The sequence below is a fragment of the Streptomyces sp. NPDC047130 genome (genome assembly GCF_040643475.1).
Classification (GTDB): domain Bacteria; phylum Actinomycetota; class Actinomycetes; order Streptomycetales; family Streptomycetaceae; genus Streptomyces.
The window spans coordinates 113,267-210,736 of the sequence record NZ_JBEYUK010000010.1; the positions used below are offsets into that span (position 1 = coordinate 113,267).

At 73.7% G+C, this 97,470-nt stretch carries 76 protein-coding genes and 2 pseudogenes (1 of these 78 running past the window's edge); 29 read left to right on the top strand and 49 right to left on the bottom strand.

The features are described 5' to 3' along the window. From ABZ836_RS15145 to ABZ836_RS15160, 4 genes are all read right to left on the bottom strand, one after another. Nucleotides 1–546 carry the 5' portion of a MoxR family ATPase gene (locus tag ABZ836_RS15145; RefSeq protein ID WP_356137658.1) on the bottom strand. It extends 471 nt beyond the left edge of the window, so only the first 546 of its 1,017 coding nucleotides appear in the window; the start codon lies at nucleotides 544–546; its stop codon lies off the left edge, out of view. A gap of 96 nt (nucleotides 547–642) precedes the next feature. Next, nucleotides 643–2,679, bottom strand: a complete 2,037-nt coding sequence (locus tag ABZ836_RS15150; protein WP_361142245.1) for a trypsin-like peptidase domain-containing protein — start codon at nucleotides 2,677–2,679, stop codon at nucleotides 643–645. 252 nt (nucleotides 2,680–2,931) lie between these two features. Further along, a complete protein-coding gene (locus tag ABZ836_RS15155; protein ID WP_361142248.1) occupies nucleotides 2,932–3,696 on the bottom strand; it encodes a 4'-phosphopantetheinyl transferase superfamily protein in 765 nt (254 codons plus the stop codon). Next, nucleotides 3,693–4,880 carry an amidohydrolase gene (locus tag ABZ836_RS15160; protein WP_356137655.1) on the bottom strand — a complete coding sequence of 396 codons (1,188 nt, stop codon included), beginning with the start codon at nucleotides 4,878–4,880 and terminating at the stop codon, nucleotides 3,693–3,695. The genes ABZ836_RS15155 and ABZ836_RS15160 overlap by 4 nt, the downstream gene beginning before the upstream one ends. Nucleotides 4,881–5,029: 149 nt before the next feature. Between ABZ836_RS15160 and ABZ836_RS15165 the strand changes: the two genes are divergently transcribed. Together ABZ836_RS15165 and ABZ836_RS15170 are read left to right on the top strand one after the other, a co-directional pair. Next, nucleotides 5,030–5,554 (top strand): SMI1/KNR4 family protein, encoded by a 525-nt coding sequence (locus tag ABZ836_RS15165; RefSeq protein WP_361142251.1) that lies wholly within the window; start codon nucleotides 5,030–5,032, stop codon nucleotides 5,552–5,554. A gap of 36 nt (nucleotides 5,555–5,590) precedes the next feature. Beyond that, nucleotides 5,591–5,734: pseudogene (locus tag ABZ836_RS15170) on the top strand (thioesterase); the annotation flags it as partial. A gap of 147 nt (nucleotides 5,735–5,881) precedes the next feature. Here ABZ836_RS15170 and ABZ836_RS15175 read toward each other — a convergent pair. The 4 genes from ABZ836_RS15175 to ABZ836_RS15190 all read right to left on the bottom strand — a co-directional run bounded on the left by ABZ836_RS15175 (nucleotide 5,882) and on the right by ABZ836_RS15190 (nucleotide 10,050). Further along, a complete protein-coding gene (locus tag ABZ836_RS15175; RefSeq protein ID WP_356137651.1) occupies nucleotides 5,882–6,898 on the bottom strand; it encodes a hemolysin family protein in 1,017 nt (338 codons plus the stop codon). Further along, the gene (locus tag ABZ836_RS15180) at nucleotides 6,895–8,244 is read right to left on the bottom strand and encodes a hemolysin family protein (RefSeq protein WP_356137649.1); all 1,350 of its coding nucleotides are present in this window, start codon (nucleotides 8,242–8,244) and stop codon (nucleotides 6,895–6,897) included. Before ABZ836_RS15180 ends, ABZ836_RS15175 begins: the two co-directional genes overlap by 4 nt. A 480-nt stretch (nucleotides 8,245–8,724) precedes the next feature. Then, nucleotides 8,725–9,654, bottom strand: coding sequence for a M56 family metallopeptidase (locus ABZ836_RS15185; protein WP_356137647.1), 930 nt, complete (start codon nucleotides 9,652–9,654; stop codon nucleotides 8,725–8,727). A gap of 9 nt (nucleotides 9,655–9,663) precedes the next feature. Beyond that, nucleotides 9,664–10,050 carry a BlaI/MecI/CopY family transcriptional regulator gene (locus ABZ836_RS15190; protein WP_356137645.1) on the bottom strand — a complete coding sequence of 129 codons (387 nt, stop codon included), beginning with the start codon at nucleotides 10,048–10,050 and terminating at the stop codon, nucleotides 9,664–9,666. 213 nt (nucleotides 10,051–10,263) lie between these two features. Between ABZ836_RS15190 and ABZ836_RS15195 the strand changes: the two genes are divergently transcribed. After that, nucleotides 10,264–10,650: a twin-arginine translocase TatA/TatE family subunit gene (locus tag ABZ836_RS15195; RefSeq protein ID WP_361142256.1), complete on the top strand. Its 387-nt coding sequence runs from the start codon at nucleotides 10,264–10,266 to the stop codon at nucleotides 10,648–10,650. Nucleotides 10,651–10,683: 33 nt separating this feature from the next. On the opposite strand, the gene hydA is transcribed toward ABZ836_RS15195, so the two are convergent. The 3 genes from hydA to ABZ836_RS15210 all read right to left on the bottom strand — a co-directional run bounded on the left by hydA (nucleotide 10,684) and on the right by ABZ836_RS15210 (nucleotide 14,330). Further along, entirely contained in the window at nucleotides 10,684–12,081 is a 1,398-nt protein-coding gene (gene hydA, locus ABZ836_RS15200) for a dihydropyrimidinase (protein ID WP_361142259.1), read from the bottom strand. 102 nt (nucleotides 12,082–12,183) lie between these two features. Further along, nucleotides 12,184–13,491 (bottom strand): aspartate aminotransferase family protein, encoded by a 1,308-nt coding sequence (locus tag ABZ836_RS15205; protein ID WP_361142262.1) that lies wholly within the window; start codon nucleotides 13,489–13,491, stop codon nucleotides 12,184–12,186. Continuing rightward, nucleotides 13,488–14,330 (bottom strand): nitrilase-related carbon-nitrogen hydrolase, encoded by an 843-nt coding sequence (locus tag ABZ836_RS15210; protein WP_356137639.1) that lies wholly within the window; start codon nucleotides 14,328–14,330, stop codon nucleotides 13,488–13,490. Before ABZ836_RS15210 ends, ABZ836_RS15205 begins: the two co-directional genes overlap by 4 nt. 407 nt (nucleotides 14,331–14,737) lie before the next feature. On the opposite strand from ABZ836_RS15210, the gene ABZ836_RS15215 reads away from it, so the two are divergent. From ABZ836_RS15215 to ABZ836_RS15245, 7 genes are all read left to right on the top strand, one after another. Next, nucleotides 14,738–15,574 (top strand): 2,3-dihydro-2,3-dihydroxybenzoate dehydrogenase, encoded by an 837-nt coding sequence (locus tag ABZ836_RS15215; RefSeq protein ID WP_361142265.1) that lies wholly within the window; start codon nucleotides 14,738–14,740, stop codon nucleotides 15,572–15,574. Nucleotides 15,575–15,641: 67 nt separating this feature from the next. Beyond that, a complete protein-coding gene (locus tag ABZ836_RS15220) occupies nucleotides 15,642–16,847 on the top strand; it encodes an isochorismate synthase (protein WP_361142268.1) in 1,206 nt (401 codons plus the stop codon). Continuing rightward, nucleotides 16,844–18,508 carry a (2,3-dihydroxybenzoyl)adenylate synthase gene (locus tag ABZ836_RS15225; protein WP_361142271.1) on the top strand — a complete coding sequence of 555 codons (1,665 nt, stop codon included), beginning with the start codon at nucleotides 16,844–16,846 and terminating at the stop codon, nucleotides 18,506–18,508. Before ABZ836_RS15220 ends, ABZ836_RS15225 begins: the two co-directional genes overlap by 4 nt. A gap of 19 nt (nucleotides 18,509–18,527) precedes the next feature. Further along, on the top strand, nucleotides 18,528–19,172 hold the full coding sequence (locus ABZ836_RS15230) for an isochorismatase family protein (RefSeq protein WP_356137631.1): 645 nt from the start codon (nucleotides 18,528–18,530) through the stop codon (nucleotides 19,170–19,172). A gap of 8 nt (nucleotides 19,173–19,180) precedes the next feature. Beyond that, entirely contained in the window at nucleotides 19,181–19,411 is a 231-nt protein-coding gene (locus tag ABZ836_RS15235) for a phosphopantetheine-binding protein (RefSeq protein WP_356137629.1), read from the top strand. Continuing rightward, nucleotides 19,408–23,334 (top strand): amino acid adenylation domain-containing protein, encoded by a 3,927-nt coding sequence (locus tag ABZ836_RS15240; protein WP_361142274.1) that lies wholly within the window; start codon nucleotides 19,408–19,410, stop codon nucleotides 23,332–23,334. Before ABZ836_RS15235 ends, ABZ836_RS15240 begins: the two co-directional genes overlap by 4 nt. After that, nucleotides 23,331–23,507 (top strand): MbtH family protein, encoded by a 177-nt coding sequence (locus tag ABZ836_RS15245; protein ID WP_361142277.1) that lies wholly within the window; start codon nucleotides 23,331–23,333, stop codon nucleotides 23,505–23,507. Before ABZ836_RS15240 ends, ABZ836_RS15245 begins: the two co-directional genes overlap by 4 nt. 93 nt (nucleotides 23,508–23,600) lie before the next feature. Here ABZ836_RS15245 and ABZ836_RS15250 read toward each other — a convergent pair whose 3' ends face one another. Beyond that, nucleotides 23,601–23,825 carry a hypothetical protein gene (locus ABZ836_RS15250; protein WP_356137623.1) on the bottom strand — a complete coding sequence of 75 codons (225 nt, stop codon included), beginning with the start codon at nucleotides 23,823–23,825 and terminating at the stop codon, nucleotides 23,601–23,603. A 135-nt stretch (nucleotides 23,826–23,960) separates the two neighbouring features. Then, nucleotides 23,961–25,370 (bottom strand): hypothetical protein, encoded by a 1,410-nt coding sequence (locus ABZ836_RS15255; RefSeq protein ID WP_361142280.1) that lies wholly within the window; start codon nucleotides 25,368–25,370, stop codon nucleotides 23,961–23,963. 255 nt (nucleotides 25,371–25,625) lie between these two features. Between ABZ836_RS15255 and ABZ836_RS15260 the strand changes: the two genes are divergently transcribed. After that, on the top strand, nucleotides 25,626–28,325 hold the full coding sequence (locus ABZ836_RS15260) for an ATP-dependent Clp protease ATP-binding subunit (RefSeq protein WP_356137619.1): 2,700 nt from the start codon (nucleotides 25,626–25,628) through the stop codon (nucleotides 28,323–28,325). A gap of 29 nt (nucleotides 28,326–28,354) precedes the next feature. Here ABZ836_RS15260 and ggt read toward each other — a convergent pair whose 3' ends face one another. Next, entirely contained in the window at nucleotides 28,355–30,223 is a 1,869-nt protein-coding gene (ggt, locus tag ABZ836_RS15265; RefSeq protein ID WP_361142283.1) for a gamma-glutamyltransferase, read from the bottom strand. Nucleotides 30,224–30,328: 105 nt separating this feature from the next. Between ggt and ABZ836_RS15270 the strand changes: the two genes are divergently transcribed. Next, nucleotides 30,329–31,096 carry a hypothetical protein gene (locus ABZ836_RS15270; protein ID WP_356137834.1) on the top strand — a complete coding sequence of 256 codons (768 nt, stop codon included), beginning with the start codon at nucleotides 30,329–30,331 and terminating at the stop codon, nucleotides 31,094–31,096. A 176-nt stretch (nucleotides 31,097–31,272) separates the two neighbouring features. On the opposite strand, the gene ABZ836_RS15275 is transcribed toward ABZ836_RS15270, so the two are convergent. The 5 genes from ABZ836_RS15275 to ABZ836_RS15295 form a co-directional block, all read right to left on the bottom strand. Next, on the bottom strand, nucleotides 31,273–32,157 hold the full coding sequence (locus tag ABZ836_RS15275) for an amino acid ABC transporter permease (RefSeq protein ID WP_356137836.1): 885 nt from the start codon (nucleotides 32,155–32,157) through the stop codon (nucleotides 31,273–31,275). Then, nucleotides 32,154–32,798 carry an amino acid ABC transporter permease gene (locus ABZ836_RS15280; RefSeq protein WP_356137838.1) on the bottom strand — a complete coding sequence of 215 codons (645 nt, stop codon included), beginning with the start codon at nucleotides 32,796–32,798 and terminating at the stop codon, nucleotides 32,154–32,156. Before ABZ836_RS15280 ends, ABZ836_RS15275 begins: the two co-directional genes overlap by 4 nt. Nucleotides 32,799–32,818: 20 nt before the next feature. Beyond that, on the bottom strand, nucleotides 32,819–33,826 hold the full coding sequence (locus ABZ836_RS15285) for a glutamate ABC transporter substrate-binding protein (protein ID WP_361142288.1): 1,008 nt from the start codon (nucleotides 33,824–33,826) through the stop codon (nucleotides 32,819–32,821). Between the two features lie 13 nt (nucleotides 33,827–33,839). Then, nucleotides 33,840–34,595: an amino acid ABC transporter ATP-binding protein gene (locus ABZ836_RS15290; protein ID WP_356137842.1), complete on the bottom strand. Its 756-nt coding sequence runs from the start codon at nucleotides 34,593–34,595 to the stop codon at nucleotides 33,840–33,842. Between the two features lie 231 nt (nucleotides 34,596–34,826). Beyond that, nucleotides 34,827–36,281 carry an NCS2 family permease gene (locus ABZ836_RS15295; RefSeq protein ID WP_356137844.1) on the bottom strand — a complete coding sequence of 485 codons (1,455 nt, stop codon included), beginning with the start codon at nucleotides 36,279–36,281 and terminating at the stop codon, nucleotides 34,827–34,829. Nucleotides 36,282–36,614: 333 nt separating this feature from the next. Here ABZ836_RS15295 and ABZ836_RS15300 point away from each other — a divergent pair, with 333 nt between their 5' ends. Further along, nucleotides 36,615–37,235: a helix-turn-helix transcriptional regulator gene (locus ABZ836_RS15300; RefSeq protein WP_361142291.1), complete on the top strand. Its 621-nt coding sequence runs from the start codon at nucleotides 36,615–36,617 to the stop codon at nucleotides 37,233–37,235. Nucleotides 37,236–37,589: 354 nt separating this feature from the next. On the opposite strand, the gene ABZ836_RS15305 is transcribed toward ABZ836_RS15300, so the two are convergent. Next, nucleotides 37,590–37,787: an endo-1,4-beta-xylanase gene (locus ABZ836_RS15305; protein WP_361142294.1), complete on the bottom strand. Its 198-nt coding sequence runs from the start codon at nucleotides 37,785–37,787 to the stop codon at nucleotides 37,590–37,592. A 713-nt stretch (nucleotides 37,788–38,500) separates the two neighbouring features. Here ABZ836_RS15305 and ABZ836_RS15310 point away from each other — a divergent pair. Together ABZ836_RS15310 and ABZ836_RS15315 are read left to right on the top strand one after the other, a co-directional pair. Next, entirely contained in the window at nucleotides 38,501–40,087 is a 1,587-nt protein-coding gene (locus ABZ836_RS15310; protein ID WP_361142395.1) for a cellulase family glycosylhydrolase, read from the top strand. A 286-nt stretch (nucleotides 40,088–40,373) separates the two neighbouring features. Continuing rightward, nucleotides 40,374–41,579, top strand: a complete 1,206-nt coding sequence (locus ABZ836_RS15315; protein ID WP_356137850.1) for an oxygenase MpaB family protein — start codon at nucleotides 40,374–40,376, stop codon at nucleotides 41,577–41,579. 94 nt (nucleotides 41,580–41,673) lie between these two features. On the opposite strand, the gene ABZ836_RS15320 is transcribed toward ABZ836_RS15315, so the two are convergent. From ABZ836_RS15320 to ABZ836_RS15335, 4 genes are all read right to left on the bottom strand, one after another. After that, entirely contained in the window at nucleotides 41,674–42,834 is a 1,161-nt protein-coding gene (locus ABZ836_RS15320) for a TetR/AcrR family transcriptional regulator (protein ID WP_361142297.1), read from the bottom strand. Nucleotides 42,835–42,953: 119 nt separating this feature from the next. Further along, the gene (locus ABZ836_RS15325) at nucleotides 42,954–44,048 is read right to left on the bottom strand and encodes an NAD(P)-dependent alcohol dehydrogenase (protein WP_361142300.1); all 1,095 of its coding nucleotides are present in this window, start codon (nucleotides 44,046–44,048) and stop codon (nucleotides 42,954–42,956) included. Beyond that, entirely contained in the window at nucleotides 44,045–44,590 is a 546-nt protein-coding gene (locus ABZ836_RS15330) for a DUF4334 domain-containing protein (RefSeq protein ID WP_361142303.1), read from the bottom strand. The genes ABZ836_RS15325 and ABZ836_RS15330 overlap by 4 nt, the downstream gene beginning before the upstream one ends. 127 nt (nucleotides 44,591–44,717) lie before the next feature. After that, on the bottom strand, nucleotides 44,718–45,410 hold the full coding sequence (locus tag ABZ836_RS15335) for a TetR/AcrR family transcriptional regulator (RefSeq protein WP_356137858.1): 693 nt from the start codon (nucleotides 45,408–45,410) through the stop codon (nucleotides 44,718–44,720). A gap of 288 nt (nucleotides 45,411–45,698) precedes the next feature. Between ABZ836_RS15335 and ABZ836_RS15340 the strand changes: the two genes are divergently transcribed. Further along, on the top strand, nucleotides 45,699–46,841 hold the full coding sequence (locus ABZ836_RS15340; protein WP_356137925.1) for an acyl-CoA dehydrogenase family protein: 1,143 nt from the start codon (nucleotides 45,699–45,701) through the stop codon (nucleotides 46,839–46,841). 164 nt (nucleotides 46,842–47,005) lie between these two features. Next, the gene (locus ABZ836_RS15345; protein ID WP_361142306.1) at nucleotides 47,006–48,835 is read left to right on the top strand and encodes an AMP-dependent synthetase/ligase; all 1,830 of its coding nucleotides are present in this window, start codon (nucleotides 47,006–47,008) and stop codon (nucleotides 48,833–48,835) included. A gap of 199 nt (nucleotides 48,836–49,034) precedes the next feature. Here ABZ836_RS15345 and ABZ836_RS15350 read toward each other — a convergent pair whose 3' ends face one another. Continuing rightward, nucleotides 49,035–50,174 (bottom strand): acyl-CoA dehydrogenase family protein, encoded by a 1,140-nt coding sequence (locus tag ABZ836_RS15350; protein ID WP_356137861.1) that lies wholly within the window; start codon nucleotides 50,172–50,174, stop codon nucleotides 49,035–49,037. A 176-nt stretch (nucleotides 50,175–50,350) separates the two neighbouring features. Here ABZ836_RS15350 and ABZ836_RS15355 point away from each other — a divergent pair, with 176 nt between their 5' ends. Then, nucleotides 50,351–50,977, top strand: coding sequence for a TetR family transcriptional regulator (locus tag ABZ836_RS15355; protein ID WP_356137863.1), 627 nt, complete (start codon nucleotides 50,351–50,353; stop codon nucleotides 50,975–50,977). A 64-nt stretch (nucleotides 50,978–51,041) separates the two neighbouring features. On the opposite strand, the gene ABZ836_RS15360 is transcribed toward ABZ836_RS15355, so the two are convergent. Continuing rightward, nucleotides 51,042–52,547, bottom strand: a complete 1,506-nt coding sequence (locus ABZ836_RS15360; protein ID WP_361142310.1) for an aldehyde dehydrogenase family protein — start codon at nucleotides 52,545–52,547, stop codon at nucleotides 51,042–51,044. Between the two features lie 361 nt (nucleotides 52,548–52,908). Here ABZ836_RS15360 and ABZ836_RS15365 point away from each other — a divergent pair, with 361 nt between their 5' ends. From ABZ836_RS15365 to ABZ836_RS15380, 4 genes are all read left to right on the top strand, one after another. Next, complete coding sequence (locus tag ABZ836_RS15365; protein ID WP_356137867.1) at nucleotides 52,909–54,192, top strand: alpha/beta fold hydrolase; 1,284 nt, start codon at nucleotides 52,909–52,911, stop codon at nucleotides 54,190–54,192. Nucleotides 54,193–54,229: 37 nt separating this feature from the next. Next, nucleotides 54,230–54,865, top strand: coding sequence for an MBL fold metallo-hydrolase (locus ABZ836_RS15370; RefSeq protein ID WP_361142313.1), 636 nt, complete (start codon nucleotides 54,230–54,232; stop codon nucleotides 54,863–54,865). A gap of 129 nt (nucleotides 54,866–54,994) precedes the next feature. Beyond that, nucleotides 54,995–55,774 carry an exodeoxyribonuclease III gene (locus tag ABZ836_RS15375; protein ID WP_361142316.1) on the top strand — a complete coding sequence of 260 codons (780 nt, stop codon included), beginning with the start codon at nucleotides 54,995–54,997 and terminating at the stop codon, nucleotides 55,772–55,774. A gap of 60 nt (nucleotides 55,775–55,834) precedes the next feature. After that, nucleotides 55,835–56,323 carry a DUF6278 family protein gene (locus ABZ836_RS15380; RefSeq protein ID WP_356137873.1) on the top strand — a complete coding sequence of 163 codons (489 nt, stop codon included), beginning with the start codon at nucleotides 55,835–55,837 and terminating at the stop codon, nucleotides 56,321–56,323. A gap of 80 nt (nucleotides 56,324–56,403) precedes the next feature. Here the strand turns inward: ABZ836_RS15380 and ABZ836_RS15385 are convergent, their stop codons facing one another. From ABZ836_RS15385 to ABZ836_RS15415, 7 genes are all read right to left on the bottom strand, one after another. Continuing rightward, on the bottom strand, nucleotides 56,404–58,614 hold the full coding sequence (locus tag ABZ836_RS15385) for an SWIM zinc finger family protein (RefSeq protein ID WP_361142319.1): 2,211 nt from the start codon (nucleotides 58,612–58,614) through the stop codon (nucleotides 56,404–56,406). 464 nt (nucleotides 58,615–59,078) lie between these two features. Next, nucleotides 59,079–61,967, bottom strand: coding sequence for a DEAD/DEAH box helicase (locus tag ABZ836_RS15390; protein WP_361142322.1), 2,889 nt, complete (start codon nucleotides 61,965–61,967; stop codon nucleotides 59,079–59,081). Between the two features lie 173 nt (nucleotides 61,968–62,140). Next, on the bottom strand, nucleotides 62,141–62,689 hold the full coding sequence (locus tag ABZ836_RS15395; RefSeq protein ID WP_356137927.1) for a sugar kinase: 549 nt from the start codon (nucleotides 62,687–62,689) through the stop codon (nucleotides 62,141–62,143). A 68-nt stretch (nucleotides 62,690–62,757) separates the two neighbouring features. Further along, complete coding sequence (locus tag ABZ836_RS15400; protein ID WP_361142325.1) at nucleotides 62,758–63,945, bottom strand: ROK family glucokinase; 1,188 nt, start codon at nucleotides 63,943–63,945, stop codon at nucleotides 62,758–62,760. Between the two features lie 121 nt (nucleotides 63,946–64,066). Next, nucleotides 64,067–64,936 carry an ATP-binding cassette domain-containing protein gene (locus tag ABZ836_RS15405; protein WP_356137880.1) on the bottom strand — a complete coding sequence of 290 codons (870 nt, stop codon included), beginning with the start codon at nucleotides 64,934–64,936 and terminating at the stop codon, nucleotides 64,067–64,069. Further along, the gene (locus ABZ836_RS15410; RefSeq protein WP_356137882.1) at nucleotides 64,933–65,982 is read right to left on the bottom strand and encodes an ABC transporter permease; all 1,050 of its coding nucleotides are present in this window, start codon (nucleotides 65,980–65,982) and stop codon (nucleotides 64,933–64,935) included. Before ABZ836_RS15410 ends, ABZ836_RS15405 begins: the two co-directional genes overlap by 4 nt. Then, on the bottom strand, nucleotides 65,979–66,983 hold the full coding sequence (locus ABZ836_RS15415; RefSeq protein WP_356137884.1) for a sugar ABC transporter substrate-binding protein: 1,005 nt from the start codon (nucleotides 66,981–66,983) through the stop codon (nucleotides 65,979–65,981). The genes ABZ836_RS15410 and ABZ836_RS15415 overlap by 4 nt, the downstream gene beginning before the upstream one ends. A gap of 803 nt (nucleotides 66,984–67,786) precedes the next feature. On the opposite strand from ABZ836_RS15415, the gene ABZ836_RS15420 reads away from it, so the two are divergent. Next, complete coding sequence (locus ABZ836_RS15420; protein ID WP_356137886.1) at nucleotides 67,787–68,797, top strand: Gfo/Idh/MocA family oxidoreductase; 1,011 nt, start codon at nucleotides 67,787–67,789, stop codon at nucleotides 68,795–68,797. 67 nt (nucleotides 68,798–68,864) lie between these two features. On the opposite strand, the gene ABZ836_RS15425 is transcribed toward ABZ836_RS15420, so the two are convergent. The 3 genes from ABZ836_RS15425 to allB all read right to left on the bottom strand — a co-directional run bounded on the left by ABZ836_RS15425 (nucleotide 68,865) and on the right by allB (nucleotide 72,823). Further along, entirely contained in the window at nucleotides 68,865–70,043 is a 1,179-nt protein-coding gene (locus tag ABZ836_RS15425) for a cytochrome P450 (RefSeq protein WP_361142331.1), read from the bottom strand. 181 nt (nucleotides 70,044–70,224) lie between these two features. Beyond that, entirely contained in the window at nucleotides 70,225–71,340 is a 1,116-nt protein-coding gene (gene alc / locus ABZ836_RS15430; RefSeq protein ID WP_361142334.1) for an allantoicase, read from the bottom strand. Between the two features lie 124 nt (nucleotides 71,341–71,464). After that, entirely contained in the window at nucleotides 71,465–72,823 is a 1,359-nt protein-coding gene (gene allB, locus ABZ836_RS15435; RefSeq protein ID WP_356137891.1) for an allantoinase AllB, read from the bottom strand. Nucleotides 72,824–72,963: 140 nt separating this feature from the next. Here allB and ABZ836_RS15440 point away from each other — a divergent pair, with 140 nt between their 5' ends. Then, the gene (locus ABZ836_RS15440; RefSeq protein WP_361142338.1) at nucleotides 72,964–73,737 is read left to right on the top strand and encodes an IclR family transcriptional regulator; all 774 of its coding nucleotides are present in this window, start codon (nucleotides 72,964–72,966) and stop codon (nucleotides 73,735–73,737) included. A 353-nt stretch (nucleotides 73,738–74,090) separates the two neighbouring features. Here ABZ836_RS15440 and ABZ836_RS15445 read toward each other — a convergent pair whose 3' ends face one another. Then, nucleotides 74,091–74,408, bottom strand: a complete 318-nt coding sequence (locus ABZ836_RS15445; protein WP_356137895.1) for a DUF5955 family protein — start codon at nucleotides 74,406–74,408, stop codon at nucleotides 74,091–74,093. A gap of 291 nt (nucleotides 74,409–74,699) precedes the next feature. Here ABZ836_RS15445 and ABZ836_RS15450 point away from each other — a divergent pair, with 291 nt between their 5' ends. Next, entirely contained in the window at nucleotides 74,700–75,341 is a 642-nt protein-coding gene (locus ABZ836_RS15450; protein WP_361142342.1) for a nucleotidyltransferase family protein, read from the top strand. A 127-nt stretch (nucleotides 75,342–75,468) separates the two neighbouring features. Then, on the top strand, nucleotides 75,469–77,091 hold the full coding sequence (gene aceB / locus ABZ836_RS15455) for a malate synthase A (RefSeq protein ID WP_361142345.1): 1,623 nt from the start codon (nucleotides 75,469–75,471) through the stop codon (nucleotides 77,089–77,091). 139 nt (nucleotides 77,092–77,230) lie between these two features. Here aceB and ABZ836_RS15460 read toward each other — a convergent pair whose 3' ends face one another. The 7 genes and pseudogenes from ABZ836_RS15460 to ABZ836_RS15490 form a co-directional block, all read right to left on the bottom strand. Continuing rightward, nucleotides 77,231–78,160 (bottom strand): HipA family kinase, encoded by a 930-nt coding sequence (locus tag ABZ836_RS15460; RefSeq protein ID WP_361142348.1) that lies wholly within the window; start codon nucleotides 78,158–78,160, stop codon nucleotides 77,231–77,233. A 570-nt stretch (nucleotides 78,161–78,730) separates the two neighbouring features. Then, nucleotides 78,731–80,365 (bottom strand): annotated as a pseudogene (locus ABZ836_RS15465) (glycoside hydrolase 43 family protein); the annotation flags it as partial. 279 nt (nucleotides 80,366–80,644) lie between these two features. Beyond that, the gene (locus tag ABZ836_RS15470; RefSeq protein WP_356137903.1) at nucleotides 80,645–82,291 is read right to left on the bottom strand and encodes a lectin; all 1,647 of its coding nucleotides are present in this window, start codon (nucleotides 82,289–82,291) and stop codon (nucleotides 80,645–80,647) included. A 290-nt stretch (nucleotides 82,292–82,581) separates the two neighbouring features. Continuing rightward, a complete protein-coding gene (locus ABZ836_RS15475; RefSeq protein ID WP_361142351.1) occupies nucleotides 82,582–83,502 on the bottom strand; it encodes an amidohydrolase family protein in 921 nt (306 codons plus the stop codon). A gap of 117 nt (nucleotides 83,503–83,619) precedes the next feature. Further along, nucleotides 83,620–84,606: a 3-hydroxyacyl-CoA dehydrogenase NAD-binding domain-containing protein gene (locus ABZ836_RS15480; RefSeq protein ID WP_361142354.1), complete on the bottom strand. Its 987-nt coding sequence runs from the start codon at nucleotides 84,604–84,606 to the stop codon at nucleotides 83,620–83,622. Next, nucleotides 84,603–86,591 carry an acetoacetate--CoA ligase gene (locus ABZ836_RS15485; RefSeq protein ID WP_361142357.1) on the bottom strand — a complete coding sequence of 663 codons (1,989 nt, stop codon included), beginning with the start codon at nucleotides 86,589–86,591 and terminating at the stop codon, nucleotides 84,603–84,605. Before ABZ836_RS15485 ends, ABZ836_RS15480 begins: the two co-directional genes overlap by 4 nt. Then, on the bottom strand, nucleotides 86,588–87,445 hold the full coding sequence (locus ABZ836_RS15490; RefSeq protein WP_361142360.1) for a crotonase/enoyl-CoA hydratase family protein: 858 nt from the start codon (nucleotides 87,443–87,445) through the stop codon (nucleotides 86,588–86,590). The genes ABZ836_RS15485 and ABZ836_RS15490 overlap by 4 nt, the downstream gene beginning before the upstream one ends. A 206-nt stretch (nucleotides 87,446–87,651) precedes the next feature. On the opposite strand from ABZ836_RS15490, the gene ABZ836_RS15495 reads away from it, so the two are divergent. Next, nucleotides 87,652–88,008, top strand: a complete 357-nt coding sequence (locus tag ABZ836_RS15495) for a MarR family transcriptional regulator (protein ID WP_356137929.1) — start codon at nucleotides 87,652–87,654, stop codon at nucleotides 88,006–88,008. A gap of 13 nt (nucleotides 88,009–88,021) precedes the next feature. Here the strand turns inward: ABZ836_RS15495 and ABZ836_RS15500 are convergent, their stop codons facing one another. From ABZ836_RS15500 to ABZ836_RS15520, 5 genes are all read right to left on the bottom strand, one after another. Next, nucleotides 88,022–89,350: an MFS transporter gene (locus tag ABZ836_RS15500; RefSeq protein WP_361142363.1), complete on the bottom strand. Its 1,329-nt coding sequence runs from the start codon at nucleotides 89,348–89,350 to the stop codon at nucleotides 88,022–88,024. Between the two features lie 230 nt (nucleotides 89,351–89,580). After that, the gene (locus tag ABZ836_RS15505; protein WP_361142366.1) at nucleotides 89,581–90,891 is read right to left on the bottom strand and encodes a PHB depolymerase family esterase; all 1,311 of its coding nucleotides are present in this window, start codon (nucleotides 90,889–90,891) and stop codon (nucleotides 89,581–89,583) included. Nucleotides 90,892–91,194: 303 nt separating this feature from the next. Beyond that, complete coding sequence (locus ABZ836_RS15510; protein WP_356137916.1) at nucleotides 91,195–92,190, bottom strand: PaaX family transcriptional regulator C-terminal domain-containing protein; 996 nt, start codon at nucleotides 92,188–92,190, stop codon at nucleotides 91,195–91,197. Between the two features lie 165 nt (nucleotides 92,191–92,355). Beyond that, complete coding sequence (locus ABZ836_RS15515) at nucleotides 92,356–93,795, bottom strand: non-reducing end alpha-L-arabinofuranosidase family hydrolase (protein WP_361142369.1); 1,440 nt, start codon at nucleotides 93,793–93,795, stop codon at nucleotides 92,356–92,358. Between the two features lie 571 nt (nucleotides 93,796–94,366). Next, the gene (locus ABZ836_RS15520) at nucleotides 94,367–95,380 is read right to left on the bottom strand and encodes a LacI family DNA-binding transcriptional regulator (RefSeq protein ID WP_356137918.1); all 1,014 of its coding nucleotides are present in this window, start codon (nucleotides 95,378–95,380) and stop codon (nucleotides 94,367–94,369) included. Nucleotides 95,381–95,807: 427 nt separating this feature from the next. On the opposite strand from ABZ836_RS15520, the gene ABZ836_RS15525 reads away from it, so the two are divergent. Together ABZ836_RS15525 and ABZ836_RS15530 are read left to right on the top strand one after the other, a co-directional pair. Then, entirely contained in the window at nucleotides 95,808–96,773 is a 966-nt protein-coding gene (locus ABZ836_RS15525) for a glycoside hydrolase family 6 protein (protein WP_356137920.1), read from the top strand. An 88-nt stretch (nucleotides 96,774–96,861) separates the two neighbouring features. Beyond that, a partial coding sequence (locus ABZ836_RS15530; RefSeq protein ID WP_361142373.1) for an endo-1,4-beta-xylanase occupies nucleotides 96,862–97,470 on the top strand: 609 nt, incomplete at its 3' end.

Below are 97,470 nucleotides of genomic sequence, written 5' to 3' on the forward strand. Positions count from 1 at the left end.
GTCGCTCTTGTCGAGTTCGTCGACGAGCAGGACCCGCGGTTTCCTCGACGGCAGCAGGGCGGTGCCGAGCGGGCCGAGGCGGATGTAGTCCCCGATGCTCTCCACCGATCCGGGGTCGCCCTGGCCGACGCCGCCGGGGGCGTGGGCGGCGATCTGCACGTCCTGGAGGCGGGCGATGGCGTCGTAGCGGTAGAGGCCGTCCTGGAGGGTGGTGCGGGAGACCACCGGCCAGCGCAGCACCGCGCCCAGGCCGAGTTCGTCGGCGACCGCGTGGGCGAGGGTGCTCTTGCCCACTCCGGGCGCCCCGGTCACCAGCAGGGGGCGGCGCAGGTAGAGGGCGGCGTTGACCACCTCCAGTTCCTCGGCGCCGGGGCGCCAGGCGGCGGCCCGGCTGCGGTGCACGCCCAGGCGGCGGGTCTCCGCGTCGCGGTCCCGGTCCCGGAAGTCGCGCCAGGGCGGCGGGGCGGGGAGCCGGTCGATCCCGTCGTGGCGCTCCCCCGCACCGCGGAAGACGAGCCATTCCCCGGTCGGGCTGGGTTCGCTCATGTCGGTTCCTCGTCCTCGCTCGGTTCGGGTCGGGCGACGGCTGCGGCCCACCGTAGTGGTCCGGCACGCTCCTCGGCAGTGGTCCCGTGGCGCCGGCTACAGGGCGGCCAGCGGATCCTCCTCGGGCAGGGGCGGGTCGTAGAGCAGGCTGAGCCCGGCGCTCCAGAAGTGGCCGGTGTCGCCGGCCGCCACCGCGGCGCGCCAGGCCTGGACGCGGCCGGGGAGCGCGGCGGCCGACCGCACGGCCTCGGTCTCCTCCTCCGCGCGGCGGTGCAGCTCGCCGCACACCTCGCCCACCAACTCGTCCAGCACGGCGGCCCGTTCGCCGCGACGGCGCCACAGCGAGATCGGGAACCCGGCCTCGACGACGGATCCGGGCCCTTCCTCGTCGTCGCCGTGGCGGCACAGTACCGGGACGGCCTCGAGGGACAGCTGGGCGAGCCGGTCGCGGTCCGGCGGGAGGGGGTGCGGGTTGCCCCGGTCGCAGTCGACGATCCGGGCGCGCAGGCCCGCGGCGCCGTCCTCGGGGTGGGCGGCGGCCCACCGCTTGGCCTGCCACTGCGAGGGCGTGCGGGAGGAGCAGCCGATGACCACCGGGCGGGACTCCCCCAGCGGGCGGCCGCCGGGGCCCAGGGGCCACTCCTCCGGCCGCAGGCGCAGCAGTCCCAGCGGCACCGTCAGCCGGAACAGGGCGGGGGCGCCGTCGAGGTCGGCGGCGTCGAACGCGGCGGTGAGTTCGGCGGCGGCGCGCTCCGCGAGCAGGCGCACGGGCGTGCCGGAGCGGTCGTCCGCGACGGTTTCCGGGAGGGACTCCGGGCCGGGGCCGGTGATCTGGATCCACCAGTCAACCACCTCCATGTCCCAGCCGCTCGGCCACAGTTGGAGGGTGACCGTCCGGGCCGCGGGGGGCTCGGCGGACGGCTCGTGCGGGGTGACGCCCCCGGGCCCGTCCGCGGGCGGGAGGAGCGGCTGGTTCCGCAGCGGCCCGATGCGCCGGAGCACCTCGCTGCGCGTGAAGGGGTCGAGGTCGGCGCTGAGTTCCTCCGCCCAGGCGCAGAGTTCGTTCCTGGCCTGCTCGTGCCGCGGGTCGCGGGGCGGTCCGCCGGTCTCCAGCGCCCCGACGACGTACTGCAGGTACAGCTCCAGCTGGCTCGCGCGGTCGCCGCGGGCGCCGCGCAGCAGGCCGATGCCGTCGCGCCACAGGTACGGCCGGGCGACCAGCCCGGGGCCGCGCAGCAGACCGCGGAGCATGTGCAGCAGCGCCATCGGGTCGGGCGGCGGCGGCAGCGTGCCCAGCCGGGCCAGCAGGCGGGTCAGTTCGGAGGGGCCGAGGTCCCTGCCGCGGGCCGCGGCGGTGGCCGGCAGCCGGTTCTGCGCGTCGGTCCAGGTGCCGGCCGGCGGGGCGCCCGTCATCGCCTGGCCGTGGTACCGGTCGTGGGCGGCCAGCAGTTCGTGGTGCAGGCCGCTCTTGCGGGGCAGCAGGCTCAGCTTGGTCAGGTCGGTGAAGTAACCCCCGCTCTCCGGCGGCGCGTTGCGCTGGTAGGGGTCGGGCTGGGCCAGGGCCTTGCTCTTCACCAGGCCGACGACCTCGCCGCGTTCGAGGTCGAGCACCGGCCCTCCGGAGACGCCCTCGCGCGGGGTCTCGCCGACGAAGCGGATCAACTGCCGCGCGGGGCCGTGGTCGTGGGTGCCGCCGACCGTGACCCCGGCGCCGATCCGCACGGCGTCGCGGTCGCCCCGGGGGGCCCAGCCGCAGTAGCGCATCTCGGCGCCGCTCCCGGTGCGGGCCGGCCGGTGCGCCAGCAGGACGCAGGGGTGCGGTCCGGCGTCACGCAGCCGCAGCACGGCGAGGTCCGGCGGGTGGTGACCGCCGCGGCCGTCGGGGTCGCCGAGCACCGCCTCGACGACGGCGCGGGCGGCGAGGGTACGGCCGGGCAGTCCGGGTTCGTACACCACCGTCACCCCCTCCCCCTCACCGGCCCCGTCCAGCACGTGCGCGCAGGTCAGGACGAGTCCCGGCGCCGCGAACACGCCGCTGCCCAGGAACACCCCGGGCTCCCGCCCCGCCTCGTCCGGGTCATACCCCCCGGTCCCCCGGTGGATGCGCACGGTGGCCGCCTCGGTGAGGGTCACCAGGAGGCTCCTCGCGTCCTCCCCGCTCACCGCCACGCCCCCGGACCGCCCCCGGGGTGCGGCGCTGCGCCCCGTCGTGCTCCCGTCCGCACGGCTTCCGCGTCCCTCACGGCCCACCCCCGTCGTCCGTCGCGGCGCCGTCGGTCGACGGGCGCCGATCAGAAGGGAGTCGAGGGTAGCCCGCCCGGCAGGGGATCGGGGAGGGTTCCGCCCGGGTCCGGGCGTACCCCCGCCGCCCCGCACGTCGTCGGGTCAGCCGTGGAGCGGGAGGGGTCCCGGTCCGCGGTCGCACCGGCACCCGCGGGGCGCGGAGGCCGGCCCTGCCCCGGTTCCGGGCACCCCTGCCCCGGTTCCGGGCACCACCGGACCGGTTCCGGGCACCGTCACCGCGGTGGTGACGAACCCTCCGGCCGCGTTCCACCGGCCGTCGAACGAGGCAGGACCGCCGTCGACGAGCGCGCCCGGCAGCACCCGGGCGTGGAACGTGCCGGAGTGGTCGAAGGCGAGGACGGCGTCCTTGAAGCCCAGCCACGCGCCGGTCAGCGGGTACCAGGTCTTGTAGACGGACTCCTTGGCGGAGAACAGCAGGCGGTCCCAGTTGACGTCCGGCCGCTTCCCGGCCAGTTCCGCCAGGTGCTCGCGCTCGCCGGGCAGCGTGACGCCGTCCAGCACGCCCTCGGGCAGCGGCTCGTGAGGCTCGGCGTCGATGCCGACGGAGGCCACGGCCGCGGCGTCCGCGACGGCCGCCGCCCGGTAGCCGTCGCAGTGGGTCAGCGCTCCCACCACGCCCGCCGGCCAGCGCGGCGCCCGGCCCTGGCCGGGCACCACCGCGGCGTCGCCGTGGCCGAGGCAGGCCAGCGCGCGCCGTGCCAGGTGCCGGACGGTGGTGTACTCCTGGCGGCGCTTCGCCACGGCCCGGGCGACGGCCGCCTCCTCCTCGGGCAGCAGCACCGCGCCGGGCGGGTCGCCGAACGTCTCCGCCACGTGCACGGTGGGGGGCAGCAGGTCCCGCATCATCGCCGGGCGCTCCCGCGTCGGCGGTGGAGCGCCGCGTAGTGGCTCCGGCGTTCCGCGTCGGCGGCGAGGTCGATGCCGGTGCGGGCCAGCAGGGCGGCCGCGTCCAGCAGGGCCGTGTCGGCGGCGGGGGTGGTCATGGCGTCGGCGAACTCCGCGCTGTGGGGCGTCGCCTCGCAGCCCAGGACCCCGATGTGCGGGTGGATCGACGGCAGCGCGTGGCTGACGTTGCCCATGTCGGTGGAGGCGGTGACGCTGCCCGGCGGCAGCGGTTCGGCGGTGCGGCCGACGTCGGCGAGGTGCCGCTCGTAGGTGCTCAGCAGCCACGGGTCCTGGCGCAGGTCGAGGTAGTCGGGCTGGGTGCGTTCGGTCCCGGCGGTGGTACCGGTGGCGAGGGCGGCGCCGCGGAAGCAGTCCAGCACCCGCTCGGTGAGGGGCGCCAGTTCCTCGGCGGAGGGCGCGCGGACCTCGTACTCCAGCACGGCCAGGTCCGGGATCATGTTGGTGCGGCGGCCCGCCTCGCGGACGTAGCCGGATATCCGGGAGCCGGGGCCGGTCTGCTGCCGCAGCAGACCGATCGCCACCTGGGCGACCACCGCCGCGTCGCCGGCGTTCAGCGCCAGGTGGGGCGACTTGGCGGAGTGGGCGGTCCGGCCGCGGAAGACCGCCTCGAAGCGCGCGGCCGCGGTGGTGCGGTCGCCGCCCCAGGTGAGGTCGGTGGGGCCGGGGTGGACCATCATGGCCACGGTCACGTCGTCGAACGCGCCGCGCTCGAGCATCAGCACCTTGCCGCCGCCGTGCTCCTCGGCGGGCGTGCCGAGCAGCTTCACGCGGAAGCCGAGGTCGTCGGCGACCGACGCCAGGGCGATCGCGGCGCCCACGGCCGCGGAGGCGATCAGGTTGTGGCCGCAGGCGTGGCCGACCTCCGGCAGGGCGTCGTACTCGGCGCAGAGGCCGATGGTGAGGTCCCCCTCGCCGTAGGAGGCGGTCAGCGCGGTGGGCAGCTCGCACACGCCGCGTTCCACCGCGAACCCGGCCTCCTCCAGCAGCCCGGCCACCCCGGCCGAGGCGGCGTGCTCGGCGAAGGCCGTCTCCGGCTCGGCGTGGATCGCCCGGCTCAGGGCGAGGAGCCGGTCGGTCCACCGGCCTATCGCCTCGTCGGCGGGGGCGTAGGAGGTCTCGGTCATCATCGCTTCCTGGGCGGCGGCACGGCACGTCGAACGGAGCTTCGGGCGGAAGGCTCCCTCGGACCGTACACGGCGGCTCCGCACCGGCGAAGAACGCCTCCCCCGGCGCCCGGCCACGCCGGCGTGCCCTCGGCGGCTACGCTGACGCGATGCGCCTTCCGCCCGGTCCCGGACCCGGTCCCGCCCCGTCCTCGTTCTGGGATCCGGACCCCTCGCTGCCGATCCGCCCCCCGGTGACCGACGCAGCCGTGCGGGAGGCCGAGCGCGTGCTCGGGGTGACGCTCCCCGAGGCCCTGCTCGAACTGCTGCGCGTGCGCGACGGCGGGGTGGTCTCCGCCCGGCACAACGCCTTCCCCATCTCCGCGCCGACCTCGTGGAGCGCCGACCACGTCCCTCTGGACCATCTGATGGGCGCCGGCCCGGACCCGGACCGCACCACGCTGCTGGACACGCCGTACCTGGTCGAGGAGTGGGGACTCCCCTCCCCCGTCGTGCTGCTCGACGGGGACGGGCACTGCTGGATCGCTCTCGACCACCGCCTCTGCGGCCCGCGCGGGGAGCCGTCCGTGACCTGGCTGGACGCGGAACTCGGCACGGAACTCCCGTTGGCGCCGGACTTCCGGACGTTTCTGCACGGGCTGCTCCCGGAGAACGCCTTCCCCGACGAGCCCTGAGGCCCACCGGTCGCACCACGGCCCGTCTCGGTCCGGCTGGAGATCGACGTCCGTGACGAGCTGCGCCGGCGGAACGGGCACCTGCACGGCGGCGTGCTGAGCCACGCCGCGGACAACGCGATCACCTTCGCCGCGGGCTCCGCCGTCGGGCCGGGCGTCCGCACCGCCGGCTTCACTGTGTGCCCTCGCCCAGGGCTCCGTGTCCGTCCCTGACCTCGCCTCGCGCGGAGCCCCGAGCTCGGTCGTGAACGGCCGCGGGGCAGTCGTGAACGGAGTCGTGAACGCCCGCGGTGCCCTGCCGGCAGGGCACCGCGGGCGTGCGCCCGGTCAGGTCTGCGGCTGCAGGTAGCGCGTCAGCAGGTCGTCGAGGGCGACCATGCCGGTAACCCGTCCGGTCTCGTCGCGCACCACCGCCAGCGAGGCCCGGTTGCGGCGGAGCAGCTCGATGGCATCGGCCACCGTGGTCCGGCCCGGCATGGCGGGAACCGGCCGGGCCAGGTCCCGGGCGAGTATGGCCCGCCCCTGGGCACGGGCGACCAGCGCGTCCCGGGCGTGGACGGAGCCGAGGAACTCGCCGCCCTCGCGGACCAGCAGGCGGGTGCGGTCGTGTGCGGCGGCCTGGGCCAGGATGTCCTCGACCGGGGCCGCGCCGTCCACCGAGGTGATGTCGGCGGCCGGGATCCGCAGCGCCTCCACGGGCGTCTCCGGCTCGACCAGGGAGCGGGTCAGCAGCTCGGAGTCCGACGCGCTGATCAGCCCGAGCCTCTCCGACTCCTCGACCAGGTGCGTGAGCTGCTCGCGGTTGTGCACCGAGGCGAGCTCGTCGCGCGGGGTGACCCGGCAGAGCCGGACCAGGACGTTGCTGATCCGGTTCAGCAGCCCGATCAGCGGCCGGACGGCCTTGGCCACCGCCCGGAAGGGCGGGGACAGCAGCATCGCCGAGCGCTCCGGGTGGGCGATGGCCCAGGACTTGGGCGCCATCTCGCCGACGACCATGTGGAGGAAGACCACCACGATCATGGCGACGGCGAACGCGATCCCGTAGCTCAGGGCGCTCGGCAGTCCCAGGTCCTTGAGCAGCGGGTCGAGCTCGTGGGAGATCGCGGGCTTGGAGACCGAACCCAGCCCCAGGGTGCACACGGTGATGCCCAGCTGCGCGCCGGCGAGCATCAGCGACAGCTCGCGCATGCCGGCGAGCGCCGCCTTGGCGCCGCGCTGCCCCGCGGCGGCCGCCTTCTCCATGCGGTGCCTCTTGGCGGCGACCAGCGCGAACTCCGCGGCCACGAAGAATCCACTGCCGATCAGCAGCAGGACGGTGACGAAGATCGCCATCGGGAAACTCATGCCTGCTCCTCCACGGCTTCGGTGCCGTCCTCGGCCAGCCGCTCGATGCGCACCCGGTCGGGCACGTGGCGGTCCAGCGTCCGCACGTCGATGAGCACGCGGCCGCCGTCCTCCGGTTCCACGGTGAGGCGGTCGCCGACGGCCGGGAAGCGGCCGAGGCGGTCCACGACCAGGCCGGCGACGGTGTCGAAGTCCTCCTCCTCGGGCAGTTCGATGCCGGTGGCCGCGGCGATCTCGTCGATGCGGCGGCCCGCGTCCACCAGCCAGCCGTCGCCGTCCGGGACGGCGGGTTCGGTGACGACGTCGCTCTCGTCGGCGATGTCGCCGACCAGTTCCTCGGCGATGTCCTCGTAGGTGACGATGCCGGCGACGCCGCCGTGCTCCTCCAGGACGACCGCGAACTCGTCGCCCCGTTCCCTCATCTGCTCGACCGCCTGGGGAAGCGGCAGCGTGTCGGGGAGGAACAGCGGGGGCCGGGCGGCCGCTCCCGCGCTCGTCGTGGCGAGCCGCTCGGCGGGCAGCCGCATCAGGTCGCGGACGCCGAGGACGCCCGCGACGTCGTCGGGGTGGTCGCCGAGGACGGGGTAGGTCGAGTGGCCGTGCCGGCCGATGAGCGCCACCGCGTCCGCCGCGGTGGCGTCCCGGCGGACGAAGACGGCGTCGACCCGCGGCACCATCACCCCGGCGAGCGTGCGCTCGGAGAACTCCAGCGCGTGGTCGACGAGTTCGGCCGTGTCGCGGGGCAGCTCGCCCTTCTCGTGGGACTCGCCGATCAGGTGGCCGAGTTCCTCCAGGGTCGCGCCGTGGTGCAGTTCCTCGACCGGCTCGATGCCGACCTTGCGCAGCAGCTTGTTCGCCGCGCTGTCGAAGACGCGGATGAGCGGGCCCACGACCTTGAGGTAGACGAGCGTGGAGCCGGCGAGCGACTTCGCCAGCCGTTCGGGAACGGCGATGGCCAGGTTCTTGGGGAAGAGCTCACCCAGCACCATCTGGATGACGGTGGCCAGCACGAAGGCGAGGGTGACGGACACGCCGACCACCGCCGCCTCCGGGACGCCGATGCCGGTCAGGGCGGGCCTCAGCAGCGCGGAGACCGCGGGTTCGGCGATGAAGCCGACGACCAGTCCGGTGACGGTGATGCCGAGCTGCGCGCCGGACAGCATGAAGGACAGGCGCTCCAGCACCTTCAGGGCGCGCGCCGCCTTCCTGTCCCCCGCCTCGGCCTGCCGCGCCAGGGCGAGGCGGTCGACGGAGACGAAGGCGAACTCCTGGGCGACGAAGTACCCGGTGCCCGCGGTGAGGACGAAGACGGCCAGCAGGCCGAGCAGGGCGGTCGCGACACTCATCGGTCACCACCCCGCCGGGTGCCGCGTTCTCGGTTGCTGGGGCGGGATGGCCGGGGACTGTCCCCGGGGGAGTCCGTCGGACTGGCGGACACGGTGTGCTCCTTCAGGAAATGGTTGTGCGAGCTGTGAACGGACGAGATGGACGAGACGTTCCCGTCAGTGTGGAACGGGAGCGTCCGCACCACGCCGCGGCACACCGGGTGAGGCCGCCGCGTGCTCTACGCCGCTCGGTACCACCCTATGCTTCTACGCACCTGTAGAACATGGCCGGGGCGGCCGGGCCCGCGGCAGGCGTCGTGGGCGGCATGGTCGCCGCCGAGGCGGTCGACGAGGTCGGCGAGGTCGGCGACCTCTTGGAGGACGAGGACGACGACGAGGGGGCGGAGGAAGCCCGACGCCCCACGCCCCACCCCGGGGGCCAGGCCAGACCCGCCGCGCCATGCCGCCGAGCCAGGTCAGGTCAGGTCCGGCCGGGCAAGGTCAGAGCGGTGTGGCCGCGTGGAGGATGAGCATCATGGTCACCGCGGAGTTCGCGGAGGACATCGCGGAGGCGACCACCCCCGCGGCGGCGGTCCACAGCGCCGCGCCCACCGCGGTGAACAGCGACGGCCAGTGCCGCGGCGCGGGAGGCGGCGCCAGCAGCGCGGCCATGCGGCGCGGCACGGGACCGGGCGCGGCGAAACCGGCGAACGTGGGGGCGGGGACGGCGCGGGAGACCAGCGCCGCCCGGCCGATCGCGCTCGCCACGGTCCGCCGGTCGCCGACGACCCGCGCCGCCTCCTCGTCGGCCCACCGCTCGGCCGTGTAGGCGACCGCCGTGCGCAGGGGGCGCAGGAACGGGTTGGCACAGGCGGCGAGGTGCGTCAGCAGCAGGAACCGGTGGTGCCGGCCCGCCAGGTGGGCGCGCTCGTGGGCGAACACGGCCCGGCGTTCGGCCGGGCGGAGCGTGTCGAGCAGTCCCGTCGTGACCACGATCCGGTCGCGGGGTCCGCCGGGCAGGGCGTAGGCGTAGGCCTCCGGGTCGGGCAGCACCGCCACCTGGGTGTCCGGCAGCCCGGCGAGCGCGCGGTGGGCGCGCCGCCGCACCCGGACGTGCCGCCGGAGCGTCCCGGCGCACAGCACGGCGACGGCGAGCAGGGCGGGGATGGCCACGGTGCCGGCCACCTCGTCGTAGGGGACCGCCTCACGGACCTCCGGGTCCGACCAGCCGTCGGGCAGCGGATTGCCGGGCAGCTGGGCGGTGCCCACGACCATCAGCAGCCCCAGGCACACGGTGCTGCACAGGGCCATCACTCCGGCCACGCCGACCAGCAGCCGCGTGGCCACGCGCGGGTGCAGGTGCTGGGCCAGCCGGGCGATCGGCCAGGCCGTCAGCGGCAGGACCAGGGGCAGGAAGACGAACACCCCCATGGCGGCGCCTCAGCCTTCCCTCTCGTTCTTCCCCTGCTCCAGCAGTTCGCGGACCAGGCGCTCGTCAGCGGGGTCCAGGGTCGTGATGAAGCTGGCCAGGACGGCCTGCCGGTCCCGTTCCCCGTCGAGCATCCGGCGCATCCTCCGGGCGGCGAGCCCGGCCTCGTCGGAGGACGGCGTCCAGAGGAAGGAGCGCCCGGCCCGTTCGCGGGACACGGCCCCCTTCTCCATCAACCGGGTGAGGATGGTGATCACCGTCGTGTACGCGAGGTCGCCGCCCAGGCGCTCCTGCACCCAGCCGGCCGTCGCCGGTTCACCCGCCTCGCGGAGGGCGGCGAGGACCTGCACCTCCAGCTCTCCCTGCCCCCGGCGCCGGGGGCGCTGGTGCTCCGTCACGCCCTCGCCTCCTTTCGCTGCCGCGCACGTCATGGAGGGTCCATCGTAAGGACACCTCCCGCCGGGACGTCCAGAAATCGCACCCCACCTCACTTCTACAGTGCTGTAGATTCCTTTCGGCGGCTCGGTTTCCGTACTCGACCAGGGCCCGGCCTCCGGACCGGTGGGCAGCGCCGCCGCGTACGGCGTCAACGTCTGAGAAGGGATCCTGAGATGTTCGGACTGAGCGAACTCGCGATCATCCTGATCGTGGTCGTCCTGCTCCTCGGCGCGAAGCGGCTTCCCGACCTGGCCCGGGCGGCGGGCCGGTCGGCGCGCATCCTCAAGGCCGAGGCGCGCGCCGCGAAGAAGCAGGAGGACGGGAACGCGGCGGAGACCGGGCCGGGCGCCCCGGCGAACGCCGCCGCAGCAGGACCCGGCGTCCCCGCCGACGCCGACGCCGCCGGAGCAGGATCCGGCGTCCGGGCGGACGCGACGGCCGCGGGACCGGGGACCGAACCCCGGGTGATCGAGGGAGTGGTCCTCCCTCCCGGCACGGCCGTGCCGTCGGCCGGGGCCCGCCCCTCCCCGGCTCCCGGAGAACCGCACCCGAGGGGCTGACCGGACCCGCCGGGGGCCGGGACCCTCGGCCGCTCACGCGTACTGGCACAGCCCCCGCGGCAGGTACACCCCGTGCCCCGCGCGCCCCACGTACGCGCCGGACTCGATCACCGGCACCCCGCGGGAGAGGACCGTCTCGACCCGGCCGGTGATCCGCTTCCCCTCGTACGCGGAGTAGTCCACGTTCATGTGGTGCGTCTCGGCCGAGATCACCTGCTCCGCGTGCGGGTCGTAGATCACCACGTCCGCGTCGGCGCCGGGCGCGAGGGTGCCCTTCCTCGGGTAGAGGCCGAACATGCGCGCCGGCGCGGCACAGGCGATGTCGATCCAGCGGCGGCGGGTGAGGTGGCCGTCGACCACGGCCTGGTGGAGGAGGTCCATGCGGTGCTCCACGCCGGGCATGCCGTTGGGGATCTTCGAGAAGTCGCCGACGCCCATGTCCTTCTGGCCCTTGAAGCAGAACGGGCAGTGGTCGGTGGAGACGACCTGGAGGTCGTCGGTGCGCAGGCCGCGCCAGAGCGCCGCCTGGTGCTCCCGGGGACGCAGCGGCGTGGAGCAGACGTACTTGGCGCCCTCGAAGCCGGGTTCGGCGAGGTTGTCGGTGGACAGGAACAGGTACTGCGGGCAGGTCTCGCCGAAGACCGGCAGTCCCTCGTCGCGTGCCCGGGCGAGTTCGGCCACGGCCTCCCGCGCGGAGACGTGCACCACGTAGACGGGGGCGCCGGCGACCTGCGCGAGGCGGACGACGCGGTGCGTGGCCTCGGCCTCGAGCAGGGCGTGGCGCACCTCGCCGTGGTGGCGCGGGTCGCGTTCCCCCCGGGCCAGGGCCTGTTCGACCAGGACGTCGATGGCGAGGCCGTTCTCGGCGTGCATCATGATCAGGCCGCCGTTGCCGGCGGCGCGCTGCATGGCGCGGAGGATCTGGCCGTCGTCGGAGTAGAGCACTCCGGGGTAGGCGGTGAAGAGCTTGAACGAGCTCACGCCGGCCTCGATCAGGGCGTCCATCTGCCGGAGCGACGACGCGTTGACGTCGGACATGATCATGTGGAAGCCGTAGTCGACGGAGCAGCGGCCCTCCGCCTTCTCGTGCCAGGCGTCGAGGCCCTCGCGCAGGGATCCGCCCTTGGGCTGGATCGCGAAGTCGACGATCGTCGTCGTTCCGCCCCAGGCGGCGGCCCTGGTGCCCGTCTCGAAGGTGTCGGAGGAGGTGGTGCCGCCGAACGGCATCTCCATGTGGGTGTGGGCGTCGACGCCCCCGGGGACGACGTACCGGTCGGTGGCGTCCACCGTGCGGTCGGCGGTCCACGACTCGGCGGCGGTGGTGCCGTGGGCGGCGAGGGCGGCGATGCGGCCGTCCTCGATCAGGACGTCGGCGTGGAGCTCGTCGGAGGCGGTGACGACGAGTCCGCCGCGGATCAGGGTGCGCGACATGGGCTGTGCCTCTCCTTCCGTGGGGCGCCCCTGTGCGGGGAGGCCGGGAGCCTGGAGGACCGGTGCGGGCCGTGAGGACGCGAGGACCCGGGGCCGCCGCGGTCAGCCGGCGATGCGGTGCAGGGCGCGTTCGAGGACGGCCGCTCCCTCCTCGGCCTCGGCGGCGGTGAGGGAGAGCGGCGGGGCGATGCGCAGCGCGCTGGTGCTGTGGCCGCCGCCCTTGCCGATCAGCAGACCGCCCGCGCGGGTCTCCTCGAGGACGGCCGCGGCGGCCTCCGGGTCGGCCAGGTCGGTGCCGGGCCGGACCAGTTCGATGCCGATCATCAGCCCCCGTCCGCGGACCTCGCGGACCCCCGGCAGCCCGGCGCAGGAGGCGCGCAGGCGCTCCAGGAGCAGGCCGCCCACCCGGCGGGCGTTGCCCTGGAGGTCGTGCTCCAGGAGGTGGCGGAGGTTGGCGAGGGCGGCGGCCATGGTGACCTGGGTGCCGCCGAAGGTGGAGATGGAGTTGGCGTCGAGGCAGTTCATGATCTCGGCGCGGGCGACGACGCCGCCGACCGACATGCCGTTGCCGATGCCCTTGGCGAAGGTGACGATGTCGGGCGGCCCGTTCCCCGCGTGCGCCTGCCAGCCCCAGAAGTGGTCGCCGGTGCGGCCCCAGCCGGTCTGCACCTCGTCGGCGATCCACAGCACGCCCTGTTCCGCGAGGACTTCGCGGAACGCCGCGTAGAGCCCGTCGGGCGGGGAGGTGAACCCGCCGACGCCCTGCACCGGTTCGGCGATCAGCGCGGCCGGGGCGCGGACGTGGCCGAGCAGGTCGCGCAGGTCGGCGACGCAGGCGGCGGTGAAGGCGTCGTCGTCCAGGCCGGCGTAGGGGCCGCGGTGGCGGACGCCGCCGTGGACGTAGAGGGTCTGCAGCGGGGAGAGCGACGTGGGCGACCAGCCGCGGTTGCCGGTGACGGAGACGGTGGAGAAGGACCGGCCGTGGTAGCTGTTGCGCATGGCCAGGATCTGGTTGCTGCGCCGGTGGGTGGTGGCGAGCAGCAGGGCGGTGTCGTTGGCCTCGGTGCCGGAGGTGGTGAAGAAGACGCGCGCGTCGGGGATGCCGGACAGGGCGGCGATCCGCTCGGCGAGGTCGACCATCGGCCGGTTGAGGTAGAGCGTGGAGGAGTGCGGCAGCCGGCCGGCCTGCTCGGCGACCGCCCGGGTGACCTCGGGGAGGGCGTGGGCGGTCATGGTGGTGAGGATGCCGCCGAAGAAGTCGAGGTAGCGGCGGCCCTCGGAGTCCCACACGTGGCGGCCCTCGCCGCGGGAGATCTCGAGGGGGTCGTCGTAGTAGAGGCCGAGCCAGTCGGGGAGGACGGCGCGGTGCCGGCCGAGCAGGGCCCCGGCGCCGGCGGGCGCGTCCGTCACGGCTCCACCAGCCCCTGGTAGGCGTCGGGCCTGCGGTCGCGGTAGAAGGCCCACTGCTGCCGGACCTCCTCGATCAGGTCGAGGTCGAGGTCGCGGACGACGAGTTCCTCCTCCTTGTCGGAGGCCACCTCGCCCACGAACTGCCCGCGGGGGTCGACGAAGTAGCTGGTGCCGTAGAAGTCGTTGTCGCCGTACGGTTCCCGGCCGACCCGGTTGATGGCGGCGACGAAGTACTCGTTGGCGACCGCGGCCGCGGGCTGTTCGAGCTGCCAGAGGTAGGCGGAGAGCCCGCGCGAGGTGGCCGACGGGTTGTAGACGATCTGCGCGCCGTTCAGGCCGAGTTGGCGCCAGCCCTCCGGGAAGTGCCGGTCGTAGCAGATGTACACGCCGACCCTGCCGACGGCGGTGTCGAAAACCGGCCAGCCCAGGTTGCCCGGCTTGAAGTAGTACTTCTCCCAGAAGCCCTTGACCTGGGGGATGTGGTGCTTGCGGTACTTGCCCAGCACCGTCCCGTCCGCGTCGACGACGACGGCGGTGTTGTAGTAGAAGCCGCTCCGCTCGACCTCGAAGACCGGCACCACGATCACCATGCCGGTCTCCCGGGCGAGGGCCCGCATGCGGGTCACGGTCGGCCCGTCGGGGACGGGTTCCGCCCACCGGTAGTGCTCGGGTTCCTGGACCTGGCAGAAGTAGGGGGCGTTGAAGACTTCCTGGAAGCCGATGATCCGCGCGCCCTGCCGGGCGGCCTCGCGGGCGTGTTCCTCGTGTTTGGCGATCATGGATTCGGTGTCCCCGGTCCAGGTCGCCTGGACGAGGGCCGCGCGTACGACGTTGGCCACGAGCTGCTCCTTCGACGGAACGTCAGAGGGCCTGCGTGCCATGGACCCACCCGCTGGGACGGCACTGGCACCACCGGACGGCCGGGACGGGCCGGGGAGGCCGGCCGGCCGCACACGCTGGAAGCTCGAACTTAGGACGCCCCGGAGGGCTTGCCAAGACCATCCCGGCGAAACCGTCGAATCGCCTTCCGCAAGCACCCTTGCGGGCCAGTTCCGGCCACCGGGAAACCGGCCGGCACCTGCCGGAACGGACGGATCCGGTACCCGGATTCTCTTCCCACTGGAACGTTGGTTAGCCTAACCTTACTTTCGTTGCGCTGCCCGCAGCGGTGGTCACCCCTGCGCACGCTCACCGGGGACGACTGCCGCCACGGGCGGTCCGGTCCCCGGGAAGAAGGAAGCCGCCAGTGTCCCACCCGCCCACTCCGCACGTACCCGCACTCCCGGATCCCGGGGCCACCGGCGCGCAGGAGTTCGCCGGCCGGACCGCGCTGGTGACCGGTGCGGCGCGGGGCATCGGCCGGGCCGTGGTGCACGCGCTCGCCGCCCGGGGCGCCCGGGTGCTCGCCACCGACCTCGAGAAGCCGAAGGCCAGGAAGCCGGCCCGCCTGTACGACGGCCGGGTCGCCGCCCTGGCGGTGGACGTCCGCGACTCGGCCGCCGTGGACGCCGCGGTCGCCCACGCCGAGGACGTGTTCGGGCCGCTGGACGTCGCCGTGAACGTGGCGGGAGTGCTGTCGACCTCCGCCGTCGTCGATCTGACGGACGAGCAGTGGGACGCCCACTTCGCCGTGAACACCACCGGCGTCTTCCACGTCTCGCGGGCCGCCGCCCGGCGCATGACGGAGCGTGGCCGCGGCAGCATCGTGACCGTCGCCTCCAACGCGGCCGGCATACCCCGGGCCGGACTGGCCGCCTACGCCGCCTCCAAGGCCGCCACGGTGATGTTCACCAAGTGCCTCGGGCTGGAGGTGGCCGCGCGGGGCGTGCGCTGCAACACGGTCTCCCCGGGTTCCACCATGACCGACATGCAGCGCGGCATGTGGACCGGGGGCGACGCCGAGGCCGCCGCGCGCCGCGTGATCGAGGGCGACCTGGCCACCCACCGCACCGGCATACCGCTGGGGCGCATCGCCGACCCGCAGGACGTCGCCGAGGCCGTCGCGTTCCTCGCCTCGGACCGTGCCCGGCACATCACCATGCACGACCTCTACGTCGACGGCGGAGCCACCCTGCGTGCCTAGGCCGACCGCTTCCCCCTCCCCCGCACCGTCCGGGCCCCACCGCCCCGTCCGACGAACTGGAGATGTGATGACCGCCCCCCTGCGAGAGCCCATGGTCCTCCCCGCTCCGCCGGCCACGCTCGGCGCGGCGACCGCGCTGCTCGACTCCTACCGCCCGGGCGACCGCTTCGTCGCCACCCCCCGCCGCACCCTGCTCGGCGAGGGAGTCGTCGCGGAGGTGCCGCACGACGCCCGCCCGCTGACCGAGCGCGTCCGGGAGGTCCTGACGGCCGCCCGCGACCTCACCGGGGACGACGCCGCGGGCACGGTCGTCCTGGGCTCGGTGCCGTTCTCCCCCGACGCGCCCCCCGCCCTGGCCGTTCCGGCCGCCCTGCGCACCGCGCCCGCGCTGCGCGAGGACCCGCTGATCGCGCTGCCCACGCCCGAGGGCCCGCGCCACGCCTGGCAGGTGCGCGAGGTTCCGTCCGCCGCCGAGTACGGCCGGGCGGTCACCGACGCCGCGGCCCGCATCCGCGCCGGGGAGTTCGACAAGGTCGTCCTCGCCCGCACCCTGGAGCTGACCTCCGGTCGGGAGCCCGACCTGCCGCTGATGCTGCGCCGGCTGGCCCGCCGGGACCCCGGCGGCTACACCTTCGCGGTGCCCACCGGCCCGGCCCGCACCCTGATCGGCGCCAGCCCCGAGCTGCTGGTGTCGCGCCGCGGCACCACGCTCGTCGCCAATCCGCTGGCCGGTTCGCTGCCGCGCAGCGCGGACCTCGCCGAGGACGTCCGCCGCGCCAACACGCTGCTGGAGTCGCCGAAGGACCTGCACGAGCACGCCGTCGTGGTGGAGGCGGTCCGGGCCGCCCTGGCCCCGTTCTGCACCCGCCTGGACGTCCCCGAGCGTCCCACCCTGGTGAACACCGCGGCGATGTGGCACCTGTCCACCACCGTCACCGGCGAGCTCGCCGACCCCGGCACCACGGCGCTGGACCTGGCCTCGGCGCTGCACCCGACCCCGGCCGTCTGCGGCACGCCGACGGGCCTCGCCCGTGAGGTGATCGCCGGCTACGAGCCCTTCGACCGCGGCGCCTACACCGGCATGGTGGGCTGGCAGGACGCCTCCGGCGACGGCGAATGGGTCGTCACCATCCGGTGCGCGGAGGCCGAGGGGGCACTGCTGCGCCTGTTCGCCGGAGCGGGCATCGTGGGGGCGTCGTCCGCCGAGGCGGAGACGGCGGAGACCGCCGCCAAGTTCCGTACCTTCCTGACCGCCGTGGGAGCCTCGCTGTGAGCACCGGGACCGACGCCCGCCCGCCCGCCACGACGCCCGGCGTCGACGCGCCGACCTGGCCCGAGGAGTTCGCCGCCCGCTACCGCGCCGCGGGCTGGTGGCGGGGCGCGACCATCGGCGGGATGCTGCGCGAGCGCGCCGAGCGGTACCCGGACCGGGAGGCCCTGGTGGACCCGGCGCCCGAGCGGCGTGCGTGGACCTACCGCGAGCTGGACGCGGCCGTGGACCGGCTCGCCGCCGGCTTCGCCGCCCGGGGCGTCGCCAAGGGCGACCGGGTCGTCGTCCAGCTCCCCAACATCGCCGAGTTCATCCAGGTGATCATGGCGCTGTTCCGGATCGGTGCCCTGCCGGTGTTCGCGCTGCCCGCGCACCGCGAGACGGAGATCCGCTACTTCTGCGCCTTCACCGAGGCCGTCGCCTACGTGACCGTCGACCGGCACGCCGGCTTCGACCACGCCGCGCTGGCGGGCCGGATGAAGGACGAAGTGGCGACCCTGCGCGAGGTGTTCGTGGTCGGCGAGGCCGGCGAGCACACCCCGCTCACCGAGGTGACCGGCGACCCCGCAGCCCTGCCCGCCGGCCCCGAGCCGCACGAACTGGCCTTCCTGCAGCTCTCCGGCGGCACCACCGGCGTGCCCAAGCTGATCCCCCGCACCCACGACGACTACCTGTACTCGGTGTGGGGCTCCAACGAGATCTGCGCGGTGGACCCCGGCACCCGCTTCCTGGTGGTGCTCCCCGCGGCGCACAACTTCCCCGTCAGCAGCCCCGGTTGGCTCGGCGTCCTCCACGCGGGCGGCACCGCGGTGCTCTCCCCGAACACCGACCCGGCGACCGCCTTCCCGCTGATCGAGCGGGAGGGGATCACCATGACCGGCCTGGTCCCCCCGCTGGCCATCGTCTGGACCGACGCCGCCGCGGCCACCGGGCACGACCTCTCCAGCCTGCGGTCGGTGCTGGTGGGCGGCGCCAAGTACAGCGAGGCGGCGGCCCGCCGCTTCGAGCCCGCCCTCGGCTGCCGCCTGCAGCAGGTCTTCGGCATGGCCGAGGGCCTGGTCAACTACACCCGCCTGGACGACCCGTACGAGACGATCGTCTCCACCCAGGGCCGGCCGATCTCCCCCGACGACGAGATCCGCATCGTCGACGACCACGACCAGGACGTCGCGGAGGGCGAGTTCGGGCACCTGCTGACCCGCGGCCCGTACACCATCCGCGGCTACTGGCGGGCCCCGGAGCACAACGCGCGCTCCTTCACCGAGGACGGCTTCTACCGCACCGGCGACATCGTCCGCCGCACCCCGAGCGGCCACCTGGTGGTCGAGGGGCGCGCGAAGGACCAGATCAACCGGGGTGGCGAGAAGATCGCGCCGGAGGAGGTGGAGAACGTCATCCTCCGTCATCCCTCGGTCCACGACGTCTCCGTGGTCGCGGTCCCCGACGAGTACCTCGGCGAGCGCAGCCTGGCCTACGTGGTGCTGCGCAAGGACGCCGAGCCGGTGAGGTCCGTGGCGATCAAGCGGTTCGTCCGCGAGCAGGGCATCGCCGCGTACAAGGTGCCCGACCTCGTCGAGTTCGTCGACGAGTTCCCGCAGACCGGCGTCGGCAAGGTCAGCAAGAAGGGGCTGCGGGCAGCCGCGGACTCCGCCCAGGATCACTGAAAGGCCCTCGACGAATCCCATGGCACTCCCCGCCATCGCCCCCTATCCGCTGCCCTCGCCCGAGGAGCTGCCCGAGAACCGGGTCTCCTGGACTGCGGACCCCCGGCGCGCCGTGCTGCTCGTGCACGACCTGCAGAACCACTTCCTCGGCGCCTTCCCGGCCGGTGAGCAGCCGCTGACCGGCATGCTCGCCAACACCGCCCGGCTGATCACCGCCGCCCGCGCCGCCGGCGTGCCGGTGGTGTACTCGGCGCAGAAGGGCGGCCAGACGCCCGAGGAGCGCGGTCTCCAGCTGGACTTCTGGGGTCCGGGCGTGGCCGACGACCCCGAGAAGCTGGCCACCCCCGGGATCGTGGCGCCGGCGCCGGGCGACACCCTGCTCCGCAAGTGGAAGTACAGCGCCTTCGTCCGCACGGAACTGGCCGACCTGATGGCCGGGTGGGGACGCGACGAGCTGATCGTCACCGGCGTCTACGCCCACATCGGCGTGCTGATGAGCGCGGCCGACGCCTGGCAGCGGGACATCCGCGCCCACCTGGTCGCCGACGCGGTCGCCGACTTCAGCCGCGACGACCACGACATGGCCCTGCGCTGGGCCGCCGGCCGCTGCGCGGCCGTCACCACCACCGACGCCCTGCTGGGCGCGCTGACCGAGAAGGACTGATCCGCGCGATGGCCCTCACCCTGAACCAGATCCACGCCGACGTCGCCGACTGTCTCGGCGAGGACCTCGCCGACATCCCGGTGGACGAGAACCTCGTGGACTACGGCCTGGACTCGGTCCGGATCATGGCGCTGCTGGAAGGCTGGCGCCGCGACCACGGCGTCACCGCCGACTTCGCGGACCTCGCGGAGAAGCCCGCCGTCGAGGCCTGGGCGGAACTCCTGGGGGTGACCTCATGACGGTCGCCACGCCCGCCCCCGCCGGGCACTCCCTGCCCGAGGGGCCGGCCGAGCTCCCGCTGACCGCGGCCCAGTCGGGCATGTGGTACGCGCAGGCCCTGGACCCGGAGAGCCCGGCGCTGAACACCGCGGAGTGCGCCGAGATCGACGGGCCGCTGGACCCGGAGCTCTTCGCGCGTGCCCTGCGGCAGGTCGTCGAGGAGGCCGACGCGCTGCGCGCCCGCTTCCTCGAGACCCCCGAGGGGCCGCGGCAGATCGTCCCGGACGGGATCGCGTTGCCCTTCCAGGTGCTCGACCTGCGGGACGCGGCGGACCCGGCGGCCGCCGCCGAGGCGTGGATGCGCGCCGACCTGGCCGAGCCGTTCGACCTCACCGGGGCCGAACCCCTGTTCAAGCAGGCGCTGTTGCGCACCGGGGACGAGCGCTGGCTGTGGTACCAGCGCATCCACCACCTGGTGATGGACGGCTACGGCTACACCCTGCTGGGCCGCCGCACCGCCGAGGCGTACACCGCGTTCGCCCGCGGCGAGGAGCTGCCCCCGCGCACCTTCCGGCCGCTGGCCGAACTCGTCGAGCTGGACGCCGAGTACCGCTCCGGCGAGGCCTTCGAGGCCGACCGCGGGTACTGGAGCGAGCTGCTGGCCGACCGGCCGGAGGCCCCCCACCTGGCCGGCCGTCCGGCGCACCCCTCGCGGACCTTCCTGCGCCGCACCGCCCACCTGTCCCCCGAGGCCACCGACCGGCTCCGGCGGACCGCGTCGGCGCTGAAGGCCACCTGGCCCGAGGTCATGATCGCCGCCCAGGCGCTGTACACCGCCCGCGCCACCAACCGGCAGGACGTGGTGCTCGGCGTGCCGCTGATGGGCCGGATGGGCTCGGCGGCGCTGCGCGTCCCCGGCATGGTGATGAACGTGCTGCCGCTGCGCGTCTCCGTGGAGCCGGAGCAGACCTTCGCCGAACTGGTCCGCCAGGTCGTGCTGGCGCTGCGCGCGGCCCGCCGCCACCAGCGGTACCGCTACGAGGACATCCGGCGCGACCTCGGCCTCCAGGGCGAACAGCGCGCCCTGGTGGGGCCGTTGGTCAACACCATGCCCTTCGACTACGCGGTGGGTTTCGCCGGCTCCCCGGCCCGGCTCCGCAGCCTGTCCGCGGGTCCCGTCGACGACCTCACCGTCAACATCTACGACCGCGCCGACGGCCACGGTCTGGAGATCGACCACGACGCCAACCCCGCCCTCTACTCCGAGGAGGAGGTCGCCGTCCACCAGCGGCGCTTCCTGGCCCTGCTGGACCGCCTGGTCGACACCGACCCCCAACTCCCCCTGGCCGTGCACCCGGTGGCGCTGCCGGAGGAACTCGACCTGGTGCTGCGGACGTTCAACGACACCTCCCGGGAGCTTCCGCCCACCACGCTGATCGGCCCGATCGAGGCGCAGGCGGCCCGCACCCCGGACGCCCCCGCCCTGGTCTTCGGCGGCACCACCCTCACCTACGCCGAGCTCAACGCCCGCGCCAACCGGCTGGCACGTCACCTGATCGAGCGGGGCGCCGGTCCCGGCAGGGTCGTCGGCGTGGCGGTTCCCCGCTCCCTGGAGCTGGTGACCGCGCTGCTGGCGGTGCTCAAGGCGGGCGCGGCCTACCTGCCGCTGGACCCCGACCACCCCGCGCAGCGGCTCGTCGACATGCTGGCGGACGCCGCCCCGGTCTGCGCGGTGACCGACCACGAGCGGCGGCTGCCGTCCGGCGTGGACACACCGCTGGTGGTGCTGGACGGGCTGGACCTGTCGGCCCGTCCGGCCTGCGACCCGGCCAGGGCGCTGACGCCGTCCCACCCCGCGTACGTGATCTACACCTCCGGCTCCACCGGCCGCCCCAAGGGCGTCGTGGTCCCGCACGGGGCGATCGACAACCGGCTGCGGTGGATGCAGCACGCGTATCCGCTCTCCGCGGGCGACCGGGTGCTGCAGAAGACCCCGGCCTCCTTCGACGTGTCGGTGTGGGAGTTCTTCTGGGCGCTGCGCGTCGGCGCGACGCTGGTGGTGGCCGAGCCCGGCGGGCACCGCGACCCGGCGTACCTGACGTGGCTGATCAACGAGGAGCGGATCACCACCTGCCACTTCGTGCCCTCGATGCTCCAGCTGTTCCTGGCCGAGCCGTCCGCCGCCTCGGTGGGCTCCACGCTGCGCCAGGTGTTCTGCAGCGGCGAGGCGCTGCCCCGGGACACCGCGCGGACCTTCGCCGCCCGGCTGCCGGAGGTGCGGCTGCACAACCTGTACGGCCCGACCGAGGCCGCCGTGGACGTCAGCTTCCACGAGGTGCTGCCGGGACAGGACGGTCCGGTGCCGATCGGCGCGCCCGTCTGGAACACCCGGCTGTACGTGCTGGACGCCGCGCTGCAGCCGTGCCCGCCAGGGGTCCCCGGGGAGCTGTACCTGGCCGGCGTCCAGCTGGCCGACGGCTACCTGGGCCGGCCGGAACTGACCTCGTCCCGTTTCGTCGCCGACCCGTTCGGGCCGCCCGGTGAGCGGATGTACCGCACCGGCGACCTGGCCCGCTGGCGGGCGGACGGCCAGGTGGAGTACCTCGGCCGCACCGACCACCAGGTGAAGCTGCGCGGCCAGCGCATCGAACTCGGCGAGATCGAGGCCGCGTTGGCCGCCCAGGACGGGGTGGACGGCGCCTGTGCGCTGGTCCGCGAGGACCGGCCCGGCGACCAGCGGCTGGTCGGCTACGTCACCGGTTCCGCCGACCCGTCGGCGGTCCGCGAGGCGGTGGCGCTGACCCTGCCGGAGCACATGGTGCCGACGGCGGTGGTGGCGCTGGAGGAGTTCCCGCTGTCGCCCAACGGCAAGCTGGACCGCCGTGCCCTGCCCGCCCCGGTCCACGCGTCGGCGGGGCGCCGCCCCACGGTGGCCCGCGAGGAGGCGATGGCGCGGGTCTTCGCCGAGGTGCTGGGCCTGGGCGAGGTGGGCGCCGACGACGCCTTCTTCGACCTCGGCGGCTCCTCGCTGCTGGCGATCCGGCTGGTGGCGCGGATCCGCGAGGAGTTCGGCGCCGAGCTCACCCTGGGCTCGCTGTTCGCCTCGCCGACGCCGGCGGCGCTCGCCGCGCGGCTGGACAGCGCCCGGCCGTCGTCCTCGGACGCGCTGGACGTCGTGCTGCCGCTGCGCCCCGACGGCGACCGGCCGCCGCTGTTCGTGCTCCATCCGGCGGGCGGCATCGCCTGGTGCTACGCGGGCCTGCCCGCGCGGCTCGGCCCCGACCAGCCGGTGTACGGCATCCAGGCGCCCGGCCTGCTCGAGGGCGGTCCGCTGCCGGAGTCGCTGGAGTCGCTGGCCGCCGAGTACGTCGCGCGGGTCCGCGCGGTGCGGCCGCACGGGCCGTACCGGCTGATGGGCTGGTCCGTGGGCGGCGCGCTGGCGCAGACCATGGCGGTGCTGCTCCAGGAGGCCGGCGAGGAGGTGGACCTGCTGGCGCTGCTCGACGCGTTCCCCGCGGAGCAGTGGCGGGAGCGGCCCGCCCCCGAGGAGGGCGACGCGCTCACCGCCGTGCTGCGGATGGCGGGCCTGGAGCGGACGGTGGAGGCGACCAAGGAGGACGTCGTCGCCACGCTCGCCCGGCTGGGCAGCCCGCTGGGCGGCCTGTCCGACGTCACGCTCAACCGGATCGTCGACATCGTGCCGCACAACGCGCGGCTGATGCGGGAGCACGAGCACCGGCGCTACGAGGGCGACCTGCTGTTCTTCACGGCGGCGGCGCCGCGGGCGGAGGACTGGCTGACGTGGGAGTCCTGGCGTCCCCACATCGGCGGCGAGGTCCGGAACCTGGACCTCGACTGCACCCATCCGCTGATCACGCAGGGCCGTCACCTGGACGCGGTGGCGGCGGCGGTCTCGGCCCGGATCAAGGAGCTCGACGCGTGAGGACGACGGACATTCCCTCCCCCTTCGACGGGGAGTCGCCGTTCCTGGTGCTGGGGAACGCGCGGGGGCAGCGGTCCCTGTGGCCGGCGTGGCGGGACGTCCCCCCGGGCTGGACCCCCCTCTTCGGCCCCGCCCCCCGCCCCGCCTGCGACGCCCACCTCCACACCTCCTGACCCACCCCGCGGCACCACGGACCCACCCCGGCAGGGGTGCCCCCGGCTTCAGGCCGGGGGCACCCCTGCCGGGGAGCAGGCCGTGGCGGCGTGTCAGGCGCTGTCGGTGGTGTGCCGGTGGAGGTCGCGGTGCGCCTCGCACTGCTCGCCGAAGACCTCCGCCCTGCAGGGTCCGGGGCCTTGGTAGTGGTGGTCGTGGACCGTGGGAGTGACGGGGATGGCCTGCTGCCCGGCGAGCGGGGCGGCCTCGGTGTGGTCCAGGCGCTTTTCCACGGCGACGAGGCGGGCGATGAGTTCCTGCTGGGACGGGCTGCTCATGCTGCCTCCTCGAAGGGCGGGGGTGGACGCCTGTGTCGGCTTCCCGGCGGACTGTGCGTCATGTCCTCGACCCGCGTGCGGGGGTGCTCCACCGGTATCTCCTCGCCGTCGGCCGGCCACTCCGGACGGAACGGCCTACACCCCGCGGATGCCCGTGACGCGCAGGGCGTGGATCAGGGACCAGTGGTGGTCGTCGGAGACGCCGCGGCCGGCCGCGAGGAGGAGCGGGACCAGGCGGTCCGGGTCGGGCAGGACGCAGCGCACGACCTCCGCGGGGGCGCGGACCCGCACGTACGCGTCCAGCAGCAGCCGCACGTCGCGGTGGCGTCCCGCGGCGGCGAGGGAGAGGAGCGCGCCCCCCATCTCCTCGGCGGCGCGGGCCACCCCCTGCCGCAGCACCCGCTCCCCGTCCTCCCCGCGCCCCGCCGCCGCGAGCGCGTCCCCGACCGGGACCAGCCGCGCCACCGGCAGGGAGGACACCTCCCAGAGCAGCGTCGTCCACTCCACGTCGTCCCGGGACCGTGCCAGTTCCTCCGCGACCAGCGGGAGCCGGGCGGGGGGCCAGGAGGCCGTCTCGGCCAGCAGCGCGTGCGCCTCGCCGGACCGGCCCTGGGCGCGGAGCCGGAGCAGCCGGGCCACCTGCTCGGCCGCCAGCCGCCGGTCCTCGGGCCCCGGGGCGTCCGTCACGCCCGCCGCCGGCTCCTCCGTCGCCCCCGCGAACCGCGCGCCCCGCGGCGCCCCGATACCGGCCCCGGCCCCGGCACGACCCGGCTCCGGGCCGAACCCGAACCCGGACGCGAGACCGGCAACGGGGCCGGAACCGGGACCGGTCACGGCGGCGGCAAAGGGAGCGGGAGCAGCGGCCGGAACGGGTCCGAAGGGGCCGGCGGGCGGCGCCGGCGCCGCCTGGACGTCCGCTTCCTCCAGCATCCCGGCGAACCGCGCACTGCCCCGCGGCCGCTTCCGCTTCTGCCGGCCGGCGGCACCGGCACCGGCACCCTCACCGGCACCCGCCACCCGCGCGGGCTCCACCCGTTCACCGCGGTCCAACGCCTCCCACCGCGCCCGCAGTTCGGCGCACCGGGCGACGGCCCGCTCGTGGTCGTCGCGGGCCCAGGCCAGGTCCACCCGCAGCGCCTCGGGGGCCCGGTCGCCGCCCGCCGCCTCGACCGCGCGGCCCCGTTCCGCCCGGCGTCCGGCGGCCTCCCGCTCCTCGCGCCACGCGGCCTCCAGCCGGTCCCGCAGCGCCTCCCGCCCACCGGGCCGGGTGTCGTGCGCGGTCGCGGCGGCGGCGTGGAGGGCGCGGGCCGGTTCCGTCTCGACGGCCGCCGCCCGGGAGCCGTGGGCGGTGGCCAGGTCGTGGAGCAGGCCCTCGACCACGTCCCACGGCGGCACGTCCCGCCCCTCCAGGCAGGCGCGCATCCCCTCGGGGTGCCGTTCCCAGAAGACGCCGGACCAGCCGGCCCGCTGGTCGACGCGCCCGAGGAGGCCCTCCAGGTAGCGTGCGAAGTCCCGGACCCGCCCCGGGAGCTGTTCAGCTGCCATGCCGTGTTCACCCCACCACTGCGGACCGGAGCTTCCCGGCTCCGAAGGCAACACCAGCCGTGTTACGTCCGCGCTACGCGGAGTTTTCCGTCATGACGCGGCGTCGCCCCGCGCCCGCGAACGGTGACGGCCGCCGGGGCGGCGTCCCGTCCGGAGCGAGGTGTAGCCACCGGGCGCAGGGGCACCCGGCGGGCGCACGCAACGTCGACCTCGTGCGCCCGCACGCAGCAGGGGGCGCGCCGAAACGGATGGCTGATGACCAGCGGATTCCCGGGTCCGCAGGGCTACGGCTCGGACCCCTTCGCAGAGTTCTTCGCACGCCTGTTCAGCAGCGGCCTCCTCGGCCCGGCGCCGTCGGCCAGGGGCTCGGGCGGGAGCGCGCAGGGGCAGGGCGGCAACGGCGCTCCGCCCCGGCGGGTGGACATCGGCCGGCTGATGAGCCGCCCCGCCCAGGACCTGGTGCGCGCGGCGGCCGCCTACGCCGCCGAGCACGGCAGCCACGACCTGGAGACCGAGCACCTGCTGCGCGCCGCCCTGGCCATCGAGCCGACGCGGAGCCTGATCGCGCGGGCGGGCGCGGACCCGGACGAGCTGGCCGCGGACATCGACAGCCGCGCCCCGTCGCCGGGCGAGGACGAGACGCCGCCGGCCTCGGTGGCGATGACCCCGGCGGTGAAGCGGGCCCTGCTGGACGCCCACGAGCTGGCCCGCAGGCGGGGCGACGGCTACATCGGCCCGGAGCACGTGCTGAGCGCGCTGGCCGACAATCCCGACTCGGCGGCCGGTCACATCCTCAGCACGGCCCGCTTCGCTCCCCCTCCCCCGCCCGAGGGCCAGGAGCCGCCCGGTCAGGGGGCCGGACGCGGTCCTTCCGGCTCCACGGCCGTGCGCCGCGGGCCCGAGGGGCCGCAGCACGGCATGAACACCCCGAACCTGGACCGCTACGGCCGTGACCTGACGGAACTGGCCCGCCAGGGGCGGATCGACCCGGTGATCGGGCGCGAGGAGGAGATCGAGCAGACCGTCGAGGTGCTCTCCCGGCGCGGCAAGAACAACCCGGTGCTGATCGGCGACGCGGGTGTCGGCAAGACGGCGATCGTGGAGGGCCTGGCCCAGCGGATCGCGGACGACGACGTCCCCGACGTGCTGGCCGGCCGCCGGGTGGTGGCCCTGGACGTCTCCGGGGTGGTCGCCGGCACCCGCTACCGGGGCGACTTCGAGGAGCGGCTCAACGGGATCATCGACGAGATCCGGGCGCACCCCGACGAGCTGGTCGTCTTCATCGACGAGCTGCACACGGTGGTGGGCGCGGGCGGCGGCGGCGAGGGCGGGATGGACGCCGGCAACATCCTCAAGCCCGCCCTGGCCCGCGGCGAGCTGCACGTGGTGGGCGCGACCACGCTGGAGGAGTTCCGCAGGATCGAGAAGGACGCCGCGCTGGCCCGCCGGTTCCAGCCGGTCCTGGTGCCGGAGCCGTCGGTCTCCGACGCGATCCAGATCCTCCGCGGCCTGGCCGACCGCTACGAGGCCCACCACCAGGTCCGCTACACCGACGAGGCGCTGGTGGCGGCCGTGGAGCTGTCCGACCGCTACCTCACCGAGCGCTTCCTGCCGGACAAGGCGATCGACCTGATGGACCAGGCCGGCGCCCGGGTCCGGCTGCGGGCGCGCTCCCGCGGCACGGACGTGCGGGCGCTGCAGCGGGAGGCGGAGCAGCTCACCCGTGACAAGGACCAGGCGGTCGCCGCCGAGCAGTACGAGGAGGCGATGCGGCTGCGGGACCGGATCGAGGAGGTCCGCGGCCGGATCGAGGCGGCCGGCCAGGAGGAGCACCCGGACGACGGGCAGCACCTGGTGGTGACCGTCGAGTCGATCGCCGAGGTGGTCTCCCGGCAGACGGGCATCCCGGTGGCCAGCCTGACCGCCGAGGAGAAGGAGCGGCTGCTGCACCTGGAGGAGCACCTGCACGAGCGGGTGGTGGGCCAGGAGGAGGCCGTGAAGGCGGTCTCGGACGCCGTGCTGCGGGCCCGCGCGGGACTGGCGGGCCCGGACCGGCCGATCGGCAGCTTCCTCTTCCTCGGCCCGACCGGCGTGGGCAAGACGGAGCTGGCGAGGGCGCTCGCCGAGGCGCTGTTCGGCAGCGAGGAGCGGATGGTCCGCCTGGACATGAGCGAGTACCAGGAGCGGCACACGGTGAGCCGCCTGGTCGGCGCCCCGCCCGGCTACGTCGGGCACGAGGAGGCCGGGCAGCTCACCGAGGTGGTCCGGCGCCATCCGTACTCGCTGCTGCTGCTCGACGAGGTGGAGAAGGCGCACCCGGACGTCTTCAACATCCTGCTGCAGGTGCTGGACGACGGCCGGCTGACCGACTCCCAGGGCCGCACGGTCGACTTCACCAACACGGTGATCGTGATGACCAGCAACCTGGGCTCGGAGGCGATCGTCCGGGGCGGCGGGACGCTGGGCTTCGCCTCCGCGGACGCGGCGGTGGACGAGGAGGCCCGCCGGGAGCGGGTGCTCCGTCCGCTGCGGCAGCACTTCCGGCCGGAGTTCCTGAACCGGATCGACGAGATCGTGGTGTTCCGCCGGCTCACCGACGTCCAGCTGCGGCAGATCACCGACCTGATGCTGGAGCGGACCCGGCGGCGGCTGCACGCCCAGGACATCACGGTGCGGTTCACCGACGAGGCCGTGGACTGGCTGGCGCGCCACGGCCACCAGCCGGAGTACGGCGCCCGGCCGCTGCGCCGCACCATTCAGCGCGAGGTGGACAACGAGCTGTCCCGGATGCTGCTGGACGGCCGGCTGTCCGCGGGCGGCCGGGTCACCGTGGAGGTCGGCCCGGACGGCCGTCCCGCGTTCCGTGTGGAGGGCGGCGGGGCGACCGCGGCGGCCGGGGGCCGGGAGGCCCCGCCGGAAGCGCCGTTCGGCGGTTCCGGCGGCACCGGTTCCTGAGCGCCCCCCGGCCTCGGTGGTGCGGCCCGTCAGCGGGCGGGCCGCACCACCATGGCGGAGCCACCGCCCCGGCGAACCGTTTCGGCGGCGGCGGTCCAGCGGCCGTCGGGCAGCCGGTGCACGCCGGTCGCCGCGCCGATCTCCGGGTTGCGGCCGAACACGTGCCCGATCGCCTCGAGTTCGGCCCGCAGCGCGCTGTCGTACAGGCCGGGCTCGAGCTCGGTGCGGGCGGCGTTGCGCTGGCTGGCGCGCGGCGCGGCGATGGCGTCGACCAGCGGGAGCCCCCGGTCGACCACGCCGGTGAGGGTCTGCAGCACGGTGGTGATGATGGTCGCGCCGCCGGGCGAACCGAGCGCGAGCACCGGCCTGCCGTGTCCGTCGAGCACGATGGTGGGCGACATCGAGGACCGCGGCCGCTTGCCCGGACCGGGCAGGTTCGGGTCGTGTACGGCGGGGTTGGCGGGGGCGAAGGAGAAGTCGGTCAGCTCGTTGTTGAGCAGGAACCCGCGGCCCGGCACGGTGATGCCGCTGCCGCCGGTCTGCTCGATGGTGAGCGTGTAGGCGACCACGTTGCCCCACTTGTCGGCGACCGTGAGGTGGGTGGTGCTCTCGCCCTCGTAGGTGGTCGGGGCGGCCTCGCCGGCGGTGGCGCAGGCCGCGGGGTCGCGCGGGTCGCCGGGGGCGAGGGGGCTGGTGAGCACCGCGTCGTCCTTGATCAGGCAGGCGCGGGAGTCCGCGAACTCCTGGGAGAGCAGTTCCCGGGTGGGCACGTCCTCGAAGGCGGGGTCGCCGACCCAGCGGCCCCGGTCGGCGAAGGCGACGCGGCTGGCCTCGACGAAGCGGTGCAGGTACTCCGCCTGGGTGGCCCGCGAGAGGTCGGTGCGCTCCAGGATGTTGAGGGCCTCGCCGACCGTGGTGCCGCCCGAGGAGGACGGGGCCATGCCGTAGACCTTCAGTCCCCGGTAGTCGACGCGGGTGGGGGCCTGCCCCTTGACGCGGTACCGCGCCAGGTCCCGTGCGGTGAGGTCGCCGGGCCGCGCGCGGTAGCCCGCGTCCGGGTCCACGGGCGGGTGGTTGACCGTCTCGACGACGTCCTCGGCGATCGGCCCGCGGTACATGACGCGGGCGCCGTCCCGCGCCATCCGCGCGTAGGTGCGCGCCAGGTCCGGGTTCCTGAACGTGGACCCCACGACCGGGAGCCGGCCGCCGGGGAGGAAGAGGTCGACGGTGTCGGGGAAGTTGCGGAACCGGGCCTCGTTGGCGGCGGTCTGCGCGCGGAAGGTCTCGTCGACGGTGAAGCCCTCGCGGGCCAGCCGCTCGGCGGGCGCCAGGACGGTGCCGAGCCGCTTGCTGCCCCAGCGGTCCAGCACGGCGTCCCAGGTGGCGGGCGTGCCGGGGGTGCCGACGGAGAGCCCGCTGGTGACGGCCTCGGCGAACGGGATCGGCCGGCCGTCCTCGAGGAACAGGTCGCTGCCGGCGCTCAGCGGCGCCGTCTCGCGGCCGTCCACGGTGTGCACGGTGCGGGACCGGGCGTCGTAGTGGACGAAGTAGCCGCCGCCGCCGACTCCGGCCGAGTAGGGCTCGGTGACGCCGAGGGCAGCGGCGGTGGCGACGGCGGCGTCGACCGCGTTGCCGCCTTTCCTGAGGATCTCCAGCCCGGCCGCCGTGGCGTCCGCGTCGACGCTGGAGACGGCTCCGCCGTAGCCGGTGGCCACCGGCGTCTTGACGGGCGTCGTGCCGGGCCGGTCGGCGGGCGAGCCCTGGGCCGGCGCGGCGACGGTGAGGGAGGAGAGGAGGGCGGCGGAGACGGCGAGGACGGCCGGCCTCCTGCGCCGGAGCCCTCCCGGCGCTCCGGCCTCGTTCCGGGTGACGGGCTGGGGTGTGACGGAAGGACGCACCTTTACCTCCGGTCGTCGGGAATCGCCGCAGCCTAGCCCAAATTGCCGTGCACACTTCAGAGGCGCGCTCGAACGCCTGATGGGCTCCCGCTAGGCTGCGCGCCCATGAATACCGTCGTCCTGTTCCTCGCCGTCACCGTGCTCGCGCTCTGCGCGGGCGCGGCACTGGGCTGGCTGTTCCGCGGCCGCCTCGCCGACCGCCGGCTCCGCCGCAAGCAGTCCTTCTTCGGCCTGCCGGACAACGCCGAGTCGCTGCTGGTCGTCAACCGCGACCCGGGGGCCGGCCCGGAGCTCACCGTGGTGCGGCACGACGCCTTCGCCCTGCTGGAGCTCGCCGCCGTGGTCAAGGAGTGCAACGCCCACGCGCAGCTGGTGCCGCACGACGCGGCGCAGCAGAGCTTCGGCGAGCGGACCGAGTTCTGCGTCGGCGGCCCGGGCGCCAACCGGCGGCTGGCGGCGCACCTGCACTCGCTGCTGCCGGGCGTGCGGATCAACGTGGAGCCGGACGCCGGTCCGGACCGCGGCGCGTTCCAGATCGGTTCGGAGCGGTACCGGATGGAGCCGGGCAAGGAGGAGTACGTCCTGCTGGCCCGGCTGACGGCGGGCCAGGGCAGGAACGCGCGCCCGGTGTTCCTCTTCTGCGGCCAGCGCGCCATCACCAACCAGGCGGCGACCCGCTACCTGGCCCGCAACCACGAGAAGCTGGCGCGGAAGTACGACGGCGGTTCCTTCGTGCTGCTGCTGAAGGTGGTGAACTCGGCGGCGTACGGCGCCGATGTGGTCGAACTGGTGGGCGACGTGACCAAGGCGGCGCAGTCGGCGGCCCCGGTGAAGACGCTCCAGGCGCAGCCCAAGCACCGGGCGGGTTCCTGAGCGGGACGCCCTGCGGGGGGGCCGGTGCCGGGCGGCCGGGCTCGGACCCGGCCGGCGCGCAGCTGACCTTCTCCCCGTCCGGGGCGGGCCGTCCTGCGGACGGTCCGCCACCGCGCGAGCAGTGATCTCCGGCTGCTGCCGGGCGGATCCAGGGGTGCCCTGCGAGCCGCCGTCCCCTACGGCCTGTCGGCCGTGGGCGGGGCCTCGCCCGGCAGCAGCGGTCCCGCCTCGGCCGGGGCCACGCCTACGGCCTCGGTCTTGGGGTTGCGCTGCTCGCGCCGGGCGACCCACCCGGCGAACCAGGAGAGCAACATGCACATCCCGATGTAGACAGGTGAGATCACCAGGACCACGGGGATGAAAGGCAAATCATAGTCAAGGTTCGACGCGATGAGTTTCCCCGCGTGCAGGAACTCCTCGTAGGTGATGAGGAAGCCCAGTGAGGTGTCCTTCAGGGCGACCACCAGCTGGCTGATGATGGAGGGCAGCATGGCCCGCGCCGCCTGGGGCGCGAGCACGTAGGTCATCACCTGGGTCTTGCGCATGCCGAGGGCGTAGGCCGCCTCCCGCTGGCCCCGGTCCACCGAGTTGACGCCGGAGCGGAAGACCTCGGCGAGGACCGAGCCGTTGTAGAGGGTGAGCCCCGCGACGAGGGCGGGCAGCGGCTGGACCTCCAGCGCCACGAAGACGAAGAAGATCATCACCAGCACGGGCATGGCGCGGAAGAACTCCACCACCAGGGTGGAGATCCAGCGCAGCACCCGGTGCTCGGAGAGCCGTCCGACGGCGAGCACGCACCCCAGCAGCAGGGAGAGCACGGCGGCGATCGCGAAGGCCTTGAGGGTGTTGCCGAGCCCCCGCAGCAGCAGTTCCTGGATCCCCTTGTACTGGAACGGGCTCCACTTCTCGCCCTCGAACTGGCCCGTGTCGATCAGCAGGTACACCAGCCAGCCGAGCAGCGCCAGGATCACCACGGTGGCCCCCACGCCGTAGAGGCGGTGCCGGGCACGGGCCTTGGGACCGGGGAGGTCGTAGAGGGCGGAGGGCGTGTTCGCGGTCATCGGGGCACTCCCCACTTGCGCTCCAGCACGTTGAAGAGCGCGCTGATGGCGAGGGTGATGATCAGGTAGCCGAGGGCGATCCAGACGAAGGTCCAGATGACGTCGTAGCCGAGCTCGCCCAGCGTCTTGTAGGTGCCGAGCAGTTCGGTGACGCTGAACGCGCCCGCGATGGCGGAGTTCTTGGCCAGGGCGATCAGGGTGGAGCCGACCGGCGGGATGACGGTGCGGAAGGCCTGCGGCAGGACGACGTCGGAGAGCGTCTGGGTGAACGTCATGCCGAGGCTGCGGGCCGCCTCGCCCTGGCCGCGGGGCACCGTGTTGATGCCGGAGCGCAGCGCCTCGCAGATGAACGCGGAGGTGTAGCAGCCCAGCGCCAGCACCGCGAAGACGTTGAACGGCAGCACCAGGCCGAACCGGGGCAGGCCCAGCAGCACCGCGAAGAACAGCAGGGTCAGCGGGGTGTTGCGCAGCACCGTCACCCAGACCGTGCCGATGACCCGCAGCGATCCGACCGGGGCGACCCGGAAGGAGGCCATCACGAAGCCCAGTGCCAGGGCGAGCAGCGAGGCGAAGAAGGTGAGCTGGACGGTGCCGAGGAAGCCCTCGCCGTAGGTGGAGAAGTTGTCGCTCAGTACGTTCACGTCAGGTTCCGGTCCCTCGCTCAGCCCGCCGGGTATCGGTCGATGGGGGGCGGCTGGGGCGCCGGCACCCCGGAGAGGCCGAGGGTGGCCTCGTACGCCCGCTTCCAGTCGCCGTTCTTCTCCCGCTCCTCCAGGGCGTCGTTCAGGGCCTCGCGCAGCGCGTTGTCCTCCCTGGGGACGCCGATGCCGTAGGGCTCCTGGGAGAACGGCCTGCCGACCACCTTCAGCTCCTCCGGCACCTTGGCGGCGTAGCCGATGAGGATGGCGTCGTCGGTGGTGACGGCGTCGACCTGATAGGTCAGCAGGTTGTCCACGCAGACCGAGTAGGAGTCGTACGCGACGAGGGTGGCCTCGGGGTACTCGTCCCTGATCCGCTGGTACGGGGTGGAGCCGGAGGCCGAGCAGACCCGCTTGCCGGCCAGGTCGTCGGGGCCCTCGATGTCCTTCTCGTCCTTGCGCACCAGGAGTCCCTGGCCGGCCATGTAGTAGGGCCCGGCGAAGCCGACCAGCTTCTTGCGGTTGTCGTTGATGGTGTAGGTGCCGACGTAGAAGTCGATCTGCCCGTTCTGCAGGGCGGTCTCGCGGTTGGCGGAGGCGATGGTCCGGAAGCGGATGCGGCCGGGGTCCAGGCCGAGGGACGCCGACATCATGCGGGCGATCTCGATGTCGAAGCCGGTGTAGTCACCGGTGGCCGGGTCCTTCTCCCCGAGGAACGGCTGGTCCTCCTTGGCGCCGACGACGAAGTGGCCGCGCCGTTCCGCGCGGCGCCAGGTCGGGGACCCGGGCAGCCGGAAGTCCTCGTTCACCCGGTAGGTGGGGAGCTGGTCCTGGGCGGGCCCCTTCACCGGCGGGCTGCCGTCCTTGCCGCAGGCGGCGGTGGCGAGGACCAGGGCGGCGGCGAGCAGGGAGCCGACCGCACGTCGTCGGGCGGTGCGGTGGCGGGCGGGGTCGGTGCGCGCGGCGTCGGTACGAGCGGCGTCGGTGCGAGCGGTGCGGTGGCGGGCGGTGCCGCGGGCGGGATTCGTCATGGGCGCGCCCCGGTCAGTGCTTGAGGATCTTGGACAGGAAGTCCTTGGCCCGCTCGCTGCGCGGGTCCGTGAAGAACTCCTCCGGCGGGCGGTCCTCGACGATCCTCCCGTCGGCCATGAAGACCACGCGGTTGGCGGCGGAGCGGGCGAAGCCCATCTCGTGGGTGACCACCACCATGGTCATGCCTTCGCGGGCGAGCTGCCGCATGACCTCCAGGACCTCGTTGATCATCTCCGGGTCGAGGGCGGAGGTGGGCTCGTCGAAGAGGAGCGCGGTGGGCTCCATCGCCAGGGCCCGGGCGATCGCCACGCGCTGCTGCTGGCCGCCGGAGAGCTGGGCGGGGTACTTGTCGGCGTGGGCGGCGAGCCCGACGCGTTCCAGCAGTTCGCGGGAGCGCCGGTCGGCGTCCTCCCGCTTGCGGCGGCGGACCTTGACCTGGGCGAGCGAGACGTTCTGCAGGACCGTCTTGTGGGCGAAGAGGTTGAACGACTGGAAGACCATCCCGACCTCGGCCCGCAGCTGGGCGAGTGCCTTGCCCTCCTCGGGCAGCGGCCGCCCTTCGAGGCTGATGCTGCCGGACTGGATGGTCTCCAGCCGGTTGATCGCCCGGCACAGCGTCGACTTGCCCGACCCCGAGGGGCCGATCACCACGACCACCTCGCCGCGCGAGACGGTCAGGTTGATGTCCTGGAGGACGTGCAGGTCGCCGTAGTACTTGTTGACGTCGCGCAGTTCGATCAAAGGCTCGATCAAAGGATCGAAGGCCATGCCCAGCCCCATTGCTCATCGACGTGTCGTTGGCTCCGTAAACTATCCGACACCCCCCGATATGTGACGGAGGCACGCACTTCGGACACCGTCCCACCGGCCCCGCACCGCCGGGCCGAGGCGGGTGGTGGACGTCGTGGCGGGCGGACCGGTCCGGTCGCCGTACGCAGAGGGGCCCCTCCCGGGGCGCGGTCCGCGCCGTGGGAGGGGCCCCGTACCGCTCGCCGGGTGCTACTCGATGCCGAGCAGCATCTTCAGCGGGCTGATGGCGAAGTAGGCCAGGAAGAGGACGGCGGTCCCCCACAGCAGCCAGTGCACCTCGCGGGCGCGGCCCAGGCAGGCCTTGATGACCACGTAGGCGATGAAGCCGGCGCCGATGCCGTAGGTGATGGAGTACGTGAACGGCATGACGGTGATCGTCAGGAAGGCGGGGATCGCGACGTCGTAGCGGTCCCACTCGATGTGCCGGACCTGCGTCATCATCAGGAAGCCGACCGCGACCAGGGCCGGGGAGGCCGCCTGCATCGGCACCATGGTGAGCAGCGGGGTGAAGAACAGCGCGAGGGTGAACAGACCGCCGGTGACGAGGCTGGCGAAGCCGGTGCGGGCGCCTTCGCCGACACCGGCGGCCGACTCCACGTAGGTGGTGGCGGAGGAGGACGAGGCCGCGCCGCCCGCGACCGCCGCGGCGCCGTCGATCAGCAGGACGCGGCTGAGGCCGGGCACCTGGCCGCGCTCGTCGAGCAGACCCGCCTCGGCGGTGACGCCCACGACGGTGCCCATGGTGTCGAAGAAGTCGGACAGGATCAGGGTGAAGATGAGCAGGACCACGGTCAGGACGGTGACCTGACCGAAGGCGCCCAGCAGGTCGAACTGGCCGAGCAGCCCGAAGTCCGGGGCCGCGACGGGGCTGTCCGGCAGGGCCGGGGTGGTGAGGCCCCAGCTCTTCACGTCCGCCAGCGCGTTGATGACGATGGCGAGCAGCGTCATCAGGACGATGCTGATGAGGATGGCGCCCTTCACCTTGCGGGCGAGCAGGACGATCGTGACGAGGACGCCCAGGCAGAAGACCAGCATCGGCCAGCCGGTGAGGGTGCCGGTGCCGAGCTGCACGGGGACGGTGGTGTTCGCGGCGTCCGGGATGCGGGTGACGAAGCCGGCGTCGACGAAGCCGATGAAGGCGATGAACAGACCGATGCCGACGCTGATCGCCTGCTTGAGCGGCTGCGGGATGGCGTGCATGATCGCCTCACGCAGACCGGTCATCACCAGCACGCAGATCAGCAGGCCCTCGAGGACGACGAGGCCCATCGCGTCGTCCCACGCCATCAGCGGGGCGATCTGGAAGGCGACGACGGCGTTCAGGCCGAGACCGGCGGCCAGGGCGAGCGGGAGGTTGCCGCCCACACCCATGATCACGGTCATCACGGCGGCCACCAGGGCGGTGGCGGTGGCCAGCTGGGCCGGGTCGAGCTGGTCGCCGAACTTGTCCTTGGCGCTGCCGAGGATGATCGGGTTCAGAACCAGGATGTACGCCATGGTGAAGAAGGTGGCGAGTCCGCCGCGGATCTCCCGACCGTAGGTCGAGCCCCGCTCACTGATGCGGAAGAACCGGTCCAGTCCACCGCCACCGCCGCCGCCGGCTCTGGCGGGCGGCGCTGCGTTTCCGGTGTCTGTTTGCTGCATGACGTCTCCTGGAACTGAACGGGCAGGGGGAACGGCCGGCGTGGCGCCGTCGACGGCGCGCCGCCGCCAGGCGTCGCGAACACACGTGCGGCGTCTTGCGAGCGGATCATACGCATCAGACGTAAAGTCTCAACTCCCGCATACGCGCGTAGACTTGATCAAGAAATTTTCCTCGTAGCTTGCTACGAACCTGACGGTGATCTATCCCGCCCAATCGGGACACCGGCGACAGCGACCGTGGAACAACCCGGTGTGACTGCATACTCTCCGTCCGTGCATCCACAACTCCCTTTCAACGCACGCGCTGCCCGCACACTGCGCGAGAGGCTCGGGATGGCACCCGGCCACGTCGCGTACGGAATGCGCGCCTCCTACGGGATGACCTATGTGACGCCCGATCACATCACCGCCTGGGAGCGTGGCATCGCGGTGCCCAGCCTCCATGAACTCACCGCTCTCGCAGGGGCGTTGTGGTGCGCCCCCGGTGACCTGATGGGCGCTCCGCGCACCTTGCGCGAGCACCGTCTGGCCCGGGGCATGGCGCCGGAGGACGTCGCCCAGGCGATCGGCATGCCGCTCGGCGACTACCTCCGCATGGAGGAGTCCGGCCGGTGGACGGGCACCCCGTTCCAGGCGGGACAGCTGGGCAGCGCACTGCAGTTGCCGCCGTCCGCGATGATCGCCATCACGGGACTCGAGGAGCAGCTCGCCTCGCTGCTCGTCGAGGCGGTCTCCACACGGTGGCAGGCTCATATCAAGGCGGTGGCCCGCCTCGTCTCGATGGAGAAGCGGGATCTCCAGGACACGCTGCGGACCATGCACGGCGAGTACCAGAACCTGATGGCGATGGCGCTCGGCCGGACCACCGCGGCCGCCGCCTCCGCCGAGGAGGGGAAGAAGAACTACCTCGACAACATCGTCCAGCGTTTCTGGGAGTGCCTCGGGCACCGGTGAGCGGCCCCACCGCGTGGGGGTCCCCGGCGCGCGGACGCCCCCGCCGGTGTTCCGGCGGGGGCGCCTGTGGGGCCGCCGGCGACGCGGTGCGCGGCCGGCGGCGGACCGTGGTGGGGGCACGGTCGTCGGGTTCCGACCGGTCCGCCGGGAGGAGGGGGGCACGTCCTCCCGCCCGGCGGGACCGGCGGTCCCCTGCCAGACCCGAGGGCCTGGGATCAGGAGGCCGAGCAGCCCGTCACGGCCGGAGCGGAGTCGCCGCCGCCGGCCGTGTGGTCGGGGCGGAGTCGCCGCCGCCGGCCGTGCGGCCGTAGCCGGTCGACGCACCGGCCGCGAGCCGGCCGTTCCAGCGCGTCATCACCTCGGCGATGCGGGGGTCATCGCCTCACGGAGCCCGTCCGCGCCCAGCGGGCCGACCCGGCCGGGCAGCCGCGGGTGCCGCACGAGCGCGTGACCGCGGACCTGCGTGCCGCGGGCCTCGGCGTGGTTCACGATGCGGTCGGCGGCGGCGAAGGTGAAGCTGCCGCGGCTCGGCCCGAGCGCGTCCCACGTCATCTCGTTCTCCGCATCGTCGTGCGACCCTTCGCCGGGGACGGCCAGGATCGGGCAGGCAGCGGACGGCTTGGACGGCGCCCCAGCCGAAACTTTCGGTACACACCCTTCGGCGTGGGGCGCCGTTTACCGCTGCGAGCCGAGAAATTAGCGGACGCGTGGGGAAGTTGCACCCCCTCGGGACAGTTTTTATTACGAAAACCCGTCGAAAGTTTCGCCTTCGCAGGCCGGAGCGGGTGCGGCCGTCGGCACGGCATGGACGTGCGCCCCGCCGGGCGGAGGGAACCACCGGCGGGGCGCACGGGAACGGGGGAGCGGGAGGCGAGGTCGACGTCACCGCACAGGAGGCGCGGAAGCCGGTGGGAGCGCTCCCACACCTAGATTGCGGGCGTGTCAACAGAAGGGCAACATCTGATTGCGCCAGAGTCACGCTGCGCCGTTGTCCGCCCCACCCCCGGCGGGGCGCCCGGCGATGCCCTCGTGACGAGGGGAGTTGACGGACGGAGGGCGGAGGGCGGGGGGCGGGATTTGTTGGCGGAACCTCAACCTTGACGTGAACTCGCCCAACTGACTGTATGGGAGCGCTCCCAGGAATGTACGCATCCCCTCGTCACAGGCGTCGATGACAACGTTGGCGCCCCCTTGTTGGAGGCATCGTGAGAACCGCACGCGTACCAGGACGGCGGCCCGTCGCGGCCGTCGTCTCCGCACTGGTCATGCTCCTCGGGCTTCTCGCCCTGACGTCCGCCCCGGCGCACGCCGCGCCGGCCGGGATCCGGGTCACCGACGGCCGGGTGGTCGAGTCCAACGGCAACCCCTTCGTCATGCGCGGGGTCAACCACGCGCACACCTGGTACCAGAGCCAGACCCGGTCGTTCGCCGACATCAAGGCGCTGGGCGCCAACACCGTCCGCGTCGTCCTCGCCAGCGGGCAGCGCTGGGCCGCCAACAGCGCCCAGGACGTCGCCTCCGTGGTCGACCGCTGCAAGGCCAACAAGCTGATCTGCGTGCTCGAGGTGCACGACACCACCGGGTACGGCGAGCAGTCCGGGGCCGCCACGCTGGACCAGGCCGCCGACTACTGGATCGGGCTCAAGGACGTCCTGGCGGGCCAGGAGGACTACGTCGTCGTCAACATCGGCAACGAGCCCTGGGGCAACGCCAACCACGCGGGCTGGACGGACGCCACCAAGAGGGCCATCGTCAAGCTGCGCGACGCCGGGTTCCGCCACGCCCTGATGGTGGACGCCCCCAACTGGGGCCAGGACTGGTCGAACACCATGCGCGACAACGCCGCCTCGGTCTTCGCCGCCGACCCGGACCGCAACACCATCTTCTCGGTCCACATGTACGGGGTGTACGACACCGCCGCCGAGGTGCAGAGCTACCTCAACCACTTCGTCACCAACAAACTCCCGCTGGTGGTCGGCGAGTTCGGCCACGACCACAGTGACGGCAACCCGGACGAGGACGCCGTCATGGCGACCGCGCGCTCCCTCGGCATCGGCTACATCGGCTGGTCGTGGAGCGGCAACGGCGGCGGGGTCGAGTACCTCGACATGGTGAACAACTTCGACGCCGCCTCCCTCACCACCTGGGGCAACCGCTTCTTCAAGGGCGCCGACGGCATCGCCCAGACCTCCCGCGAGGCCACCGTCTACTCCGGCGGTACCGGCGGCGACACCCAGGCGCCCACCGCGCCGGGAGCCCCCAAGGCCTCCGGCGTCACCTCCGGTTCGGTGACGCTGACCTGGACCGCGTCCACCGACGACGTGGGCGTCACCGGGTACGAGGTGGTCCGCGTCGAGGGCTCCACACGGACCGTGGTCGCGACCTCGGCCACCACGTCGGCGACGGTGAGCGGGCTGTCCGCGAACACCGCCTACACCTTCGCGGTCCGGGCCCGGGACGCGGCCGGCAACCGTTCCGCCGACTCGGCCACGGTCCAGGTGACGACCCAGCCGGGCGGCGGCACGCCGGGCGGGAGCTGTGCCGTCGGCTACCGGGCGACCAACCAGTGGTCGGGCGGTTTCCAGGGCGAGATCGTCCTGCGCAACACGGGCTCCGCGCCCGTCAGCAACTGGAAGCTGGAGTTCGCCTTCGCCGACGGGCAGCGGATCAGCAACATGTGGGGCGGCACGGCCGCGCAGTCGGGCGGTGCGGTGACCGTCACCCCCGCCTCCTACACCTCCACCGTCCCGGCGGGCGGCTCCGTGACCCTGGGCTTCCTGGCCACCAAGGGCTCGGCCAACACCGCCCCCGCGCGGTTCACCCTCGACGGGGCGGTCTGCTCCGCCCTGTGACCCTGCGACCCTGAGCCCGGGCGACGGCCCGCATCCCCTGCCCGGGGGGTGCGGGCCGTTTCCGTGCACCGCACCGGCACCGCACCGCGGTCACGGCCGCCGCGCAGGACGTCCGCACCGCTCTCCAAAAGGCCTCCGTCACGCCCATTGCCCCCACCCACACGGCTCGCTATGTTAATGGGAAATCACATCTGCTCGGGCGCGCTCATTACGTGATGGACAGCCAACAGGCCAGTCGTAGCAGGGAATTAACTCCGACCGGCCCCTCAGGGAAGCAGGTAAGTCAATGCAGAACCTCAACCGGCGAAGGGTGCTGTCGCTCGGGGCGGCGCTCGGCCTCGTGAGTGTCACGAGTCCGGCCACGGCGTGGGCCTGGTCGTCGTCGGGCTCCGTGGCCGGGAGCGGCGACGGGACCGACCCGGAGTACGTCTGGGACGACCTGGCGGACCCGCTGATGGCGTCGATGTTCGACAGCGGGCGGATACCGGCGATCAACACCGCCTGGGCGTCGTGGGTGAACAACAGCGACCCGCTGCCCGCCGGTCTGCCGGACCCGGTCGCCGCCTACCTGCGGCAGGTCAACCGGCTGCCCGCCTGGGCGGACCAGGCCAAGCTGGACCGCGCCGCCGACTTCAACCGGCGCCGCAGCATCTACCTGTTCATGCTGTACGGCCTCGGCAGCGGCATCATGAGCACGGTGATCCCGCGCGAGGCCCGGAGCGTGTACTGGTCCGCGGGCGGGGCCGACATGCAGGACCGCGCGGCCAAGACGTTCACCTTCGGCTACGACCTCGTCCAGCGGGACGCGTTCCGGCCGTCGGGGCAGTTCATCGTCACCGCCAACAAGACCCGCATGGTGCACGCCACCGTGCGGCACCTCCTGCCGCAGTCCCCGCACTGGCGCGCGGGCGCCGACCAGACCATCCCGATCAGCGCCGCCGACGTCCTGGTCACGTTCCACAGCCTGGGCACGTTCGTGCACAAGAAGCTGAAGGACTGGCGGATCCCGTACCCGGCCGCCGACCAGGAGGCCTTCCTGCACTCGTGGCAGGTCGCCCTGCACCTGCTCGGTGTGCCGGACCAGTACATCCCCAGCACCTGGGCGGCCGCGGAGGCCCAGTCCGCGCAGGTCCTCACCCCGATCATGGCCCCCACCACCGAGGGCATCGAGCTGGCCGAGGTGCTGCTCGGGCTGACCGCCCAGATCGACCTCGGGGTGACGCGCGGCTTCCTCAACGAGTTCGTGCGCTACGTCCTCAGCGACGACGTCGGGGACTGGCTGGGGTTGCGGCGCGACTACGCCGCCGCGGCGCTGGTCCGCACCGCGTGGCCGGCGTACATCCTCTTCCACGAAGGGCTGTCGCCCATCATGCCCAACACGTTCTACATGGTCGACCAGTTCATCAGGGGTCTGGCCATGGCGTTCCTCAACCGCGGCGAGGACACGCAGACCACTCCCATCACCATCCCCACCGGGAACCGGCCCTCCTGATCCACCGGACGGCGCCCGGCCCCCGCCCCGCCCGCCCCGCGGCCTTCCGCCGCGGGGCGGGTTGTCCGTGGGGCCGTGGGGCGGGTCCGTCCGCTCACACCCCCAGGGCGGCGGCCATCAGGACGGTCACCGCGTCACGGTGCTCGGGGCGGTCCTGCCAGCGCAGTCGGCGTCCGGCCTCCACCACCACGCCGAAGCCCGCGTGCACCAGGGTCCGTGCGCCGCGCGGGTCCAGCTCCGGGCGGGCGAGACGCAGTTGCTGCTCCCACACGGCGATGTGCTCCCGCTGCGCGAGGACCACCGGGCGCCGCAGCGTGTCCGGCAGCCCCGCCAGTTCCGCCTCGGCGACGCTGTTGAGCTCGGTGTGCTCGAAGCTGTAGGCCACGTAGGTCGCGGCGAGCGCCACCACGGCGTCGTGCGGATCGCGCACCCCGCGCAGGCTCCGCTCGACGCCCTGCGCGAGCAGTCCGGCCGCCTGCAGGCAGGCGGCGGCCAGGATGTCGACCTTGCCCGGGTAGTGCCGGTAGAGCGCCGAGGGAGCCAGTCCCACCGCCCGGGCGATGTCCCCGTTGGTGACGCTGGTGAACCCGTCGCGCGCGAAGAGCGGGACGGCGGCGGCGAGGATCTCCGCCCGCCGGGTGCGCGGCACCGGGGCGGGCAGTTCGACGTGCCGCACTCCTTCCGGCACCGCCGTGGGATCCGTGGCGGTCACCCGCAGGGCGGCGGAGACCAGCAGCTCCTCGGTGCGGCGCCGGGCGACGGAGACGTGGTGCGTCGTGACGGACCCGATCGCGCCGAGCGCGGCCACGGCCCGCAGCCGCCGGTCGGGGAGCGCGTACTCCCGCTGCACCGCCTCGTCGACCCGCTTGACGAGGTGGACGAACTTCGCGCCCAGCCGCCGCCGGTCGGCGCGCTCCAGGTACCGGGCCTCCCACCGGTACAGGCCGCCCGAGCGGCGGTGCTCCACGGTGACCCGCGCCGCCGCGGCCAGCACCTCGGCGGCCGGAGCCCCCGGCGGGACCTCGTCCACCGCGGCGACCAGCCGGTCGGCCATGACGTCGGTGCAGGCCGCGAACAGGGCGTACTTGTTGGGGAAGTGCCGGTAGAGCGCGGCAGCGGTGATCCCCACCGCGGCGGCGATCTCCTCCATCGACGCCGCGTGGTAGCCGCGCCCGCTGAAGACCCGGCAGGCCGCCTCGACGATGAGCTGCTTGCGGTTGCGGGGTCTGACCGTGGTGGGCGGACCCGCGGTCACGGCCGGGCGGGAGGAACGCAACGACCGGGGAGGAGAGAGGACATGACCATGTGATCAGTGAATCACATGACGCCCGCCGCCACGGGGCGATCCGGGACCGTGGCCGTTGCCCCTCGCCGTCAGGGGAAGGTCAGCACCGGCTTCACGGCGCTGCCGTCGCGCATGGCGGCCACCGCGGAGCCGATCTCCTCGAACGGGAAGGTGGTCACCAGGCGCTCCACCGGGAAGAGCCCGCGCCGGTGCAGGGCGACCAGTTCGGGGAGGAACCGCCGGGGATCGCTGTCGCCCTCGAGGACCCCGTGCACCCGGATGCCCTTGTTCAGCAGGCTCATCAGGTCGAACGCGACCTCCCCGCCGAGGCCGAGGAGGGCCAGGGCGCCCCGCGGACGCAGCGCGCGCACGGCCCGGCGGAGCATCTCCGGACGTCCGGTGGTGTCGACGACGTGGTGGGCGCCGCCGCCGGTGAGGTCCCGCAGGCCGGCCACCAGGTCGTCGTCCGGGAGCAGTGCGGCCGTGGCGCCGAGGGAGACCGCCAGGTCCCGCCGGGAGGCGACCGGGTCGACGGCCACCACCGGGTCGCAGCCCGCGGCCACCGCGGCCATCAGGGCGCTGAGCCCGACCCCGCCGGCCCCGAGGACGACCAGCGCGTCGCCCGGCGCGGGACGCAGCCGGTTGAGCACCGTGCCCGCCCCCGTCTGCCCGCCGCAGCCCAGCGGGGCGACGACGGAGGGCGGCAGCTCGGGGGGCATCCTGACCACGCCCCGCTCGTGCACGAGGGCGTGGGTGGCGAAGCTGGACTGGCCGAAGAACCCGGCGTGCAGCGGCGTGCCGTCCGCGAGGGACAGCGGCGTGGTGCCGTCGCCGCGCCCGCCGGAGAAGTTCAGCCGCCGCCCGTCGAGGCAGTAGGCGGGGTGGTCCGCCGTGCACTGACCGCACCGGCCGCAGCTGGCGAAGGTCAGGCAGACGTGGTCGCCGGGCGCCAGGTCCTTCACCTCCGCCCCGACCGCCTCGACGCGTCCCGCGCCCTCGTGACCGAAGACCATCGGGGTGAGCGCCGCGGGCCAGGCCGCCGCCGTCGTCAGGTCGGTGTGGCAGACGCCGGCGGCGGTCATCGCGACCAGCACCTCGTGCGGACGCGGGTCTCCCAGCTCCGCGTCGCGGACGGTGAACGGCGTGCCCGGGGCGTCGAGGACCGCGGCGCGGACCCTCCTCACGCCCGGTCCCCGCCCGTCCCGGCGCCGGCTCCGTCACCGGCCCCGTCACCGGCCCCGTCACTGCCGCCGGCTCCGGTGACGCGCTCGAGGAAGAAGTAGTAGTACGGACCCTCGGGGGGCACTCCCTTGGCGTTCATGATGCCCATGAGCGTGCCGGCGTCGGCGCGCTTGAGGTGGTCGAAGACCGGCCGGCCGTCGTAGACCATGGTGGCCGTCGTCTCGCCGCGGAACTCGACGGTCCAGAGGCTGGCCTCCCCCTGGCCGAGTTCCTGGTTCGAGTACAGCTCGCCCTCGGCGTTCCGGCACATCAGCGGCTTGGCGTCGTGCAGGGAGTGGAACGTCTTGCCGTACCAGCCGGCCTCGGCCAGCATGCCGTTGAGGGGATGGCCGGTGTCGAACTCGCCGCCCTTCCACTCCCCCAGGATCTCCTCGGGGCGCACGGTCTCCAACGCCGCCCAGACGGCGTCGAGTTCGGAGGCGGCCACCGGGCCGTCCTGCTCGCGGAGTTCCTGGAAACGGGCTCGTGCCTCGGACAGGTCCATGCGGGTGTCCTCTCGTCGGTGCCGGACGCGACAGGGCTGTCGCGTCCGGGTGAAGGTGCGGCGTGGTGGTGCGGCCTGGCGGTGCGGCGTGTGGTCGGGGGGTGGCGGGTGGTGGGTGCGGCCGGGGTCAGCGGGTGGCCTGCCGCACCGGTCCCTGCCGTCGTGCGGGGGGCAGCTCGCCGCCGGTGACCGCCCCGGGGTGGCCCACGGTGCCCAGGCTCAGCAGCACATGGCGTTCGGCCACCTCCTCCGGGGTGAGCGCGCCGTCCTCCCGGTACCAGTTGGCCACCCCCTGGCACATGATGAGCACGGCCCGGACGGCGTCCGCGGGGACGGGCGTGGTGAACACCCCCTGGGCGCGGCCGGCCTCGACCATCTCCAGCAGCATGTGCTGCAGGTAGTCGCGCAGGGCGACGTAGCGGGCCCGGTTCTGCGGCTCCAGGCTGCGGATCTCCGTGTCGAGGAAGGCCAGTTGGCGGCGGTGGGCCATGTAGAGCACGATCGACTCGACCATGGCGCGGAAGCGCGCCAGCGGATCCTCCCCCGCCTCGGCGGTGGCCGCCCGGCAGCGGTCCAGGACGTCCTTGATGGACGTCTCCAGCAGGGTCGCCAGCAGGGCCTGCTTGTTCTCGTAGTGGTAGTAGAGCGACGGAACGGTGACGCCGACCCGAGCGGCGATGTCCCGCACCGACGTACCGTGGTAGCCCTGCTCGTTGAAGGCCTCCATGGCGTGGACCAGGATCGGGTGCAGGTCGAGCGGGCCGTAGGAGCGCCAGTGCTGCGCCGGGGGCGTGGGGACCTGGCTCGGCTCGGTACTCAACGGCTCTCCTCAGGGCGTACGACGGCACGGCGCACGGCGGCACGGCGCACGACGGGCAACGGTACGGCGCACGGCGGGTGACGGTCCGACGTGGCCGCGACGGTCGCAGCTTAGCGATCGCTCGGTGAATTGCGCGAGTGGTCGTCCGGTCCGGTCTGCCTGCCCCACCTCGAAGCCGCGAAAACCCGTGCCGCACGGGGAGTTGACCGGCCGCCGTCGCGACTCTACGTTCTAGCGAACGCTCGGTAAGTAGCTGTCGAGGCCATCCGTGAGGAGCCGGCTGTGACCCTGAACCGCACCCTGTACGAGCCCGACCACGAGGCTTTCCGCGAGACCGTGCGGGCCTTCCTCGCCAAGGAGGTCGTGCCGCACCACGAGCAGTGGGAGGAGGACGGCGTCGTGGACCGCGAGGTGTGGCGCGCGGCGGGCCGTCAGGGCCTGCTCGGCCTCGCCGTCGACGAGGAGTACGGCGGAGGGGGGACCGGCGACTGGCGGTACAGCGCCGTCCTCATCGAGGAGTTCTCCCGCGCCGGCGCCTCCGGGCTCGCCCTGAGCCTGCACAACGACATCGTGGGCCCGTACCTGACCCGGCTCGCCGACGAGGAGCAGCGGCGGCGCTGGCTGCCCGGGTTCGTCTCCGGCGACATCGTCACCGCCATCGCGATGACCGAGCCGGGCGCCGGCTCCGACCTGCAGGGCATCCGCACCACCGCCACCGACGAGGGCGACCACTACCTCCTCAACGGCTCGAAGACGTTCATCTCCAACGGCATCCTCGCCGACCTGGTCGTGGTGGTCGCCAACACCGCTCCCGGGGGCGGCAGTCGCGGACAGAGCCTGCTCGTCGTCGAGCGGGACATGCCGGGGTTCGAGCGGGGCCGCAACCTCGACAAGATCGGGCAGAAGGCGCAGGACACGGCCGAGCTCTTCTTCCGTGACGTGCGGGTCCCCAAGGAGAACCTGCTCGGCGAGGAGAACAAGGCCTTCACCTACCTGATGGGCAACCTCGCCCAGGAACGGCTGGCCATCGCGGTCGGGGCCGCCGCCGCGGCCGAGGAGATCCTCCAGGTCACCACCGCGTACGTGAAGGAGCGCGAGGCGTTCGGACGGCCCTTGGCCGCGCTGCAGCACGTCCGCTTCGAGATCGCCGAGATGGCCACCGAGACCGCGGTCACCCGCGCCTTCCTGGACCGCTGCATCGCCGACCACAGCGAGGGTCGCCTGGACGCCGTGCACGCCTCGATGGCCAAGTGGTGGGCCACCGAGCTGCAGAAGCGGGTCGTCGACCGGTGCCTCCAACTGCACGGCGGCTACGGCTACATGAACGAGTTCAAGGTGGCCAAGGCGTTCGTGGACAGCCGGATCCAGACGATCTACGGCGGCGCCACCGAGATCATGAAGGAGATCGTCGGGCGCTCCCTCCTGGCCTGACCGGGCCGGGCCGACGCCGACTCCGCCCGGCCGTCACCCCGCGCGCGTCCGGCCCGGCGGCGCGCGCACAGCACCTCCCGGCACATCCGCCGGGGCGGTCCGCGCCCCGGCCGTCCTGGACGTCCCCTTCCCGCGGACGTCACGTCACCCGCATGGAGGCTCCGTTGACCTCGGTACCGCGCACCGCCGACAGCCCCGCCGACAGCCCGGTCGGCCGCACCGTGCCGCAGTTGCTGGCCCGCAACGCCCGCGACTACCCCGACCTCCCCGGTCTCTCCTGGAGGCCCGACGGGTCGGAGGAGTGGACCACGCTCACCTGGGCGGAGATCCACGAGCGCACCCGCCGCCTGGCGGCCGGGTACGCGGCGCTCGGGGTGGGCCGCGGCGACCACGTGCTGATGATGATGTCCAACCGGCACGAGCACTGGCTGTCGGACCTCGCGCTGGTCCGCCTCGGGGCGGTGCCGGTCAGCGTCTACGGCACCGCCGCCCCCGGGCAGATCACCCACATCGCCCGCAACTGCCGGGCCCGGCTGGCCGTGGTGGAGGCCTCCGCGCAGGTGTCCGTGTGGGAGCCGCTGCTGAGCGACGCGGACACCCCGCTGGAGCTGCTGGTGGTGGCCGAGGCCGGCGAGGAGGGCGCCCACGTCTCCTTCGCCTCCCTGCTCGAGACCCCGGTGCCGGAGTCGTTCGACAAGGAACTGGACGCCGCCGAGTCCGGGGACCCGCTGACCGTCGTCTACACCTCCGGCACCACCGGTGATCCCAAGGGCGTGGTCCTGACCCACCGGCACGTGATGGCGAACGCGCTGGCGCTGGACGCGGTGGTGGACCTGCCGCCGCACGTGGAGCACGTCTGCTACCTGCCGCTGGCGCACATCGCGGAACGGATGCTGGGCATCTACCTGCCCTGTCACCGCGCCTCGCACGTCTACCTGTGCCCCGACCCCACGGCGGTCGGCACGGTGGTGCGCGCGGTGCGCCCGGCGCAGTTCTTCGGCGTCCCGCGGATCTGGGAGAAGCTGTCGGCCGCCGTGCGGGCCGTCCTCTCCCGGATGCCCGCGGAGCAGCAGGCCGCCATCGAGCAGGCGTCCGCGGTCGCCCGCGAGCACGTGGCGTACCGGGAGCGGGGCGAGACGCCGCCCGCCGACCTCGAGGAGCGGTACGCGACCGCCCGGGAGCAGGTGCTGCTGCCGATCCTCGCCGCCGCCGGCCTGGACCGGGTCACCTGGGCCACCAGCGCCTCGGCCCCGATGCCGGTCGACGTGGTCCGGTTCTGGTCCGGCTTCGGCATCGCCATCATGGACGCCTGGGGACTGACCGAGACCGTGGGCGTGGCGACCACCAACAGCCCCCGGACCGGTTTCCGCATCGGTTCGGTGGGCCGTCCCGTGGAGTCCGTGGAGGTCAAGATCGCCGCGGACGGCGAGATCGAGGTGCGCGGTTCCTCCGTCTTCGGCGGCTACCTCCAGCCGGACGGCTCGGTGCGTTCGGTGCTGGACGCGGAGGGCTGGCTGGCCACCGGGGACATCGGCCGGATGGACGAGGACGGCTTCCTCTGGCTGACCGACCGGAAGAAGGAGATGATCATCACCTCGACCGGGAAGAACGTCTCCCCGGCCCTGGTGGAGAACACGCTCAAGGAGCACCCGCTCATCGGCCAGGTGCTGGCCCACGGCGACCGGCGCTCCTACCTGGTGGCCCTGCTGGTCCTCGACGCGGAGGCGGCCCCCGCCTGGGCCGCGGCCCACGGCATCGAGGTGGACGGCGGCCTCGCCGCCCTGGTGGACCACCCGGAGGTCCGCGCCGAGGTGGACCGCGCGGTGGCCGCCGCCAACGCCCGCCTCAACCGCACCGAGCAGGTCAAGCGGTACGCGCTCCTGACCGAGGAGTGGGGCCCGGCCACCGGCGAACTCACCCCGTCGCTGAAGCTGCGGCGCCGGGTGGTCCGCGACAAGTACGGCGACCTGCTGGACGGGCTGTACGACAACTAGTCCGCGGCCGGCGGAACGGGCGCCCTGCCTCCCCTCACCGAAGGGGAGGCAGGGCGCCGAGGCGTACGGGGTCACCGGACCGCGCCGTACGCGGAGCGCTCCCGGCCGCGCGGCGGGTGCCGCGCGGCCGGGAGCGCCGTCGGGTCGGTGGCCGGCCGTCGGGTGAGCCCGGCCGTCGGGTCGGTGGCCGGCCGTGGGGTCAGAGGCCGAAGGACTTGCCGATGATGTCGCGCTGGATCTCGCTGGTCCCGCCGTACACGGTGGACACGACCGCCGCCCGCAGGTGGCTCTCCATGTCGAACTCCTTCGTGTAGCCGTAGCCGCCCATCATCTGCATGCCCTCCAGCGCGACCCGCTTGGCGAGCTCGGTCGCCTTCAGCTTGGCCATCGACGCCTCGCGCGGGAACACCTTGTCGGGCTGGGCGTCGCAGTCCAGCGCGACCTCCCGCACCAGCAGCCGGGTGCACTCGATCTCCGTGGCCAGGTCCGCGACCCGGTGCCGCAGGGCCTGGAAGGAGCCCACCGGACGCCCGAACTGCTCGCGCTCGCGGACGTAGGCGACGGCGTCGTCGAAGGCGCGGCGGGCCCGCCCCAGCATGTTGGAGGCGAGGAACAGCCGCTCGTAGTTCAGCCCGGCCATCAACTGCGGCCAGCCCTGGTCGACCTCGCCGACGACGGCGTCCGCGGGCAGCCGCACCCCGGTGAGGAAGACGTCGTTCACCTCCCGGCCGCCCATGGTGTCGATGCGCCGGATCTCCACCCCCGGGGTGTCGGCGGGCAGGTGGAACATGGTCAGGCCGCCGTGCTTGCTCGCGCCGGTCCGCGCCACCAGCAGGATCGTCTTCGCGAAGTGGGCGTTGGAGATCCAGGTCTTCTGGCCGTCGATCACCCAGGTGCCGTCCTCGTCCCGCACGGCCCGGCAGCGCAGCGCGCCCACGTCCGAGCCGGCGCCCGGCTCGGACATGGCGATCGACAGCACGTCGCCGGCGACCACCCCGGGCAGCACCTCCTGCCGCTGCTTGTCGGTGCCGAACCGCTCGTAGGCCTTGGCGGAGATGACCGTGGTGATGAACCCGCCGGCCGGGACCATGCCGTACGAGGTTTCCTCCAGGAAGAGGCAGGCCTCCGCCAGGCCTCCGTCCGCGCCGCCGTACTCCTCGGGCAGGCAGACGCCGAGCCAGCCCAGGTCGGCCAGGCGGCGGTAGAGCCCCGGGTCGTGGGCCTCCTGCCCGCCGTCGGTCAGCGCGTCACGCTGTTCGCGGGTTCCGCACTCGCGCTGCGCGAAGTCGCGGAGCGCCGCGACGAACGCGGCCTGTTCTTCGGTGAGTCGACTGCCCATCAGGTCCTCCGGTCGTGGCGGCCGTCGGCGCGGCGCGAACCGCGCGCCAGGCTGTGCGAACAGCGGTGTGCACCGCGGGGGTGCGCACCGGGCGTGCACACCAGGTGTGCAACAAAGGCATGCTAGTTGTTTCATCGTTTCCCGGGGAGTGGTCCGCGGGTATCGTGAGGACCACCATGAGCACTGACATCAACGAGGCCTGGCTCGCCCGGGTCCTCGCCGAGCCGGAGACCGAGGACCCCACGGCACGGCAGATCCTGGACGCCGCTCTGGAGCAGTTCACCCTGCTGGGGCTGCGCCGCTCCTCCATGGACGACGTCGCCAAGCGGGCCGGGGTCTCACGGGTCACCGTCTACCGGCGTTTCCAGGCCAAGGACAAGTTGGTCGAGGCGACCCTGCTGCGCGAGCACCGCCGTTTCTTCCTGCGGCTGGACGCCGCCGTGGCGGGGCTGCCGACGATGGAGGAGCGCGTGGTGGAGGGCTTCGCCGTCGCGCTGCGCCACACCCGCGCCCACCCGCTGCTCGGCGGCCTGCTGAGGCTCGAGCCCGAGCTGGTGCTGCCCTACCTCACGGTGCGGGGCAGCACCATCCTCTCGGTCACCGTCTCCTACCTGGCGGCCCACCTGCACCGTGCCCAGCAGGCGGAGGGGCGCCCGGAGAAGGACCTGTGGCCCGTCGCCGAGCTCATGGTGCGGGTGGCGGTCTCCTTCCTGCTCAATCCGTCCGGGAGCATCGCGACGGAGGACGAGGAGCAGGCCCGGGCCTTCGCGCGCCGCTACCTCGCCCCGCTGTTGCACGCCTGAGGCGTGCCGCCGCGGGACATCACGCGGTGTCGCGCGGTGTCGCGCGGTGTGCCGCCGCGTGGCGTCAGCGCCTGCGGTGGAGGGAGCGGGCCATCCGTACGGCCTTCTGGCGGGCCTCCTCGGTGAGACGGAACGAGGTCAGCGCGACCGGCGGGGAGAACCGCTGGACCGTCGTCGACTGGACCGAGGTGAAGGCCCGCAGCCCCTCCTCGCCGTGGATCCGCCCGAACCCGGACTCCTGCGAGCCGCCGAACGGGAGCGCGGGGACCGCCGCGAAGCCCAGTACCGAGTTGACCGAGACCGCTCCCGCCCGCAGGCGTGCCGCGATCGCCGCGCCGGTACGGCCGTTGCCGCAGAACACGGCGGCGCCCAGGGCGTACCGGGAGGCGTTGGTCCGCCGCACCGCCTCGTCCGTGTCGGCCACCTCGTTGATCACCACGACCGGCCCGAAGGTCTCCTCCGTCATCGCCTCGGCGTCCTCCGGCACGCCGGTCAGCACCACCGGCCCGACGTAGGGCGCCTTGACCGCCTCGGGACCGCCCAGCAGCGCCCGGGCGCCCGCCGCGAGGGCTCCCTCCACGTGCCGTCGGACGACCGCGACCTGGCCCGGCAGCGTCATCGGGCCGTAGACCGCGCCGTCCGCCGGGCCGTGCGCCAGTTCCCCGGCCTGGCGCACCACCCGATCGCACAGCTCCTGGTACACCTCCCGCACCGCGTAGACCCGCTCCACGCCCGCGCAGGTCTGGCCCGCGTTGCTCAGCGCGCCCCAGACGACCGCGTCGGCGGCCGCTTCCAGGTCGGCGTCCGCGGTGACGATCACCGCGTCCTTCCCGCCGGCCTCGGCGAGGAACGGCGTCAGCGTCTCGGCGCACACCGCCATCACCGCGCGCGCCGTCCCCGGCGAACCGGTGAACGCCAGCTTGTCGACCCCGGACCGGGCCAGCGCCTCCCCGGTCCCGGCGGCGCCGGTCACGGTGGTGAGCAGCCCCGCGAACCCGGGCACCGCCTCGTCGAAGATCCGCGCGAGGACGACCCCGGTGGCCGGCGTCAGCTCGGAGGGCTTGAAGACCACCGCGTTCCCCGCCGCCAGGGCGTAGCCGATGGAGCCCATCGGGGTGTAGAGCGGGTAGTTCCACGGCCCGATCACGCCGACCACGCCCACCGGCCGGTACACCAGCGACGCGCGCTGGTGGACGGTGAACAGCCCGGTGCGGACCTTCCGCCGCCGCAGGACGCGCTCCGCGTTGCGGGCCGCCCAGCCCAGGTGCTCCAGCGTCAGCACGACCTCCGACTCGGCGTCCCCGACCGGCTTGCCGGTCTCCTCGGCGACGGTCCGCGCGACGGTGTCCAGGCCTTCGGCGAGGGCCCGCTTCCAGCGCAGCAGGTGGTCACGGCGCCGGGCGGCGGGCAGGGCGGCCCAGCGGGCCTGGACCTCCCGGGCGCGGGCGACGGCACGGGCCACGTCCTCCGCGTCGTGCACCGGGTGTTCGGCGAGTGGTTCACCGGTGGCGGGAGAGCGGGTGGTGAAGGTCGCGGCGCGCGGCGGGGCGTCCGGGGCGATGTCGGTCATGGTGCCTCCTTCTGGGAGGGTACGGGCGGCTCGGGCGGCTGCCCGGGACCGGCGGCCCCTCGGGGCGCCCGTGCGGCGACGTCGGTCCTGCCCTCGAGAGTCAGTGATACAAGAACTATCGACTTGTTTCACGGCCCGTCAATACTGTCGACGCTGTCGGCGCTGTCGACGCTGTCGGCCGAGGACGCCGGTGCTGACCTCGGCCCGGCTCCGGACTCCGGCGGTGGTGTCGGGCGTTCGCCGCGCCGCCATGTCGGCCGTGCGCCGGTGGTGGTGCGGCACCGCGCGGGAGCGCCCGCGGGCGCCGCCCCGGCGCACCCCGGCGGTGGGGAACGGCGCGGGAGATGAGACCCTGGGGAGGGTGAGCGAGACGAAGACCCCGGCCCTGCAGTTCCGCTTCGACGGGCCAGACGACGCCCCGGTCCTGATCCTGGGCCCCTCACTGGGCACCACCTGGCACATGTGGGACCGCCAGGTGCCCGAACTCGTCCGGCAGTGGCGCGTGCTGCGCTGGGACCTGCCCGGGCACGGCGGGGCACCCGCCTATCCCGCCGGTTCGGTCGCCGAGCTGACGACCCGCCTGCTGGCCACCCTGGACGGCCTGGGCGTCCACCGCTTCGGCTACGCGGGCTGCGCCCTCGGCGGGGCGGTCGGCCTGGAACTCGCGCTGCGGCACCCCGAGCGGGTCGCCTCGCTGGCGCTGATCGCCGCCTCGCCCCGTTTCGGCACCCCGGACGAGTTCCGCCAGCGTGGCGTGGTGGTGCGCAGCAACGGGCTGGAGCAGATCGCCCGGTCCTCCCCGGAACGCTGGTTCACCGGCGGGTTCGCGGCGGCCCAGCCGGCCATCACCGAGTGGGCGGTGCAGATGGTCCGCACGACGGACCCCGGCTGTTACATCGCCTGCTGCGAGGCCCTGGCCTCGTTCGACGTGCGCGCGGAGCTGGGCGGGATCGGCGTGCCGACGCTGGTGCTGGCCGGGTCGGAGGACCGGATCACCGGCCCCGCCGAGGCCCGGACGCTGGTCGCGGGGATCCCCGACGCCCGGCTCGCGGTGGTTCCCGGCGCCTCCCACCTGGTCCCGGTGGAGCAGCCCGCCGCCGTCACCGACCTGCTGGTCCGTCACTTCTCCACCGCCTGGCTGTCCGGTGCGGAGGGGCCCGGGACGCCGGCGCCGTCGGGCGTCACCCAGAGCGTCTCGCGCCCCCGGGCCATGCCGATCGCCGAACTGGCCCCCGCCCCGGGCCGTTCCGGCGCCGGTGACCGGGACGGCCTGTACGACACCGGGCTGAAGGTGCGCCGGGAGGTGCTCGGCGACGCCTACGTGGACGGGGCGCTGGACGGCGCGGACGACTTCTCCGGCGACTTCCAGCAGTTCACCACCCGTTACGCCTGGGGCGAGGTCTGGGACCGCCCGGGCCTGGACCGGCGGTCCCGGAGCTGTGTCGCGCTCGGCGCGCTGGTCGCGGGCGGCCACTGGGAGGAGTTCGCCGCGCACACCCGCGGCGCGCTGCGCAACGGGCTCACCCCGGACGAGATCCGCGAGGTGCTGCTGCAGACCGCGCTGTACTGCGGACTCCCCGCCGCCGACCGGGCCTTCGCGATCGCCCAGCAGGTGGTGCGTGAGGAGACCATGCCGCAGGAGTGACCGCCGCCTCGCGGTGCCGGGGGGCAGGATGGGAACCATGAGGTTCATCAAGAAGTCCCACTCCTGTGTCCGTCTGGAGAAGGACGGCGGCGTCCTGGTCGTCGACCCCGGCTCGTTCACCGAGGAGGACGCCGTGTCCGGGGCGGACGCCGTCCTGGTCACCCACGAGCACCCGGACCACTTCGACGAGGGCAGGCTGCGCGCCGCGCTGGAGGGGAACCCGGCCGCCGAGATCTGGACCCTGGCCTCGGTCGCCGACCAGCTCTCGGCGGCGTTCCCCGGCCGGGTGCACACGGTCGGCAACGGCGACGCCTTCTCCGCCGTCGGGTTCGACGTGCAGGTGCACGGCGAGCTGCACGCGGTGATCCACCCGGACATCCCCCGCGTCACCAACGTCGGCTTCCTGGTCGACGGCCGCGTCTTCCACCCCGGGGACGCGCTCACCGTGCCCGAAGGCGCCTCGGTGGAGACGCTGCTGCTACCGGTGCAGGCGCCGTGGAGCAAGATCTCCGAGGTGATCGACTACGTCCGCGAGGTCCGGCCGCTGCGCGCCTACGACGTGCACGACGCCCTGCTGACCGACCTGGCCCGGCCGATCTACGACCGGCAGATCGGCGCCCTCGGCGGCACGGAGCACCTGCGGCTCGCGCCGGGCGACTCGGCCCGGCTCTGACCCCGGCCGCGGGGGGCCACGCCGCCTGGTGGGGACGCTCGCAGGTGGTCGAGGGCCGGCCCACGCGCCGCGCGGAGAGCGCCGGGCCGTCCGCGCGGGGCTGTCGGACCCAGCGGGTAGCGTGGAGCCATGCGCATCGCCACCTGGAACGTGAACTCGATCACCGCCCGTCTCCCGAGGCTGCTGGCCTGGCTGGAGAGCAGCGGCACGGACGTGCTGTGCCTGCAGGAGGCCAAGGTCGCCGAGGCGCAGTTCCCCTTCGAGCCGCTGCGTGAGCTGGGCTACGAGGCCGCGGTGAACGCCACGGGCCGGTGGAACGGCGTCGCCGTCCTGTCCCGGGTCGGCCTGGAGGACGTGGTGAAGGGCCTGCCGGGCGACCCCGGTTACGAGGGCGTCGAGGAGCCCCGCGCGATCTCCGCGACCTGCGGACCGGTCCGCGTCTGGTCGGTGTACGTGCCCAACGGCCGGGAGGTCGGGCACCCGCACTACGCGTACAAGCTGCAGTGGTTCGAGGCCCTGCGGGCCGCCGTGGCCGGGGACGCGGCCGGCAGCCGCCCGTTCGCGGTGATGGGCGACTACAACGTGGCCCCGACCGACGAGGACGTGCACGACGTCGCCGCCTTCGAGGGGATGACCCACGTCACCCCGGCGGAGCGGGCCGCGCTGGCCTCGCTGCGGGAGACGGGCCTGGAGGACGTGGTGCCGCGGCCCCTCAAGTACGACCGCCCGTTCACGTACTGGGACTACCGGCAGCTCTGCTTCCCCAAGAACCGGGGCATGCGCATCGACCTGGTCTTCGGCAACCAGGCGTTCGCCAAGGCGGCCAAGGACGCCTACGTGGACCGCGAGGAGCGCAAGGGCAAGGGCGCGTCCGACCACGCCCCGGTCGTGGTGGACCTCGACGTCTGACGGTTCGGCGTCCGCGCGCCCCATGGTCAGGGGGGCGGTGCCGGTGCCAGTCTGGGAGGCATGAACATCCCCTTCCTGGACTACTGGCGCAAGAGGCACGGTCCTTCCCGGGGGACGGCGGTGCTGGTGGGGGGCGCTCCGCCCTCCGCCGCGGACGGCACGGACACCGGCTCCGGCGGACCGGGGGCGTCGGCCGGTGGGGTCGCCGAGTTGCTCGCCGAGTGCGAGTTGCTGAGGGAGCACGCCGCCGCGGAGGGCGTCGTGCTGGACGACACCCCCGCGTCGCTGGAGGCGCTCGACCAACTCGCCCCGCGGTGGCGGGACGACGAGGAGACGGTCCTGCGCCTGGGCAACGACGCGGGGCTGTACTTGGGGACCGTGGTGGTGCGCACGGTGCCCGGAGCGCTGTGGGAGATCTGGCCCAACGGGCTGCCCGTGATCCGGCTGGCGTCCGGTCGGGAGATCGACGTGGTCACGGCCGGACGGGCGTGGGCGGCGGACGGGGCGCCGGAACTCTGCCATGTCTACGCGGAGGCGTCGGAGTCCTGACGGGCTCCCCTCCCGCGGCCGGGGGCCGCAAGGTCCGCGCCTGACCGGTCCGCGCCTGACCGGCCCGCGCCTGACCGGCGTCACCGTCGCGCGTCGGTGGTGTGGACCTGGGGTTCCGGGGGGAGTTCCGCCGGATCGAGGCCGGGGCCGAGGGCGCTGAGGGCGGCCACCGGATCGGCGTCGGCTGTGCCCCGCGGCCACCAGTCGTCGGCGCCGGGCTCGGACTCGTAGGCGTACCAGAGGTTGTCCTGGCCGAGGCGTATCTGGGCGTGGCCCACCGGGTGGGTGAGGCGGTTGCGCCAGGGCCGGAACGGCGCCAGGCCGGCGGCCAGCAGCAGAGGGCGGGCGCGGTCGAAGCGACCGGCCGGCGGGTCCCACGGTTCCCCTTCGAGCACCGCCAGCCCGGCCGGCCCTCCCTGCCGCCACGCGGCGACCGCGCGGGCCAGCTCCACGGGGGTGCGGCCGGCCGCCGCGGCGAGGGACGAGTAGAGGGTGCGGGTCGCCGCCGTGAGTCCGGATCCGGGACGGGCCGCCGCGATGCGCACCGCGTCCTGCCAGAGCGTCAGCCCGCCCACCGGGTCCTCGCCGGTGGTGAGCAGCGCGTGGGCGCGGACGGCGGCGTGCGTCGCCAACTGGTCCAGGGCGTACGGGTCCGGCCCGCCGGGGGCGGCGGGGTAGGCGGGCGGCTGCCCGGGGTGCTCGGGCGGCGGCAGCGGGGCCGGCAGGGGCGGGAGTCCCGAGGCCGCGCGGGCGAGGGCGTCCTTGGCGCGCAGCCCCTCCGGCACTCCCCCGTCGCGTCGGCGGGACGCGCGGGCCTCGGCGGCGGCACGCGCGGCGTGTGCGGCGTTGCGACGGGAGAGGGCGTCGAGGATCTCCCGCTCGCCCCGGCCGCGCAGCAGGAGCAGCGCGAAGGGGTCGGCGTCGAGGAGACGTGCGGTCTGGTAGCAGAGCGCGGCGGCGTGCTTGCAGGGGCGGCCGGTGTCCGGGCAGCCGCAGAACGGCAGCAGGTCGCCCCGGCGGGGCAGCAGCGGTGCGCCGACGCCTCCGTCGAGCAGCGCCTCCGGCAGCCGGCGGTCCAGCAGGGCGGCGATGTGGGCCGGGCGCTCCGCGACGGCGTCCAGGAACGCCTCCCACTCGTCGTCGTCCAGGGTGCGGACACGGACCTGGGCGCGGTAGGGACGGGGGCGGCTGCCGTGCACGTAGGCGATGGCCAGTCCGGGGGTGACGGTGATGGAGTCGACCCGGCCGCCCTCGGCGTAGCGCCGGCCACGGGCCAGCCGGGCGGGGTCCAGCGCGCGCTCCGTGAGCGCGGTCAGCCATGCCTCGCCCCACGGCGTCTCGGCGAGGGCCGCGCCCTCCTCCCGCGGGGGCAGGCGGTCGAACGTCTTGCGGTGGTCGTCGCCGGCGCCGCGCGGCCGGGTGGAGGGCGGCGCGGGCGGGTCGTGCGGGAGGGCGTCCTGCACGGGACGAGGGTCGCGGGGCGGCACGCCACGGTGGCGCGTGGTGTCGTTCAGGTCGCGCGCCGCGGTGTCGTTGGCCTCGGCCTCGTCCGGCTCGGCGTCGGCCGGGGTTGTGCTCTGGTTGATCCTGTCCGGCGCCGGCTCCGTCGCCGCCTTCCGCGCTCGCGCCGCGAGGACGGACGCCCGCGAAGCGGCGACGGCCGCGTCGTCGCCCCGGTCCGCCACGAGGGCACCCTCAGAGAGGTCTCCGGTGGGGGCCGTACCGCCGGGGGCGTGGGCCGGCTCGGCGGCGGCGCGGGCCGCGCGGAGCGCCTCGCGGGCGCGTTCCGCGGGGGACGGCTCGCCGCTCGGCGGCTTCGGCGGCTCGGTGCCCGCCCCCGGAACCGGCCCTCGGGCGAAGCCCGGTGCCGCGTCCGCGTCCTGCGGGGTGGTCCCGGTGCCCCCCTCCGGCCGGGTGCTTCCCGGTTCGGACTCCGCCACGGGTCCCCGGCGGCGGATGGCGGCGCGGGCGGCGGCGGACGGACGGGCTCCGGCCGGTCCGGCGGCCGGTTCGGCGGCCGGTTCGGCGGCCGGTTCGCGGTCCGTGGCCCCGTCGGCGGCGGAGGGGCTGGTGCTGGAGGGCGCCGGGTCGCGCTCGGCGGGCGTGGTGGGACGCGCCAGCGCGCGGGCCACGCGCAGCGCCCGCCGCGCCGCCTCGGCCGGGCTCCCGCCGCCCGTGGGCCCGCCGATGGCCCGAGGCGCGTCGGCCCCGCCCTCGGCTGCACCGTTCTGCGGCGAGTGTCCGCCGGACTCCTCCCGAGTGCCCGTACCGGGCAGCCGGGCGCCGGACACGGTGTCTCCGGCACCGTCGTCCTCCCGGCCCGCGAGCTGCGCACCGGCTTCCCCGGAGCCGCCGGATCCGGCCCCGGGCCCGTCCGCCCCTCCCCCGGCGGGCACGACGCCGCCGCGCTGCTCCAGCGGCGAACCGTCGGCGACCGGCCGCGCCTCCGCGCTCGCCGACTCCGTCGTCGCGGCGGAGTCCGACCGGTCTGGCTCGTCCGAGCCGGCCTCACCCGCACGGGCCTGGTCCCCTCCCGGGCGATGCTCGTCCGCTACCTGCGCGGCTCCCGCCGCACGCAACGCATCCGCAGCACGGACGTCCGGCACGGCGCCTTCCGGTACGCCGGCGTCACGGTCCTGGGCCCCCGGCCCGCCGGCGCCGTCCGCCGCACGCACCCCGTCCGCCACATGAGCCCCCGGCACGGCGGCTTGCGATGCGGCGGCGTCCCGTTCCGGTTCCGCGGCGTGGGGCGGGGTCATGCGGGCCTCCGGAGGGAGACGAGGTCGGTGAGTTCGCGGTCGGTGAGTTCGGTGAGGGCCGCCTCGCCGGAGCCCAGGATCGCGTCCGCGAGCGCCCGCTTCGCCTCCAGCATCTCGGCGATCCGGTCCTCCACCGTCCCCTCGGTGATCAGCCGGTGCACCTGCACCGGCTGGGTCTGCCCGATGCGGTAGGCACGGTCGGTGGCCTGTTCCTCCACCGCCGGGTTCCACCAGCGGTCGAAGTGCACGACGTGTCCGGCCCGGGTGAGGTTGAGTCCCGTTCCGGCGGCCTTGAGGGAGAGCACCAGTACGGGGGTGGCGCCGTCCTGGAAGCGGTCGACCATGCGCTCGCGCTCGGCGACGGGCGTGCCCCCGTGGAGCATCTCGGCGGGGACGGAGCGGGCGGCGAGGTGGTGCGTGATCAGGCGGGCCATGCCGACGTACTGGGTGAAGACCAGCATCGAGCCGTCCTCGGCGAGGACCGTGTCCAGGAGTTCGTCGAGCAGGGCCAGCTTCCCGGAACGGTCGGCCCGCGCCCGGTCCGGGGAGAAGCCCTCCTTGAGGTACAGCGCGGGGTGGTCGCAGATCTGCTTGAGCGCGGTCAGCAGCTTCAGGACCAGGCCGCGGCGGGCGATGCCCTGGCTGCCCTCGATGACCAGCATGGACTCGCGGACCACCGCCTCGTACAGCGAGGCCTGTTCCCTGGTGAGCGGTACCGGCCGGTCCGTCTCGGTCTTCGGCGGGAGTTCCGGCACGATGCCCGGGTCGGACTTGCGGCGCCGCAGCAGGAACGGGCGGACCAGGCGGGCCAGCCGCTCGGCGGCCTCCGGGTCCTCGCCGCCCTCGACGGCGCGGGCGTGCCGGGCGCGGAACGACTTCAGCGGGCCGAGGAGGCCCGGCGTGGTCCAGTCGAGGAGCGCCCACAGCTCGGAGAGGTTGTTCTCGACCGGGGTGCCGGTGAGGGCGACCCTGGCGGGCGTGGGGATGGTGCGCAGGGCGCGGGCGGTCGCCGAGTACGGGTTCTTGATGTGCTGCGCCTCGTCGGCGACGACCATGCCCCACTCCACCCCTGCCAGTTCCTCGGCGGCGGAGCGCATGGTGCCGTAGGTGGTGAGGACGAAGCCTCCGTCGACGTCGGCGAGGGTGCGGCCCGTGCCGTGGAAGCGGCGGACGGGCACTCCGGGGGCGAACCGCTGGACCTCGCGCTGCCAGTTGCCGAGCAGGGAGGCGGGACAGACCACCAGGGTGGGCCGCCCGGCGGGACCGCGTTCGGCGCGCCGGAGGTGGAGGGCGATCAGGGTGACGGTCTTGCCGAGGCCCATGTCGTCGGCGAGGCAGCCGCCGAGGCCCAGGGAGGTCATCAGGTCGAGCCAGGCCAGGCCCCGGAGCTGGTAGTCGCGCAGCTCGGCCCGCAGGCCGGCCGGCGGGGCCGTGGGCCGCGGCCCGGCGACCAGGCGGTCCCGGAGGGTGGCGAGGGCGCCGGACGGCACCGCCTCGACCGTCTCGCCGTCGACCTCGGCCGCGCCGGTGAGGGCGACGGCGAGGGCGTCGACGGGGTCGAGCAGCCCGAGGTCGCGCTTGCGGGCCTTGCGGACCAGTGCGGGGTCGACGACCACCCACCGGTCGCGCAGGCGCACGACGGGGCGGTGCGCCTCGGCGAGGGCGTCCATCTCGGCCTCGGTGAGCGGTTCGCCGCCGAGGGCGAGCTGCCATTCGAAGCGGAGCAGGTCCTCGCTCTCGAAGAAGCCGGTGCCGTCGGTGGCGGAGCCCGGGGCGGAGCGGACCACGGCGGTGGCGGAGAGGTCCTGGGCGAGGTCGCGCGGCCAGTGGACGGTGACCCCGGCGGCGGCCAGCCGGGTGGCGGCGGCGCCGAGCAGATCGGCGACCTCCTCCTCGCCGAGTGCCATCACGTCGGGCACGTCCTGTTCGGCGAGGCGTTCCAGCGGTGGCCAGACGCGGGCGGCGCGGCGGACGGCCAGGGCGGCGTCGATCCGGGCGCGGGGGCCGAACGCGTCGGGGGCCTGTCCGGCCCAGAGGGCGGCGGCGTCGACCATCAGCGTGGGGTCGGCGAGGCTGTGCACCTGGACGACGGCCGCCCCCGCCCGGCGGGTCACGGCGCCGACGGCGCCGCCGGTCCCGGCCGGGGCGGTGGCGCCGGTCCCGGCCGGGGCGGTGGCGCCGTCGCGAGCGTCTTCGCTGTCGAAGAGGCTGAACGCGGACAGGTCGAGGCGGAGCGAGATCCGCACGCCGGCGTCCATCCCGGAGGCGACCTCGGCGGCCCACTCGTGGGCGCCGGGCAGGCGCTGGGCCTCGGGCGCGGCGAAGGGTCCGCCGACGGCGTAGGGGGCGGCGGGGGTCCGCGGCAGGGCGTCGGCCACGGCGTCCAGGAAGGCGCGGACCAGGGACTCCGGGCCGGGCAGCCGCAGCGGGGCGGGGCCGGGCAGCGGCACGGCGTGGCCCTCCGGGGGCAGGGCGGCGGCGACCGCGCGCAGGTGCGCGGCGTCCTCCGGTTCCAGCGGGCCGGCCCGCCAGGCGTCGTACCCCTCGGAGGTGAGGCCGGGGAGCAGGCGGCCGCGGGCGACCAGCCGGAGCGCGTGGAGCGCGGCGGCGCCCCAGCAGGCGGTGGCCGGGTGGGCGGCGGGGTCGTGCCGGGCGCGGACCAGCAGGGGCAGGGCGGCCACGACCGGCAGGACCACCGCGGGGACGGTACGGCGGCGGGCGCCCTGGCCGTGGGCCCGGACCACGGTGAGCTCGGTGGTGGCGGAGCTCACCGGAAGCGGGTGTCCGGCCGGGTCCCAGAAGGCGACGCGGCCCTCGCGGGGAAGGTCGGCGGGGAGGAACACGGCGGCCAGGCGTGCCGGCGCGGTGCTGCCGGTGTCGTGCATGCGCCTGTCCTCCTCGTCCTCGCTCGACCTCGCTCGTCGGTGCCGACTGTTTTCGACTCTACGTTCGGCATCCGACAACCGGAGCGCGCCGGGCCTCCCCCGGACGGACGGAGGGCCGTCCACGGCCCCGGAACGGGAGGCGAACGGCCCTCTGCTGCCGGCGTCGTCGCAGGTCAGGGAGTTGTCCGAGAGACCACGTACACCATCGGGTTAGCCGGGTCCGACATGTTGACGACCACGTTCTGGGTGGGCAGCGGGTTCTCCTGGGTGTGGGTGAGCCCGTACCAGGGGCCGGGCCCGCGGAACTCCCACCCGGCGGTGTGCCGGTCGCGCTCGCCGATCGCGATCTCGTCCTTCCTCAGGTCGTCCCGGGTGACGCCCATGGAGCGCAGGAAGGTGTCCAGGCCCGCCTCGGTGGTGAGGAACTGGACGTGCAGCCGGCTGGTGCGCCAGTTGTTGGTCTCGTACTGGGCGACCAGCTCCGCCGGGTGCGGGATGGGCACCTGGTAGATGCGGCGCTGCACCTTGGAGGGCCAGCCCCAGGTGAGGCCGGTGGCGGAGTAGCGCGCTTCCTTGTCCTTGCCGCTGTCCCGGCTCTGGGCGCCGGAGATCACCAGGTAGCCGGCCGGGATGCCGATGAGCAGCACGATGGTCAGCAGGGTCAGCGCACGGCGCCGGATCACCCGGCGCCGGGCCTCCCGGTCGTCGCCGGCCAGCAGCAGCGGGTCCTGGTGGGCGTCCTTGCGGGACTGCTCGCCGTTCCCGCCGGGCCGATGGGGTCGGACGTCGGTCACAGGCCGTCCCCGGGGGTGCGGGCGGCGGCGTCCGGGACGCGCTCGAAGCGTTCGTACCGCTCGGTGCGGCGGCGCTTCGCGCGGCGGAAACGCCGGGCGACCAGGCGGGACAGGTCGGCGGCGCCCACCATGCCGGCCTCCGGGCCGAGCTGGGCGCGCGCGATGCGGGCCTCGGGGCGGTAGCCGCGGCCGGTGAGGTGCCGCCGGAAGGCGTCCCGGGCGGGGCCGATCAGCAGGTCGTCGGCGGCCGAGACGCCACCGCCGATCACGAAGCAGGAGGGGTCCAGGGCGGCCGCCAGGTTGGCGATGCCGACGCCCAGCCACTGGCCGATGTCCTGGAGCAGCTCGACGCACATGGCGTCGCCCTCGCGGGCCAGCTCGGTGATCATCGGCCCGGTGATGGCGGAGATGTCGCCCTTGACGTGCTCGATGATCCCGAACGCGACCGGCGAGTCCGCCGCGGCCAGCTCACGTGCCTCGCGCACCAGGGCGTTGCCGGAGCTGTACTGCTCCCAGCAGCCGCGGTTGCCGCAGGGGCAGCGGTGGCCGCCGGGAACGACCTGCATGTGGCCGAACTCCCCGGCCACCCCGAACTTGCCCCGCTTGACCCGGCCCTCCTCGAGGATGGCGCCGCCGATGCCGGTGCCGAGCGTGATCATGACGAGGTGGTCCTCGCCCTTGCCGGCGCCGAACCGCCACTCGGCCCAGGCGGCCGCGTTGGCGTCGTTGTCGACCAGCACGGGCACCGCGAGGCGCTCTGCCAGCCGGTCGCGCAGCGGTTCGTTGCGCCAGGACAGGTGCGGGGCGAACAGGACCCGGTTCATGTCGGCGTCGATCCAGCCGGCCGCGCCGATGCCGACGGCGTGCACGTCGTGCCGGTCGGAGAGGTCCAGCACCAGTTCGGCGATGGTGTCCTCGACGACCTTCGGGCTCTTGGACTTGTCCGGGGTCTCGGCCCGGAGCTTCTCCAGGATGTTGCCGTCGGCGTCGACGACGCCGGCCATGACCTTGGTACCGCCGATGTCGATGCCGACCGTGGGCACGCGGGGCGCCGACAGGTGCGAACGGCGCTCCCGGGAACCCACCGTTCTCAGGACGGGGGCACGGCGCGAGCCGATCGGGGCTCCGGCCGTCCTGGCCGGGTTCAGCGCCCGGGGCAGTGCGAGGTCGCGGTAGGTGCTCATCGCGCCGATTCTGCCTCAATCCGGTGAGCCGCCGCATGGCGGCGTCCCACCAGGTCCGTCCGTGCCGCCCGGCCCGGGCGTCCCGCGGCCCGGGCCGGCGCCGTGCCCGCCGTCGTCGCGCTCACGACCGCGGCCGCTCCTCGTCCGCCTCGGCGGCCCCCGGAGGAGCGGCCGGTTCCGCACGCTCCAACTCGTGGCGCAGGTCGTCGAGCTCGTCCCCACCGGCCATCTGCCGGGTCAGCTCGTCGAGGGTGATGTCGTCGCGGGTGTGGTGGCCCGCCATGGTGCCCCGCTTGAGGAGGACGAACCGGTCGCCGACCAGGTAGGCGTGGTGCGGGTTGTGGGTGATGAACACAACAGCCAGTCCTGCGTCACGGGCGGCGGCCACGTATTTGAGGACCACACCCGACTGCTTGACGCCCAGGGCGGCGGTCGGCTCGTCGAGGACCAGCACCTTGGCGCCGAAGTACACGGCCCGGGCGATGGCCACGCACTGGCGCTCGCCGCCGGAGAGCGTCCCGATGGGCTGGTCCACGTCGCGCAGGTCGATGCCCATGCGCAGCAGTTCGGCGTGGGTGGTGCGGCGCATGAGGTCGACGTCCATGCGCCGGAACGGGCCGCGGCCCGTGGTGGGCTCCGAGCCGAGGAAGAAGTTCCGCCAGACCGGCATCAGCGGGACGACCGCCAGGTCCTGGTAGACGGTGGCGATCCCGCGGTCCAGCGCCTGGCGCGGGCCGGCCAGGGCGGTCTCCTCGCCGTCGATGCGGAAGGTGCCCGCGTCATGGCCGTGCAGCCCGGAGATGATCTTGATCAGGGTGGACTTGCCCGCGCCGTTGTCGCCCAGCACGCAGGTGATCTCGCCCGCGTGGGCCACGAGGGAGACGCCCTCCAGGGCGCGGACGTTGCCGTAGTACTTGCTGACCCGCTCCAGCTCGACCAGCGGGGCGGCCCCGGAGGTCTGCTCGGCGGTCGGTTCGGTCGCCGTGGTCACGTGGTCGCCTCCGCGCGCTTGCGGACCCAGTGGTTGAGCAGGGTCGCCAGGAGCAGCATCGCTCCGAGGAAGAACTTGAACCAGTCGGGGTCCCACTCGGCGAAGACGATGCCCTTGCTGGTCATGCCGAAGATGAGCGCGCCGACCGCCGAGCCGACGGCGGAGCCGTAGCCGCCGGTGATCAGGCAGCCGCCGATGACCGCCGCGATGATGTAGATCAGCTCGTTGCCGACGCCTTCGCCGGACTGGACGACGTCGTAGCTGAAGAGCAGGTGCTGGCCGGAGATCCAGGCGGCCAGGCCCACGCCCATGTAGAGGCCGATCTTGGTGGCCCGCACCGGCACGCCCACCGCCCGGGCCGCCGTCTCGTTGCCGCCGACGGCGAAGATCCAGTTGCCCACGCGGGTGCGCAGCAGGATCCAGGAGGCCACGGCGATCAGCAGCAGCCACCAGAGGATGGTGATCTTGAAGTCGATTCCGCCGATGGTGAAGGTGGAGGCGAAGACGGCCTTGGCCTGGTCGAAGCCGTCCATGTCGGCGACCGTCCTGGTGGAGACGGTGCCGCTGATCAGCTTGGTGAAGCCCAGGTTCATGCCGATGAGCATCAGGTAGGTGCCCAGCGTGATGATGAAGCTGGGCAGCTTGGTGCGGGTGAGCATGAACCCGTTGAAGGCTCCGACGCCCAGCGTGACCAGCAGCGAGACGCCGACGCCGACCCAGACGTTGGCCGTCATCTGGTAGCTGAACATCGACGAGATCAGCGCGGACGTGGTGACCAGCACGCCGGCGGAGAGGTCGAACTCGCCGCCGATCATGAGGAGCGCGACGGGGACGGCCATGATGCCGATGGTGGACGCGGCGTACAGGACGGTGCTCAGGCTCGAGCCGCGCAGGAAGCTCTCGGCGACGACGGCGAAGAAGACGAAGACGGCGACCGCGCCGACCACCGCTCCCAGCTCGGGTCTGCCGAGCAGCCGTCGCAGCGGCGAGGTGCGCAGCAGCCGTTCGTCCGCCGTGGCGGCCGCGGCCGGGGCGGTGGTGCTCATCGGGTGCCCCGTTCCGCGTACTCGGCCAGCTCGCCGGCCTGTTCCTCGGTGACGATCTGCGGGCCGGTCAGCACGGGCTGACCGCCGCCGAGCACGTCGGCGTTGTACTTGTACAGCCACAGCAGGTCCACGGCCTGGTAGCCCTGCAGGTAGGGCTGCTGGTCGACGGCGAAGCCGAGGGTGCCGTCCGCGAGGCCGGCGGCCACCTTGGCGTTGAGGTCGAAGGTGTCGATCTCGGCCTCGCTGCCGGTCTCCTCCTTGGCCTTCGCCGCGGTGTCCGCGAAGGGGGCGCCCAGGGTGACGACCGCGTCGACCTTCTTGTCGGTCTGCAGCTTGGCCCCGATGGACGCCTGCACGTCGGGCATGTTGGTGCCCTCGACGTACAGGTTCTCGACCGTACCGTCGAAGGTCTCCTTGATGCCGTCGCAGCGCTGCTCGTGGCCGACGTTGCCCTGCTCGTGCAGGATGCAGAGCGCCTTCTTCTTCCCGCGGGCGTTGAGCTCCTCGCCGACGGCCCGGCCGGCCACGGTCTCGTCCTGGCCGATGTGGGTGAGGGCGCCGAAGTCCTTGGAGACGTCCGAGCCGGAGTTCACCGTGATCACCGGGATGCCGGCCTTCACGGCGCGGGCCACGGCGGCCTTCATCGCCTCGGGCTTGGCCAGCGTGACGATGATGCCGTCGACCTTCTTGTCCACGGCGGCGTCCACCAGCTGGGCCTGCTGCTGCGCCTCGGCGTCGTGGGAGTAGAGGAAGTTGATGTTGTCCTTGGCGGCGGCCTGCTCGGCGCCGTTCTGGACGATGTCCCAGAAGGTGTCGCCGTCACCGGAGTGGGTGATCATGGCGAAGGTCCAGCGGGGGGTGTTCACCGCCGCCTTCCCCTGGGCGTCCGAGGCCTTCCGGGCGTCCTCGGCGCGCTTGCCGCCGGTGCTGCTGCAGCCCGCGACCGAGACGCAGAGCGCCCCCGCCACCGCGATGCCCACCCAGGTCCGAAACCGTCCCACGAGGCGTGACCTACTTCCTTCTCGGCTTCCGCGGATCCTTTCCGCGCTTCCCGGCTCGGGGGTGACGGCCACCGGCCATCACCCCCGAACGCAGCATTATCGAACATCCGGGGGGCGGGAAGGTCGGCGGGGTGACGCGTTGCGGCGACGGCGGACGAGGATGCGAGATGCGTCACTCCGCCCGCGCGACGACCCGGCACGCGCGCTCCACGCCGCCCCGCGCGGGGCCGGCGGCCCCGGCACGGGCCGCGTGGGGGACCCCGCCGCCCCCGCGCGGCCGGCGGAACGGACCGGTGCCTCGGGGCCCGTCGGACGGCGACCGGCGGGCCACCCACCGGCTCGCCGGCCCGCCCTGGGGTTCCCCGGCGGCGGTAGGTGCGGCGGCGGCGGGCGCCGCCACCCGCGGGGCAGAACGCAAGCGGCCGGGCGGCGAGCCCGGCCGGGGCAGGGCTCGCGGGGTCGGAGGGGCGGCCGGCGGGATCGGCACGGAGCGTCGGGCGGGGACCGGAGGCCTCCGTCCCGCCCGGCGGTGCTCGGCAGGGGCCCGGCGGCGATCCGGTGGCGGGTGCGTGCGGGACTGTCGCGTTCCCTGGGGCGACAGCGGGAGCAGGGCGGTGTCCCGGAGGAGTGCCGTCCTGCGGTACGCGGGTGCCGGTCGGCGGCGGGAAGGGGGTCCGCGCCAACGCGTCGCGCCCGCCGTCGGGGGCGGGGGACGCACCCGGTCGGGGGAAGTGGAACCGTATGTCCGGTCAAACGGACATGCGCTTTGACATCGCGTCAAGCGGGGACCATTTTGTGTCCTCATGCGCATCGGAGTCATCGGTACGGGACGGATCGGGGCCCTGCACGCCCATGTCCTCAGCCGTCACAGTGAGGTGGGGTCCCTCGTCGTCACCGACACGGACCAGGGCCGGGCCCACGAGATCGGCCAGCGGCTGGGGGCGACGGTGGCGCCCGGTGTGAACGAGGTCTTCAACTGGGGCGTCGACGCGGTGGTGATCACGGCGGCGACCTCGGCGCACTCCGACCTGATCCGGCGCGCGGCCCGTTACGGTCTGCCGGCGTTCTGCGAGAAGCCGATAGCGCTGGACCTGCGGTCCACGCTGGAGGCGATCGCCGACGTGGAGGCGGCGGGCACGGTGCTGCAGATGGGCTTCCAGCGACGGTTCGACGCCGCCCACGTGGCCGCCCAGGAGGCGGTGTGGAGCGGCCGGCTGGGCCGGCTGCACACCGTGAGGGCGCTGTCGTCGGAGCCCGCGCCGCCGCCCGCCGAGCATCTGGCGCTGTCCGGCGGCCTCTACCGGGACGTGCTGATCCACGACTTCGACACGCTGCGCTGGGTCACCGGCAGGGAGGTGGCCGAGGTGTACGCCGCCGGGTCGGCCGCGGGTCCCGAGATGTTCCGGGCCGCCGGGGAGGTCGACACGGGTGCCGTGCTGATCACCCTGGAGGACGGCACGCTCGCCACCGTGACCGGGACCCGGCTCAACGGTTCGGGCTACGACCAGCGGATGGAGCTGGCCGGGGAGCTCGACCAGATGGTGGTGGGGCTGGACGAGCGGACGCCGTTCTTCTCCGCGGGGCCGGGCGGGCCGGTCGCCGCCGAGAAGCCGTGGTCGGGGTTCCTCGAGCGGTTCGCCCCCGCGTACCAGGCCGAGCTGTACACCTTCCTGGACGTGGTCCGGGGCGCGCGGCCCAACCCGTGCGACGGCCGGCAGGCGCTGGAGGCGCTCCGGATCGCGGAGGCGTGCGAGCTGTCCCGCCGCGAGCACCGGCCCGTGCACATGGGCGAGATCCCCCAGAGCCTGTACTGACCGCCCGGCCGGGCGACGTGCCCGGCGACAGGCCGGGCACCCGGCGGACCACCGCGGCTCCGCCGGGTCACCACCGCACGGGCAGGCTGCGCAGGCCGCGGACGAGCACGCCGGGCAGCCACTCGCCGGGCGGGCCGTCGAGGGCGAGCCCGGGGGCCCGCCGCAGCAGGGAGCCGATCGCGATCCGCGCCTCCGCCCGTGCCAGCGGCGCGCCCAGGCAGAAGTGGATGCCGTGCCCGAAGGCCAGGTGGCCCGTGCTCCGGCGGCGTATGTCGAAGCGGTGCGGGTCGGCGTGCCGTGCGGGGTCGCGGTTGGCCGCCGTGAGGCCGATCATCACCTGCTCGCCGCGCTCGACCCGTACGCCGCCGAGCTCCAGCGGCTCGGCGGCGAACCGGAAGGTCGCCGTCTCCACCGGGCCCTCGAAGCGGAGCGTCTCCTCCACGGCGCCGTCCAGCAGCGACATGTCGGCGCGGAGCAGCGCCAGTTGGCCGGGGTGCGTGAGCAGGGCGTGGACCGCGCCGGTGATCAGGTTCACCGTGGTCTCGTGGCCGGCCAGCAGCAACAGGAAGGACATGCCGACGAGTTCGCGCTGCGTGAGGCGGTCCTCGTCCCCGGCGGCCGGGTGGACGAGCCGGCTCAGCAGGTCGTCGCCCGGTCCGGCGCACCGCTTGTCCTCCACGAGCTCGGTGAGGTACTCGGTGAACGCCGCGGCGGCCTTCAGCCCGTCGGCGCCGGTGGCGGGGGCGACGGCGTCGGTGGAGATGGCCCGGAACTTCGCGCGGTGCTCCTCGGGCACGCCGAGCAGTTCGCAGATCACCGCCATGGGCAGCGGGTAGGAGAGCGACTCGACCAGGTCGGCGCGGCCGGCGGGCAGCATCCGGTCGAGCAGCCCGTCGGTGATGTCCTGGATCCTCGGCCGCAGCGCCTCCACCCGGCGGGGCGTGAACGCCTTGGAGACCAGGTGCCGGAGCCGGGTGTGGTCGGGCGGGTCGGCGAAGAGCAGGTGCTTGCCGATGGGGTCCGCCTCGAAGCCGCCGCCCAGTTTCTCCGGGTCCTTGGCCAGGCGCGGGTCGCCGAGCGCGGCGCGCGCCTCCTGGTGGCCGACCACCAGCCAGGTCTCGTACGCGTCGGGCGGGGGCAGCAGCACCCGGTGCACCGGCCCTTCACGCCTCAGCGCGGCGTAGACCGGGTGCGGATCGGCGCGGAAGCCGTCGCCGTACCGCCGTAGGTCCACCACGTCGGCCATGGGATCCCCCTGTCCGCTCCCTGCGGGACGCCCTGTCCCCCACTCCCGCAACGGGCGGGACGCCCGGCGGGTTCCGGCACCGGCGTGTCGCGGCGGCCGGTCCCGCCCACCGCGGCGAGGCCCGGCGCGGCGGGCACTGCGCGGCGGGGGCCCGGCGCGGCGGGGGCCCGGTGGGGCGCGGTCAGCCGCCCAGTTCGCGCAGCCGGACGGTGAGGGCCTTGAGGCCCGCCGGGGTCAGGGCTCCGTGCAGGCGCAGCCGGGAGACGCCTCCGTCGGGGTACACGTCGAGCCGGGCGTGGGTGCCGGTGGCGGGCTCGGGCAGCACGAACCGGTGGTTGGTGTCCGGCTGCAGCCGGGTGCGGGGGACGACCTCGGTCCACGCGCCCGTGCCGCCGTCCCTGAGCGACACCGACGCCCAGCCCGCGCTGTTGCCCTTGAGGCAGGCGGTGTCGATCTCGACGGCCCGGACGGAGGCCTGGGCGGCGAGCCGGTAGGTGATCCAGTCGTGGCCGCGGTCGCGTCGCCGCCTGGTCTCCCAGCCCTCGTCCATGCGGGCCGACCGGCCGGGCAGGATCGTGTGCGAGGCCGGGGAGTAGAAGCGGTCCGAGGCGTCCTCCACCGTGCCGCCGTGGGCGAGGGCCACGACGTCCAGGACGCCCAGGGCCGCCGCCCACGCGGGGTCGGGCACGACCTCGCCGTGGACCCGGAGCCGGGCGATGCCCCCGTCCGGGTACTGGCGGACCCTCAGGTGGGTGAGGCGGCGTTCCGCCGTCACCTCGAAGCCGTTGGCCGCGTGTCCGCCGACCGGGGTGCGCGGCACCAGCGGCGTCCACTTCACGTCGTCGGCGAGCAGTTCCTCCGGTGACGGCGTGCCCGGGACGGCGGCGCCCTCGACGGAGACCGCCTGGGGGTGGTTGCCGCGGAAGTGGGCGGTGTCGACCACGATGCCGCGCACCACGCCGGGGGCTCCGAGGCGGACGAGCGCCCAGTCGTGGTCGTCGTCGGCCGGCCACGGGTCGGCCTCCGAGGCTCCGCGCCTGCGGCGGGTCTCCCAGCCGTCCATCACCTTGCCCTTGTGGCCGAAGGTCTCCGGCTCGAAGACGGCCGGTCCGGGGAGCAGCAGGTTCTCCCGCGGGGCGAAGAACTCGTCGTTGGCGGCGATCACCGCTCCGCCGAGCCGGCGGTCGGCGAGGTCGGGCAGGGCGGCGAAGGGGAACGCGGCCGTGCGGTGGTCGGCGTACGGGTCGCCGCCTCGGTAGGGCTGGGCGGGGCCGGTGAAGCGGGGGATCGCCGTCACGGGTGGAGGTCCTGCCTTTCGGGGTGGGGCCGGCGTTCCGGGCTGGTCGGCGGGGTGCCGGCGTTCCGGACTGGTCGGCGGGTCCGTCGGTCCGGTCGGCGACCGGGAGGGTCGGCCGAGGGGATCAGCGGTGCAGCAGGCGGCCGGACGGTTCGGTGAACCCGCCGTCCAGGTAGATCCTCCGCCCGCGCAGCCAGGTGGCGCGGACGACGCCCTGGAGGGTGCGGCCCGCGTAGGCGGTGACGGGGTTGCGGTGGTGGAGTCCGGCGGGGTCGACGGTGAACGAGGCGTCCGGGTCGAAGACCACCAGGTCGGCGTCGCGGCCGGGGGCGACGGCGCCCTTCCGGTCCAGCCCGGCGAGGGCGGCGGTGCCCTCGGCCATCCAGCGCACGACGTCCCGCAGGCCGTGTCCGCGGCGGCGGGCCTCGGTCCAGACGGCGGGCAGGCTGAGCTGGAGTCCGGCGATGCCGCCCCAGGCGGTGGCGAAGTCCTTGGTCTTGAGGTCGGCCGTGGACGGGGAGTGGTCGGTGACGACGCAGTCGATCACACCGTCGGCGAGCCCCTTCCAGAGCAGGTCCTGGTTGGCGGCCTCACGGATGGGCGGGCAGCACTTGAACTCGCTCGCGCCGTCCGGGACTTCCTCGGCGGTCAGGGTGAGGTAGTGCGGGCAGGTCTCGACGGTGACGCGCACCCCGTCGGCCCGTGCCCGCGCGATCAGGGGGAGCGCGTCGCAGGAGGAGAGGTGCAGGATGTGCACCCGCGTGCCGTGCTCCCGTGCCAGGCCCAGGACCAGGGCGATCGCGCCGTCCTCGGCGTGCCGGGGCCGTGAGGCGAGGAAGTCGGCGTACCGGGGGCCGCCGCGCTGCGGGGCCTCGGCGAGGCGGTGGGGGTCCTCGGCGTGCACGATCAGCAGCCCGTCGAACGCCGCGATCTCCGCCATGGCGCGGGCCAGTTGCCGCCCGTCCAGTTCGGGGAACTCCTCGACGCCGGAGGGCGACAGGAAGGCCTTGAACCCGAAGACGCCGGCCTCGTGGAGCGGGCGGAGCCGTCCGCCGTTGTCCGGGACGGCGCCGCCCCAGAATCCGACGTCCACGTGGACCCGGCCGCGTGCCGCGGTGCGCTTGACCTCGAGGTGGTCCGTGGTGGTGGTCGGCGGAAGGGAGTTGAGGGGCATGTCGACCAGGGTGGTGATCCCGCCGGCCGCCGCGGCGCGGGTGGCGGACCGGAAGCCCTCCCAGTGCTCCCTGCCGGGGTCGTTGACGTGGACGTGGGTGTCGACCAGGCCGGGCAGCACCACCAGGTCCCCGACGTCCTCGAGTCCGGCCCCGGCCGGGACCGGGGCGTCGTGGTCGAGGACCGCGTCGATGACGCCCGCGGTGACGACGACGGACGCGGGGCGGATGCCGCCGGGTGTGACCACGCGGGTGGAACGCACCACCCATGTCCCGCCGTGATCCGGCAGTTCGGCCTCGGGCACGAGCACGGCCCTCCTCTGGCTTCAACGATTTGTTGAAGGATTCCCCCCTGGCATTCCCGCGTCAAGAGCGACCTGGCCGGACGCCCGTTCGGTCGGCTGGGGCTACGCTTCCCCCGTTCCAGCCCCAGGCCGAAAGGACCACGCCCGTGCCGACGCCCAGCTCCCCGAGTGGATCGGTCCAGTCCCTCGAGCGCGCCTTCGACCTGCTCGAGCGGATGGCGGACGCGGGCGGCGAGGCGGGCCTGAGCGAACTGGCGGCGGACAGCGGGCTGCCGCTGCCGACCATCCACCGGCTGATGCGCACGCTGGTGACGTGCGGGTACGTCCGTCAGCAGCCGAGCCGCCGCTACGCGCTCGGACCCCGGCTGATCCGGCTGGGCGAGTCGGCCTCGCGGCTGCTGGGGTCGTGGGCGCGGCCGTACCTGGCCCGGCTGGTCGACGAGACCGGCGAGACCGCCAACATGGCGCTGCTGGACGGCGACGAGGCGGTGTACGTGGCACAGGTGCCGTCCCGGCACTCGATGCGGATGTTCACGGAGGTGGGGCGTCGGGTGCTCCCGCACTCCACCGGCGTGGGCAAGGCGCTGCTGGCGGACTCCTCGCCGGAGGAGGTGCGCGCGTTGCTGGCGCGGACCGGGATGCCCGCGGCCACGGACCGGACCATCACGACGCCGGACGCGTTCCTGGCGGCCCTGGAGGAGGTCCGGCGGAACGGGTACGCGGTGGACGACAACGAGCAGGAGCTGGGCGTGCGGTGCCTGGCCGTGGTGGTGCCGGGGTCGCCGACCCGGGCGGCGCTGTCGGTCTCGGGGCCCGCGGGCCGGGTCACCGACGAGGCGACGGCACGGATCGTGCCGATGCTGCGGGCGGTCGCGGCGGAACTCGGCGAAACGCTCCAGGGCCACGCCCCCACGCCCTGACGCCCTGACGCCCGCCACGCTTCCACGGACCCTTCGCAGGCCTTGACGTGCCGTCGCACGCGCCCGCTCCCCGGCGTGAGCCGCCCGCTCCCCGCGCCCCCACGGCGCACGGTGACGCCCGCGTGCTCCGGTGTGCCAGCAGGCGGCCTGGCGACCGGTGACCGGCGACCGCTGATCGGCGACCGGCAGTAACTGCCGGGCGGCCGGTGACTGTCGGGCAACCCCGGGCGCACGCTGCGGGACAGCTCCGCGAGCAGCGGCGCCCGCGACCCGCGTCCGCGCCCGCAGCGCGCCACACCAGGCCGGTGAAGGGACGACCGCCCCTGGCGGAAGCCGCGGAGGGGAACGGGCCGTCAGACCGCCGGGGCCGGGGAGTCGAACTCCTCCACCGCGCGGCGGACCTCGTGCATCCCGCCGGCCAGCGCGGAGACGGACCCGACCGCTCCGGCGATCAGCAGCAGCGAGCGCCGCAGCCGCGCGGGGTCGGGCAGCGGCTCGGCCGCCAGCGCGGCGAGACCCGCGATCTCCTCCTCGGCCACCGCCCGGTCGGTGAACTCCACGCGGTAGCCCGCCAGTTCACGCCCCAGCCGGGCAACGGCGGCCCGCAGGACCGTCACCCTCGGGTCCTCACCCCGGCCCTCGGCCGGCGGACGTTCCAAGCTCCGCAACACCGCACTCCCCCTCACGTCGTCGGCCGGGCATTCGTGTGTCGCACGTCGACTCCCCTGGGAACAAGGGGCACGAGCCGGCTCGCGGATCATGCGCTCCCTCATGCGCAACCCCTCCCGCCCACGGCGCTGGTCGGGCGCTGCGAAGGCGGGGGAGCCAGTAAACGCCACCCCGTGGCGGTCGCGCCACTCCATGGAGACAAATTCCACCCATAGGGTTCACTCCAGGCAACGAAACTGCCGGTTGTCCACAGCCTCGCGACGCCGTTCTCCCAGGTCAGGTATGCAGGACCCATGACTTCACCTGTGACGCACACAACCACCGCCCGGATCGCCGGTCTTCTGCTCGCCGCGGGCGGCGGGCGACGCCTCGGCGGGCGCCCCAAGGCCCTCCTGGAGCACGACGGCGCCCTGCTGGTCGAGCGGGCCGCCGGCACCCTGCGCGCGGGCGGCTGCGCGCGTGTCCACGTGGTGCTCGGTGCGAGCGCCGACCGGGTGCGCCGGCGGGCCCGGCTGCCCGACTGCGTGCTGGTGGACAACCCCGACTGGGAGCGGGGCATGGGCTCCTCCCTGCGGGCCGGCCTGGCCTCGCTGGAGGGCACCGGCGCCAGGGCCGCGCTGGTGATGCTGGTGGACCAGCCCGGGATCGGCGAGGAGGCCGTGCGCCGGGTGGCCGAGGCCGGCCTGGCCCGGGGCCCGGACCGTCTCCCCGCGGCCCTGGTGTCGGCGGCGTACGCCGGCGTGCGCGGACATCCGGTGCTGTTCGGCGCCGCGCACTGGCCGGGGATCACCGCGCGTGCGGAGGGCGACCAGGGGGCACGCGGTTACCTGGGGTCGCGTCAGGCGGAGATCACGCTGGTGGAGTGCGCGGACGTGGCCGATCCGTACGACGTCGACACGCCGTCGGATCTGGCCCGCCTGCGCCCGGGGCGTTGAACTCCCCTTTCCACCATGAGGAAACTGGTGTCCACTGTCCAGAAGTACGCGAGCGCCGCCGTGGGACGGAGGCGCCGGCGTACGGGTAGTACCGAGTAGCGAAAGTGCCTCTGCTGAAGGAGTCCGCATGTCCGCACCCGCCTCGTCCCCGGCCGTCGTCGTCGACGCCGAGCCCCTGCCGCGGCAGGAAGAGGTCCTGACCGGTGAGGCGCTCGCCTTCGTGGCCGAGCTGCACCGCCGCTTCACCCCGCGACGGGACGAACTCCTCGAGCGCCGCACCCGGCGCCGGGACGCGATCGCCCACAGCGCCTCGCTCGACTTCCTGCCCGAGACGGCGGCGATCCGGGCGGACGACACCTGGCGGGTGGCCCCGTGTCCCGAGGCCCTGCAGGACCGCCGGGTCGAGATCACCGGTCCCACCGACCGCAAGATGACCATCAACGCGCTCAACTCGGGCGCCCGGATCTGGCTCGCCGACTTCGAGGACGCCCTCTCCCCCACCTGGGAGAACGTGGTGCTCGGTCAGCTCAACCTGATCGACGCCTACACGCGGAGGATCGACTTCACCGACACCGCCTCCGGCAAGTCGTACGCGCTGCGCCCGGACGCGGAACTGGCGACGGTGGTGATGCGGCCGCGCGGCTGGCACCTGGACGAGCGCCACCTCGAGGTCGACGGCGAGAAGGTGCCGGGCGCCCTGGTCGACTTCGGGCTGTACTTCTTCCACAACGCCCGCCGTCTGCTGGACATGGGCAAGGGGCCGTACTTCTACCTGCCCAAGCTGGAGTCCCACCTGGAGGCTCGGCTGTGGAACGACGTGTTCGTCCACGCTCAGGACGCGCTGGGCGTTCCGCAGGGCTCGGTGCGGGCGACGGTGCTGATCGAGACGATCACCGCCGCGTACGAGATGGAGGAGATCCTCTACGAGCTGCGCGAGCACGCCTCCGGCCTGAACGCCGGCCGCTGGGACTACCTGTTCTCCATCGTGAAGAACTTCCGTGACTGCGGCGCCTCGTTCGTGCTGCCGGACCGCAACTCGGTGACGATGACGGCCCCGTTCATGCGGGCCTACACCGAACTGCTGGTCCGCACCTGCCACAAGCGGGGTGCGCACGCGATCGGCGGCATGGCGGCGTTCATCCCCTCGCGGCGGGACGAGGAGGTCAACAAGGTCGCCCTGGAGAAGGTGCGGGCCGACAAGGACCGCGAGGCGGGCGACGGGTTCGACGGCTCGTGGGTCGCGCACCCCGACCTGGTGCCGCTGTGCGAGGCGTCCTTCTCCGCGGTGCTGGGCGACCGGCCGCACCAGAAGGACCGGCTGCGCGAGGAGGTGGACGTCCGCGCCGCCGACCTGCTCGCCGTCGACTCGCTGGAGGCGCGGCCCACCTTCGCCGGTCTGGTGAACGCGGTGCAGGTCGGGATGCGGTACATCGAGGCGTGGTTGCGCGGTCTGGGCGCGGTGGCCATCTTCAACCTGATGGAGGACGCGGCCACGGCGGAGATCTCCCGCTCGCAGATCTGGCAGTGGATCAACGCGGGCGTGGAGTTCGAGAACGGCGAGAAGGCCACACCGGAGCTGGCCCGCCGGGTCGCCGCGGAGGAGCTGGAGAACCTCCGGGCCGAGCTGGGCGAGGAGGCGTTCGCCGCGGGCCGCTGGCAGGAGGCGCACGACCTGCTGCTGAAGGTGGCGCTCGACGAGCAGTACGAGGAGTTCCTCACCCTCCCGGCCTACCGCAGCCTGAGAGACTGACACCGCCTCCCCCGGCCCGGGGTCACGGGACACGACGCCGTCCGGGCCACGGGGCGGCGGCCGTACCTGACTCCGGGGCGGCGGCCGTCCGGACCGGAGGGGCGGCCGGGGCACAACGCCGTCCCGGCCTTCCCCAAGGTCAGTCGGCGTCGGCGTCACCGAGGTGGACGGACCAGTCCTGCGCGGCGGCGGGTTTGCCGTGGAGGTCGGGGACGCGCTGGAGCCAGCCGGGGCGGCCCCGGCGGCTCTTCTCGCGGCGGGCGTGCTCCTCCGCGGCGAGTTCCTCGGCGCCGGGGAAGTCGGTCGGCAGCCACGCGGCCGAGCAGGCGGCCCTCGCGGCCAGCCAGCCGACGTAGGCCTCCCGGACCGCCTCGGGGGTGTCGAGGCCGGCCTCCTCGGTCAGCCACTCGTCGGGGACCTCGGCGACCACCTCGCGCAGCAGCGCCTCGGTGACCCGGGGCGCCAGCTCGGCGTCCGCGGCGCGGGTGTCCGGGGCGTACCGGCCGAGCGCGTGGTGGCGGAAGTCGTAGGTCCTGTCGGGCGCGGTGCCGTCCCAGCGGTGGTGGAACACCAGGGCGGCCCCGTGGTCGATCAGCCAGAGGCGGGCCGGGGCGGTGCCGCGGGTGGGCCAGACCATCAGGTTGGAGCTGTGCACCGTGCGGTCGACGTTGGCGGTGAGGGCGTCCAGCCAGACGATCCGTCCGGCCTCCTGCGGATCCACGCGGAAGGTCTCGGCCAGCTCCGGGGTGAGGTCGACGCCGCCGGAGAGGTAGTCCATGCCGAGGTTCAGCCCCGCACTGGCGTTCAGCAGGTCACGGACCTCCTGGTGGGGTTCGTGCGCGCCGAGCGCGGGGTCGAACCGGGCCCGCACCAGCTCCGGCACCCGCAGTCCGAGGCGGCGGCCCAGTTCACCGACGATCACCTCGGCGACCAGCGCCTTGCGGCCCTGCGCCGACCCGGTGAACTTGACGACGTAGGTGCCCAGGTCGTCCGCCTCCACGACACCGGGCACGGACCCGCCGGAACGCAGGGGCATGAGGTAGCGAGTCGCTACGACTTCTCTCATCAACTTCCAGAGCCCCTACCGGTTACCTGCCTGGCATTCCAAGGCCGTTCTTCCGACGGCGCGACCTTGGCGGACCAGCCGACCAGCCCTGGGGAGCTTCCGGCCCTCGGGCATGAAGTGAGCATAGTAACCGAGGGTGATCGACGGCGAGGAGTGCGGTCAGGCCGGGGTGAGGGTGAACGACTCCCCGGGGCCGATGGAAGTGCGGTCGGCGATCAGCGGGGAGGCGCCGCCGTCCGCTGCGCCCACGTACCGGTCGTTTGCCCGTGCGCGCAGGCTCACGGTGCCGTCGGCGTTGTCGACCCGGCGGAACGTCTCCCAGCTGCCCGCGCTGGTGCGGTTGGCGATCAGCGGGGAGGCCCCGGCGTTGTCGGCGCAGACGAAGCGGCCGTTGGCGTGGGACCGCAGGGCGACGTCGCCGCTCCCGAGGTCGACGATGTCGAACGTCTCCCAGACGCCGGCGCCGGTGCGGTTGGCGATCAGCGGGGAGGCCCCGGCATCCTCGGCGCAGACGAAGCGGTCGTTCGCGCGGGCCCGGAGGCGGACGGCGGAGGCGGGGGCGGAGGCGGTTCCCGGGGTCAGTTCGAAGCGCTCGACGCGGACCGAGCCGCCGAGCGCGACGGTGGCGTAGTTGAAGATGCCGAAGCGGTAGCCCATGAAGAACTGCCACTCGCTCCTGAGGGTGAGGGCCGGCCCCAGCGGGGAGAAGGTGACGCCGTCGGTGCTGTACGAGAAGTGTCCCTGGCGCCCGCTGCCCGGACGGATGTCGGCGGTGGCGCGCAGCCAGATCCTGCTGCCCGTGACGGACGCCCCGGCGGCCTCGGTTCCCGTGCTGCTGGTGTTCCAGTTGCTGTCCATGGTGATGCCGTTGACCATCACCACCCGCGTCGTTCCGTTGTCGCGCTTGAGACCGATCCAGGCCGAGGAGTCGCGCAGGAGGGCGAGTCCGCCGCGGTCGCCGTCCCGCATGCCGGAGTGGTCGAGGACGATCGTCGCGGTCGAGGTGGGGCCTTGGATGCGGTGGGTGAGCGTGTTGCGGGCGGAGTACAGGTCGAAGGTGGTGGTGGCGGTCCGCAGCGTGAGCCCGCCGCCGACGGTGAAACGGCTGGTGTCCGGGTTGTGGTTCCACTCCCACCGGGGGCCGAGCGCGGGCCCCTGGAAGGTGTCGACGCCGGTGAGCGGCCTGGTCGCGCGGGGCGGGGGCGGCAGTTGGGGGGCGGGGTACGAGGCTCCCCAGGCGCCGTCGACCAGTTGCAGCACGGGCCAGCCGTCGGAGGTCCAGGTGACGGGTGCGAGGGCCGGTACGCGTCCGCCGGGGTAGGCGTCCACGAAGGCCATGTAGTACCACTGGCCCTGCGGGGTGCTGACCAGTCCTCCCTGGTGCGGGACTCCTCCGCCGGGTATCGGCCCCCGCAGGTCCAGGAGCAACTGCTTCATCGTGTAGGGGCCGAACGGACCGGAGTCCGACTTCAGGACGTACTGGCCGTTCGCGGGACGGGTGACGAAGATGTAGTAGCGGCCGTTGATCTTGTAGAAGCGGGCCCCCTCCAGCGTCCCGACGGAGGAGGGGGTGACGAACACCTCCTGTGCCCTGACCTGGCTACGGGCGTCGCCGGAGAGCTGGGCGACGCTGAGACGGGTGTTGCCGTAGGCCACGTACAGGGTGTCGTCGTCGTCCACCAGCAACCCCGCGTCGTAGTAGACCTGCGGCAGCTCCGCGCGCCGCGTCCACGGGCCCTCGACGGTCCTGGCGGTGTACACGTACGTCCGCGCGAAGTCGATCTGACCGATCCAGTAGAAGGTGTCGTCGCTGCGGCGGTGGTTGAGCGAGGACGCCCAGATGCCGCGCACGTACCCGCGTCCGCCGGACAGGTCGTACTTGGCGCCGAAGTCCAGCACCGGCACCGAGTGGCCCGCGAGCTCCCAGTCGACCAGGTTCCACGAGCGCAGGACGGGGGCCCCCGGCGAGTAGTGCATGGTGGACGCCGACATGTAGTAGGTGTCGGCGACCCGGATGATGTCGACGTCCGCGAAGTCCTGCCAGACGACGGGGTTGGTGTAGGCCGCCGCGGCCAGGGCGCCGGCCGCGGGGGTGGCCGCGCCGGGGGCGGGAGCCGCCTGGGCGCGGGGCGCGGCAGCGGTGAGGGCGGCGCCGGTGGCCGCCGTGAAGACGGTCCTGCGGCTCAGGGGGTGGTGGAGCCAGGACATGGGGTGCTCCTTCGTGACGGTGGGGGCGAGCGGAGAGGAAGAGCCGGCCGCCTCCCTGCCGGACGGACCGTCCGGCAGGGAGCCTGTCCGTGGGACAGGGAGCGCGTCCGCCCGGTGGGGAACGTGCCCGGGCGGCAGCGGCGGCGGGCGCCGACCGGGGCGGGGGCGGGGGCGGCGTCAGGCGGTGGACTGCCACTTGCTGGCGTCGAGGAGGTAGCCGCTGCCGCCCGTGTACCGGAAGTACAGGTCACGGGTGCCTCCGGCGCGGCCGTCACCTTGTCAGCTGCGGCTCCACTTCTGGTTGCTCTGCCCGTTGCAGTTCCACAGGACGAGCCGGCTTCCGTTGGCCGTGGCGGCCCCCTCGACGTCCAGGCAGAGGCCGGAGAGGGTGTTGCGGATCGACCCGTCGGAGGCCAGGGTCCACTTCTGGTTGTCCTGGCCGTTGCACGGCCACGTGATCACCCGCGTGCCGTTGGCGGTGCCCCGCTCGTAGGCGTCGAGGCACTTGTCCCCGAACACGCGGATCTCGCCGCCCGCCCATGTGGTCCACAGCTGGTTGGCGGCGGTGTGGCAGTCCCAGACGAGGACGGCCGAGCCCGAGGCGGTGGAGGCGTTGTCCACGTCGACGCAGCGGCCGGAGCCGGTGCCGCGCAGCCGCGAGGTCTGGCTGGCCAGCGGCGTGCCGCCGGACACGCGGAAGACGGCGATGCCGTGGGAGGGGACGGAGGCGGAGATCTGTCCGCCGCTCGCCGAGTTCGCGCCGGTCCACAGGTCGGTGAGGGTGAACGGGCCGCCGGACAGCCCGATCTGGGCCGCGGTGGTGCTCACGGTCGCGGTGGAGCCGCCGCGGTTGAACAGCCCCACGGCCACCGAGCCGTCGGACAGCGGCTTGGCGAAGACCTCGGTGTTCCCGTCGTCGCGCACCCGCCGTCCGCCGGCGCCCAGGGGGTCCTGGTCGACCGCGATCAGCCGCGGGTTGCGCAGCACGGCGCTGACGTCGGCGGACATCGACCGCACGTCGTTGCCCGCCATCAGCGGCGAGCCCATGAGCGCCCACAGCGCGAAGTGCGAGCGCGACTGGTTCAGGGTGAGTCCGGGCCGTCCGACCACCAGCATGTCCGGGTCGTTCCAGTGCCCGGGACCGGACTGCGCGGCCAGCGGCGCCGTGACGTCCAGGACGTTGCCCACGCCCATCGGGTAGCTGTTGACGTTGCCGTTCTGCCAGATGTCGAGCAGGTCCTCGGTGGTGCGCCACATGTCGGCGACCTGGCCCCAGTTGTACTTGTCGCCGGTGATGGCGTGGTAGCTGTTGGGGTTGACGCTGTAGACGATCGGGCGTCCCGTGGCGCGCAGCGCGTCACGCATGATGCCGAACCGGGCGACCTGCTCGTCGCGGGTGCCGTTGCCGGAGCACCAGTCGTACTTGAGGTAGTCCACACCCCAGGAGGCGAAGGTGCGGGCGTCCTGTGCCTCGTGGCCGAGGCTTCCGGTGGCTCCGGGGAAGGCGCCGCTGCCCTGGGCGCAGGTCTTCTCGTTCGGCGCCTGGTAGATGCCGAACTTCAGGCCCAGGGAGTGGATGTGGTCCCCGAGCGCCTTCATGCCGCTGGGGAACTTGGTGGGGTGGGCGCGCAGGTTGCCCTGGGCGTCGCGCTGCGGGTCGAACCAGCAGTCGTCGACGACCACGTACTGGTAGCCCGCGGCCCGCATCCCGGAGGAGACCATCGCCTCGGCGGCCTGGCGGACCTGTGTCTCGGTGATCTGGCAGCCGAAGCTGTTCCAGCTGTTCCACCCCATGGGCGGGGTGAGGGCCGGGCTGCCGGGTGCGGCCTGCGCCTCGGGCGCCTGGGGCGAGGCCACCAGGAGAGCCGGCACGGCGGCCAGGGTGGCGAGGAGGCAGGACAGCCGCCTGGGTAATCGTTCGGTCATCGTCGTCCCTTCGAGGGGCATGCCGGGGGCCTCGTCCGCAGGGGTGTCGACTGCCGACGAGCCGGGTGGGCGGAGGAGAACTGTGCGCTTCATTGTTACCGCTAACACGCACGGTGAGCCAGGTCCGTGACGTCAGAATCAGTGCCCGGCATCGAAGGCATCCGCCCTTGTGGCCGCTGAGCTGCGGCGGATAATGTCCCTCGTACCCGGCGGGGTGCGATCGGCGGGCCGTCGACCTGGGCGGAGCAGGCCGTCTTGTTATCGCTAACACCGTCTCGCCGGCACCGTCGTCAGGCCGCGTCCGGGTCGGCTGACCGGGCGCCTCCCCTCAGACCCAGCATGCGCACCGCGTTCTCCTTGAGGATCAGCGGGCGGACCTCGTCCTTGATGTCCAGCCGGGCGAAGTCCGCTAGCCACCGGTCGGGGGCGAGCACGGGGAAGTCGGAGCCGAAGAGGACCTTGTGCCGCAGCAGGGTGTTCGCCTGCCGGACGAGCTGCGGCGGGAAGTACGTCGGGGACCAGCCCGACAGGTCGATGTAGACGTTGGCCTTGTGGGTGGCGATCGAGATCGAGGAGTCCACCCACGGCACCGACGGGTGCGCGAGGACCATGGTCAGGTGGGGGAAGTCCGCCGCGACGTCGTCGAGGAGCATGGGGTCGGAGTAGCGCAGCTTGATGCCCCGCCCACCGGGGAGCCCGGCGCCGATACCGGTCTGCCCGGTGTGGAAGAGGGCCACCGTCCCGAGTTCCTGCAGCGTCTCCCACAGCGGGTAGTACGCGCGGTCGTCGGGCGCGAAGTTCTGGAGGCTGGGGTGGAACTTGAAGCCGAGGACCCCGTACTCCTCGGCCAGCCGACGGGCCTGTCGCACCGCTTCGGTGCCGCGCAGCGGGTCCACGGAGCCGAACGGCAGCAGCACGTCGGCGTGTTCGGCGGCGCGTTCGGCGATCTCCTCGCTGGAGACCGGCGGGCGGCCGAGTCCGGTGGTGGCGTCGACGGTGAAGACGACCGCGGCCATGTTCCGTGCCCGGTAGTGCTCGGCGATCTGCTCGAGGGTGGGCGTGCGCGGGTGGGAGGCCCGGAAGTACCTGGCCGAGGCGTCCATCAGCTCCTGGTCCAGGGAGAGGTGGCCGTGGCCGTCGCACTCGACGTGGACATGGGTGTCCAGGGCGACCACGGTGTCCGGATCGACACGGGAGGCGTAGCGTTCCATGGGGGTGCTCCTCGTCGGGCCGGCACGGCGGTGTCCGGGCCGGCCGGGCGCTGTCGGGCGGGCAGGGGGGGCAGGCGGGCAGGGGCGGGGCAGGCGGGCAGGGGCGGGGTCAGGCCGTCACGGCAGTGACCGGCGGCGGCGCTTCTCCTCGATGAGCCGGACCAGCAGTTCGTCCCGGTCGGCCACCATGCGCTCCTGGTCGACGCCGGCCAGTTCCTCGTCGACGCCGCGGACCAGCGCCTCGGTCAGGGCCGGGGTGAGCCGCGGCGTGCCGAGGTCGTCCATCCAGCGCTGGGCGGGCGGCCCGAGGTGGTCCAGGGTGCGGGCCATGCCGCCCGCTCCGCCGGACAGGTGCTGGTTGACCAGCGGGCCGAGCAGCGCCCACCGCAGGCCGGGGCCTTCGGAGACGGCCGTGTCGATGTCGGCGACGGTGGCCACGCCCCGTTCCACCAGCGAGTACGCCTCGCGCCACAGGGCGGCCTGCAGACGGTTGGTGACGTGACCGGGCACCTCGCGCCGTACCAGGACCGGGCGTTTGCCGAGTGCGGTGTAGAAGCGCACTGTCTCCTCGACGACGGACCTCTCGGTGCGCGTGCCCGGCACCACCTCGACCAGCGGGATCAGGTGGGAGGGGTGGAAGGGATGGCCAACCAGCACCCGCTCCGGGCGGCGCGCGCACATCGTCTGCAGCGTGGTGGGCGTGAGCCCGGAGGAACTGCTGGCCAGGGGCGTGGACGGCGGGGCGGCCTCGTCGAGCTCGGCGAGCAGGCGCCGCTTGGCGTCCTCCTGCTCCGGACCGCTCTCCTGCACGAAGCACGCTCCGTCGGCGGCTTCCGCCGCGCTGTCCGTGAAGCGCAGCCGGTGCGGGTCGGCCCCTTCGGCCAGACCGAGCCGGGCCAGGGCGGGCCATGCCCGGCGGACGGACTCCCGAAGCCGTTCCTCGGCACCGTCGGCGGGGTCGTGGGCGACGACGTCCAGGCCGTGGGCCAGGAACAGCGCGGCCCATCCCCCACCGATGACACCGGCGCCCACCACCGCGGCGTGCCCGGCGCCCACCACCGCGGCGTGGCCTGTGCCCGCCCCCGCGGCGTGCCCGGCGCTCATCGGGCGTCCTCGGCGCGGCGGCGGCCGTACTCCGCGAACGCGTCGAGGGCCGACGGATCGACGAGCGCGCCCGGGGAGGCCACGGCGGCCGGGTCGGCGCCGAGCAGGATGCGCTTGACCGGCACCTCCAGCTTCTTCCCGGTGCGTGAGTACGGCACGGACGGCACCGCGACGATCCGGTCCGGGACGTGGCGTGGTGACAGGGCGGACCGTATCCGTGCGGACAGGCGCTTGCGCAGGCCCTCGTCGCACCTCGTGCCGGGGCCGGGCACCACGAAGAGGATCAGCTCGCCCGCGCCGCCCGCGGCATCCTCGAGGTGGACGACGACGCTGTCGGTGATCTCCTCGGCGTCCTGCAGTACCCGGTAGAACTCCCCCGTGCCCAGGCGCACCCCGCCCCGGTTGAGGGTGGCGTCGGAACGGCCGGTGATCAGGCAGGAGCCGGCGGAGGAGAACCGGCACCAGTCCCCGAAGCGGAACGCGCCCGGATGGGCGGAGAAGTAGGCGTCCCTCAGCCGGCTGCCGTCCGGGTCGCCCCAGAGGCCGACCGGCATGGACGGCATCGGTGAGGTGATCACCAGCTCGCCCATGTCCCCGACGACGGTCCTCCCGTCCTGGTCGTACGCCTTGACGTCGACGGCCAGGCTCGGGCCCGACATCTCGCCGGCGTAGACCGGTGTGAGCGGCGACGCCTGCACCAGCCCGGTGCAGACGTCGGTGCCGCCGCTGCCGACGTTGAGCAGCACCCGGCTGCCGAACTGTCCGGCCACCCACCGGGCGCCCTCGGGCGGGAAGGGACTGCCCGCCACGCCGATCTGCCGCAGCCGGGAGAGGTCGTGCTCCTCGGCGGGACGCATCCCTGCCTTGCGGCACGCCATCAGGTAGCCGGGGCTCGCGCCCATGAGTGTCGCGCCGGTGCGCGCGGCGATCCGCCACTGCTCCCCCGGGCCGGGATGGAGCGGGTTGCCGTCGATCATGACGAGCGAGGAGCGGACCAGCAGGGCCGAGACGAGGGCGTTCCACATCATCCAGGCGGTGGTGGTGAACCACAGCAGCCGGTCGCCGGGCCCCAGGTCCCAGTGGAAGGCGTGGTTCTTCAGGTGCTCGAGCAGGAGTCCGCCGTGGCCGTGGACGATGGCCTTGGGCCTGCCGGTGGTGCCGGAGGAGAAGAGCACGCACAGCGGGTGGTCGAACGGGACGGGCTCGAAGGCGAGGGGTTCGTCGGTGTCGGCCAGCAGGTCGCTCCAGGGCACCGACTCGCCCAACGCGTGGGGCCCGTACGGGACATGGACGACGTGGCGTACACCGGGCAGCGCGGCGCGGATCTCGGCGACCTCGGCCCTGCGGTCGATCTCGTGGTCGCCGTAGGTGTACCCGGCGACGGCGAGCAGGACCTTGGGTTCCACCTGGCCGAACCGGTCGTTGACGCTGTGGGGCCCGAACTCCGGGGCACAGGCGGCCCATACGGCGCCGAGACTGGCGGTGGCCAGGTAGGCGACCAGTGTCTCGGGGATGTTGGGCAAGTAGCCGGCGACCCGGTCGCCCCTGCCGACGCCGAGGCGGCGCAGCCCGGCGCGCACCCGCCGTACCCGCTCGGCGAGTTCGGCGAAGGTCAGCTCGACGGTATCCCTGGTCTGGGAGTACGCGACGACCGCGACGGTGTCGGCGTCCTCGGGTTGGCCGAAGGCGTGCTCGGCGTAGTTGAGGGTGCCCCCGGGGAACCAGCGGGCGCCGGGCAGCCGACGGGTGGTGAGGACCTGCTCGGCGGGGGTGTGGAGGCGGACGCCGAAGTACTCCCGGACCGACTCCCAGAAGTCCTCCAGGGAGCCGACGGACCAGGCCCGCAGTTCGTCCCAGGAGGCCAGGTCTGCGGTGCCGTTCTCGCGCAGCCAGGCCAGGAACCGCCCCACGCGTGCGTCGCGGGCCCGCTCCGGGACGGGCGGATGGAGGAGTTCGGGTTCGCGCGGAGGGTGGGAGGTGCTCATCGTGCCTCCTCGTCGGCGGCGGGGGTGGGGGCGGGACCGGGAGTGGTAGGCGGGACGGGAGCGGCGCCTGGTGCGGTGACCTTGGCGGCCCGCCCGGACAGGAAGGCGTCCATGCGGTCCTTGGCCTCCGGGCTGCTCTGGGCGACGCCGGCCATCAGGGATTCGAGGAGCAGGCCGGTCTCGGGCGCGGCTTCGGCGATCCTGGGCAGGGCGTGGATCACGGCGTAGTTGGTGACCGGTGAGTTCCGGGCGATCCGGTCGGCGAGTTCGAGCGCCTTGGCCAGGCCCTTCCCCGGGGCGGTCCGGTAGGTGGCGAGCCCGGCGGCGGCGCCCTCGTCGGCGTCCAGCACGCGGCCGGTGAGCATCATGTCGGCCATCAGGGCCACTCCGGTGAGCCGCGGCACCCGGACGGAGGCGCCTCCGCCGACGAACAGGCCCCGCTCGCCTTCCGGCAGGGCGAAGAAGGCGGAGTCCTCGGCGATCCTGAGGTGGGCCGCGGCGGCCAGTTCCAGGCCGCCTCCCACCACGGCGCCCTTGAGCACCGCGATCACCGGCACGGTTCCGCACGCGATCCGGTCGAAGGCCCGGTGCCACATGCGGGAGTGGTGCAGGCCCTGCACCGCGTCCCGTTGCCGGAGCTCCGCCAGGTCGAGCCCCGCGCAGAAGTGCTCGCCGTCGGCGGTCAGCACCACGGCCTTCGCCCAGGCGGGCGGGGCGTCGAAGTAGCGGCCGAGGCCGAGTACGGTGGCGTCGTCCAGGGCGTTGCGCTTGGCGGGGCGGCTGAGGGTCAGGACCGCGACGTCGTCGTGACGGGCCGGCGAAAGGGATGCGGGGAGGTCGTTCTCTGCGGTCACACCATCTCCAGACCATCAGGAACCTTGATGATCCACCATGGTTGATACCCTCAAGATTCCTGTCAATACCCGGGAGTGGAACGGTGAGGGAAGCGGTGGGGGAAGCGGTGGGGGAAGCGGTGGAGGAAGCCGAGGGCCGGCAGGCGCCGTCCTTGCTGTACGCGGTCAAGCGACTCGAGCTCGTCATCCGCGCCCGGCTCGACGAGATGCTGCGCGGCTCGGGGGTGACCACCCTGCAGTACACGGCACTCACCGTCCTCGAACGACGCGGCGGCATCTCCGCGGCCCAGCTGGCCCGGGACTCCTTCGTCACCCCCCAGGCGATGGCCGACATGCTGCGCGCGCTGGAGCAGCGGGAGCTGATCTCCCGCTCCCCCAATCCCGCCAGCCGTCGCGAACTGCTGGTCCACCTCACCGAGGAGGGCCGCCGCCTCCTCGCGGAGTACGCCGACGCGCACGCCGCGATCGAGGAGCTGATGCTCTCGGGGCTGAGCGGGGCGGAACGCGCGCGCCTGCGCTCGTCCCTCGACAGCTCCTGGCGGGCGTTGCGTCCGCCCCGGTGACGGCGTCGGGGGCTCAGACGGTCCGGTGTTCCTCCGGGCGGCTTCCGGCGGGTGCTGCCAGTTCGTTGCGGCTGGTCTCACCCAGGGCCAGGACACAGACCACGGTCAGTGCGCAGAACGCGGCGATGACCAGGGAGATGGCCGTCGTGCCACCGCCGAGCGCCTGCGCCTCGGCGAAGAGGAGCGGCGCGAAGCCGGCCCCCAGGCCCGCGAGCTGGTAACCGAGCGAGGCCCCGGTGTAGCGACTGCGGGTGGTGAACAGCTCCGCGTACAGCGCGGCCAGCGGCCCGTACATCATCGGATGCAGTACCGACTGCCCCACGACGACGGCCACCACCAGCAAGGCGGTGCTGCCGCTGTCGACCAGCGGGAAGAGCACGAAGGCGTAGGCGCCCACCGCCACCGCGCCCGCGGCCACCACGGGCCGGCGGCCGAACCGGTCGCTGGCCGCGGACCAGCCGAGGATGCCGAGCACGGCGAGGGTCGACGAGACGGTGAGGGCGTGCAGCACCGTCTCTCGGCCGAAGCCGGCCCGTATCGCGTAGGAGATGATGAACGTGGTGAGCGTGCCCTGCACCACGAAGGCGCTCAGACCGACGCCCACGCCGAGCAGCAGCACCCGCGGGTGGTTGCGCAGCACGTCCACGAGCGGGGGGCGCCGGGGCGCCTCCTCGGAGGCGGCCGCCGTGAAGACGGGCGTCTCCGTGACGCGCAGGCGCACGAACAGGCCGAGGGCCAGCAGCACGACGCTCAGCAGGAACGGTATGCGCCACCCCCAGGCGAGGAACGCCTCCTCACCGACGGCCGCGGCGGTCGCCGACATCGCCACCGTGGACAGCGCCATGCCGCACGGCGCGCCCGCGTTGGTGAAGCTCGCCCACAACCCGCGCCGCTCCCTGGCGTGTTCGGCGGACATCAGCACCGCGCCGCCCCACTCCCCGCCCACCGCGACGCCCTGCACCACCCGCAGCACCACCAGCGCGATCGGGGCCAGGCTTCCGGCGCTCGCGTGGCTCGGGAGCACACCGATCAGGAAGCTGGCGACACCCATCAGCGCCATCGACAGGACCAGCATGTTCCTGCGGCCCAGCCGGTCGCCGTAGTGGCCGAACAGCACGCCGCCCAGCGGCCGGGCGACGTAGCCGGTGGCCAGGGTGCCGAAGCTGGCCACCGTGCCGGCCAGGGGGTCGAGGTCGGAGAAGAACACCTCGGCGAAGACCACCGCGGAGGCGGTCGCGTACAGCAGGAAGTCGTAGTACTCGACGACGCTGCCGAGGAAGCTGGAGGTGACGGCGCGGCGCAGTTGCGTGCTGTCGCCGGGGGCGGGGGGTGAGGGCTTCATGCCAGGGCTCCTTCGCGCTGCCGGCAGAGAAGACTGTCAGGTTTCCTGATCGATGGTCAGTGTCGGGACGAGCAGGAAACCTGTCAATCCTTCGGGCGTGCGCGCCCACGCCGCCGTCGGAGACCGCCCGTGCGCACGCACGTACTGCCGTACGGCCGGCGACGGCACGGGAGGGCGGGCCGGAGCCCCTCGAAGGGCTCCGGCCCGCTCGGCGTCCGGCCGGTCCCCGGTCAGCCCGTGGCGCAGGCGGCCCCGTTGAGGGTGAAACCGGTCGGCGGGGCCGTGTTGCCGGTGTGCGTGGCCTGGAAGCCGATCGTCGTGGACCCGCCCGCGGCGATCGTGCCGTTGAAGCTCACGTTGGTGGCGGTCACCTGGCCACCGGTCCCCCGGTAGGCGGCGTTCCACCCGTTGGCGATCGTCTGTCCGGCGGGGAGGGTGAAGGCGAGCGACCATCCGTTCACCGCCGAGTCGCCGGTGTTGGTGATGGTGAGGTTCTCGGTGAGTCCGTTGTTCCAGGAGTTCACCGCGGCGGTCACCTTGCACGCCCCGCCGGCCGGCGGGGTGGTGGGGCCGCCGGTCGTGGGGCCGGGGCCGGGGGTGCTGCTCAGTCCGAAGAACTGCACGGCCTGTGCGGCCATCCCGCTCGACGGCAGGGAGTGACCGGCGCCCTGGACGCTGTACGCCTCGACGTCGACCCCACCGGAGGAGTTGGCGAAGCGCTGGCGGTTCCAGCCCGGCTGCGGGGTGTCGGAGGACGTCGGCGTCAGGCTCAGCCCGAACACGTCGGTCCACTGCTTGATGCTTTCCTGCAGCAGCTGGTACGGCACGAGGGTGTCGTTCGTGCCGTGCCACAGCTGGATCCGGGGCCGCGTTCCGCCGAAGCCGGGGTACGCCTGCCGCACCAGGTCGCCCCACTGCTGCGGGGTCCTGGTCATGCTTCCGCCGGTGCACCTGCTGGTGCCGGGCGGGTAGTCCGCCGCGTTGGCGAAGCATCCGAACGGCACGCCCATGAAGGAGGCGCCGGCCTCGAACACGTCCGGGTACAGCGCGAGCATGTGCTGGGTCATCATGCCGCCGGACGAACTCCCGGTGGCGAACACCTGGTTCGGGTCGGCGTCGTACCGCTGCTTCACGTAGTCGATCATCGAGACGATCGAGACGGGGTCGCTGCCGCCGCCGCGGCGCTTGGCCGCGTCCGACCAGGTGTCGAAGCACTTGCCGAAGCCCGCCGACTGGGTCGCGGTCGGGTAGACCACGATGAACCCGAACCGGTCGGCGAGCGAGGCGAACTCGCTGCCGGAGTAGAAGTTCGGGCCCGTTCCGCCGCAGCCGTGCATGGCCACCACCACGGCCGGCCTCGCCGGACGGCTGTCCGGCACGTAGACGTGCATCTGCATGTTGCCCGGGTTGTCACCGAAGCCGGTCACCTGGGTCAGCGACGCGGCCTGCGCGGGCACCACCGTGACCAGGCCGATCACCGCGATGCCGAACGCCACCACGACGGCGGCCAGCTTCGCCAACGGTCTGCGTGGACTCTTCACTGGGGACTCCTCGGAGTGCGCCGTACGGCATTCGGCCGAGGCCGACCGTGCCGGCGGGTGGGGGGAACGCCCGCGGGCGGGCATCGCGACGCGGGCGCGGCTGTCTGCGCCGGCGGAACCGCGGGCCGGCCGATGGAGCGGTGGACGTCGGGGCTTCGCCCGGTCGATGGGGGGAGACCGCCTCGTGGCCCTCGTGGCACTCGCGGACAAGGGCCGAGGGCCGCGGGCCGCGGGCGGCCACCATGAGGCCCAGGATCCCCGCGCCTCGTATGACAATGACCGTAACCCTCGGACAGAAAACCGTCAATCAACCGTGTCCCGCGGGGAGTTGACCGAGGACGGGTCCCCGTGCCACAGCCCTGCGAGCAGCTCCGAGGTGGTGTGCGCCCCGATGCCGCCGTCCGCACCCGGGGGATGCCCGGCCGCCGTCCGGACGTGCTCCTGGGCCGTCTCGGCGAGACCGTCGTAGACCGCGGTGAAGAGGTCCCTGACCTGCTCCCTCCGCCAGCCCGGCGGCATGCACCGCATCGGCAGCCGGGGGTCGAGGACGTGGAACCGGCGGTAGGTGTCCATGACCTCGGTGCGCGCGTACACCGCCTCGACGCCGCCCACCCCACCGGCCCGCACCCGGTCGAGCAGCGGACTCCAGCGGTCGACGAAGGACGTGTACTCCTCCGCGATGGCCTCGACGTCCCAGGCGTCCAAGGGGTCGCGGCGGGCGGTCGACTGCAGTTCCAGGTGCCGCGCGCGGAAGACCGTCAGCGCTCCCGGGCCGACGGCGGACAACTCCTCCCGCGCCCTCGGGCTGAACGGCCTGGGCGAGAGCCACAGCCCGTCGTACAACGGCGCGTACCCGAGCCAGCGCAGTCGCCCCCGCAGCGTCCGCCGCTCCGCGCTGCGGCCCTCGGGGAGCGAGAAGGAGATGAGCGTCCACACGCCGTCCCACTTCTCGGCCTGTTCGGCGAACGCGACGATCGAATGCCCCGAGAGGGAGAGGTTGACCGCGGCGGGGTCGCTGAGCCGGTAGGAGCTGTGCCGCCCCTGCCGGCTGCTCTCCAGCACGCCCCGCCGGGCCAGCCGGCTGATCGCGGTGCGGCCGGCGGCGGGCGTGACGCCGAACTCGCCCAGCAGGGACACGATCGCCCCGGACGGAACGGGCGCGCGGGTCCGCAGGGTGTAGTCGGCCAGCAGTGTCACCGCGAGGCTCTGGGGCGAACCCCCGGCCCGTCGGCGGGGAAGCCGCACGGAGTCCGTCGGGTCGTCGGGATAGATCTCGTTGACGTCGAAGGGACGGGCCACGACACTCCCCGGCACGGATCCGTACGGCTGGTTCGGTAACTCCCGCAACCTACCCGCCGGTTGGATCTCCTGCGAGACGGCCCCGCGCGCCGGGCACGCTCTCGCCCGCACGCCGGGGAGGACCCCCGGCCGACGTGCGGCCGGGGTTCCTCGACGTGGTGCGCGTCAGCGCTGCAGGGTGAGGACGCCCGGCCGGTACGGGAGGGCGTTGTAGTCGCCTCCCGAGTTCGGGGCCTTGCCCTGGTAGAGGAGCTGGAGGTTGCAGGGGTCGATGGTCATGGTCTGGTCGGGGTTGTTGCGGACCAGGTCACCGTGGCTGATGTCGTTGGTCCAGGTGGCGCCGCTGTTGGCCTTGCCCGCGAAGGGGTTGCTCTCACTGGCCGCCTGCGGGGTCCAGGAGCCGTTCAGGCTGGAGGACGTGAACGAGCGGAAGTAGCGGCCGTTGGCGCCCATCGCCTCGACGATCATGAGGTACTGGTTCTGGCCCTGGACCTTGTAGACCTGGACGGCCTCGAACAGGTTGGCCTTGGTGTCGCTCATGATGGTCGTGTACGACGAGCCGAAGCTGCCGGGGAAGTTCCCGATCGGCATGCTCGCCCGGTAGATCTTCCCGTTGTCACCGGCGAAGAACAGGTACATGTTCTGGCCGTCCGCGATCAGCGTCTGGTCGATCGGACCCGTGTCGGAGCCGGAGATGCTGCCGGTGAACAGCGGCTGCGGCGAGGACCAGCCGTTGGCGTTGGTGGGCTCGCTCGAGGTGCGGTACATGAAGGCCGCCGGGCCCCACTGGTAGGCGAGCACCCAGATGTTCTTCGGCGCGAAGTAGAAGAGCGTCGGCGCGACCGCGGCCTGGCTCATCCCGTTCTGGCCGGTCGAGGCCATGTCGGACCAGTTGGTGAACGGCGTGAACGCCATCGAGCCGTAGGAGGAGCCCGTCGAGTAGGACCCGTAGACCAGGTACTTGCCGTTGTGCCTGACGGCGGAGAAGTCCTTCAGCGACACCCAGCCGCTCTTCGGCTGCGCCAGCGCACCCGTGGAGGACCACCGGTACGTGGACGGGAGCGAGCACGTGCCGGAGGGCGGAGGCGTCGTCGGGGTCGGCCCGCCGCCGGTCAGACCGCTCCACTTCTGGTTGCTGCTGCCGGTGCACGTCCACAGCTGCACCCGCGTGCCGTTGGCCGTGCCGTTGTCCTTCGCGTCCAGGCACAGTCCTGACTGCACGCCGACGATCGTGCCGTCGGAGTTCACCCGCCACTGCTGGTTCGCGCCGCCGCTGCACGCATAGATCTGCAGCTGGACACCGGCCGTGGTCGAGTGCCCCGGAACGTCCAGGCACCGGCCGAGGACGGTCAGCTGGTTGCTGTCCGTCAGCGTCCACTGCTGGTTGGACTGCCCGTTGCAGTCGTAGATCTGCAGGTACGTGCCGTTGGCGGTGTTGGAGTTGGGCAGGTCGAGACAGCGGCCGGAGGCGGCGTGACGCAAGGCGCCGCTGCTGGCCGCCTGGGCCGGTTCGGCCACCAGCATCGCCGCCAGCGCGGCGAGGACCGCGACCGCGGCGGAGAACACCGCGGACAGATGCCTGCGGTGGAGATTCTCTCTGCGCATGAGGACTTCCTCGTCTTGGGCAAAGGGTTCCGGCCCGACCCGTGGGGACCGTCCGGACTGTCGATGTGGCGCTGCGCGTCCACGGACCGTTCGAACTCGACGCACACCGTGCCCCACCTCCGGAAGGAGGTCGAGTGCCGTCGAGCGAGGTGGAACGGATGGGACTGTGACGCTGTCGATTGTTACCGCTAACACCGCGGGGAGGCCAGGCTCGTGCAACGGAAATCACCGTCGGGCCGACGAGGACGGCCGGACGGCTGTCGCGGACGGGGGGCGATGGATCACGCCTGCACGCATGCCCCCGGCGTGTCGCAGAACGGCGCTGAACAGCGGTTCGTTGATCTTTCAGGGCATCCGGCAAGGTGCCGGACGGGCGACGTCATGGACAAGGATCGGCCTCGGGTGAGCGCGCCGCGCATGCCGCTCGGCCGTCCCAGGTCGCTTCCGCCCCGGCCGCACGCCTCGGCGGGCGGGGCGACCGACACAGCTCACGGGTCGAGTTGTTATCGCTAACACCGAAGGTGCACGTCCCGGGGCCCCCGCCCCTGGCGTCGCGCTCCCGGGATCGCCGTCAGGCGCTGGCGCGGACGACCAGCCGGGTGGGCAGGATCAGCGCGGTGGGGTCCTGCCCGTCGACGAGGGCGGCGAGCATGCGCGCCATCTCCCGCCCGAGGGCCTGTATGGGCTGGTGCACGGTGGTGAGCGGCGGGTCCGACATCTGCGCGACGGCGAGGTCGTCGAAGCCGACCACGGCGACGTCGTCCGGGACCCTCCGGCCGGCCTGGCGCAGCGCGCGCAGCGCTCCCACCCCCATGTTGTCGTTGGCGGCGAACACCGCGTCGATGTCGGGGTGTTCGGCGAGCAGCCCGGACATTGCGGCGGCCCCGCCGCTCTCGGTGAAGTCCCCCTCCCGGGGCGGGAACGGGTCGAGTCCGGCCGCCAGCACGGCGTCCCGGTACCCGCGGTACCGGGCGAGTCCGGCCTCGGTGTCCAGCCGGCCGCAGAGGGCGGCCACGCGCGTGCGACCGCGCGAGATCAGGTACTCGGTCGCCTCGCGCGCACCTCCCACGTTGTCGACGTCCACGTACCAGCGCGGCACGGAGCCGACCGGCCGGCCGCCGAACACGACGGGCATCGTCGCCCTCTCGGCCATCCGGGCAAGCGGGTCGTCCTGGCGCAGCGCCATCAGCATCACGCCGTCCGCGCCGTTGGACCGGAGGAGTTCCTCCACCCTCCTGCGGCCGCGGTCGGAGGCGGCCAGACACAGCATCAGGTGCAGGTCCGCCTCCTCCAGGGCGGCCGACGCGCCGACGATCACCTGGGCGAAGAACGGGTCCGCGAAGATCGACGGGTCCTCCCCGGAGACGACCAGGGCGGCCGCGCCCGTCTGCCGGGTGGCCAGCGCCCGGGCGGTCGAGTTGGGCACGTACCCGAGGCGGCGTACGGCCCGTTCGACCGCCTCGCGTTTGACCCGGGCGACGTGCGGGGCGTTGTTGAGGGCACGGGAAGCCACCGAGCGGGACACGCCTGCCAGTTCGGCCACCTCGTCGAGCGTCGGCTGGCGGCGGGGCGCATCCTGTGCCATGAAACGCGTTCCTCTCCTGTCGACCGGACGGCACCATCCTCACCCATGGCGCCGCTCCCCCGGAGCGGCGGGGCCGTGGACCGGGGGACGACGTCGCGGTCACCGCCGGGAGTGCCGCGCGATCGAGCTGGGATCGCTTCCAGTCAGAGGTGCCCCGTTCCCGCCGGTTCGAGGGCCGGGCTTACGCGGAGCCTTGACAGCGCAAGCGGAACGCCACAACCTTACCGGTGGCATCCCTGAACCCAGGGCTGGAAGCGCTTCCAGTTTGGGAGCGCTCCCTCGAGGTCAGTTGGCGTTCCTGCCCGTGTCGTTCCTCCCGGGGACCGGCATCGCACGGGACGTCGCACCGCCCGCACTTCCTTCAGCGCGTCGCACGCTCGGGACGAGGACCGGCGGCGCGTCATCGCCAGGAAACCGAGGTACCCACATGCGCCGCAATGTCCGCACGCTGCTGGCAGCGCTCTGCGCCCTGCCGCTCGCGTTCACCGCCGCCCCGTCCGCCCACGCCGCCGACCCGACCACCATGACCAGCGGGTTCTACGTGGACCCCGACTCCAGCGCCAAGCGGTGGGCCGCCGCGAACCCCGGCGACGGCCGGGCCGCGGCGATCAACTCCTCGATAGCCAACACGCCCATGGCCCGCTGGTTCGGCTCGTGGAGCGGCACCATCGGCACGGCCACCGGGGCGTACGCGGGTGCCGCGGACAGCAGGGACAAGCTGCCCGTCATGGTCGCCTACAACATCTACCACCGCGACTACTGCGGCGGACACTCCGCGGGCGGAGCCTCCTCGCCGTCCGCCTACGCGAGCTGGGTGGCCCAGTTCGCCGGGGGGATCGGCAGTCGTCCCGCCCTCGTCATCCTGGAGCCGGACTCCCTCGGGGACTACGGGTGCATGAACCAGGCCCAGATCGACGAGCGCGAGGCCATGCTCACCGGCGCCCTCTCGGAGTTCAGCCGCCAGGCCCCCAACACCTGGGTGTACATGGACGCCGGCAATCCCGGCTGGGCCGACGCGGCCACCATGGCCCGCCGTCTCCACGAGGCCGGCCTCCGGCAGGCCCACGGCTTCTCGCTGAACGTCTCCAACTACTTCACCACGCAGCAGAACACGGCCTACGGCAACGCGATCAACAGCGCGCTGAGCTCCCGCTACGGCTACACCAAGCCGTTCGTGGTGGACACCAGCCGCAACGGCAACGGCTCCAACGGCCAGTGGTGCAACCCCTCCGGCCGCCGGATCGGCACGCCCACCCAACTGGGCGGGGGCGCCGAGATGCTGCTGTGGATCAAGACGCCGGGTGAGTCCGACGGCAACTGCGGCGTCGGAGCCGGCTCTTCGGCCGGCCAGTTCCTCCCCGAGGTCGCCTACAAGATGATCTACGGCTACTGATCGCGGGGGACGCGGCGCGGCCGGCCCCGCCGACGGCGCGTCCCTCGCTCCTCCCCCCTCTCCCCATCTCCATCCTGGAGGCACATCCATGGGCTCCTCAGCCCTTCCCGGACCCCGTGTCCGACGGAAGATCCGCGGCCTGTTACTGGCGCTGCTCGTCGGCGCCGTCGGTCTGGCCACCGCACTGGTCGGGCTGCCGACCGCGAGCGCCGCCGAGAGCACGCTCGGCGCCGCCGCCACGCAGAACGGCCGTTACTTCGGCACCGCGATCGCCTCGGGCAGGCTGGGCGACTCGACGTACACCTCGATCGCCAACCGCGAGTTCAACTCGGTGACGGCCGAGAACGAGATGAAGATCGACGCGACCCAGCCGCAGCGTGGCCAGTTCAACTTCACCGCCGCCGACCGCGTCTACAACTGGGCCGTGCAGAACGGCAAGCAGGTCCGCGGCCACACCCTCGCCTGGCACTCCCAGCAGCCCGCCTGGATGCAGAACCTCAGCGGCAGCACGCTCCGCCAGGCGATGATCGACCACATCAACGGCGTGATGGCCCACTACAAGGGCAAGATCGCCCAGTGGGACGTGGTGAACGAGGCGTTCCAGGACGGCAACTCGGGCGCCCGCCGCGACTCCAACCTGCAGCGCACCGGCAACGACTGGATCGAGGTCGCCTTCCGCACCGCGCGTGCCGCCGAC

What these genes read in the sequence shown, in the direction of transcription:
- ABZ836_RS15495 (WP_356137929.1), top strand. Translation starts at nt 87,652, where the DNA reads ATGCTGCGCGGCTCGGGGGTGACCACCCTGCAGTACACGGCACTCACC.
- ABZ836_RS15330 (WP_361142303.1), bottom strand. Translation starts at nt 44,590, where the DNA reads ATGGACCTGTCCGAGGCACGAGCCCGTTTCCAGGAACTCCGCGAGCAG.
- ABZ836_RS15305 (WP_361142294.1), bottom strand. Translation starts at nt 37,787, where the DNA reads ATGACGTGGGACGCGCTCGGGCCGAGCCGCGGCAGCTTCACCTTCGCC.
- ABZ836_RS15235 (WP_356137629.1), top strand. Translation starts at nt 19,181, where the DNA reads ATGGCCCTCACCCTGAACCAGATCCACGCCGACGTCGCCGACTGTCTC.
- ABZ836_RS15315 (WP_356137850.1), top strand. Translation starts at nt 40,374, where the DNA reads ATGCAGAACCTCAACCGGCGAAGGGTGCTGTCGCTCGGGGCGGCGCTC.
- ABZ836_RS15255 (WP_361142280.1), bottom strand. Translation starts at nt 25,370, where the DNA reads ATGGCAGCTGAACAGCTCCCGGGGCGGGTCCGGGACTTCGCACGCTAC.
- ABZ836_RS15295 (WP_356137844.1), bottom strand. Translation starts at nt 36,281, where the DNA reads ATGCAGCAAACAGACACCGGAAACGCAGCGCCGCCCGCCAGAGCCGGC.
- ABZ836_RS15370 (WP_361142313.1), top strand. Translation starts at nt 54,230, where the DNA reads ATGAGGTTCATCAAGAAGTCCCACTCCTGTGTCCGTCTGGAGAAGGAC.
- ABZ836_RS15470 (WP_356137903.1), bottom strand. Translation starts at nt 82,291, where the DNA reads ATGACCGAACGATTACCCAGGCGGCTGTCCTGCCTCCTCGCCACCCTG.
- ABZ836_RS15400 (WP_361142325.1), bottom strand. Translation starts at nt 63,945, where the DNA reads ATGAGCACCTACCGCGACCTCGCACTGCCCCGGGCGCTGAACCCGGCC.
- ABZ836_RS15350 (WP_356137861.1), bottom strand. Translation starts at nt 50,174, where the DNA reads ATGGGCAGTCGACTCACCGAAGAACAGGCCGCGTTCGTCGCGGCGCTC.
- ABZ836_RS15240 (WP_361142274.1), top strand. Translation starts at nt 19,408, where the DNA reads ATGACGGTCGCCACGCCCGCCCCCGCCGGGCACTCCCTGCCCGAGGGG.
- ABZ836_RS15285 (WP_361142288.1), bottom strand. Translation starts at nt 33,826, where the DNA reads ATGACGAATCCCGCCCGCGGCACCGCCCGCCACCGCACCGCTCGCACC.
- ABZ836_RS15480 (WP_361142354.1), bottom strand. Translation starts at nt 84,606, where the DNA reads ATGAGCGCCGGGCACGCCGCGGGGGCGGGCACAGGCCACGCCGCGGTG.
- ABZ836_RS15475 (WP_361142351.1), bottom strand. Translation starts at nt 83,502, where the DNA reads ATGGAACGCTACGCCTCCCGTGTCGATCCGGACACCGTGGTCGCCCTG.
- ABZ836_RS15420 (WP_356137886.1), top strand. Translation starts at nt 67,787, where the DNA reads ATGCGCATCGGAGTCATCGGTACGGGACGGATCGGGGCCCTGCACGCC.
- ABZ836_RS15220 (WP_361142268.1), top strand. Translation starts at nt 15,642, where the DNA reads ATGACCGCCCCCCTGCGAGAGCCCATGGTCCTCCCCGCTCCGCCGGCC.
- ABZ836_RS15390 (WP_361142322.1), bottom strand. Translation starts at nt 61,967, where the DNA reads ATGCACGACACCGGCAGCACCGCGCCGGCACGCCTGGCCGCCGTGTTC.
- ABZ836_RS15165 (WP_361142251.1), top strand. Translation starts at nt 5,030, where the DNA reads ATGCGCCTTCCGCCCGGTCCCGGACCCGGTCCCGCCCCGTCCTCGTTC.
- ABZ836_RS15185 (WP_356137647.1), bottom strand. Translation starts at nt 9,654, where the DNA reads ATGGGGGTGTTCGTCTTCCTGCCCCTGGTCCTGCCGCTGACGGCCTGG.
- hydA (WP_361142259.1), bottom strand. Translation starts at nt 12,081, where the DNA reads ATGTCGCGCACCCTGATCCGCGGCGGACTCGTCGTCACCGCCTCCGAC.
- ABZ836_RS15260 (WP_356137619.1), top strand. Translation starts at nt 25,626, where the DNA reads ATGACCAGCGGATTCCCGGGTCCGCAGGGCTACGGCTCGGACCCCTTC.
- aceB (WP_361142345.1), top strand. Translation starts at nt 75,469, where the DNA reads ATGTCCGCACCCGCCTCGTCCCCGGCCGTCGTCGTCGACGCCGAGCCC.
- ABZ836_RS15515 (WP_361142369.1), bottom strand. Translation starts at nt 93,795, where the DNA reads ATGCGCAGAGAGAATCTCCACCGCAGGCATCTGTCCGCGGTGTTCTCC.
- ABZ836_RS15520 (WP_356137918.1), bottom strand. Translation starts at nt 95,380, where the DNA reads ATGGCACAGGATGCGCCCCGCCGCCAGCCGACGCTCGACGAGGTGGCC.
- ABZ836_RS15160 (WP_356137655.1), bottom strand. Translation starts at nt 4,880, where the DNA reads ATGACCGAGACCTCCTACGCCCCCGCCGACGAGGCGATAGGCCGGTGG.
- ABZ836_RS15500 (WP_361142363.1), bottom strand. Translation starts at nt 89,350, where the DNA reads ATGAAGCCCTCACCCCCCGCCCCCGGCGACAGCACGCAACTGCGCCGC.
- ABZ836_RS15355 (WP_356137863.1), top strand. Translation starts at nt 50,351, where the DNA reads ATGAGCACTGACATCAACGAGGCCTGGCTCGCCCGGGTCCTCGCCGAG.
- ABZ836_RS15270 (WP_356137834.1), top strand. Translation starts at nt 30,329, where the DNA reads ATGAATACCGTCGTCCTGTTCCTCGCCGTCACCGTGCTCGCGCTCTGC.
- ABZ836_RS15175 (WP_356137651.1), bottom strand. Translation starts at nt 6,898, where the DNA reads ATGAGTTTCCCGATGGCGATCTTCGTCACCGTCCTGCTGCTGATCGGC.
- ABZ836_RS15375 (WP_361142316.1), top strand. Translation starts at nt 54,995, where the DNA reads ATGCGCATCGCCACCTGGAACGTGAACTCGATCACCGCCCGTCTCCCG.
- ABZ836_RS15380 (WP_356137873.1), top strand. Translation starts at nt 55,835, where the DNA reads ATGAACATCCCCTTCCTGGACTACTGGCGCAAGAGGCACGGTCCTTCC.
- ABZ836_RS15275 (WP_356137836.1), bottom strand. Translation starts at nt 32,157, where the DNA reads ATGACCGCGAACACGCCCTCCGCCCTCTACGACCTCCCCGGTCCCAAG.
- ABZ836_RS15450 (WP_361142342.1), top strand. Translation starts at nt 74,700, where the DNA reads ATGACTTCACCTGTGACGCACACAACCACCGCCCGGATCGCCGGTCTT.
- ABZ836_RS15525 (WP_356137920.1), top strand. Translation starts at nt 95,808, where the DNA reads ATGCGCCGCAATGTCCGCACGCTGCTGGCAGCGCTCTGCGCCCTGCCG.
- ABZ836_RS15230 (WP_356137631.1), top strand. Translation starts at nt 18,528, where the DNA reads ATGGCACTCCCCGCCATCGCCCCCTATCCGCTGCCCTCGCCCGAGGAG.
- ABZ836_RS15425 (WP_361142331.1), bottom strand. Translation starts at nt 70,043, where the DNA reads ATGGCCGACGTGGTGGACCTACGGCGGTACGGCGACGGCTTCCGCGCC.
- ABZ836_RS15290 (WP_356137842.1), bottom strand. Translation starts at nt 34,595, where the DNA reads ATGGCCTTCGATCCTTTGATCGAGCCTTTGATCGAACTGCGCGACGTC.
- ABZ836_RS15250 (WP_356137623.1), bottom strand. Translation starts at nt 23,825, where the DNA reads ATGAGCAGCCCGTCCCAGCAGGAACTCATCGCCCGCCTCGTCGCCGTG.
- ABZ836_RS15300 (WP_361142291.1), top strand. Translation starts at nt 36,615, where the DNA reads ATGGCACCCGGCCACGTCGCGTACGGAATGCGCGCCTCCTACGGGATG.
- ABZ836_RS15360 (WP_361142310.1), bottom strand. Translation starts at nt 52,547, where the DNA reads ATGACCGACATCGCCCCGGACGCCCCGCCGCGCGCCGCGACCTTCACC.
- ABZ836_RS15310 (WP_361142395.1), top strand. Translation starts at nt 38,501, where the DNA reads ATGCTCCTCGGGCTTCTCGCCCTGACGTCCGCCCCGGCGCACGCCGCG.
- ABZ836_RS15485 (WP_361142357.1), bottom strand. Translation starts at nt 86,591, where the DNA reads ATGAGCACCTCCCACCCTCCGCGCGAACCCGAACTCCTCCATCCGCCC.
- ABZ836_RS15195 (WP_361142256.1), top strand. Translation starts at nt 10,264, where the DNA reads ATGTTCGGACTGAGCGAACTCGCGATCATCCTGATCGTGGTCGTCCTG.
- ABZ836_RS15155 (WP_361142248.1), bottom strand. Translation starts at nt 3,696, where the DNA reads ATGATGCGGGACCTGCTGCCCCCCACCGTGCACGTGGCGGAGACGTTC.
- ABZ836_RS15410 (WP_356137882.1), bottom strand. Translation starts at nt 65,982, where the DNA reads ATGAGCACCACCGCCCCGGCCGCGGCCGCCACGGCGGACGAACGGCTG.
- ABZ836_RS15180 (WP_356137649.1), bottom strand. Translation starts at nt 8,244, where the DNA reads ATGAGTGTCGCGACCGCCCTGCTCGGCCTGCTGGCCGTCTTCGTCCTC.